Origin of the sequence: Mediterranea sp. An20 (genome assembly GCF_002160055.1) — a bacterium.
In the GTDB taxonomy this organism is placed as follows: domain Bacteria; phylum Bacteroidota; class Bacteroidia; order Bacteroidales; family Bacteroidaceae; genus Bacteroides; species Bacteroides avicola.
Genome location: NZ_NFJV01000002.1, coordinates 1 through 115,343, shown reverse-complemented (window position 1 = coordinate 115,343; position 115,343 = coordinate 1). Strand labels below are relative to the sequence as shown.

The 115,343-nt window shown below is 52.2% G+C and carries 95 protein-coding genes and 2 pseudogenes (1 of these 97 running past the window's edge); 62 read left to right on the top strand and 35 right to left on the bottom strand.

What is annotated here, in order from left to right; all coding sequences use genetic code 11:
* The 5 genes from B5F34_RS01870 to B5F34_RS01850 form a co-directional block, all read left to right on the top strand.
* Nucleotides 1–1,818 carry the 3' portion of a TonB-dependent receptor gene (locus tag B5F34_RS01870; RefSeq protein ID WP_087334477.1) on the top strand. 1,353 nt of this gene lie to the left of the window's left edge, so only the last 1,818 of its 3,171 coding nucleotides appear in the window; the start codon falls outside the window, past its left edge; its stop codon occupies nt 1,816–1,818.
* A gap of 14 nt (nt 1,819–1,832) precedes the next feature.
* A complete protein-coding gene (locus tag B5F34_RS01865; RefSeq protein WP_087334474.1) occupies nt 1,833–3,614 on the top strand; it encodes a RagB/SusD family nutrient uptake outer membrane protein in 1,782 nt (593 codons plus the stop codon).
* A gap of 401 nt (nt 3,615–4,015) precedes the next feature.
* Nucleotides 4,016–4,225, top strand: a complete 210-nt coding sequence (locus tag B5F34_RS01860) for a YtxH domain-containing protein (RefSeq protein WP_087334472.1) — start codon at nt 4,016–4,018, stop codon at nt 4,223–4,225.
* A 35-nt stretch (nt 4,226–4,260) separates the two neighbouring features.
* Complete coding sequence (locus tag B5F34_RS01855; protein ID WP_087334470.1) at nt 4,261–4,644, top strand: phage holin family protein; 384 nt, start codon at nt 4,261–4,263, stop codon at nt 4,642–4,644.
* A complete protein-coding gene (locus B5F34_RS01850) occupies nt 4,641–4,934 on the top strand; it encodes a hypothetical protein (protein ID WP_239448750.1) in 294 nt (97 codons plus the stop codon). The genes B5F34_RS01855 and B5F34_RS01850 overlap by 4 nt, the downstream gene beginning before the upstream one ends.
* 135 nt (nt 4,935–5,069) lie before the next feature.
* On the opposite strand, the gene B5F34_RS01845 is transcribed toward B5F34_RS01850, so the two are convergent.
* A complete protein-coding gene (locus B5F34_RS01845) occupies nt 5,070–6,041 on the bottom strand; it encodes a type I phosphomannose isomerase catalytic subunit (protein ID WP_087334468.1) in 972 nt (323 codons plus the stop codon).
* 240 nt (nt 6,042–6,281) lie between these two features.
* Between B5F34_RS01845 and B5F34_RS01840 the strand changes: the two genes are divergently transcribed.
* The 3 genes from B5F34_RS01840 (at nt 6,282) to galK (ending at nt 9,977) form a co-directional block, all read left to right on the top strand.
* A complete protein-coding gene (locus B5F34_RS01840) occupies nt 6,282–7,379 on the top strand; it encodes an aldose epimerase family protein (protein ID WP_087334466.1) in 1,098 nt (365 codons plus the stop codon).
* Nucleotides 7,380–7,418: 39 nt separating this feature from the next.
* The gene (locus B5F34_RS01835) at nt 7,419–8,714 is read left to right on the top strand and encodes an MFS transporter (RefSeq protein ID WP_087334464.1); all 1,296 of its coding nucleotides are present in this window, start codon (nt 7,419–7,421) and stop codon (nt 8,712–8,714) included.
* Nucleotides 8,715–8,822: 108 nt separating this feature from the next.
* A complete protein-coding gene (gene galK / locus B5F34_RS01830; protein ID WP_087334462.1) occupies nt 8,823–9,977 on the top strand; it encodes a galactokinase in 1,155 nt (384 codons plus the stop codon).
* A gap of 707 nt (nt 9,978–10,684) precedes the next feature.
* On the opposite strand, the gene B5F34_RS01820 is transcribed toward galK, so the two are convergent.
* The 3 genes from B5F34_RS01820 to B5F34_RS01810 all read right to left on the bottom strand — a co-directional run bounded on the left by B5F34_RS01820 (nt 10,685) and on the right by B5F34_RS01810 (nt 11,892).
* Nucleotides 10,685–11,242 carry an outer membrane beta-barrel protein gene (locus B5F34_RS01820; RefSeq protein ID WP_087334458.1) on the bottom strand — a complete coding sequence of 186 codons (558 nt, stop codon included), beginning with the start codon at nt 11,240–11,242 and terminating at the stop codon, nt 10,685–10,687.
* A gap of 108 nt (nt 11,243–11,350) precedes the next feature.
* On the bottom strand, nt 11,351–11,584 hold the full coding sequence (locus tag B5F34_RS01815) for a hypothetical protein (protein WP_087334456.1): 234 nt from the start codon (nt 11,582–11,584) through the stop codon (nt 11,351–11,353).
* Nucleotides 11,578–11,892 carry a hypothetical protein gene (locus B5F34_RS01810; protein ID WP_087334454.1) on the bottom strand — a complete coding sequence of 105 codons (315 nt, stop codon included), beginning with the start codon at nt 11,890–11,892 and terminating at the stop codon, nt 11,578–11,580. Before B5F34_RS01810 ends, B5F34_RS01815 begins: the two co-directional genes overlap by 7 nt.
* Nucleotides 11,893–11,967: 75 nt before the next feature.
* On the opposite strand from B5F34_RS01810, the gene B5F34_RS17250 reads away from it, so the two are divergent.
* Nucleotides 11,968–12,465, top strand: a complete 498-nt coding sequence (locus tag B5F34_RS17250; RefSeq protein ID WP_140392931.1) for a hypothetical protein — start codon at nt 11,968–11,970, stop codon at nt 12,463–12,465.
* A gap of 549 nt (nt 12,466–13,014) precedes the next feature.
* Here B5F34_RS17250 and B5F34_RS01800 read toward each other — a convergent pair.
* The 5 genes from B5F34_RS01800 to B5F34_RS01780 all read right to left on the bottom strand — a co-directional run bounded on the left by B5F34_RS01800 (nt 13,015) and on the right by B5F34_RS01780 (nt 21,355).
* Entirely contained in the window at nt 13,015–14,895 is a 1,881-nt protein-coding gene (locus B5F34_RS01800) for a right-handed parallel beta-helix repeat-containing protein (RefSeq protein WP_087334450.1), read from the bottom strand.
* A 44-nt stretch (nt 14,896–14,939) separates the two neighbouring features.
* Entirely contained in the window at nt 14,940–17,219 is a 2,280-nt protein-coding gene (locus tag B5F34_RS01795; protein ID WP_087334448.1) for a hypothetical protein, read from the bottom strand.
* Between the two features lie 15 nt (nt 17,220–17,234).
* A complete protein-coding gene (locus tag B5F34_RS01790; RefSeq protein ID WP_087334446.1) occupies nt 17,235–18,746 on the bottom strand; it encodes an NAD(P)H-hydrate dehydratase in 1,512 nt (503 codons plus the stop codon).
* 163 nt (nt 18,747–18,909) lie between these two features.
* A complete protein-coding gene (locus tag B5F34_RS01785) occupies nt 18,910–19,926 on the bottom strand; it encodes an endonuclease/exonuclease/phosphatase family protein (RefSeq protein ID WP_239448757.1) in 1,017 nt (338 codons plus the stop codon).
* A gap of 64 nt (nt 19,927–19,990) precedes the next feature.
* Nucleotides 19,991–21,355, bottom strand: coding sequence for a DUF5723 family protein (locus tag B5F34_RS01780; protein ID WP_087334442.1), 1,365 nt, complete (start codon nt 21,353–21,355; stop codon nt 19,991–19,993).
* A gap of 547 nt (nt 21,356–21,902) precedes the next feature.
* On the opposite strand from B5F34_RS01780, the gene hpt reads away from it, so the two are divergent.
* The 15 genes and pseudogenes from hpt to B5F34_RS01705 all read left to right on the top strand — a co-directional run bounded on the left by hpt (nt 21,903) and on the right by B5F34_RS01705 (nt 35,004).
* On the top strand, nt 21,903–22,442 hold the full coding sequence (hpt, locus tag B5F34_RS01770) for a hypoxanthine phosphoribosyltransferase (protein WP_087334438.1): 540 nt from the start codon (nt 21,903–21,905) through the stop codon (nt 22,440–22,442).
* A gap of 112 nt (nt 22,443–22,554) precedes the next feature.
* Nucleotides 22,555–23,127, top strand: coding sequence for an adenylate kinase (locus B5F34_RS01765; protein WP_087334435.1), 573 nt, complete (start codon nt 22,555–22,557; stop codon nt 23,125–23,127).
* Nucleotides 23,128–23,231: 104 nt separating this feature from the next.
* Nucleotides 23,232–24,401 (top strand): AAA family ATPase, encoded by a 1,170-nt coding sequence (locus B5F34_RS01760; RefSeq protein WP_087334433.1) that lies wholly within the window; start codon nt 23,232–23,234, stop codon nt 24,399–24,401.
* 24 nt (nt 24,402–24,425) lie between these two features.
* Nucleotides 24,426–25,622 carry a GTPase ObgE gene (gene obgE / locus B5F34_RS01755; RefSeq protein WP_087334431.1) on the top strand — a complete coding sequence of 399 codons (1,197 nt, stop codon included), beginning with the start codon at nt 24,426–24,428 and terminating at the stop codon, nt 25,620–25,622.
* Between the two features lie 2 nt (nt 25,623–25,624).
* Nucleotides 25,625–26,053, top strand: a pseudogene (locus tag B5F34_RS17805) (GNAT family N-acetyltransferase); the annotation flags it as partial.
* A gap of 54 nt (nt 26,054–26,107) precedes the next feature.
* Nucleotides 26,108–26,920 (top strand): peptidoglycan editing factor PgeF, encoded by an 813-nt coding sequence (gene pgeF / locus B5F34_RS17505; protein ID WP_162609274.1) that lies wholly within the window; start codon nt 26,108–26,110, stop codon nt 26,918–26,920.
* A 19-nt stretch (nt 26,921–26,939) separates the two neighbouring features.
* Nucleotides 26,940–27,608, top strand: coding sequence for a phenylalanine--tRNA ligase beta subunit-related protein (locus B5F34_RS01745; protein WP_087334676.1), 669 nt, complete (start codon nt 26,940–26,942; stop codon nt 27,606–27,608).
* Nucleotides 27,609–27,687: 79 nt separating this feature from the next.
* Complete coding sequence (locus B5F34_RS01740; RefSeq protein WP_087334428.1) at nt 27,688–28,695, top strand: PhoH family protein; 1,008 nt, start codon at nt 27,688–27,690, stop codon at nt 28,693–28,695.
* Nucleotides 28,679–29,623, top strand: a complete 945-nt coding sequence (locus B5F34_RS01735; protein WP_087334426.1) for a phosphoribosylaminoimidazolesuccinocarboxamide synthase — start codon at nt 28,679–28,681, stop codon at nt 29,621–29,623. The genes B5F34_RS01740 and B5F34_RS01735 overlap by 17 nt, the downstream gene beginning before the upstream one ends.
* A gap of 199 nt (nt 29,624–29,822) precedes the next feature.
* Nucleotides 29,823–30,560: a bifunctional demethylmenaquinone methyltransferase/2-methoxy-6-polyprenyl-1,4-benzoquinol methylase UbiE gene (gene ubiE, locus B5F34_RS01730; protein WP_087334424.1), complete on the top strand. Its 738-nt coding sequence runs from the start codon at nt 29,823–29,825 to the stop codon at nt 30,558–30,560.
* A 25-nt stretch (nt 30,561–30,585) separates the two neighbouring features.
* Entirely contained in the window at nt 30,586–31,620 is a 1,035-nt protein-coding gene (locus tag B5F34_RS17800; RefSeq protein WP_239448749.1) for a hypothetical protein, read from the top strand.
* Between the two features lie 51 nt (nt 31,621–31,671).
* Nucleotides 31,672–32,418, top strand: a complete 747-nt coding sequence (locus B5F34_RS01720) for a shikimate dehydrogenase (RefSeq protein WP_087334422.1) — start codon at nt 31,672–31,674, stop codon at nt 32,416–32,418.
* Nucleotides 32,419–32,432: 14 nt separating this feature from the next.
* Nucleotides 32,433–33,401, top strand: coding sequence for an alpha/beta hydrolase (locus tag B5F34_RS01715; RefSeq protein ID WP_087334420.1), 969 nt, complete (start codon nt 32,433–32,435; stop codon nt 33,399–33,401).
* A gap of 49 nt (nt 33,402–33,450) precedes the next feature.
* Nucleotides 33,451–34,356, top strand: coding sequence for a TPM domain-containing protein (locus B5F34_RS01710; RefSeq protein ID WP_087334418.1), 906 nt, complete (start codon nt 33,451–33,453; stop codon nt 34,354–34,356).
* Between the two features lie 63 nt (nt 34,357–34,419).
* On the top strand, nt 34,420–35,004 hold the full coding sequence (locus tag B5F34_RS01705; RefSeq protein ID WP_087334416.1) for a LemA family protein: 585 nt from the start codon (nt 34,420–34,422) through the stop codon (nt 35,002–35,004).
* A gap of 180 nt (nt 35,005–35,184) precedes the next feature.
* Here B5F34_RS01705 and B5F34_RS01700 read toward each other — a convergent pair whose 3' ends face one another.
* A complete protein-coding gene (locus tag B5F34_RS01700) occupies nt 35,185–35,814 on the bottom strand; it encodes a flavodoxin family protein (RefSeq protein WP_087334414.1) in 630 nt (209 codons plus the stop codon).
* 51 nt (nt 35,815–35,865) lie between these two features.
* On the bottom strand, nt 35,866–36,963 hold the full coding sequence (locus tag B5F34_RS01695; protein WP_140392930.1) for a hypothetical protein: 1,098 nt from the start codon (nt 36,961–36,963) through the stop codon (nt 35,866–35,868).
* Nucleotides 36,964–37,310: 347 nt separating this feature from the next.
* Here B5F34_RS01695 and B5F34_RS01690 point away from each other — a divergent pair, with 347 nt between their 5' ends.
* The 10 genes from B5F34_RS01690 to B5F34_RS01645 all read left to right on the top strand — a co-directional run bounded on the left by B5F34_RS01690 (nt 37,311) and on the right by B5F34_RS01645 (nt 47,398).
* The gene (locus tag B5F34_RS01690) at nt 37,311–37,814 is read left to right on the top strand and encodes an HU family DNA-binding protein (RefSeq protein ID WP_239448747.1); all 504 of its coding nucleotides are present in this window, start codon (nt 37,311–37,313) and stop codon (nt 37,812–37,814) included.
* A 4-nt stretch (nt 37,815–37,818) separates the two neighbouring features.
* Nucleotides 37,819–38,499, top strand: a complete 681-nt coding sequence (locus B5F34_RS01685; RefSeq protein WP_087334407.1) for a CPBP family glutamic-type intramembrane protease — start codon at nt 37,819–37,821, stop codon at nt 38,497–38,499.
* An 83-nt stretch (nt 38,500–38,582) separates the two neighbouring features.
* Nucleotides 38,583–39,752: an AIR synthase-related protein gene (locus tag B5F34_RS01680; RefSeq protein WP_087334405.1), complete on the top strand. Its 1,170-nt coding sequence runs from the start codon at nt 38,583–38,585 to the stop codon at nt 39,750–39,752.
* 25 nt (nt 39,753–39,777) lie between these two features.
* Nucleotides 39,778–40,017, top strand: a complete 240-nt coding sequence (locus B5F34_RS01675; protein WP_087334403.1) for a hypothetical protein — start codon at nt 39,778–39,780, stop codon at nt 40,015–40,017.
* On the top strand, nt 40,014–40,229 hold the full coding sequence (locus tag B5F34_RS01670; RefSeq protein WP_087334401.1) for a hypothetical protein: 216 nt from the start codon (nt 40,014–40,016) through the stop codon (nt 40,227–40,229). The genes B5F34_RS01675 and B5F34_RS01670 overlap by 4 nt, the downstream gene beginning before the upstream one ends.
* Nucleotides 40,230–40,271: 42 nt before the next feature.
* Complete coding sequence (prfA, locus tag B5F34_RS01665) at nt 40,272–41,384, top strand: peptide chain release factor 1 (RefSeq protein WP_087334399.1); 1,113 nt, start codon at nt 40,272–40,274, stop codon at nt 41,382–41,384.
* A 21-nt stretch (nt 41,385–41,405) separates the two neighbouring features.
* Nucleotides 41,406–43,088, top strand: coding sequence for a DUF4153 domain-containing protein (locus tag B5F34_RS01660; protein ID WP_087334397.1), 1,683 nt, complete (start codon nt 41,406–41,408; stop codon nt 43,086–43,088).
* 41 nt (nt 43,089–43,129) lie between these two features.
* Nucleotides 43,130–43,954: an orotidine-5'-phosphate decarboxylase gene (gene pyrF / locus B5F34_RS01655; protein WP_087334395.1), complete on the top strand. Its 825-nt coding sequence runs from the start codon at nt 43,130–43,132 to the stop codon at nt 43,952–43,954.
* Between the two features lie 265 nt (nt 43,955–44,219).
* Entirely contained in the window at nt 44,220–46,409 is a 2,190-nt protein-coding gene (locus tag B5F34_RS01650) for a glutamine synthetase III (protein ID WP_087334393.1), read from the top strand.
* A 287-nt stretch (nt 46,410–46,696) separates the two neighbouring features.
* Nucleotides 46,697–47,398 (top strand): Crp/Fnr family transcriptional regulator, encoded by a 702-nt coding sequence (locus B5F34_RS01645; RefSeq protein WP_087334391.1) that lies wholly within the window; start codon nt 46,697–46,699, stop codon nt 47,396–47,398.
* 167 nt (nt 47,399–47,565) lie between these two features.
* Here B5F34_RS01645 and B5F34_RS01640 read toward each other — a convergent pair whose 3' ends face one another.
* The 4 genes from B5F34_RS01640 to B5F34_RS01625 all read right to left on the bottom strand — a co-directional run bounded on the left by B5F34_RS01640 (nt 47,566) and on the right by B5F34_RS01625 (nt 55,310).
* Nucleotides 47,566–50,901, bottom strand: a complete 3,336-nt coding sequence (locus B5F34_RS01640; RefSeq protein ID WP_087334389.1) for a glycoside hydrolase family 2 TIM barrel-domain containing protein — start codon at nt 50,899–50,901, stop codon at nt 47,566–47,568.
* Nucleotides 50,902–51,143: 242 nt separating this feature from the next.
* Nucleotides 51,144–52,085 carry a thioredoxin-disulfide reductase gene (gene trxB / locus B5F34_RS01635; protein ID WP_087334387.1) on the bottom strand — a complete coding sequence of 314 codons (942 nt, stop codon included), beginning with the start codon at nt 52,083–52,085 and terminating at the stop codon, nt 51,144–51,146.
* Nucleotides 52,086–52,164: 79 nt separating this feature from the next.
* A complete protein-coding gene (locus B5F34_RS01630; RefSeq protein WP_239448745.1) occupies nt 52,165–52,797 on the bottom strand; it encodes a LolA-like putative outer membrane lipoprotein chaperone in 633 nt (210 codons plus the stop codon).
* A gap of 11 nt (nt 52,798–52,808) precedes the next feature.
* A complete protein-coding gene (locus tag B5F34_RS01625) occupies nt 52,809–55,310 on the bottom strand; it encodes a DNA translocase FtsK (protein WP_087334672.1) in 2,502 nt (833 codons plus the stop codon).
* A 615-nt stretch (nt 55,311–55,925) separates the two neighbouring features.
* Between B5F34_RS01625 and lysS the strand changes: the two genes are divergently transcribed.
* The 9 genes from lysS to B5F34_RS01580 all read left to right on the top strand — a co-directional run bounded on the left by lysS (nt 55,926) and on the right by B5F34_RS01580 (nt 68,322).
* Nucleotides 55,926–57,656 (top strand): lysine--tRNA ligase, encoded by a 1,731-nt coding sequence (gene lysS / locus B5F34_RS01620; RefSeq protein ID WP_087334670.1) that lies wholly within the window; start codon nt 55,926–55,928, stop codon nt 57,654–57,656.
* Nucleotides 57,653–58,648 carry an NAD(P)H-dependent glycerol-3-phosphate dehydrogenase gene (locus tag B5F34_RS01615; RefSeq protein WP_087334384.1) on the top strand — a complete coding sequence of 332 codons (996 nt, stop codon included), beginning with the start codon at nt 57,653–57,655 and terminating at the stop codon, nt 58,646–58,648. The genes lysS and B5F34_RS01615 overlap by 4 nt, the downstream gene beginning before the upstream one ends.
* A 152-nt stretch (nt 58,649–58,800) precedes the next feature.
* Nucleotides 58,801–60,138, top strand: a complete 1,338-nt coding sequence (locus B5F34_RS01610) for a glucose-6-phosphate isomerase (RefSeq protein WP_087334382.1) — start codon at nt 58,801–58,803, stop codon at nt 60,136–60,138.
* Between the two features lie 92 nt (nt 60,139–60,230).
* Nucleotides 60,231–61,352: a 6-bladed beta-propeller gene (locus tag B5F34_RS01605; protein WP_087334380.1), complete on the top strand. Its 1,122-nt coding sequence runs from the start codon at nt 60,231–60,233 to the stop codon at nt 61,350–61,352.
* A 345-nt stretch (nt 61,353–61,697) separates the two neighbouring features.
* Complete coding sequence (locus B5F34_RS01600) at nt 61,698–62,438, top strand: HAD-IA family hydrolase (RefSeq protein ID WP_087334378.1); 741 nt, start codon at nt 61,698–61,700, stop codon at nt 62,436–62,438.
* A gap of 117 nt (nt 62,439–62,555) precedes the next feature.
* Nucleotides 62,556–63,971: an MATE family efflux transporter gene (locus B5F34_RS01595; RefSeq protein ID WP_087334377.1), complete on the top strand. Its 1,416-nt coding sequence runs from the start codon at nt 62,556–62,558 to the stop codon at nt 63,969–63,971.
* A gap of 22 nt (nt 63,972–63,993) precedes the next feature.
* Nucleotides 63,994–65,154: a MalY/PatB family protein gene (locus B5F34_RS01590; protein WP_087334376.1), complete on the top strand. Its 1,161-nt coding sequence runs from the start codon at nt 63,994–63,996 to the stop codon at nt 65,152–65,154.
* 90 nt (nt 65,155–65,244) lie between these two features.
* Entirely contained in the window at nt 65,245–67,725 is a 2,481-nt protein-coding gene (locus B5F34_RS01585; protein WP_087334374.1) for a right-handed parallel beta-helix repeat-containing protein, read from the top strand.
* 156 nt (nt 67,726–67,881) lie between these two features.
* Nucleotides 67,882–68,322, top strand: a complete 441-nt coding sequence (locus tag B5F34_RS01580) for a PepSY-like domain-containing protein (protein ID WP_087334372.1) — start codon at nt 67,882–67,884, stop codon at nt 68,320–68,322.
* A gap of 409 nt (nt 68,323–68,731) precedes the next feature.
* On the opposite strand, the gene B5F34_RS01575 is transcribed toward B5F34_RS01580, so the two are convergent.
* The 4 genes from B5F34_RS01575 to B5F34_RS01560 all read right to left on the bottom strand — a co-directional run bounded on the left by B5F34_RS01575 (nt 68,732) and on the right by B5F34_RS01560 (nt 74,795).
* A complete protein-coding gene (locus B5F34_RS01575) occupies nt 68,732–69,007 on the bottom strand; it encodes a putative quinol monooxygenase (RefSeq protein ID WP_087334370.1) in 276 nt (91 codons plus the stop codon).
* A gap of 84 nt (nt 69,008–69,091) precedes the next feature.
* A complete protein-coding gene (locus tag B5F34_RS01570) occupies nt 69,092–70,948 on the bottom strand; it encodes a hypothetical protein (RefSeq protein ID WP_140392929.1) in 1,857 nt (618 codons plus the stop codon).
* 2 nt (nt 70,949–70,950) lie between these two features.
* Complete coding sequence (locus B5F34_RS01565) at nt 70,951–73,737, bottom strand: DEAD/DEAH box helicase (RefSeq protein ID WP_087334366.1); 2,787 nt, start codon at nt 73,735–73,737, stop codon at nt 70,951–70,953.
* A gap of 59 nt (nt 73,738–73,796) precedes the next feature.
* Complete coding sequence (locus B5F34_RS01560; protein WP_087334365.1) at nt 73,797–74,795, bottom strand: N-acetylmuramoyl-L-alanine amidase; 999 nt, start codon at nt 74,793–74,795, stop codon at nt 73,797–73,799.
* Nucleotides 74,796–74,991: 196 nt separating this feature from the next.
* Here B5F34_RS01560 and B5F34_RS01555 point away from each other — a divergent pair, with 196 nt between their 5' ends.
* The 5 genes from B5F34_RS01555 to B5F34_RS17680 all read left to right on the top strand — a co-directional run bounded on the left by B5F34_RS01555 (nt 74,992) and on the right by B5F34_RS17680 (nt 79,818).
* Nucleotides 74,992–76,272: an O-acetylhomoserine aminocarboxypropyltransferase/cysteine synthase family protein gene (locus B5F34_RS01555; protein WP_087334363.1), complete on the top strand. Its 1,281-nt coding sequence runs from the start codon at nt 74,992–74,994 to the stop codon at nt 76,270–76,272.
* 334 nt (nt 76,273–76,606) lie between these two features.
* The gene (locus B5F34_RS17500) at nt 76,607–76,894 is read left to right on the top strand and encodes a hypothetical protein (protein ID WP_162609269.1); all 288 of its coding nucleotides are present in this window, start codon (nt 76,607–76,609) and stop codon (nt 76,892–76,894) included.
* Nucleotides 76,882–77,202 (top strand): type II toxin-antitoxin system RelE/ParE family toxin, encoded by a 321-nt coding sequence (locus B5F34_RS17495; protein WP_162609268.1) that lies wholly within the window; start codon nt 76,882–76,884, stop codon nt 77,200–77,202. The genes B5F34_RS17500 and B5F34_RS17495 overlap by 13 nt, the downstream gene beginning before the upstream one ends.
* A gap of 157 nt (nt 77,203–77,359) precedes the next feature.
* A complete protein-coding gene (locus B5F34_RS01545; RefSeq protein WP_087334359.1) occupies nt 77,360–79,645 on the top strand; it encodes an NADP-dependent malic enzyme in 2,286 nt (761 codons plus the stop codon).
* A complete protein-coding gene (locus tag B5F34_RS17680) occupies nt 79,642–79,818 on the top strand; it encodes a hypothetical protein (RefSeq protein ID WP_087334357.1) in 177 nt (58 codons plus the stop codon). The genes B5F34_RS01545 and B5F34_RS17680 overlap by 4 nt, the downstream gene beginning before the upstream one ends.
* 266 nt (nt 79,819–80,084) lie before the next feature.
* Here the strand turns inward: B5F34_RS17680 and B5F34_RS01535 are convergent, their stop codons facing one another.
* The 5 genes from B5F34_RS01535 to B5F34_RS01515 all read right to left on the bottom strand — a co-directional run bounded on the left by B5F34_RS01535 (nt 80,085) and on the right by B5F34_RS01515 (nt 86,397).
* Nucleotides 80,085–81,152: an OmpA family protein gene (locus B5F34_RS01535; RefSeq protein ID WP_087334355.1), complete on the bottom strand. Its 1,068-nt coding sequence runs from the start codon at nt 81,150–81,152 to the stop codon at nt 80,085–80,087.
* Between the two features lie 14 nt (nt 81,153–81,166).
* Nucleotides 81,167–81,745, bottom strand: coding sequence for a DUF4369 domain-containing protein (locus tag B5F34_RS01530; protein ID WP_087334353.1), 579 nt, complete (start codon nt 81,743–81,745; stop codon nt 81,167–81,169).
* A 124-nt stretch (nt 81,746–81,869) separates the two neighbouring features.
* Complete coding sequence (locus tag B5F34_RS01525) at nt 81,870–82,835, bottom strand: BT1926 family outer membrane beta-barrel protein (protein ID WP_087334352.1); 966 nt, start codon at nt 82,833–82,835, stop codon at nt 81,870–81,872.
* A 27-nt stretch (nt 82,836–82,862) separates the two neighbouring features.
* Nucleotides 82,863–85,829 carry a hypothetical protein gene (locus tag B5F34_RS01520; protein ID WP_140392928.1) on the bottom strand — a complete coding sequence of 989 codons (2,967 nt, stop codon included), beginning with the start codon at nt 85,827–85,829 and terminating at the stop codon, nt 82,863–82,865.
* Between the two features lie 91 nt (nt 85,830–85,920).
* Entirely contained in the window at nt 85,921–86,397 is a 477-nt protein-coding gene (locus tag B5F34_RS01515) for an AraC family transcriptional regulator (protein WP_087334348.1), read from the bottom strand.
* A 585-nt stretch (nt 86,398–86,982) separates the two neighbouring features.
* Between B5F34_RS01515 and B5F34_RS01510 the strand changes: the two genes are divergently transcribed.
* The 5 genes from B5F34_RS01510 to B5F34_RS01490 all read left to right on the top strand — a co-directional run bounded on the left by B5F34_RS01510 (nt 86,983) and on the right by B5F34_RS01490 (nt 93,275).
* The gene (locus tag B5F34_RS01510; protein WP_087334346.1) at nt 86,983–89,625 is read left to right on the top strand and encodes a calcium-translocating P-type ATPase, PMCA-type; all 2,643 of its coding nucleotides are present in this window, start codon (nt 86,983–86,985) and stop codon (nt 89,623–89,625) included.
* A 211-nt stretch (nt 89,626–89,836) separates the two neighbouring features.
* On the top strand, nt 89,837–90,454 hold the full coding sequence (locus tag B5F34_RS01505; RefSeq protein ID WP_087334344.1) for an HAD family phosphatase: 618 nt from the start codon (nt 89,837–89,839) through the stop codon (nt 90,452–90,454).
* The gene (gene ribF / locus B5F34_RS01500) at nt 90,426–91,355 is read left to right on the top strand and encodes a riboflavin biosynthesis protein RibF (protein ID WP_087334342.1); all 930 of its coding nucleotides are present in this window, start codon (nt 90,426–90,428) and stop codon (nt 91,353–91,355) included. Before B5F34_RS01505 ends, ribF begins: the two co-directional genes overlap by 29 nt.
* An 80-nt stretch (nt 91,356–91,435) precedes the next feature.
* Entirely contained in the window at nt 91,436–92,317 is an 882-nt protein-coding gene (locus tag B5F34_RS01495) for an Rpn family recombination-promoting nuclease/putative transposase (protein ID WP_087334668.1), read from the top strand.
* 16 nt (nt 92,318–92,333) lie between these two features.
* Entirely contained in the window at nt 92,334–93,275 is a 942-nt protein-coding gene (locus B5F34_RS01490; RefSeq protein WP_087334340.1) for a helix-hairpin-helix domain-containing protein, read from the top strand.
* Here B5F34_RS01490 and B5F34_RS01485 read toward each other — a convergent pair.
* Genes B5F34_RS01485 through B5F34_RS01470 form a run of 4 tightly spaced genes read right to left on the bottom strand, consistent with a single transcriptional unit; the run spans nt 93,249 to nt 98,078 of the window.
* Nucleotides 93,249–93,935, bottom strand: a complete 687-nt coding sequence (locus B5F34_RS01485) for an ABC transporter ATP-binding protein (RefSeq protein ID WP_087334338.1) — start codon at nt 93,933–93,935, stop codon at nt 93,249–93,251. The genes B5F34_RS01490 and B5F34_RS01485 overlap by 27 nt on opposite strands.
* A 33-nt stretch (nt 93,936–93,968) precedes the next feature.
* Complete coding sequence (locus tag B5F34_RS01480; RefSeq protein WP_087334336.1) at nt 93,969–95,210, bottom strand: DUF4934 domain-containing protein; 1,242 nt, start codon at nt 95,208–95,210, stop codon at nt 93,969–93,971.
* A gap of 22 nt (nt 95,211–95,232) precedes the next feature.
* Nucleotides 95,233–95,949: a tRNA threonylcarbamoyladenosine dehydratase gene (locus tag B5F34_RS01475; protein WP_204245565.1), complete on the bottom strand. Its 717-nt coding sequence runs from the start codon at nt 95,947–95,949 to the stop codon at nt 95,233–95,235.
* The gene (locus B5F34_RS01470) at nt 95,946–98,078 is read right to left on the bottom strand and encodes a cation:proton antiporter (RefSeq protein ID WP_087334332.1); all 2,133 of its coding nucleotides are present in this window, start codon (nt 98,076–98,078) and stop codon (nt 95,946–95,948) included. The genes B5F34_RS01475 and B5F34_RS01470 overlap by 4 nt, the downstream gene beginning before the upstream one ends.
* Before the next feature lie 154 nt (nt 98,079–98,232).
* Here B5F34_RS01470 and B5F34_RS01465 point away from each other — a divergent pair, with 154 nt between their 5' ends.
* Nucleotides 98,233–99,240 (top strand): aspartate-semialdehyde dehydrogenase, encoded by a 1,008-nt coding sequence (locus B5F34_RS01465; protein ID WP_087334330.1) that lies wholly within the window; start codon nt 98,233–98,235, stop codon nt 99,238–99,240.
* Nucleotides 99,241–99,390: 150 nt separating this feature from the next.
* Here the strand turns inward: B5F34_RS01465 and B5F34_RS01460 are convergent, their stop codons facing one another.
* The 7 genes from B5F34_RS01460 to B5F34_RS01430 all read right to left on the bottom strand — a co-directional run bounded on the left by B5F34_RS01460 (nt 99,391) and on the right by B5F34_RS01430 (nt 107,816).
* A complete protein-coding gene (locus B5F34_RS01460; RefSeq protein ID WP_087334328.1) occupies nt 99,391–102,093 on the bottom strand; it encodes a hypothetical protein in 2,703 nt (900 codons plus the stop codon).
* 25 nt (nt 102,094–102,118) lie between these two features.
* Entirely contained in the window at nt 102,119–102,985 is an 867-nt protein-coding gene (locus B5F34_RS01455) for a GLPGLI family protein (RefSeq protein ID WP_087334326.1), read from the bottom strand.
* 216 nt (nt 102,986–103,201) lie between these two features.
* Nucleotides 103,202–104,050, bottom strand: coding sequence for a GLPGLI family protein (locus tag B5F34_RS01450; protein WP_162609267.1), 849 nt, complete (start codon nt 104,048–104,050; stop codon nt 103,202–103,204).
* Between the two features lie 152 nt (nt 104,051–104,202).
* Nucleotides 104,203–105,132, bottom strand: a complete 930-nt coding sequence (locus tag B5F34_RS01445; RefSeq protein WP_162609266.1) for a GLPGLI family protein — start codon at nt 105,130–105,132, stop codon at nt 104,203–104,205.
* Between the two features lie 25 nt (nt 105,133–105,157).
* Entirely contained in the window at nt 105,158–106,015 is an 858-nt protein-coding gene (locus B5F34_RS01440; protein ID WP_087334320.1) for a GLPGLI family protein, read from the bottom strand.
* 41 nt (nt 106,016–106,056) lie between these two features.
* Nucleotides 106,057–106,914 carry a GLPGLI family protein gene (locus B5F34_RS01435; protein ID WP_087334318.1) on the bottom strand — a complete coding sequence of 286 codons (858 nt, stop codon included), beginning with the start codon at nt 106,912–106,914 and terminating at the stop codon, nt 106,057–106,059.
* Nucleotides 106,915–106,955: 41 nt separating this feature from the next.
* Nucleotides 106,956–107,816: a GLPGLI family protein gene (locus B5F34_RS01430; protein ID WP_087334316.1), complete on the bottom strand. Its 861-nt coding sequence runs from the start codon at nt 107,814–107,816 to the stop codon at nt 106,956–106,958.
* 1,811 nt (nt 107,817–109,627) lie between these two features.
* Between B5F34_RS01430 and B5F34_RS01425 the strand changes: the two genes are divergently transcribed.
* From B5F34_RS01425 to B5F34_RS01385, 8 genes and pseudogenes are all read left to right on the top strand, one after another.
* Nucleotides 109,628–111,373, top strand: coding sequence for a tetratricopeptide repeat protein (locus B5F34_RS01425; RefSeq protein WP_087334314.1), 1,746 nt, complete (start codon nt 109,628–109,630; stop codon nt 111,371–111,373).
* Nucleotides 111,374–111,567: 194 nt separating this feature from the next.
* Nucleotides 111,568–111,714: pseudogene (locus tag B5F34_RS01420) on the top strand (aldo/keto reductase); the annotation flags it as partial.
* 329 nt (nt 111,715–112,043) lie between these two features.
* Nucleotides 112,044–112,880, top strand: coding sequence for a type II CAAX endopeptidase family protein (locus tag B5F34_RS01410; RefSeq protein ID WP_087334308.1), 837 nt, complete (start codon nt 112,044–112,046; stop codon nt 112,878–112,880).
* On the top strand, nt 112,877–113,575 hold the full coding sequence (locus tag B5F34_RS01405) for a DUF2975 domain-containing protein (protein WP_087334306.1): 699 nt from the start codon (nt 112,877–112,879) through the stop codon (nt 113,573–113,575). Before B5F34_RS01410 ends, B5F34_RS01405 begins: the two co-directional genes overlap by 4 nt.
* Before the next feature lie 17 nt (nt 113,576–113,592).
* Nucleotides 113,593–114,228: a DUF2975 domain-containing protein gene (locus tag B5F34_RS01400; RefSeq protein WP_087334304.1), complete on the top strand. Its 636-nt coding sequence runs from the start codon at nt 113,593–113,595 to the stop codon at nt 114,226–114,228.
* A gap of 64 nt (nt 114,229–114,292) precedes the next feature.
* Nucleotides 114,293–114,757 (top strand): hypothetical protein, encoded by a 465-nt coding sequence (locus tag B5F34_RS01395; protein ID WP_087334302.1) that lies wholly within the window; start codon nt 114,293–114,295, stop codon nt 114,755–114,757.
* 13 nt (nt 114,758–114,770) lie between these two features.
* Complete coding sequence (locus B5F34_RS01390) at nt 114,771–115,046, top strand: hypothetical protein (protein WP_087334300.1); 276 nt, start codon at nt 114,771–114,773, stop codon at nt 115,044–115,046.
* Nucleotides 115,047–115,049: 3 nt separating this feature from the next.
* Nucleotides 115,050–115,265, top strand: a complete 216-nt coding sequence (locus B5F34_RS01385) for a helix-turn-helix transcriptional regulator (protein WP_087334299.1) — start codon at nt 115,050–115,052, stop codon at nt 115,263–115,265.
* Nucleotides 115,266–115,343: the final 78 nt, after the last annotated feature.

The window sequence follows — 115,343 nt, the reverse complement described above, 5'->3', positions numbered from 1 at the left end:
AAGGAGCAGGGAGCCAATATCCAAACTCAATTCAGCACACGGGTAGACATTATTAAAGATGTATTCTTTGTGCAGGGCAACTTCTCTTACCGCACCCGCAAGAACCGCGACCGCTGGCACTACCTGACCGTACCTTATTATGATGGTCCGGAATTAGAACCCTTGTATTACAACGAAACGACCAGTGCAGCCAATGCAATGTCCGACCAGAAAAATGTAACATTCGATATTTACGGAACTTTCACCAAGACATTCAATGACAAACACTACATCAATGCCATGGTAGGTTTCAACCAGGAAGAATACCGTTATGAATACAACAGTTTAAGCCGCAGTGAGTTGATTAGCCCCTCACTGCCTTCCGTAGCCCTTGGAACAGGCGATATGAACGTAGGTGAAAGCATCTCCACACTGGCTTTGCGAAGTGGTTATGCCCGTTTCAACTACATCTACGACGACAAATACCTCTTCGAATTCAACGGTCGTTATGACGGTTCTTCCCGTTTCCCGAAAGAAGACCGTTTCGTGTTCAGCCCCTCCGGCTCTATCGCATGGGTAATGTCCAAAGAAAAGTTCTTCGAACCGCTGCTTCCGGTGGTCAGCTTCCTGAAACTCCGTTATTCATACGGTATGCTGGGCAACCAGGACGTATCTTCTTACTACCCTTATCTGGCCACCATGGGTTCCGGAAAATTAGGGTATCTCATTGATGGAAAACAACCCGTTTATGTCAGCGCACCGGGCCTTGTTTCGGCCTCACTGACTTGGGAGAAAGTATCTACCTCCAACATCGGTATCGACGTCAACTTCCTGGATAACCGACTGACGGCAACGGGCGATTTCTACGTACGCCGCACCAAAGACATGATTACCAGCGGACAACCTCTCCCCAACGTGTTGGGTACCAGTGTTCCGAGCGAAAATGCAGCCGACCTGAAAACCCGTGGTTGGGAAGTAACGCTGACATGGAAAGACCAGAAACAAGTAGCCGGTAAACCATTCAACTACTCGGTCAGCTTCAACCTGGCAGACAGCCGCGCCTTCATCACCAAGTTTTATAACCCGAACGGAATGTTGAGCAGCTACTATGAAGGTTATGAAATCGGCCAGATGTGGGGATTCCATACACTGGGCTTCTTTACTTCACAGGAAGACATTGACAGCCATGCCGACCAGACCAACGTAGCCTCTTATTTATCGACCCGTCCTCTTGCACCGGGTGACCTGAAATTTGCAGACCTGAATAATGATGGAAAGATTACGAGTGGCAACAATTCATTGGACGATCCCGGCGACCGTACCATCATCGGTAACTCCAGCAAGCGTTACACATTCGGTTTGAATGCAAGCGCTGACTGGAATGGCTTCGACCTGAGCGTGTTCTTCCAGGGTGTAGGTAAACGCGATTATTATCCCGGTGGCAGCGACCTGTACTTCTGGGGTATTTATTCGCAGCCTTGGACCAACATTACCTACGGTAACTACTACGACCACTGGACGGAAGAAAACCCCAACGGATACTTCCCCCGCATGAAAGCATACGTAGCCGAAGGTGGAGCAGAAGCAGCGTTGACACAGACCAAATATATGCAGAACGCGGCTTATATCCGCCTGAAGAACCTGACATTCGGATATACATTGCCCGCGCAGTGGACAAACAAGCTGAACATCAGCCGCCTGCGTATTTTCTTCTCTGGCGACAACCTGTTCTATGTCTCCGGACTTTACAAACACTACAACATAGACCCGGAAGGATTGGGCGGACAGATGTACCCGCTGCAGCGTTCGTATTCCTTTGGTCTTAATGTAACATTCTAAAAACAACTATCGCGATGAAAACAAATCATACATTCAGCAGACTGGCATTGGTATTAGGTGTCACCGGAGCACTGGCCGGCTGTAACGACTCGTTCATGGACAGATATCCGGAAACGTCACTCACCGAAGAAACTTTCTTCAAAACGGTGTCTGACTTAGAGACTTATACAAACAACATGTACGGCTACCTGGGCGGTTCGTATTGGGATCCTGCCACAGATAACAGCCTATTTGTCAACACAAGCTCCACTTTTGACTTACTTGGTGGAACCGTCAATACGGAGACTGTAGGCACATGGAGTTGGGGAGACATCAGAAATGTCAACTATATGTTGGCACGCACCGGTAATGTGACCGGCGATCAAGCAGACATCAACCATTACATCGGACTGGCACGCATGTATCGCGCCAAGCTGTATTACGACAAAGTGTGGGCTTATTCGGATGTGCCCTGGTACGACCATGACTTGCAAACCGACGACACGGAAGAATTATACAAGACACAGGATCCACGTTCCGTAGTGGTAGACAACATCATGGCCGACCTGGACTTTGCCATTGCCAACATGAAAGAAGGCACCAGCAAAACCAAAGTGAACCGTGACGTAGCCCTGGCCCTCCAGGCACGCATCGCACTCTATGAGGGTACGTGGCGCAAATACCACGATGAACTGGGACTGACAGACGGCGACCGTTTCCTGAACATCGCCGTACAGGCTTGCGAGCAACTGATGGACGGCTCCTACTCTCTGTCGACCGAATCGTTCAACGGATTAGGCGCCTATGAGTCTCTGTTCTGCAATACCGATTTGACGGATAATCCGGAAATGATCTTAGTGACTGACTATGACAAGGCCTTAGGCATTTTCCACAATTCCCAACAGATAACTGCATACCTGGGATTGTCCCGCGATCTGATGGAAGACTATCTGGTGATAGAAGACGGGAAAACCAAACGCTTCCAGGACGTCGAAGGCTATGCCACCAAGACCTACTCGGAAATCTTTGAGAACCGCGACCCGCGCATGAGGCAAACCTTCATGTGGCCCGGATACCAGCGGGCAAATGCCACTTCACCCTGGATTCCTTCACTCAACGCAGGAGGTTATATACCTATCAAGTTCGACCCGCGGTCGGCTGACCAAATCACATGGAATGGAAGTTATTTTGACCTTCCGGTGTTCCGCTACGGCGAAATCCTGCTGATTTACGCAGAAGCCAAGGCTGAATTGGGCACCCTGTCTCAGGATGACTTAGACAAGAGCATCAACCTGCTCCGCGACCGTGCGGGCATGCCGCATGCTTCATTAAGCGACTGGCTGACCAACATCGACCCGGTACAGGCCGAACGCTATCCCAACGTTGTTTCCGCACAAACGGGAGCTGTATTGGAAGTACGCCGTGAACGCCGTATCGAACTGGCCAATGAAGGTTTCCGCTACGACGACCTGATGAGATGGAAACGTGGCACACTGCTCAACGCTGCACCCGAAGGAATGTACTTCCCCGGACCTGGCAAATATGACCTGACCGGCGACGGGAAAAATGATATTGCCATTGTGATGACTGAGGCAGAATCAGAAGAACGCCGGGATGAATTCAGCAGTGAAGGACTGACCGTATACACGATGGAAGGCAACAACATTGAAATGAGCGAAGGCGATCATGGATATATACGCCTGGTTTCGCAAGTAGACGCATTCGATTTTGTAGAGCCTGCATATTACTATACCCCGATTGATACGGAAGACATTAGACTCAATGAGAATCTGAAACAGAATCCATTCTGGGAATAACAGTCAAGCAGCCGCCGACCATCCAAGCCTTCGGCTGCAATGAATCAGCGCGGATAACGCGTCTCCCACAGATTGCTTTTTCGTGGGAGCGCGGAATCCGCGTTTTTTTTTGCCCTCTTACAGGCTATATAGACGACATCCGCTCCCAAGCCCTCAGAAGTCCGTTTCGAAGCCCGCAGGAGTCCGCTTCCAAGCCCTTGAGAGGAACCCCGGCAAAATTACCCCTTCCAAGGGCACAAAGATGCCGGACACACAAAGGAAAGCCGATTCACAGCCTATCCCCCCAGGGGAAGCAAATGAGACAGCCCTCTGAAAAAAAACAGAAAAAAAACCGGGACAAGACATACACCTTAAAAAGAAAATGCTTATATTTGTGCTATGAACTTTAAAATAGTAGTATTATGAAAGGTTTAAATGTATTAGCAGCTTTCTTGGGCGGTGCCGCAGTAGGTGCAGCTCTGGGTATTTTATTTGCTCCCGAAAAGGGTGAGGACACGCGCAGCAAAATTGCAGAAGCATTGCGCAAAAGAGGCATCCGTCTGAACCGCAACGAAATGGACGACCTGGTAGACGAAATCGCCTCTGAAATCAAAGGTGAAGGTGCCGAATAAGGTACCGGATAGCGGAATTAAAAGACAGAGCCATCATGTTTGCAACCGACAAAAGCATAGACAGCCTCCGGCAGTTATTCGCGGAATTCAAGAAATACCTGAATCTGCAGAAAGAATATACAAGACTGGAAGTAACGGAAAAGCTTTCCGTACTGCTTTCTATGCTGATTGTAATCCTGTTGGTTGTCATCCTGGGCATGATGGCTCTGTTTTATTTATCATTCACCATGGCCTGCGTACTGGCTCCCGCCGTAGGAGGAATAACCGTCAGCTTCAGCCTGCTGGCCGTCTTCTATGCCTTACTGGCCATTCTGCTCGTCTCTTTCCGCAAACGGCTCATTATTGACCCCATGGTGAAATTTATTGCAGGCCTGTTTATGAAAACGCCCGAAAAGAACAATCCTCCTACACAGCCATGACAAGCAATCGGAATTCTGCCCCCAACATGCCGCCGGCTCTGCCTGCCACACTGGAAGAACTGATGCAGCAAAAGGCCGCTCTCCTGCAGGAGATTCAGGCACAAAAAGTCGTATTGGCCCGTATCAGCCAGGAACTGGTAGCACCGTTGACACCCGCCGCAGAAAAAGGGAACAGCCTTCTCCGCGCTTTCAACCGAGGAATGGCCGTATTCGATGGGGTTATGTTGGGACTGAAGGTAATGCGGAAATTCAGGAACATCTTTGGCAGAAAAAGAAGATACAGGTACTGATTCCTCCCCCCCTGCCATACGCGGAAAGCGGTAAGCACAGAACAGTCTTGCCGCCGATTGATGCAGGAAATTGTCACAAGGACGGTAAAGCTATCTGTTGCGACAACTCACCGCCCTTGTTCATAAGCTGTTTTCTCAGACATAAGTCTCAAGCAACTTCACTGCCTTGTCGGGCACGATGGTAACCTCTTGCGTAGAAGCCGGCAGCAACACCGTTTCGCCAGCCTGCAAGGTAATCTCATTTTTCTCGTTGTCAACAAGACGGCAAGCCCCTTCCACACAAATGAGAATGACGAAAGAATCGAGCTCTGAATAATCGCAAGTGATTTCTTCGGTCATATCATAAACGGAAGTAGTGAAATACGGGCAAGCCACCACCTCTACCGGCTCATTCTTTACCCGCTCGTATTCCGTGCGGAAATCATCCTGCACATCGGCAAAATTGATGGCATCCACAGCCTGTACAGTATGCAGTTCCCGCGTTTTTCCGTTCTTATCCTTGCGGTTGTAATCAAAAATACGGTAAGTAATGTCCGAGGTCTGTTGTATCTCGGCGACGAAAGCTCCTGCCCCTATGCCATGCACACGGCCGGCCGGCACATAAAACACATCGCCGGGCTGGATATTGCAAGTCTGCAACACTTCAGCAAAGGTCCCGTCGTGCACCCGTTCCTTATATTCTTTAGGTGTGATTTCCTTCGCAAAGCCCGAAATCAGTTTCGCACCTTTGTCGGCTGCAATCACATACCACATTTCATTCTTGCCGAAACTGTTGTGGCGTTTACTTGCCAAGGTATCGTCGGGATGCACCTGTATGGACAAGTCCAACCTGGCATCGATAAACTTAATCAACAAGGGGAATTTGGTGCCGAAGCGGGCATAATTACTCTCACCCACCAGTTCTTCCTTATATTTCCGCACCATGTCGGGCAAGGTCAACCCTTTGTCCGGCCCATTGGCCACTACGGATTCGCTTCCGTCTACGGCAGAAACTTCCCAACTCTCTCCCACATTCGGAAGAGTGTCATTCAAATGCTTGAATGGAATAATCTTGTCGCCTCCCCAAAGCGTCTGCTTAAGGATAGGCTCAAACTTTAAAGGATACATGTGTTGTTTTAAATAAAATCTTTAATGATGTGATTTACATTGATTACGACGGCAAACATACGAAAAAATAAGTAGTATTTCAAAATAAAGGCAAAGAAAAGAATAAACGGGACATACAAATTCCTGTTTTGCCAAACGCTAAACTTTCCTAAAATGCCGAACACATTTCCCGGCAATTCCTTGGGAGAACGAAAGAAATTCTTTTTATTTGCAAGAAATTTAATTTAAACATACCATGATATGACTGACACTGTATCAAAAAACAACAATTTATCAGGGCTGAAAAGAGAAAATTTCTGCAAAGAAATAAACGGAAAGCAAACTGATCTGTTCATTCTGAGGAATGCACAAGGAATGGAAGTGGCGGTTACGAACTATGGCTGCGCCATCCTCTCCATAATGGTACCCGACAAGTCGGGATACTTGGGCAATGTCATCCTGGGGCATGACAGCATCGACCATGTCATTAATAGTCCGGAGCCGTTCCTGAGCACGACCATAGGCCGATACGGCAACCGTATAGCCAAAGGCAAGTTCACCTTGTATGGCGAAGAACATCAGCTGGCTGTCAACAACGGTCCCAATTCCCTGCACGGCGGACCGACAGGATTCCACAGCCGGGTATGGGACGCCGTACAGCCTACACCGACCACCGTCATTTTCAACTACACCTCAGAAGACGGGGAGGAAGGTTTTCCCGGCACACTGAAAGTGGAAATGACATATCGGCTGGAAGACGAGATTAACGCACTGGCCATCGAATACAGGGCCACTACAGATAAGGCGACCATCGTCAACCTCACCAACCACGGGTTCTTCAACCTGGCGGGCATCGCCAATCCTACTCCCGATGTGCTGGACAATATCGTTACCATCCATGCAGACTTCTACGTACCTATTGACGAAGTGTCCATTCCTACGGGTGAGATACTGAAAGTAGAAGGTACCCCCATGGACTTCCGCACTCCCCACGCCATCGGAGAAAGAATCAACGAACCGTTTGAACAACTGAAAAACGGGGCAGGTTACGACCATTGCTATGTGCTGAACAAGACAGAACGCGGGTCGCTGGACTTGGCAGCCACCTGCTATTGCCCATCCAGCGGACGGACCATGGAGGTTTACACCACAGAAGCAGGCGTGCAACTTTATACAGGCAACTGGCTGAACGGATTTACCGGCAGCCACGGTGCCACTTTCCCCGCACGAAGCGCCGTATGCTTCGAGGCACAGTGCTTCCCCGACACGCCCAACAAAGCGCATTTCCCATCGGCCGTATTGCTGCCGGGCGATGAATACCAACAAATCACTGTTTACAAGTTCGGCATTAAAGAATAGGAATCAATCAATAATCCAAAAACAATATCTAAAATCATTATGAGTAACCAAACAAAACAGTGGGGTGCCATTATTATGATGATCGCCCTGTTCGCCATGATTGCCTTTGTAACCAACTTGTGTTCGCCAATGGCAATCATAGTAAAGAATCAGTTCGGCGCATCCAACGTGCTGGCACAAATCGGCAACTATGGCAACTTCATCGCCTATCTGGTGATGGGTATTCCATCGGGCATGCTGATCAAGAAATACGGCTACAAGAAGACGGCTTTGCTGGCTTTGATTGTGGGCATCGTAGGCGTTATTACGCAATGGATGAGCGGCTGGGACAGCATTCAGAGTTTCGGCGTTTACCTGATAGGTGCCTTCATTTCCGGTTTCTGCATGTGTATGCTGAACACAGTGGTCAACCCCATGCTGAACCTGCTGGGTGGCGGCGGCAACAAGGGTAACCAGCTTATCCAGGTTGGCGGTGTATTCAATTCGGCAGCTGCTGTGGCTGTGTACATCATCATGGGTGCCCTGATCGGCGATGCCGCCAAGGCTAAAATCTCCGACGCCACTCCCGCCCTGTTCATCGCATTGGGCGTATTCATCGTCGCTTTCGTAGTATTGCTCTTCACCAAAGTCCAGGAGCCCCAACAGCATGTTGAGCAGAAGAAGAAGAAAGACAAATACAGCGCCTTCTCGTTCCGCCACTTCAAACTCGGTATCTTGGGTATCTTCCTGTACATGGGTATTGAGGTAGGCGTGCCGACTTACATTCTCCAATACCTGTCTTCTTCGCCCGAAGCCGCCACGCCCGGTCTGGGTATGGATGCCGGCATTGTAGGACTTATCGTGGCTGTGTATTGGCTGATGATGCTGGTTGGACGTTTCATCGGCAGCGCCATTGGCAGCAAGGTATCCAGCCGTGCCATGATTACGGCGGCCTCCACACTAAGCATCCTGCTGGTGTTGTTCGGCATGTTCGCACCGGTTGACGTCAAGGTGAACGTACCGGGCATTGACTGGGCCAACGTAAGCGTGATTTGGGCCGAAATTCCCGTAGGCATCTTCGCCTTCATTCTGGTAGGTCTCTGCACCTCCGTGATGTGGGGCGGTATCTTCAACATGGCTACCGAAGGACTTGGCAAGTACACGGCCATTGCTTCGGGTGCCTTTATGACAATGGTATTCGGTTGTGCCGTGCTGGTAGCCATCCAGGCTTATGTGGCCGACCTGACCGGTTCGTTCCTTACCAGCTATGTAGTCGTATTGTTCTGCGCCGCATACCTGCTGTATTATGCTCTCATCGGCAGCAAGAACGTGAACAAGGATATTCCTGTTGATTAAAACGACGAATGATTGGACCTCCTGCCGATGGCAGAGGTCCGGTCATTCATTAAAGCCCTACAATTAAATTCGAACAGTTACTTATTATTCATTAAATACATAAACGTCATGGATATAGAACATGTAAGAAGTCGTTTTGTCAAGCACTTTGACGGAACAACGGGAGCCATATATGCAGCTCCGGGACGCATCAACCTCATTGGTGAGCATACTGATTACAACGGCGGTTTTGTTTTTCCCGGCGCCATCGATAAAGGTATGATTGCCGAAATCAAGCCGAACGGCACAGACAAGGTAAAAGCTTACTCCATCGACCTGAAGGACTATGTAGAATTCGGCCTGAACGAAGAAGACGCACCTCGTGCCAGCTGGGCCAGATACATCTTCGGCGTATGCCGGGAAATGATTAAGCGGGGCGTTGACGTGAAGGGATTCAACACGGCCTTCTCGGGTGATGTTCCTCTGGGTGCAGGCATGTCGTCGTCGGCAGCATTGGAGAGCACGTATGCATACGCCCTGAATGACTTGTTTGGCGACAACAAGATAGACAAGTTCGAACTGGCCAAGGTGGGTCAGGCTACCGAGCATAATTATTGCGGCGTAAACTGCGGCATCATGGACCAGTTTGCTTCCGTATTCGGCAAGAAAGACAACCTGATTCGTTTGGACTGCCGTTCGTTGGAATATCAATATTACCACTTCGAACCGAAGGGATACCGCTTGGTTCTGGTTGACTCGGTAGTGAAGCACGAACTGGCTTCGTCGGCCTACAACAAGCGTCGCCAAAGCTGCGAAACGGCAGTAGCGGCTATCCAAAAGAGACACCCGCATGTAGAATTCCTGCGCGACTGCTCTATGGAAATGTTGCAGGAAGTACAGGCTGAAATCAGCGAAGAAGACTACAAGCGTGCCGAATACGTCATCGAAGAAATCCAACGCGTATTGGATGTGTGCGATGCATTGGAAAAAGATGACTATGAAACCGTAGGCCAGAAGATGTATGAAACACACTATGGCATGAGCAAGCTGTATGAAGTAAGCTGCGAAGAACTCGACTTCCTGAACGACCTGGCATTCGACTGCGGCGTTACAGGTTCGCGTGTCATGGGCGGTGGATTTGGCGGCTGCACCATCAACTTAGTAAAAGAAGAGCTCTACAGCACCTTCATAGAGAAAGCCAAGGAAGAATTCAAAAAGAAATTCAACAGAAGTCCGAAAATCTACGATGTTGTCATCAGTGACGGTGCACGCAGATTAGAATAAAAGGACCTTATTTCTGTCGCAATTAAGTAGGAAGAAAACTGTTTCGTTTTCTTCCTACTTTTGTTTTTACCTCCTCTCACACCCGGGAAAACCAGTGCCTCTATGAAACACAGAGGCACGGAGACACAGAGTTTTTGTCCATAGCTCACAGAGTTAATTCCCCTTCTCTCGTATGAGGGTGTATCAAGATAGATATTACTTACCATTCTGTCACCCCGAGTTTGGTCGAGGGGTCTCACTATGCGTAATGTGGGATGTTTCGACTTCGCTCCGCTCCGCTCAACATGACAGACTATACCTTAATGAAATAGTCAAAAGAGGTTTTGGGCGAAGCTAATGATAGTGATTTTGAATTTTGACACACCCTCGGACTCTGTGCCTCCCGTCATTTTTACCGACAGACAGTTACAGAACTTTGTGTCTCCGTGTCTCTGTGTTTGATATAAACTAATTCTGGTTGATTTCTTATTCCGATAAACCTTCACTTTAGCGACGTAAACCTTCACTTTAGCGGCGTAAACCTTCATTTTAGCAACGTAACTCTTCACTTTAGAGTTGCCATGATAATGCCCTCACGCTTTCACCGACATAAAAAGCGGTGTGAATCAGCCGATTGTTGTGAAAGATACATCCTTCACACGGCTTTCACACCGCTTTCATGTGGTTTCCTTGTGGTTTCCTAATTTAGGCTGGTTTCCTTGTGCCCATCAGAAAATATATTGCACACCTATCTGCAACCTGCTGAGATTGGCATCCAAGATAAAACTGTGGTCGCCCCAACAAGCTTTCTGATGTACGCGAACAGAATGACTGAAACCGACATAAAGATAACGCAACAATAGATTGAAATGATTGCTTAAGGTATAAGAAGCACCGAATGAAAAGCCGGCTTCCAAATCTGTTCCGTCATCATTTCCACCATCCAGCCCTTCTTCTGCCACACCCAAGGTGAAAGCCCCTTCGACGAAAGTCTTGAAACGGTTTTTCTGCCAAAAGTTATATTGTGCATATATGCCGCCTGTATGGTACTGCAAATCATTGTTGATTTCTCCGATATATTTGATACCGGCAGACCACCGGTCATTGAATTGATAGCCCAAACGAGGAGACAAGATGGTGTAAACCCCATCATCGTCATGATAATATGTATGGGCATGTCCAATGTTCAGTTCTACAAACATCCCCTTGCCGTCGTCAGCTTGTGCCCGGCTAACCAAAGGCATACAAAATAGCCATGCAGCTATCAGAAAAAACTTTTTTTTCATAAATCAATTATTTATAGGGTAAATATGTATGATAACTTCTCTTCCACGGTTACAATTAGCAGCGTGCCCCTTCATTTGGGGCCGCCAAAACACGCAGCTTCCATCCCATCAGAAAATATATTGCACACCAATCTGCAATCTGCTGATATTGGCATCCAAGATGAACTTGTGGTCGCCCCAGCAAGCATTTCCATGCGCACGAAGTGATTCACTATAGCCTATATGCAAATAACGGAGCATCAAATTCAAATGGTGGCTCAAGCTATATGAGATACCCAAAGAAATACCAGCTTCCACCTCACAGTCATCATACTCTCCTCCATAAGGACTGTCTGTCAGCATTCCAAAGGTAACTCCACCTTCTGCAAAAGCCCTCCAACGGTGATTCTGCCAGAAACAGAATTGAGCATATCCCCCAACGTGTGATATTGCAGATAGTTGTCAGTCTCTCCAATATATTTCACCCCGGCCGCCCACCGATCGTTAAATTGATAGCCAATGCGGGGTGACAATAACATATAGCTGTCATCATGATAGTCCGTATGGGCATATCCGATGTTCATTTCCATAAAGAAGCCTTTGTCCTTCGCCTGCGCATGGCAGACAAACGGAAGACAAACAAATGCAAGAATAAAAAGAAAAATCCTCATATAAACATCATTTTACTGGGTAAATACTTATAAAATCAATTCTCTTATGAGCATAATTCTTATTGCCACCATTAGATGAACAAGAAAACATCAACGGGAACAGCAGGAAAAAACAACCTACCTTTTCCCCAACTTGAAAAATTCTGTTACTCTTCATTGTTGAATGCTTTAAGGTTAAGAATTTGTCTATATCGCTTCAAAATTAGTCATTATTTTCTATTGCCCGTGTATCAAAAGTGTATTATTTCGTGGACTACATGCATTTTTTATGCATTATATTACAATTCTATTTCAAATCGGGCTATCGTCAGCCAACCTGAGCAACACCTCTTTCAAAGAAGTCTGGCCGGACGTGCACTTCAGTTTCTTCTCCAAGATATTTTTCCGGGTAACATAAAAATAGTTCCTTTGCCTGTCAAACAAATAGACCAGATGCGAAACCGGGATTCCGACCAGCACCAAACAACACAAACGGATCTCCCGAGGAGAAACAGCCGGGAGAGACTTGCCGCAATGTGCCGGGTTCCTGCCCCCGGCACACGCGGACAGCAGCAGTCCCATGATGAACCATAATATATGATTCATACGTGTATATCCAACCCGTTGGCGAAATTCATGCAGGAAGTATGGAACTTCTCCCATAAGCTTATTACAAATTTATTCGGGGACAAAATTAGCACTTCAAAAAACTCCGCCCAATGTATAATATCAGCAAAAAGATGTACAATATCTCTTTTGCACCCTTTCTGTAACATTGGGTAGCGATGTGCGACTGAAACCGGAGCTTTTTGAAACAGCCCGATGCAAGAAGAAGAGATGAATGGCAAGCCACAGATGGCACGAATTGGAGGGACTCCACAGGCTTTCTTCTTATACTTGTGAAGCAGATACCTTAAGGCTTAGAAGCAGGCTTCCAAGCCACAAGACATCTGCCTTCAAAGTATAAGAGAAGAACCGGTGAAGTGTTGTTCAACCCACACACCATCCACAGACTGTGTTGTGAAAGATACGTGAAAGCATCTGCCTTCACCACATTTTGTTCATTCACTGCACATTATGCCACCGTGAAGGCGTGAAGGGAGTTGGGGCTAAAAACAAGAAAAAACATACACTATTCGCAGTTTACCATACCCGGATGCGATTGCCATGCGGAAGGGTTTCTACGGGACCGACCGTCGGTGCCTGCCCGGAACGTGTCTTACCCCAATAATCCTTGTCCAAGACGAAAGGCGTCCCGTCCGGATGCTCAAACGGATAGCCCGAAAGTTTCGCCACGCCCAACCGACGGGCATCTACCGGCTTACCCTTGAAGGCCGCCAGTTCCGCACAGTCGATGTCCGAAATCAGATAAACACCGTCCGGCGTCTCCTCGATGCGAAGGTTCGGGTCTTCGGTCTCCATGACCCATCCCTGCTCCTTGCCGCTCATCGGTTTGGCACTGCCCAAGAAGAGATTGTCTGCCGCGACGACAGGCCACTGGGAGGCATCGAACGCAGACAGCCCGTACTTCTTCTTCGCGTCATCCCCTCCGACGAAGAGATTGTTATAGAAACGGTGGTCGCCCTCCGTGATGGTACGGAAGCCTTTCACCTCCGTCGAGTGGTTCAAGTGATAAGGCGTATAGCGTGGGTCGTCATAGCGCACCACGTCGCCCGCGAAGAGATTGTGAAGATAAGCGCCTCCGTCCGTGTTTTCCTGAATGGAACATGCGGAGAGTGCGATGTTGTTGTCAACGACATAAGGTCCGTGGTCGACCTCGAAGAAGAGATCCGGCGCCAGGTTGTCATACAGCAAATTGGAGGAGACACGCGCCCCCTGCGCCATCCAGTCGAGCCAGATGCCGTAGTTCGCAGAGCGGTGGATGCGGTTGTGGTGAATATAGGTATCAATCGCGCCATGCAGTTTGATACCCGCCATCTCTGCGCCGCCAAACTGCTGTTTCGCCAGTATGTTGTAGATATGATTCCCGTAAATCTCACTGAACGCCGCGCCCATACTGCCACAGATACCGGTCTGTTCACAGTCGGAAATGACGTTGTTGCGCACGATGTGCGAGCCTACCTGCTCCTTGCTCCAGCCCCTCCGCAGGACGTTGAATATCACTTCGATGTAATGAAGCGTACCGTCCAACCGCTTGTCGTTGCACTCAAGGTTGTGACCGCTGCTGCGTTCCTTCCCCAGCGTGATGCCATTGCAGCGGGAGTTCTTGATGACATTGTTCTCAATAATCCACCCCTTACACCAGTGGGTCGCCACCATGCCTACCTGTTCTGCCGTCGGTGCAGCCCAGCGCGTGGCGGCCTGGCTGATGTGGAATCCGCGCAGGGTGATGTAGTCCAATCCCTGCCGGGTCGGATAGAAACAAGTGGGACGGACGGAAATCTCGACCGTCTCGCGGTTGGGATCTGCCGTGCCGAAGTTTGCATAAAGGATGGTCTGCTCGGCTTCTACTACGGCGTACCAGACGCAGGTCGTCCCTTCCGGGTCGCGCAAGCTGCGGATGGTATCGGGTGTGAAAACCTTCTCCAGCGAGGTAGTCTCGTATAAGGAGACATCGTTCAGGTAGATGTCGCCGGTGTGGTAGGTGTGTTCCGACCAAAGCCAGTCGCCATACAGTTTTTCGTTAAAGGGGTTATAGGCACCGAAGAGGGTGTTGGGGACAACCGCTTTCCATACTCCTTTCCCCTTCTTTTCCCGCTTCCAGCTCGTTACCAACTCCGAGCCTTTCAGTTCTGCCTTTTCCCCCTCTGCCACACGGTAGAGGATGCGCTTGTCGGGGCTTTCTCCCCCGTTCAGCGGATTGACCCACTCGCGATAGACACCGTTGTGCACCGTCACTGTGTCGCCCGGCAATGCCACTTGGGCGGCATAGTTAATCGTCCGGAAAGGCGATGCCTGCGTGCCCTCTCCCGCGTCACTGCCGGAGGGAGAAACATGATACTCTCTGGCAGACAAACAGCTTACCAATAATAAGCCGGCTGCCAATAAAATGTCTTTTTTCATAAGAAATGCAAGAGTAAGCGATTGATTACTTATTGATGCTTGTTTTATTGATTCCGCCCGTTCGGTCCAGGAACTAAATCATACGCCTCTTGTTTCTGCCCGTTCTCCATCCGGAAGAGTGTCCATCCGGCTTTGTCGGGTTTCTCTTCCAAACGCCAGCTCAAAGCAGGGTCTTGGAGCAATTTCCGGATATGCGTCGGGAAAGCATCTGCCCGCCGTGCCTCTTCCCATGTCCGGATGACATGGAAGATAGCATATTTCTGCGGACAACTTTCCACGTCTTTCTGCCCGATACGCAGGCTGTAGGTAGCCCCATAGCCAACTGCCGTCGCCTCGATATGTTCATATTGCTCGACGGTCGAGGTGGCAGTAATCGGGAAGTTTCCGCCAAACGACGAAGGGAAGAAGTTGGCAAAGGTCACATCACGCAGGTCTTTCCCTTGACTGGTCGTGCTGCCCCAAAGGCGTTTGTCGGCATCATACATGTTCAGCCCACCGCCCACGTTCCAGATGCTCTGATAGTGCCAGGAGCCTTCCGACAGGGTGGCACCGGTAAAACGAATATCCGGCAGTCCGTATTCCTTCGCTTTCTCAAACATGACCCGAAAGAAACGCTTCACCGAATAGCTGCCGAATCCGCTGTGGAACAAGAACTCCTGCCCGTCTAAGTCGAAATAACCGACACCGCTGTTCTTGCATATATCCGCATAGTGGCGGGCTATTTCGTCCTGCAACTCCAGGTTGGGCACCAGCCCCTGATAGCCCCAGCCGACGGTCACCTGCGGCTTATCGACATTCGCTCCCTTCTGATGGGCTGTCGGTACAGTGTTCCAATAACCGCGCGTCACGTTCAGCAGGTGGTAAGGCGCCGTATCCGACACACCGAGATAGTGAATCAGTTCCTTCCCGATCTTCACCATGTTCAACTCCGGGCAGTGTCCTTCCCAACAAGCAATCTCATTCAGGTAAGTCGGGTCGTCAATGTAAATCAATGTATCTGTCGCCGAAAGGTCGGCAGCCAAGTGACGCCGATGCTGGATGCAGACGCTATCCGACGGCACAGGACTACAGTCTAACGTACCCGGCGCCATTGAGTTCGTAATCGTGGTGCGTCCGAAAATCAGCCCCTCTTTCGCCAGATAGTCGGCAAACTCCCGATGTGACAGGTCTCCGCCCGTCATGTGGAACGGCCTCCGCACATGCTCCCCCTTTCCATCGATAAAGCCACCGTTGCTCCGGTCCGGGTGCAAGAAGGGTTGATCATAGGCGGAAATCACCTTCAACCCCATCTGCTTGGTATACGACGCCACGCTGTCGTACACCCCTCCATAGGTCAGCACGTCAGGCATGAACGCCGTGGGGTCTTTCACCCATTTCCCGTTGAAGGTCGTATAAGGCAGCCCTTCCTCCAAGACAACCGTCTGAATGACATCCATCAGTGCGATGCTATCCGGACTCCCCCAAAGGGCGATGGACGAACCGATGTAATCCACGCCCGGCACATCCTGACGCATCAGGTGGTTCGGTTCGTTATTCTGCAAAATAGGAACACCTTCGGGTGAATAAATCAAATCCCCTTTCCGGCGGTCGCGTGAGTGATAATGAATATAGATACGTCCGTTCTCGTCTACGTTGGCTGCTCCACCGTACAGCATCCGGTAGTAAGGCTCCTTCCGGTTGTAGAAAGCCACGTCGCTGATGCCGTCGCCGCCCATCGTAAATTGCTGCCCCTCATGCAGGGTAACGGGCAAGGGATGGTTCACCGGGTCCGGCGAGTGGGCGATATATCCCCCAAAGCCTGTCTCCGACGTGAAGCGCGATTCCCCGCCGATTGTATTGTCATCCAGCGCCAAAACGCCGATGGCATAATTCACGGCTGCCGTCGTGTCGCGTGCCACGCCGATGATGTCGCCCAACAGATTGTTGATGTTCGTATAATAGTTGCCCCATTGGATGCCGCTGATGCCCTCGCGGTTGTCCAACGCCTCCAGCGTCAGTTTAAAATACTTATCCTTTTCTTCCAGCCGCACGGTGGCAATCGAGCCATTGGCATACTCCAAACGATACTTCCCGTTGGCATAACGGGCCTTCTGCGGATAGTAATACCGCTTCAGCCTACCGTCGTACAGTGCCAACAGGGGCGATGGACGGTCGGCCGGGCTGAAGTTGCGACTTTCGCGCATGGTGTTCCACATCCCGACAATATATCCCTTAGCGTCAATATCCAAGCCGAAATAATCGGTTCGGAATCGCTGCATCTCTTGCGAACCGCAACTGCACAACAGACAGGCGGCAGCTGCATACATGGCGAGTTTTTTTTTCATTTCTCCCCTGATTCGTCATTCCTGCATCTTCATCCATGCCTGCGGCAAAGCCTCTACAATGTCTCCCGCAGTCAGGCTGATTACTCCACGTTCTTTAGCGGCCATATCACCAGCCAGACCATGCACAAAAACACCCAGTTGGGCGGCTGTTCCCGGTGCATATCCTTGTGCCAGCAAAGCCAGTAATACCCCGGTCAAGACATCACCGCTGCCCCCTGTAGCCATGCCCGGATTGCCCGTCGGGTTGAACCGGCACTTCTTGTCGGGCGAAATGACAGCCGTATAAGCACCTTTCAATACGATGTACACCTCGGCATTGCAGGCTAACTCACGGGCACGCTCCAGTCGTTCAAAAGAATTACGGCACTTTCCTACCAGGCGTTCCAGTTCTACGGGATGCGGGGTCAATATACTGCCCTTAGGCAGACGCGAGAGAAGACTGCGGTTGTCCCCCAAGATGTTCAGGGCGTCGGCATCAAACACCATAGGCGTATCGCTGGTCTCAATCTGCTCTATCAGCGCAGACACCGTCTCCGGTGAGCAGCCCAGTCCCGGGCCGACGGCGACAGCCTGGAAATCGTCCGTATCGACCGGCGAGGCAAAACAAGTGTCGCTCAAATCAAGGTCGGTCATAGCCTCCGGGACAGCCGTCTGCACAATGCCGTTGTTGCAGAAAGGCACATGTACCGTCAGCAATCCTACTCCTGAGCGCAAGCAGGCTTTAGCGGCCAATATCGAGGCCCCCGCCATGCCCTGAGAGCCTGCAATGAGCAAGGCACGGCCAAAATTGCCCTTATGGGCGAACTTTCCGCGGGGCTTTATCTGCTCCACCAGTTCGAGAGGTTCTGTCAGAGTGTAGTCAGTCGGCAGCTTCTCCATTCCCTCTTCGCTGAGGCCAATATCCAGCAGCCGCCATTCGCCCACATAGACTTCATTTTCAGGGAAGAAGAAAGACAGCTTGGGCAGTTGCAGGCTCAGTGTAAGGTCGGCACGCACAATGCACGCCGCCACATTGAAAGAGTTATCCTCCCCCATCAGCCCCGAAGGAATATCAATAGACACCACCCGGGCCGGCGAGGCATTGATAAACTTTACCACTGCGGCAAACCCTCCCGACAAAGACTTGTTAAGCCCGCTGCCGAAAAGGCCGTCGATGATGACATCATCTGCCGTCAGCTTGGGGAAGACAAACTGAGTGGTGACTTCGTGGAAATTGACATCGGGCAGGGCAGCCAACCGTTCCATATTAAGGGCACAGTCGGGCGAAAGATTGTCTTTGGTGTTAAACAGAAACGTCTCTACCCTGTATCCCTTCTCCTGCAACAGACGGGCCACAGCCAAGGCATCGCCCCCGTTGTTGCCAGGACCGGCAAAGACCGTGAAGGCAGTTTCCGTACTCCACCGCCCGGCAATGGCCCTCACTATGGCCCGGGCAGCGCGCTCCATCAGGTCGATGGAAGCAACAGGTTCATTTTCTATCGTATAGGCATCAAGTTGTTTGATGTCGCTGGTGGGAAAAATCTTCATAAGACATTATTTTGTAAAGTGAAGGCAAAAGTACAAATTTATACTTGATGCAGCAAGCATTCATTGAATATCTACCCACAACACAAAAACACAGAGCCACCGCAAAGCGTCATCACGTCCAGACGCCGCTTCCGGTTGCCCTGTGTTTCGTATCAGGTCCTGCTCAACGCCAGCTGAAAGTCACCAGCAGCCCTTTATGGTCTGTGGGCCACACGCCTTCCGGCAACAGGAAAGGGTCCTGTGTCTGCTCCTCTATCCGCTGACTTTTGCAGATACTGCCACGCGGACCGAAGATGACGGCTTCTTTCAGTTCTATGTCGGGATGAGGATAATAGAAGACATAATCGATGCGGTCGCGCTCGTCGGACTTGGGAGTCCAGGTCAGCTTACTGACCGGTATAGCCGGATTATCGGCAGGGAATGTAAAACCGGGATGTGTCAGCACGTTGGGATAAAGCTCGCGGTAGGTATCCACAAAGCCGGCATTGTCCAGCATAAGAGGTACGGTCCAGGGAATAATCAGGCCATTGTGGTCATACAGGTCTTTTGTTTCGCGAATCCAGTCCAGGTGCGACGGTTCGTTGAAGTCACCGCCCAGGATGACGATGTTTCCTTCAGCCACATCCTTGCGCGCCTCCTCCAGGAAACAGCGGATGGCGTCATCGCGCAGCGAAGCATCGTTCACCTTCAGCACTTCGAGTACCGTCTGCGGGATGGGAATCTCCTCCCAGGTAGAGCCGTCGTAGCCACGCACATTATAATAAGCATCGTTCAGATAATCCAGATGTGCCGTATAGACAGCCATTTTGCGCCCGTTGACGGAAGTCTCCATTTTGTAGATGCTCCCGTGGTCGTCCTTCAGGGGGAACACCGTCAGCGAGTCGGTTATGGGATAACGACTCAACAAACCCGAATCATCACTGAAGAAAGAATAATACGTCTCGCCACGCTCGGCCAACGACCGTACCATGCGGTCGCAGAAACGCGTGTTGTGGTAATTGCGCACTTCGCTGAACGTCACAAAATCCGGTTTCAGCCGGACAATCTCATCGACAATGGCATCGTAGCCGTCGGGCACCACAGTGCCCTCCTGCCAGATGTTCCATTGGAGCACCGTAAAACTGTCCTGCTCTTTCTGTCCGACCTCCCCGTTTTCTGCAAAGGCCGGAACGCCCGCCATCATCAGCAGGCCGCAAAATAAAGAATATAGTTTCATGCCATGAAAATATAAAGGATATACTAAGTTACAGCTGTGCCTGCTCACGGCTCTTGCCGATGGCAAAAGACAAGCCGATAAAGGCATTCACACTCCGCGAGTTCTTACCCAGATACATGTAGTCCGTACCCAGCATCACAGGACCCAACTTGATGCCCAGACCGAACGACTTACCCGCACTCTGCAACATGGAGTAGCTGAGCGACAGGTTCAACAGGCTCCAAGGCCGATAGGTTCCAATCACGGTCAGTTCGCTCAAGGTGTTCAGCTGTCCCCAACGCGTCGTAGAAAGGATACCGGCAGACAGTTTATTGTTGAAGAAAGTGTATTCAGCCCCCAACACCAGCGTAGTGGGAAGCGTCGTAGTGCGTGCCTTCTTCTCAGAGTTCTCCTCCAAGCCTATCAAATCGAGGTCGATGACATCCCCGCCAGACACGCGGTCGTAGAAATCCTGGATATTGCCATCGGCCACGGAGTAAGCCTCGTGTGTATGGCCTTCGGCTACCAGCGAAGAGCCTTTGGACCACTTGATGAATCCCAAATCCAGCACAGCAGCCGACACAGTCAGGTTATCCAACAGGCGATAAGTGGCTCCCAAATCGATGCCGACACCATAACCTCCAATACCAAAGTTATTATATTCCACTTCATCCACATATCCATCGGAATTGGTCAGCAGGTCCAGTCCCTTCATATTGGCTTCGGCATAAGCATCCACATTCAGTTCGGCAGAACCGCTACCGGCATACAGATTCTCGGTATTGATGCGCACATTATCAATATGCATATCCAAATTACCGGCACCCAGCAGGAAGTTGAACTTACCGCCTACGGTCAAACGGTCGCCAATGGCACGCGCATAGCCCACGCCCACTTCCGCATAAGCATTCAGTGCCAAAGCCTGCCCGTTGAAACCGAAGCTCCGGTTATCCCATTCATTATCATTCTCCGGCATGTCGCGCAGGAAATCGAAAAGCCCTTTCGGGAAACGGCCTTCGACATCGGTGCGTACTCCAACGTTGAACGACCAGAATCCTTTTCCTTTATAGAAACCGAAGGAGACGAGGTCGGTGGCGACAGAGACCGAAGCTTTGTTCATGCCCTTCAGCTTGTCGTTGAATGCTGAGCTGCTCCAGAAATCATCTCCGGCATCAAACATATCAATGACGTCTTGCGTGCCCAGCGAATTGGTGTAGGCAGACACATTAAGCATACCCAAGGCCGGCACATCGACATAACCCCGGGATGGCAACCAAGCCGGATTAAGCTGCAAACGACTGCTTCCGTCCATAAAATAAGATGAACGCAGGAACTGGGCATGAGCGGACAAAGAGACCGCCAACAAAATAAATGCACAAAGCAAATGTTTCCCACAAAAATGCATTTTTCTCATAATTATCATACTTGTTTAAAAAAAATAGTCTATGGCTTTCTCACAGACTGACTCATTTTCCATCTATCAATCAGGCGTGAAAGCTGCACGGACTGCGGGTGAAACACAATACACAACACGCAACCGGTAACGCCTTATGCTCGCTTAGAGATTGCAAATTTATATATTCTTCTGAAAAAGACCAACACAAACGAAATTATTGACACAAACCTTCAGCCAACATGCGCCCTATGGAGCGATGTAACTTTTCATGCACAACACAAATATGCCGTACACAGGCGACTTCTCTGCCAACCTCTTCGAAGGAAACAGCCAAGCGATAAGCAGCCTACTTCCAGGCGATAAGCAACAAGCTCGTTATATATATGGAGCAACACGCTGATTATCAACCAGACATTTTTCCGAGGCCAACACCAAAGGAACGAAAGTTCAGACAACCGATTGTGCCGATTATCCGCTCAAAAAGCAGGAAAAGAAGAAATGGCAGCAAAGAATGGCAGGAAAAACGGAAGAAATTGCTTACTTTTGCACAAAAATCCATCGACTAATGAGCGTTATACAGATAAAAGACAAGAAATTTGCAGTTTCCATACCCGAAGAAACCATCCTGAAAGAAGTGAGCCGCGTAGCCGCGGAAATCAACCGCGACCTGGCAGGCAAGAATCCACTGTTTCTCAGCGTGCTGAACGGCTCGTTCATGTTCACAGCCGACCTGATGAAACGTATCAACATCCCCTGCGAAATATCTTTCGTCAAACTGGCATCCTACCAGGGGATCGCCTCAACGGGCAAGGTGAAGGAAGTCATCGGCATCACCGAAGACCTGACGGACCGCACCATCGTCATCGTAGAAGATATTGTGGACACGGGCTTGACGATGCAACGCCTCCTCGAAACATTGGGCACGCGACGTCCAAAGGAAATCCACATCGCTACCCTGCTACTCAAACCGGAAAAGCTGAAGGTGGACCTCGACATCGAATACGTGGCCATGCAGATTCCCAACGACTTCATCGTGGGCTATGGACTGGACTACGACGGGCTGGGACGAAACTACAAAGACATTTATACAGTGGTTAATGATTAATGGTTAATGGTGAATGGGCTGCGCGTGGAACATCCTTGCTATTAACCATTAACCATTTACCATTTACCATTAACCACTAACCACTAACCATTAACCACTAACCATTAATAAAATGCTAAACATCGTAATTTTCGGCGCTCCCGGCTCAGGCAAGGGAACGCAAAGTGAGAGAATCGTAGCCAAGTATGGAATCAACCATATCTCCACCGGAGACGTGCTGCGTGCCGAAATCAAAGCCGGTACCGAACTGGGCAAAACTGCCAAAGGATACATCGACCAGGGACAACTGCTGCCGGACAACCTCATCGTAGACATTCTGGCTTCTACGCTGGATGGGCTGAAAGATTCGAAGGGCGTCATCTTCGACGGATTCCCCCGCACCATCGCACAGGCAGAGGCGCTGAAGAAGATGCTGGCCGAGCGGGGTCAGGAAGTAAGCATCATGCTGGACCTCGAAGTGCCCGAAGACGAGCTGATGAACCGCCTCATCCTGCGCGGACAACAGAGCGGACGCGCCGACGACAACGAAGAGACTATCCGCAAGCGCCTCACCGTCTACCACAGCCAGACGGCTCCCCTCATCGACTGGTACAAGCAGGAGGGCAAGTATTGCCACATCAACGGACTGGGCGAACTGGAACGCATCACGGAAGACATCTGTGCGGCGATTGATAAGGTGAAGTAATCTCATTCTCCCGCATATTTGCACTATAAAAAGTGCAATTTCCCCATAAAAGTGCACTGAATTCAGTGCACTTTTCGTATCTTTGCCCCGAAAAAGGAGAAGAAATGGAGAAATTACAAGCCTACTTTGATGCTTTGTTGAGGGATACACCCACTGAACACCACCGTTATATGTTCAACCGCATAGACTGGGAGAACCGTCTGGTGGGGCTGGTAGGACCGCGCGGCGTGGGAAAAACCACGCTGATGCTGCAACATGCCAAGGAACGGCTGGAGCGCAACACGACGCTCTTTGTCAACGCCGACGACCTCTATTTCTCTACCCGACACTTGGTGGACCTGGCCGATGACTTTGTCAAACGGGGAGGACGTCACCTCATCATTGACGAGATACATAAGTACCAGGATTGGGCACGCGAACTGAAACTGATATACGACTATCATGCAGGATTGCGCGTTATCTTCACCGGATCGTCCATCCTGGACATTCACAAAGGAGCAGCCGACCTGAGCCGCCGCGCCTTACTCTACCACATGCAGGGGCTTTCTTTCCGCGAATACATGCAGATGTTCCACGGCATCCGGTTGCCTGTGCTGACTTTAGATGACATCCTGCACCACCGTCTGGAACTGCCGCGCGACTTCCATCCCTATGCTTACTTCCCGGACTATCTGAAGCAAGGCTATTATCCGTTCTCACAGGAACGGCAATTCGACATCCGCCTCCAACAGGTAGTGACCAAAACCCTGGAAACAGACATCCCCCAATACGCAGAGATGAGTGTCGCCACCAGCCGCAAACTGAAACGCCTGCTTACCGTTATCGCCCAGAGCGTGCCCTTCAAACCCAACATGAGCCATATCGCTACTACGATAGGCATCAGCCGGAACAGCCTGGCCGATTATTTCCTCTATCTGGAAGAGGCCGGTCTCATCGCCCAGCTGCGCGACGACACCGGCGGCATCCGGGGATTGGGCAAGGTGGACAAGGTTTATCTGGATAATCCCAATCTCGTGTATGCTTTGGCACAACAGACTGCTGATACCGGCAATCTGCGCGAAACATTCTTTTTCAACCAGACCCGTGTCAACCACGATACTATCACCTCTTCCGTTTCCGACTTCCGGATTGATGACTCTACGTTCGAAGTCGGAGGACGAAACAAAAAGCAAAAGCAACTGCAAGGCATTGAACAGGGATATGTGGTGAAAGACAACATCGAAAGCGGTTATATGAATGTCATTCCTTTATGGCAGTTCGGACTGAATTATTAACTACAATTATATAATTAGGAAATTATGCCAGAATCAAACTTCGTAGACTACGTGAAGATATACTGCCGCTCGGGCAAGGGCGGACGGGGTTCCACACACATGCACCGAGCCAAGTACATGCCCAAGGGTGGACCCGACGGAGGCGACGGCGGACGCGGCGGCAACATCATCCTGCGCGGCAACCGCAACTACTGGACGCTGCTGCACCTGAAGTATCAGCGCCACGTGCTCGCCGGACACGGCGAAAGCGGCTCGAAGAACCGCAGCTTCGGCAAGGACGGCGAGGACAAGGTGATAGAAGTACCCTGCGGCACCGTGGCCTACAACGCCGAAACGGGCGAATACTTGTGCGATGTCACCGAGCACGGGCAGGAGGTCATCCTGCTGAAAGGTGGACGCGGTGGACTGGGCAACTGGCACTTCCGCACCGCCACGCGACAGGCACCGCGCTTTGCCCAGCCGGGTGAGCCGATGCAGGAGATGACCATTATCCTGGAACTGAAACTGCTGGCCGACGTGGGCCTGGTGGGCTTCCCCAACGCGGGCAAATCAACCCTGCTTTCTACCGTATCGGCCGCCAAACCGAAGATTGCCAACTATCCCTTCACCACACTGGAGCCCAACCTGGGCATCGTGTCCTACCGCGAAGGCAAGTCGTTTGTCATGGCAGACATCCCCGGCATCATCGAGGGGGCCAGCCAGGGCAAAGGACTGGGACTGCGCTTCCTGCGCCACATCGAGCGCAACTCACTGTTGCTCTTCATGGTGCCTGCCGATGCGGACGACATCGCCAAGGAATACGACATCCTGCTGAATGAACTGAAGACATTTAATCCCGAGATGCTGGACAAGCAGCGTGTGCTGGCCGTCACCAAGTGCGACATGCTGGACCAGGAACTGATGGACGAAATAGAACCGACACTGCCCGCCGGCATCCCGCACGTGTTCATCTCCTCCGTCAGCGGGCTGGGCATCGACGTGCTGAAGGACATCCTCTGGACTGAACTGAACAAAGAGAGCAACCGCCTGGAAGGACACATCGAGAGCATCGCACATCGTCCCAAGGACATGAGCCACCTGGCCGAAGAACTGCGCGAGGAAGGTGCCGATGAAGACCTTAGCGTGGAATACGTGGACGAGGACGACATCGAAGACCTGGAAGACTTCGAATACGAAGAGGACTGGGACGAGGAAGAGGAAAACGACAAGGAACAGCAGTGACCATGAAAGTTATCCTGGAAACCCGCCGACTCCTGCTCCGCGAACTGAGGCAGGAAGACTTCGACGATGCTTGCCTGCTGCTGCAAGACCCGGAGGTAATGTATGCCTACGAAGGTCCTTTCAGCCGGGAGGAAGTGCAAGCATGGCTGGACAAACAACTGCGCCGCTACCGGGAAGACGGGTTCGGTCTTTGGGCACTGGTGGAGAAAAGCAGCGGCACCCTCATCGGGCAATGCGGCCTTACGCTCCAGGACTACAAGGGCAGGCGGGTTCCCGAGATAGGATACCTGCTGCGCCGGGCCTACTGGCACCAGGGATTTGCCATCGAAGCCGCCCGTGCTTGCAGGGAGTATGCGTTTCAGGCACTTGGTTTCCGGGAGGTCTATTCTATCATACGCGACACCAACTTCCCCTCGCAACAAGTGGCCCTGCGCAACGGCATGGACCTGGTGGACCGGATGGTGAAGCACTATAAGGGAATAGACATGCCGCATCTGGTGTTCAAAGTCGGAAAAGATGCCTGTCTGCAGCACCACTTCCTTCAATATCCCGAAATCTGCGCCTTCAGCACCACGCGCCGTGGCGGTGTCAGCACCGGAACTTATGCCTCGCTGAACTGTACACCCTACACGGGTGATGCCCCCCAGTGCGTCAGCCGCAACCAGGAGATACTGCTTGCAGCCCTGCCCCAACACCCGCGAGCACTCGTCATTCCCTGGCAGACGCACAGCACGCGAATATTGCCCATAGACGATGCTTTCCTCTCTGCGAACGAGGAACAACGCCACGCCTTGTTGCAAGGCATTGATGCCTTGGTTACCGACCGCCCCGGCATCTGCCTCTGCATCTCTACCGCAGATTGCATACCTATTCTATTATATGACAAGAAGCACCAAGCCATCGCTGCCGTCCATGCCGGTTGGCGGGGCACGGTGAATTTCATCGTCGGCCACGCGCTGGAACAGATGCGCACCTTTTACGGCACGGACGGGGCAGATGTTTCGGCCTTTATCGGACCGGGCATCTCACTCCGGGCCTTCGAGGTAGGCGACGAAGTGTACGAGGCTTTCTGCCAGGCCGACTTCCCGATGGAACGCATCGCCCGCCGCGAAAGCAAATGGCACATCGACCTGCCTGAAGCCAACCGCCTGCAACTGCTGGACTTCGGCGTACCGTCTTCTGCCATCGAGACCTCCGGCATCTGCACCTATACGCAATATGACGATTTTTTCTCGGCGCGACGGCTGGGTGTAAAGTCTGGACGGATGCTGACGGGAATCATGCTAAATTACAGTTAACTCATTTATGTCCATACTTATGTTTCACCTCACCCTCTCACCCGAACTCAAGTCGTACTGCCCCGAATACCGCGGTGCAGCTGTCCTGGCAAACGTCACCAACACACCTTATTCCGAAGGACTTTGGCAGGAGATAGACTCTTTCACCCAAACCTTGCGCGCCTCGGAGACAGCCGACAGTATCAAGCAGCAACCTGCCATTGCTGCCACACGCGAAGCCTACCGCCGATTGGGCAAAGACCCCAGCCGCTATCGCCCCTCGGCCGAGGCCCTGCGCCGCCGACTGCTACGCGGACTGGAACTGTACAGAATTGATACACTGGTAGATCTGATAAACCTCGTCTCGCTGCGGACAGGCTACAGCATAGGCGGATTCGATGCGGACAAGATTCAAGGCGCAGACCTCTGCTTGGGAGTAGGACAGCCCAATGAGCCGTTTGAAGGCATCGGACGGGGCATGCTCAACATCGAAGGACTGCCTGTGTTCCGCGACGCTGCAGGAGGCATCGGCACACCCACCAGCGACAACGAGCGTACCAAAATGGGGTTAAGCACCCGACGCATACTGGCCATCATCAACGGATATGACGGAAACGGACAGCGGTTGCACGAAGCCGCCAGCATGACACAGGAGCTGCTGGAAAGATATGCAGAGGCAAACGGAGGGGAGATCGTATTCTTCGAATAAGAAAAAAACGATACGTCTGCACAAAGTATGCAAACCTTTCACTACCTTTGCGGAAAATAGAAGAAGTAAAAAACCGCGAATGATAGAAAAACTGATTGTACTCGAAGATATAGACCCCGTCCTCTTTTACGGCGTGAACAACGCCAACATGCAGCTCATCAAGGCACTTTACCCCAAACTGCGCATCGTGGCGCGGGGCAATGTCATCAAGGTGCTGGGCGATGAAGAAGAGATGTGCGCCTTCGAAGAGAGCATCATCAAACTGGAAAAATATTGCGCTGAATACAACCAACTGAAAGAAGAAGTCATCATTGACATCATCAAGGGAAACGCCCCGCAGGCTGAGAAAAGCGGCAATGTCATCGTGTTCAGTGTCACCGGGAAGCCCATTATTCCCCGCAGCGACAACCAACAGAAACTGGTGGAGGCATTTCGCGAGCACGACATGGTGTTTGCCATCGGACCGGCCGGCTCTGGCAAGACGTACACTGCCATCGCTTTAGCCGTACGGGCACTGAAAAACAAGGAGATTAAGAAGATTATCCTGAGCCGCCCCGCCGTAGAGGCAGGCGAGAAGCTGGGCTTCCTGCCGGGTGACATGAAGGAAAAGATTGACCCCTACCTGCAACCCCTCTACGATGCCTTGCAGGACATGATACCTGCCGCGAAGTTGCAGGAATACATGGACCAGAACGTCATTCAGATAGCTCCGCTGGCCTTCATGCGCGGACGGACGCTGAACGATGCGGTGGTCATCCTGGACGAAGCCCAGAACACGACCTCTGCCCAAATCAAAATGTTCCTCACCCGCATGGGCATGAACACAAAGATGATTGTCACGGGCGACATGACGCAGATTGACCTGCCCTCATCGCAGGTGTCGGGACTGGTACAGGCGCTCCGTATTCTGAAAGGAGTCAAAGGCATTGCCTTCATCGAGCTGAACCACAAGGACATCGTGCGACATAAATTAGTCACCCGCATCGTCGAAGCCTACGACAAGTACGAGAAGGAGCAGAAGGCAGAACGGGAGCGCAAGAAAGAAGAAACCATAGCTAAAACAACAAGATATGAAAGCATTAACTAAAACAGACTACAACTTTCCCGGTCAGCAAGGTGTGTACCACGGGAAAGTGCGCGACGTGTACAACATCAACGGTGAGAAACTTGTCATGGTGGCTACAGACCGAATCTCGGCCTTCGACGTCATCCTTCCGAAAGGCATCCCTTACAAGGGACAGATCTTGAACCAGATTGCTGCAAAGTTCCTCGACGCGACAACAGACATCTGCCCCAACTGGAAACTCTCCACACCCGATCCGATGGTAACAGTCGGCGTATTCTGCGAGGGATTCCCCCTGGAGATGATTGTACGCGGCTACCTCTGCGGCTCGGCATGGCGTGCCTATAAGAGCGGCGTGCGTGAAATCTGCGGCGTGCGTCTGCCGGAGGGTATGAAAGAAAACCAGAAATTCCCGGTGCCCATCATCACTCCGACAACGAAAGCCGAAATTGGCGAACATGATGCCGACATTTCCAAAGAAGAAATCCTGAAGCGCGGTCTTTGCACGCCCGAAGAATATGCCATCCTCGAAGACTATACCCTGCGCCTCTTCGAACGCGGCACGAAGATTGCCGCCGAACGGGGACTCATCCTGGTGGATACGAAGTATGAGTTCGGCAAGCACGGCGGACAAATCTACCTGATGGACGAGATACACACGCCCGACTCCAGCCGCTACTTCTACAGCGAGGGTTACGAAGAACGTTTCGCCGCAGGTGAACCGCAACGCCAGCTCAGCAAGGAATTCGTACGCGAATGGCTGATGGACAACGGATTCCAAGGCAAGGAGGGACAGCAGGTGCCTGAGATGACAGACGACATCGTCCGCGGCATCAGCGACCGCTACGTGGAACTGTACGAGCACATCACGGGCGAGAAGTTCGTACCGCAAGATACGGAAGACATCGCTACACGCATCGAACGGAATGTAACGAATTATCTCAACGCGTAACATCCAGCCGGCAAGCCCCGGCACCCCTCCCAGGAGTATCTGTGAGGCCGATTCCGGGGCTTCCGACATCAAAGCCCGTTTCATTCTACACCAAAGCCACTCTGATGCTACGTCAAAGCTGGTTTCACCCTACATCAAAGCCGTTAAGATGACACTTCATCCAGACGGCATCCCGTTTGTAAACAAAAACAAATAAGATATGGACTATCCTCAAGAGAAAGTCAAGCCCTACGGACAAGAGGGGCGAAAGGCGGAGCAAGTGGAACGCATGTTCGACCACATCGCCCCCGCCTACGACCGTCTGAATCACCTCATGTCATTAGGCATCGACCGCTTGTGGCGGCGCCGTGCCATCCGCTGGCTGCGTCCCTTCCGCCCCGCCCTGGTGCTGGACGTGGCTACAGGCACGGGTGACTTTGCCATACAGGCCTGCCGAATGCTGCCCTCCGCTTCGCTTACGGGCGTCGACCTGTCCGAAGGCATGATGCAGGTGGGGCGCCGGAAGGTGGAGCAGGCGGGGCTGGCCGCCCGTATCGACTTCCAACGGGAGGACTGTGAGGCGCTGACCTTTGCCGACGCCTCGTTCGATGCCGTCACCGTGGCCTTCGGCATCCGCAACTTCGAACATCTGGACCGCGGACTCCGGGAGATGTGCCGTGTACTCCGTCCGGGTGGCCACTTGGTCATCTTGGAGCTTTCTACCCCCACCCGTTTCCCCATGAAGCAGTTGTTTGCCCTCTATTCCAAAGCGGCCATGCCCTTGATGGGGCGCACCATCTCGCACGACGACAGCGCCTACACCTACCTGCCGGAGAGCATCCGCGCCTTCCCGCAGGGCGAAGTGATGCAGGAAAGCATCCGCCTTGCCGGCTTCTCGCAAGTCTGCTTCCGTCGGCTGACGTTCGGCCTCTGTACGCTGTATATGGCAACGAAATGAATATTTACCCTTAATACCAGATTTCATGAAAACGAATGCTTTATTTTCATTGTGCATAGGCATCATCCTGTGTCAAGCCTTCTTCCTAACTTCGTGCAGCGAGAGCAATGGGGGAAACGACGACATCATCTGGGATTTCGCCCCCATCAACTTCATCATCGCCGTGCAGGACGCCGAAGGCAACGACCTTCTCAACCCGCTGACCGAGGGGCACATTCTGGAGCAAGACATCAAAGCTATCTATCAAGGGAAAGAGTATAAACTGAACGAACAGGTAGCCCAAACGAGAGATTACTTAGCCATCTTACGCGGTTTGCAGGCTTTTATGACAGAGGACGGACGCTACATGCTTTTCTTCGGCGAACTGGACGGAACCGACACATACGACAACGAAACCCTCACACTGGACTGGGGCGACGGCACCACCGATGTCATCACCTTCTCCAGCCGCCTGACGTGGAATTCACCGGAAGACCCGGAGTTCAACCGCCATTTTTACCTGAACGGAGTGGAGCAGGAGTCTTCCACATTCCTTCTGACTAAAGAGCCCGGCACTTCCCCGGCCTGGAGCCGCAGTTCGTGGAGCATCGTTGATGCTGATTTCTATATCGATGCCGAAGACAAGACCGATATACACGCCGACCTGCAAACTGCTCCTTACCAAATCGGATGCAGCCTTCAGCTTGACAACCCATCGTCCATCTTTTCCGAAGGTGATAAAGGCGTATTAAGATGGTTAGATTCTGATAACCAGTCGATAATAGGAAGAGCATTGACCATAAAGCGCATAGTCAACTTTGCAGAGTTCACCCAAGACATCACAGACAAATATCAGTCCTACCCGCCCGATGCTCAAATTGAATTCTATATGGCATGGGAAATCGAACTGGGCAAAGACGTGCGGAGGAGCTATGACGTGTTTGCCGTCCACTCCCCCACGGACGGCTATACGCTTTGGATATACGAAGACCTGACAAAAACATATCAGGCCCAATATCCCGACCTACAGATAGAGAAAGTGATACGGACATTGGTCGGCAAAATGACTATTGAAGAATGACAGTTCAATAAACAACGATTACAGAAACAACCCATATATTTATCTTTCATCATGGACAAATACGGTTTAATCGGCTATCCGCTGAAACATTCGTTCTCCATTACTTACTTCAACGAGAAGTTCCAGTCGGAAAACATTGACGCAGAGTATGTCAACTTCGAAATCCCCAGCATTGAGGACTTTCCCGAGGTAGTGGACGAGAACCTCAACCTATGCGGATTGAACGTTACCATCCCCTACAAAGAACAAGTCATCCCCTACCTGGACGAACTCGACCCGGACACGGCCAAGATAGGCGCCGTGAACGTCATCAAAATCATCCGCCAAGGCAAAGCCAAGGTGAAACTCGTGGGCTACAACTCGGACATCATCGGCTTCACGCAGTCCATCGAACCCCTGCTGCAAGACCATCATAAGAAGGCATTGCTGCTGGGCACGGGTGGTGCCTCGAAAGCCGTCTACCACGGTCTGGCAAACCTGGGTATAAAGAGCACCTATGTTTCGCGCAACAAACGCGACAAGGAAACCATCACCTACCAGGACCTGACACCTGAAGTAATGGCCGAGCACACCGTTATCGTCAACTGCACACCCGTGGGCATGTATCCCAAAGTTGACTTCTGCCCGGACATCCCCTACGACCTGCTGACGCCCCAGCACCTGCTCTACGACCTGCTGTACAATCCCGACGAAACCCTCTTCATGAAGAAGGGCCGCGCCCAGGGCGCCACCGTGAAGAACGGACTGGAGATGTTGCTGCTGCAGGCGTTTGCTGCTTGGGAGATTTGGCACCGCTGACACAGAGAACAGGTATGAAGCACAAAAAACTCTTCATCGGCATCCTCACCGGGGTGCTGATACTCATTGTCGTGCTGTTTGCCGCAGGCTACTTCATGGTTGACTACGCCCTGAAGCCCGGCGAACTGACCACCCGCAGCCGTAACATCAACGGTTCGTGGGAGCAGATGCGTCACGACTATCCCGAACTCGGCCCGTGGCTGGACAGCCTGCGCACGGTTGATGCCCTGAAAGAAACCTATATAGAAAATGAACGGGGCGAACGCCTCCATGCCTTCTACGTTCCTGCCGCACGTCCCACGCGGCGCACCGCCCTCATCATCCACGGTTATACCGACAATGCCATCCGCATGATGCCCATCGGCTACTTGTACAGCCGCCAGCTGGGCTACAACATCCTGTTGCCCGACCTCCACGCCCACGGTCTGAGCGAGGGAGATGCCGTCCAGATGGGATGGCTCGACCGGCTGGACATACAACGATGGGCCAATGAGGCGCGTCAACTCTTTGGCGACAGCATACGAACTGTGGTGCACGGCATCTCGATGGGTGCAGCCACTACAATGATGTTCAGCGGAGAGGTGAAGCAGATGAACGTCCAGCCCCCCAAATGCTTCGTGGAAGACTGCGGCTATACCTCCGTATGGGATGAGTTTGCAGGAGAACTGAAGAACCGGTTTGGCCTGCCCGCCTTCCCTTTGCTCGACATCGCCTCCCTGTTCTGCCAATGGCGATACGGTTGGAATTTCCGTGAGGCATCTGCCTTGGAACAGGTCAGGCAATGCACCCTGCCCATGCTCTTCATCCACGGCGATGCCGACACCTTTGTACCCACATGGATGGTACACCCGCTCTACGAGGCCAAGCCTGGACCGAAAGAGCTGTGGCTGGTGCCCGGAGCCGAACACGCCGTGTCTTATAAGGAGAATAAAGAGGAATATACGCGGCGGGTAAAGAATTTTGTGGACAAATATATCCGATAACTCCCGCAAAAGCCGTATCTTAGCCGCCGAAACATCAAGAAGAGACTGCATGAAACGAATCATTCCCCTTCTCATCCTGTGGCTGTGCCTGCCTTTCTGCGTGCGGGCACAGCAAACCATCTATACACCCGACAACCTGCCCAAGGTGCATATCCAGAACAAATACCGCTATCTGTGCGACCCCGCGGGCATCATCAGCCCCGCCGCCACGGACAGCATCGACCGCATGCTTTACCGCCTGGAACAGCAGACGGGCATCGAAACCGTGGTGGCCGTGGTGCCCAGCATCGGCGAGGCCACGTGCTTCGACTTCTGCCACGAACTGCTCAATTCGTGGGGCGTAGGCAAGAAGGGGAAGGACAACGGGCTGGTCGTCCTGCTCGTCACTGACCAGCGTTGCATTCAGTTCTACACGGGCTACGGTCTGGAAGGCGTGCTGCCCGACGCCATCTGCAAGCGCATCCAGACGCAAGATATGATTCCTTATCTGAAAGACGAACGCTGGAGCGAAGGCATGGTAGCGGGTATCCGCGCTACCTGTGCCCGTCTGGACGGTTCGATGGAGAACGACGGCAATACATCCGAAGATGGAGACCTGGGAACTGCCGTTGCCATCATCTTTGCCTTCATCCTCTTCGCCATAGCCATCAGCATTGCAGTTGCCCAACGCAAGACCCGTTGCCCCCATTGCAAGAAGCATACCCTGCAACGTGCGAGCAGCCAGGTGGTCTCCTTCCACAACGGTGTGAAGACGGAAGACGTCACCTACATCTGCCGCAACTGCGGCCATGTGGTCAAACGCCGCGAGCGCCACGGACAAGACAATAACCGCGGGCGAGGCGGAGGCTGGGGAGGTCCGGTCATCTTCGGTGGCGGATTCGGAGGTGGCGGCGGATTCGGAGGCAGCTTCGGTGGAGGAAGCGGCGGCGGAGGAGGAGCAGGCTCCAGGTTCTAAATGAAGAATTAAGAATGAAGAATATACGAATCCATTAATTACAATCAAAAGAAGAAGCGAAGTATGAAGAAGACAACTACCCTTATCATTATCGCAGTCGTTGCCGTACTGGCCATCTGGGCCGTAACGGGTTACAACGGACTGGTGTCGATGGACGAGAAAGTAAGCAACCAGTGGGCCAACGTGGAGACACAGTACCAGCGTCGCGCCGACCTCATCCCCAACCTGGTGAACACCGTCAAGGGCTATGCCGCCCACGAACAGGAGACACTGGAAGGAGTCATCGAAGCACGCAGCAAGGCCACGCAAATCAAAGTAGACCCCGCCGACCTGACGCCCGAGAAGCTGGCCGAATACCAAGCCGCACAAGGACAACTGGCCTCGGCTCTGGGCAAACTGCTGGCCATCACCGAGAACTATCCCGACCTAAAGGCCAATCAGAACTTCCTGGAACTGCAAGCCCAACTGGAAGGCACGGAGAACCGCATCAACGTGGCACGCAAGAACTTCAACGACACGGCACGCGAGTTCAATACCGCCATCCGCCGCTTCCCCAAGAACATCCTGGCCGGACTGTTCGGCTTCGAAAAGCGTGCCTATTTCGAGGCTCAGGCCGGAGCGGAGACGGCACCGACGGTGGAGTTCTGAGAACTGCCGACTGGATATTCCGACAAATAGCTGTATCTTTGCACCATGCGTCTCCAAGACAAGAAAGGGAGGCGGCAAGCAAAACATCTTTAGGACTCATTTCATTTCGAAAAAAGAACCGGAAGCACCCCCGATATACACGAGGCTTCCGGTTCTTTTTTTATGATGCGACAGGTGCCGTCAGCGGATAAAGTTCGTGCGCAACGGCTCCTCCGCCCCGCGGGGAAAGTCGATGCCCGCCTGCCGTCCCGCCTCGATGCAGCGCAGGAGCCACGCCATGTTGCGTCCCAGCGTGCGCATGGTCTGCAGGCCTTCGAGGTCTTGGCGTACCTCGTCGGGCGTATTGCCGTGCACCATGTTCCAGTATTGCGAGGAAACTACAGGCATGGAACTGATGGTGAAGTATTTGTTCAGCTGGTCGAAGGTAGCCGTAGCACCTCCGCGCCGACAGCTGGCAATGGCCGCAGCAGGCTTCCCGGTGAACACGCCCCGGCGGTTGCCCGCATAGAAGGCACGGTCCATGAACGAAGTGATGGCGCCGCTGGCCGAAGCGAAGTGCACGGGCGAACCGAACACGAATCCGTCCGCTTCCGCCGCCTTGTCCAGAAACTCATTCACCACATCATCGCGGAAACAGGCTTTCTTCTCCGCACAACTGCCGCAACCGATACATCCGGCCACGGGCTTCACACCCAACCACACGATTTCCGTCTCCACGCCCGCCGCTTGCAGGGTGGCGGCCACTTCCGAGAGGGCCGTATAGGTGCAGCCCTCCTTGTGAGGGCCGCCGTTCAAAAGCAATACTTTCATACTAAATCTGTCACAAATTGGTTTTCACTCCGCAAAGATACGGAATCCAGTTCAGATATCCCGTGCCTCGTCCGAGGAATGAACAATGACCCAATCCGACTTGGTGGTATCATACACCCCTTCAAAGAAACTGTAATTCGTCAGTTCGATGAAACGCTTCATGTCGGCCAATTGCTCGTCCGTCATGGAATGAGTGGCTTTCGCTAGCTCATAAGCCATCCATCCCAAGCTAGTAAAGCTGTATGGATTGAGCGACAACGCCAGCCGCCCGTCTCCGTCAAACCCATAACTGGCAGAGAAGTAGTTACCCGCCGCAAACGCGGGAGCATAAGTCAAGGCGGATACATCCCCCACGAATGCCTCATAGATGCGCTCCTCAGCACTGTGCGCAGGATTTCCGTCGGTGTCCGGGCCGCCTAGATGGAACATGAGGAGTTGGTCCATGTCCACGCGAGGCCAAAACTTGCTGGCACTGAGCAGACGGTAATCCGCCTCGCCCGTCGGCTTTATCAGCCATTCATAAGTATAATCGTTGTGGAAGACGAACTTCATCTCGTCGTAGGCCTCGCCCAGCCGCTCGCCCATCTGTTGCAGCATGGTTTGTACAAAGTCGTAATCGTCGCCGCGTGAAGGCGCCTGCTTCAACTCCAGACAATCCGACCCGAAACGGAAGATATACTCGCGGTCGCTCAGTTCGGGTATGGCCAACTCCGAAACCACCGACAGATTCAAATAGTCGGTCGCCTCCTCATACTGCCCTTGCACCCGGACGTAGTTACCCGCCTCGGTCGCCTCGCCTTCGAACGTCACCGTCCCCACGCCCTGCACGGGATCCAGTATTAGGCGGGGCAGATACACGCCTATGGGGTAATCCTTTTCAAAATCATTCCAACCCATCATCATGACCATCTCCATTTTCGTCCCATCCTCCGACCAGGGACGGAAGGCAACCCGCATGTAGGGTTCCTCCCCGTTGTAGAGTACACTCAAATCGGGCGTGCTTTTGTTGTTGCCAAACTCGTGTTCGGTCATCAAGGACCAGTCAGTCGGCGGAGATGCCGGCTCATCGTTCTCACAGCCCGCCAGCCAAGTCATGGCAGACAGACAAAGAAGGCCGTACAAGGCACCTCGGATTGCATTGTGTTTCATAAGGCTATTTATTTAAGATTCCACAAAAATAGGAGCTTGTTTCCAAATAAACAAATTTTCCACCTACCGGGTAGCAGAAAAACTTTTCAATGAGGATGCAGTATTTAACGCCCGCACGCCCTTCCCGCTACCAAGAGCCTGTCTTTATCCTGCCAAGACAGCCTCTTGGCAGCGGGAAGGCATTTTATAGAAGCCTTATTAATAATATATAAAAGCCTTATATAACATACATATAAGCCTTTTATAACTGATATAAAAGCCTTATATTTGTGTTATGAAAGGCTTATATATATCATCAAGCAAGCGGCAAGAGAGGCTCTTGGCAGGACAAAGGCAGGCCCTTGGCAGTGCAAGAGAGATCCGCAGGCCGCAGCAAGGGAAGTTATAAACTTAAAAACGAGACAGTTATGTTTTTCAAGAAAGGCAAACAGAAGATTGGGGGAATCGTCAAATGGTTTCCGCGCGAAGTGGTGTTCAGCCGCCACCCCGCCACCATCAAAGACCTGGCGGAGGAGATTGCCCACATGAGCACCGCCTCGCCGGGCGATGTCTACCTGGTGCTGGCCTGCCTGCCGCGGGTGATGGCCCAGTTCATGAGCGAAAGCCGCCCGGTGCACATCGAGGGCCTCGGCTCGTTCTACTTCAAGCTCTCCTGCGCCGGCCGCGGGGTGGACTCGCCGGAGGAGGTGGACCGCAAGCAGATAAAGTCCATCCGCGTCCAGTTCCTGCCCGAACGCCAAGGCAAAGGGAAGTTCATGCGCCGACCGATGACGGAGGGCGTCAGCCTCATTTCCTGGGAGGGCGAAGTGGACGACGGGAAAGCCGCAGAGACCACTCTCTTAGACGAATAGTGCTATGGTAAGTAGTGATGTTAAAGATGGCGAGGTGAACAAAGGCTTTCTTGCTTTCCTGCTTCACCCCCGTGAGGACATGCCGCTTGATAATCGTCCCTTATCATTGTTTCGCACTTGTTGTTGGTATTTCGGGCTAAATATTCTTATGGTTGTCGGAATGGCCATTTTAGTGACATTAGATCTTTCGCCCGATACAGGGTCGGACAGTACTAAAGATGCTCCTCTTTGGAAAGTAATGCTTATCCTGCCCTTAGTGGAGGAAATCGTATTCCGTCTTCCTCTGCGGCGCAAGCGGTGGATATGGACGGTTTGGGCAGGAATCACGGCCTTCATGATTACAACTTTAGCATCCGGTTTGAAGATTTATGATATGGAGAGCTTGGTATGGAGATTACCCGTAGCTATGGTGGTTGCAGGATGGATGGGATGGCTTGGCTGGAAATGGATGAAAAAGATTCCATTCGGGTGGTTATTCTATGGATTTGCTTTGATGTTCGGCCTTCTTCATTTGAGTAACTTTGTATGGGGCGATGCGATCACAACGGGTACCTTTGCTTTTCTCATACTTTATTCGGCAGACAAGATCACATCGGGATTGGTGCTGGGCTATGCCCGTATCAGGCATGGTTTCTGGATGTGCGTATTGTTACATGTATTGAATAACTTGCCGTTTGTGGTATAAATACGTACTTGGCGATAGGCTGCTATGAGAATATTCGTTATCTTTGCACAAACAATCAAGAAGTAAAATATTTCATATCAGTTATGAGCAACCAGAGATACATGATGCGCGGCGTGAGCGCATCGAAAGAAGACGTTCACAACGCCATCAAGAACATCGACAAGGGTATCTTCCCGCGGGCTTTCTGCAAGATTATCCCCGACATCCTGGGCGGCGACCCGGAGTATTGCAACATCATGCACGCCGACGGCGCGGGCACCAAGTCCTCGCTGGCCTACCTCTATTGGAAGGAAACGGGCGACCTCAGCGTGTGGAAGGGCATCGCGCAAGACGCGCTGATTATGAACATCGACGACCTGCTGTGCGTGGGTGCGGTGGACAACATCCTGGTGTCCAGCACTATCGGGCGCAACAAGCTGCTGGTGCCGGGCGAAGTCATATCGGCCATCATCAACGGCACGGACGAGTTGCTGGCCGAACTGCGTGAGATGGGCGTGGGCGTCTATGCCACGGGCGGCGAAACGGCCGATATGGGCGACCTGGTGCGCACCATCATCGTAGACTCCACCGTGACCTGCCGCATGAAGCGCAGCGATGTCATCGACAATGCCAACATCCGTCCGGGCGACGTTATCGTGGGCCTCGCCAGCTACGGACAGGCTACTTACGAGAAGGAATACAACGGCGGCATGGGCAGCAACGGACTCACCTCCGCCCGCCACGACGTCTTTGCCAAATACCTGGCCGAGAAATATCCGGAAAGCTACGACCACGCCGTGCCCCAGGAACTGGTATACAGCGGCGCACTCCGCCTGACCGATGCCGTAGAGGGCAGCCCGCTGGATGCCGGCAAGCTCGTCCTCTCGCCCACCCGCACATACGCTCCGGTGGTGAAACGGTTGCTCGACGCCCTTCGCCCGGAGATTCACGGCATGGTGCACTGCTCGGGCGGCGCGCAGACCAAGGTGCTGCACTTCGTGGGCGACAACTGCCGCGTCATCAAGGACAACCTCTTCCCCGTACCCCCGCTGTTCCGCACCATCAAGGAGCAGAGCGGCACGGAGTGGGACGAGATGTACAAGGTGTTCAACATGGGACATCGCCTGGAAGTCTACCTCTCGCCGGAGCACGCCGAGGAGGTTATCGCCATCTCCAAGTCGTTCAATATCGACGCACAAGTCATCGGCCGCATCGAGGAAGGCGAACGGCGGGAGTTGATTATCCGGAGTGAATTCGGGGAGTTCAGGTATTAACCATCAATCTATAAAACAATAAGCAATGGAAACACCCGGAAAGAACCGCATCTTGTACATCGCAGGAGCGGTATTTTTCGCCGCCCTTTTTGTAGCAGACGGCATTGACATGGCCCTGCAATGGGACAGCTACACGATACCGAAGGTTATCCACACCTCCATCCACATGCTGGTTTGGATTCTGATGACCTGGTATTGCGCAAACGAGTTCAAAGTCCGACAGCGCAGGAACAGAGAACGGCATTATAAAACAACAGCAGGATGAAGAAAAGCAAGAAACGTAAATACTGGATAGCCGCCATCGTCTGGTTGGCGACCATGATACTGGCCAACAGCATCAACGAGTACTTCCACGCCAGCCCGCTGATACGCGGCATCACCGTGGGCTTCTGGGTCGTGGCGGCCTATATTCTGTTCAAAGACCTGATGCACCCGCAGATAGGGCGGCGAAAGAAGGATGAGGAGGACGAGGAATGAATATTGAATATCTTACCGACATAAGAACATCATAGAAGAATTATGAGCGAAACCAACACCCTATTAGAAAAACTCGACACCCTCGTAGCCCGCTTCGAGGAAGTATCGACGCTGATTACCGACCCGGCCGTCATCGCCGACCAAAAGCGCTACGTCAAGCTGACCAAAGAATACAAGGAACTGGGCGACCTGATGAAGGCCCGCAAGGAATACGTCCAGGTGCTCGGCGGCATCGACGAGGCGAAAGACATCATCGCCAACGAGACCGACCCGGAGATGCGCGACATGGCCCGCGAGGAGTTGGATCGCTGCGAGGCACGCCGCCCGCAACTGGAGGAGGAAATCAAGCTGCTCCTCATCCCCGCCGACCCGCAGGACAGCCGCAACGCTATCCTCGAAATCCGCGGAGGCACGGGTGGAGACGAGGCGGCACTCTTTGCCGGCGACCTCTTCCGCATGTACTCCAAATATTGCGAGCGCAAGGGCTGGCGGCTGGAGGTGTCCAGTGCCAACGAAGGCGCGGCGGGCGGATTCAAGGAAATCATCTGCTCGGTGACGGGCGAGGGTGTGTATGGCACGCTGAAGTACGAGAGTGGCGTGCACCGCGTGCAGCGTGTCCCGGCTACGGAGACACAGGGCCGGGTACATACATCTGCCGCATCCGTGGCTGTACTGCCCGAAGCCGAACCGTTCGATGTGGAAATCAACGAGGGCGAAATCAAGTGGGACACCTTCCGCAGCGGCGGCGCAGGCGGACAGAACGTGAACAAAGTGGAGAGCGGCGTACGCTTACGCTATAACTGGAAGAACCCCAACACGGGCGTGGTGGAGGAAATCCTCATCGAATGTACCGAAACGCGCGACCAACCCAAGAACAAGGAACGTGCCCTGAGCCGCCTGCGCACCTTCATCTACGACAAGGAGCACCAGAAGTACATCGACGACATCGCCTCGAAGCGCAAGACAATGGTCAGCACCGGCGACCGCTCGGCCAAGATTCGCACCTACAACTATCCGCAGGGGCGCATCACCGACCACCGCATCAACTACACCATCTACAACCTGGCCGCCTTCATGGACGGTGACATCCAGGACTGCATCGACCACCTCATCGTGGCTGAGAACGCGGAGCGGCTGAAGGAGAGCGAACTGTAACCCATGAATTCCTCACCCGTCATGAACTCCCTGAATCATCTCTTCCGCACCTTGGGGCAAGCCTTCCGCCGCTGCGCGACACGCTTCCCCGTCACTACGGTCTTTGCCTTTGCCCTGACCGCCTTTCTCTGCTACCTGACGGCTACTGAAGCCACCCAGGCTTCCGGCAAGCTGCTGATGACCCTGGGATATTATTTCTCTACAGGCACCCTGCTCTCGCTTAGCTTGCATCTGTGGGGAGAGGAGGTAAAGCGAATACGCCTCAGGCAGGGCGTACACCTCACGGCGCAATTGCTCTTAGCAGCCGATGCCCTCTTCCTCTACGCCCAAAGCATGGAGCCACGGCTGGTAGAAATCGGCATCGCCCACGGCGCAGCCATACTGGCCATCGGCTTGTCTGTATTCTTTCTGCCTTTCTTTCGCGAAAAAGATGACATTCCAGCGTGGAACTTTGCGCAAGTGACCTTGGGCACACTGGCATTGGTGGTCATCGTAGGAGCAGTAACGAGCGGAGGGCTGAGCCTGCTTACCCTCTCGCTGCACCGGCTTTTCGGGGTAGAAGTGAGCTATAAGTGCTACCTCTACATACTTATCACCTGTAGTTTGTTACTGCCCTTGCTGATGTTTCTCGGTCTCCTGCCGGAAGGCGAACGCAAGCACGACCGGCAGCCACAACCCACCGCCTTTCTGCAAGGTACCATCCGCTACCTCTTCTTGCCGCTTGCCGCACTCTACCTGCTGGTGCTCTACATCTATGCAGCCACCATCCTTGCACGGTGGGAACTGCCCGACGGGTGGGTGTCGTGGCTCGTAGTGGCTCTCATGGCTGGTATCATTGCCATCGAACTGGGGCTTTACCCTTCGCGTATCAAAGAAGGAAAGCTGACCGACGAACGTATCGCCCGCCTGCTTCCGCTGCTGGCACTGCCGCTGCTGGTGCTGATGACCGTAGGCATCGGACGCCGCTTCCTGGATTATGGCATCACCATCAACCGCCTCTACCTGGCCACGCTCAATGCCTGGTTCTACTTCGTATGTATCGGTCTCATCGCGGGACGGGCTAAGCGGCTGAGCTGGATACCCGTCTCTTTCTCCCTCGTCTTCCTCGTGACATCGGTATTGCCTGTGAACTATGCAGGTATCACGCGCAACATATTGCACGACCAAGTGAAAGATGCTTTGACACAAAGCAACAGGAGCCTGCAACTGCCCCTCACGGAAGAGACATACGAAACATGGATTAAATCGCTCCCCCAAAACGAAGGCCAACAGATTAACAGCAAACTGAGTTACCTGAGCAGTTGGTTCGGAAAGGAGAGCATCAAAGACCTGGTGAAGGATGACATCGCTTTCTACCGCATCGCCCAAGAAGAAGACACTCCCGGCACCGAATCTGTCAGCTTCAGACAGACAGACGGGACAACGCATGCCGTACCACGCGGCTACCGGCAAATGACTTTCGTCAAACAGCACTCTACCCTGACGCTTGCCCCCATATTGCCTATCGCACTGGATGCAGGCACCGATACCCTTTGCCTCCCGCTCGACTCCTTGCAGCACTGGCAAGACACCCAACTGCCGGTAGCACTTCCGACAACTGACGGAAACACGTTTGTGACCACCTACCTCCAACTTTTCATCGACAAGGACCAAGGAGAAGTGGGAACCGAAATAGAAGGATACCTCTTTCACAATAACCCATAGAACAACAAACAATTTACAACAACCAAATACCCAAGAAGATTATGAACAAGCAACAACTCATCGACAACATCCACCGTAAGCAGTCATTCCTCTGCGTCGGCCTGGACACGGACATCAAGAAAATTCCCGATCATCTGCTGGACGAGCCCGACCCCGTCTTCGCCTTCAACCGCGCCATCATCGATGCCACCGCCGACCTCTGCGTGGCTTACAAACCCAACCTGGCTTTCTACGAATGCCTGGGTATGAAAGGATGGCAGGCACTGGAGAAGACCGTGAACTACATCCGCCAGCAATACCCCGACCAGTTCATCATCGCCGATGCCAAGCGGGGCGATATAGGCAATACGTCGCAGATGTACGCCCGCTCATTCTTTGAAGACCTGAAGGTGGACGCGGTCACCGTGGCACCTTATATGGGCGAAGATAGCGTGACACCCTTCCTGACGTATGAAGACACGTGGGTCATCCTGCTGGCGCTGACCAGCAACAAAGGCTCGCACGACTTCCAGCTGACGGAAGACAAAGAGGGCGAACGCCTCTTCGAGAAAGTGCTGCGCAAAAGCCAGGAGTGGGCAGGCGACGACCGCATGATGTACGTCGTAGGTGCCACACAGGGACGCATGTTCGAAGACATCCGCAAGGTAGCTCCCCATCATTTTCTCCTCGTGCCCGGCGTAGGTGCACAAGGCGGCTCGCTGGAGGAAGTCTGCAAGTATGGAATGACAAAAGACTGCGGCCTTCTTGTCAACTCCAGCCGCGGCATCATCTATGCCAGCCGCGAACACGACTTTGCCGATGCTGCACGCCTCGCCGCACGCACAGTGCAGCAACAGATGGCAGAACAACTAAAAAGACCATTCTGAGCCTTGACGCCACTGCCAAACATCTTATTGCCTGCCCCGGTCATGCCACGTCTCTCCGTGCCATGACGGCACAGGCGTTGGCCGAGAGCAAGGCAAGCCAACCAGCAGTACGAAAGTAGAGGAATGTCATTCTTCATGAACATCGCCCAATAGGGTACACAGAGCAAAAAGCGCATTTTATCCAAGAATACCCCCTCTTCTTAGGGGGTATTTCACAAAAAAGCAATAACTTTGCGCCCGAAAACCAACAAAAACAAGACCCATTATGTCTAAAATGCGTTTTTTTGCTCTACAAGAACTTGCCAACCGCAAGCCTCTTGAAGTAACTCCTCCCTCCGACCGACTGTCCGATTACTATGGCAGTCATGTCTTCGACCACAAGAAGATGCAAGAGTATCTGCCCAAAGAAGCCTACAAGGCTGTGACCGATGCCATCGACAAAGGCACCCCCATCAGCCGAGAGGTGGCCGACCTCATTGCCAACGGTATGAAAAGCTGGGCCAAATCGCTCGGCGTCACCCACTACACGCACTGGTTCCAGCCGCTGACCGATGGAACAGCCGAAAAACACGACGGCTTCATCGAGTTCGGCGAAGACGGCGATGTCATCGAACGCTTCTCCGGCAAACTGCTCATACAGCAGGAGCCAGATGCATCCAGCTTCCCCAACGGAGGCATCCGTAACACCTTCGAAGCACGTGGCTACACAGCCTGGGATGTTTCTTCACCCGCCTTTGTTGTAGACGACACATTGTGTATCCCCACCATTTTCATCTCCTATACAGGCGAAGCACTGGACTACAAGACTCCGTTGCTCAAGGCACTGGCCGCTGTAGACCGGGCTGCCACTGATGTCTGCCAACTGTTCGACAAGAACGTGACGCGCGTCTTCGCCAACTTGGGATGGGAGCAGGAATACTTCCTGGTAGACCTGGCACTCTACAACGCCCGCCCCGACCTCTGCCTGACCGGACGCACCCTGATGGGACACTCCTCTGCCAAAGACCAGCAGCTGGAAGACCACTACTTCGGGTCCATCCCCCCGCGTGTCACAGCCTTCATGAAAGAACTGGAGATTGAATGCCACAAGCTGGGAATCCCCGTCAAGACACGCCACAACGAAGTAGCTCCCAACCAGTTCGAACTGGCTCCCATCTTCGAGAACGCTAACCTGGCCAACGACCACAACCAACTGGTGATGGACTTGATGAAACGCATCGCCCGCAAACATAACTTCGTCGTATTGCTGCACGAGAAACCCTACCAGGGCGTGAACGGAAGCGGCAAACACAACAACTGGTCGCTCTGCACCGATACGGGCGTCAACCTCTTCGGACCAGGCAAGAACCCCAAGGGCAACATGCTCTTCCTCACCTTCCTGGTCAATGTGCTGATGATGGTCTATAAGAACCAGGACCTGCTCCGCGCCTCCATCATGAGTGCCGGCAACAGCCATCGCCTGGGCGCCAACGAAGCACCTCCCGCCATTCTGTCCATCTTCCTGGGCAAGCAGCTTTCGAACATACTCGATGAAATCACCCGGCAAGTGAGCGACACGAAGATGACTGCCGAAGAGAAAACGACTCTGAAGCTGGGTATCGGACGCATACCCGAAATCCTGCTGGACACTACCGACCGCAACCGCACCTCGCCTTTCGCCTTCACCGGCAACCGTTTTGAATTCCGCGCTGCCGGCTCGTCATCCAACTGTGCTGCCGCCATGATTGCTATCAATGCTGCCATGGCCAACCAGCTCAACGAATTCAAAGCTTCGGTAGACCAGCTCATGGAAAGCGGCGTAGGCAAAGACGAAGCCATCTTCCGCGTGCTGAAAGAAACCATCATTGCCTCCGAACCCATCCGCTTTGAAGGAGACGGTTACTCCAAACAATGGGAAGAAGAAGCCGCACGCCGCGGACTGACCAACATCCGTCACGTGCCGGAAGCGCTGATGCACTTCGCAGACAACCAGTCGAAAGCCGTGCTCATCGGTGAACACATATTCAACGAAACCGAGCTGAACAGCCGCCTGGAAGTGGAATTGGAAAAGTTCACCATGAAGGTGCAGATAGAAAGCCGCGTGCTGGGCGACCTCGCCATCAACCACATCGTGCCCACCGCTGTCATCTACCAAAACCGGCTGATTGAGAATCTGCGCGGTATGCGCGAAATATTCAGTGCCGAAGAGTACGATGTGCTAAGTGCCGACCGCAAGGAACTCATCCGCGAAATCTCACACCGCGTCACAGCCATCAAGAAACTGGTGCACGACATGATCGAAGCGCGCAAAGTGGCCAACCACCTGCCTCACTACAAAGAACGCGCCTTTGCTTACGAAGAAACCGTGCGACCCTTCCTCGACAGCATCCGCGACCACATCGACCACCTGGAGATGGAGATTGACGACGAAATCTGGCCTTTGCCCAAATACAGAGAACTGCTGTTTACGAAGTAATGACACACAGCCCTCACAGAGACACGGAACATCTTTCGATTCCGTGTCTCTGCCTGAAAACAACCCGCCCCCTCTTTGCCAATCCCGACCGCAACCGACAGAAAACCGGACATATACAAGAACGAAAATTCTTATATATAAGAAGCAGACTTCCTAAACCTTGGAAGCAAACTTCACATATATAGGAAGCATACGACCTATTTTTTCGTAATCTTTCTGTCACCTATTTGCAAAATCTCATTATTTCTTATTACTTTTGTGCTGTATAACACAGTTGTGTAGCATTTATGGCAAAGACAAACCTATCTGACATAGACGTCCCGGCACTGATAGCCGATATGTGGAACCTGTTAAACGAAGAACAGCGCACGTTCCTGGCCGAACATTTCACTCTTCAGTGCTACAAGAAAAACGAGGTCATCCACTGCGAGGATGAGACTCCCACCCACCTGATGTGCCTGCTCAGCGGCAAGGTAAAAATCTACAAAGACGGCGTGGGCGGACGCAGCCAAATCATCCGCATGATAAAACCCGTGGGATACTTCGGCTATGCAGCCTGCTTTGCCGGCAAAGACTACGTGACGGCCGCCGCCGCATTCGAGCCATCCATTATCTGCCTCATCCCCATGAGTGTCATCCAGAGCCTGATTGTGCAGAACCACGACTTGGCCACGTTCTTCATTCACCAGCTTTCGTACGATCTCACGGTGGCCGACGAACGCACCGTCAACCTGACGCAAAAGCACATCCGCGGGCGACTGGCCGAATCGCTGCTCTTCCTCAAGGAAAGCTACGGGCTGGAAGAAGACGGTTCGACGCTTAGCATCTATCTCTCGCGCGAAGACCTGGCCAACCTTTCCAACATGACCACCTCCAACGCCATCCGCACCCTCTCGCAGTTTGCTACCGAAAAGCTCATCGCCATCGACGGGCGCAAAATTAAAATCATCGAAGAAGAGAAACTGAAAAAGATAAGCAAGATAGGATAAGAACCTACTTGTTGCCTGCGGTAAGGAAACCCTCTGCCAAAGAGGCCGGTTTATCCGCGGCACAGAAAAAGCCCACAGACTTACGCAGTACTGATATTACCGCCTGAGCCTGTGGGCTGAATGATTGTTATGCCGCGCTATCTGCCGCGCGGCACACCCATGAGAGTTTATTCAGGAATGAGCGTGAAGCCCCAGCGATACTCCCGGTTGGCAGGCAGGTTGTATCCCGGTTCAGGACGAGCACCCCAGCTGTTGTAACCAGCCACACCCTCCTGCATCATGTCCACACATACCTCCACGAAGTTGCGGGGCGAGATGTCATTCATGTGCGTCATGCGGCGCAAGACATCCTTAGCCTTGGTCACATCATGGTTGGCCACCTCTTCGGGAGTGAAGTTAGTCCACTGATAGTCCTTGTCCTTAGCCTCTTCAGAGTCGAAATCCTCCACCGAGTTGCGCAAGGCGTTGAAGCCCACCAGGCTGTCAGCGCGAACAGTCAGTCCGCGTCCTCCTTTTTGTTCAAGCGTCACCCAACGTGTGTCGGTGTGGTGGCCATTCTCCTGCGGGCGGGAATAAGCGAAGTAAAGGTCTTCGGCCGTCGAACGGTACACATCCACCAGTGTGCCGGCATTGCGGTCCACATAGTTCTCCTCAGGACCCCGCCCAAAGTAAGTTACACGGTTCATCTGGGCAGGCAGACGGAAGCGTACGCCGATGCGCGGCACTACCAGCTTGCTTGCTGCCTGGCGGGCTGCATCGTTACCCGGTGTGAAGGTGGCCATGCGCGTAGCCTCGGACACCTCAGTCTTGGCCGGATCCATGTCCGTAGAGGTGAACACAGCATTCACCTTGACAACACCGGAAGGATGGACACGGTAGGTCATGCGATACAGATTGCCGGCCTTCAGCAGATAATCGGCCTTTATCACAGCGTCTTTACCGTCCATGGCGATGGATGCGTTGACCACGTTAAAGTCCTTGCTGGACTGTTTCCATACCTGTTCGCGCTTCGGGGCACCGTTTCCATAGTCATTGTCCGTGGGACCACGCCAGAAGTTGGGCTGCAGACCGAATCCGTCCTGGAAGTATTCTTTACCCTTGACACGATAAGAAGTCACGACACCTGTTTTTTTATTGAACACGAACTGCACCCGTGACGAAGAGGCAGTCAACTCATCGCCTTCGGTCTGCACGGACAAGGCACTGCCATTGGTGGCAATTGACACGGGCAGCGGCTCGATAGGCAGGCGGAACTGTTCGTGGGCAATCTCATAGCCAGCGGGCACACAGGGTTCAGGCTGAACGGTAGTCAGGCGGAAGTTAACGAAGTATTCGGTACCAGCTTTCGGCTTTAACCCGTCGACGGGCACGATGAATTCCTTGCTACCTTGGGGGGCAATGTCAAGCGACTCTTTGCCGCTGCGCACGATGCGTCCGTTGGCCTTCACCTCGTAGGTCAGCATATACTTATTCAGGTTTGTAAAATAGAAACGGTTTTTCACCAGGAACTTTCCGGCAGCCAGGTCGACCGGTTCCACACCCATGTTCTGGTAAGCATATTTCACCTCAGCCATAGCGGGATGCGGGGTGCGGTCGGCGCTGACAACACCGTCGCACACAAAGTTACCGTCGCTCGGAGCATTCACACCAAAGTCGCCACCATAGGCAAAATAATGACGCCCATTCTCGTCCACTGCATCAATGCCGTGTTCCACCCATTCCCAGATGAAGCCTCCCTGCAAGTTGGGATACTTGTTGATGGCCTTCCACTGATCCCACAGGTTTCCGTTGGAGTTGCCCATGGCATGCGTATATTCCGAAGGCACAACCGGACGGTCACTGCCGCCCTTACCGATAGCTTCCAACCACTCAGCGCCGGGGTATTGGGGCACGTACATATCGCTGTTCCATTCCCACTGGGCACGCTCGTAATTGACAGGACGGTCCATCCAGCCTTTATCGGCCTGCTTCAGCCAAAGGTAGGTCTGGTAGAAGTTATAACCGTTACCGGCCTCGTTGCCCAACGACCAGATGATGACGCATGTACGGTTCTTGTTGCGCTCGAACATATTGATGGTGCGGTACATGTGGGGCTTCAACCACTCGGGGTTATTACCCAATGAGCCACCCTTGCGCAAGTCATAATACATGCCGTGGCTCTCGATATTAGCCTCGTCGTAAACATACAAACCGTACTCATCGCACAACTCGTAAAAACGGCGGCTCTGCGGATAGTGAGACAAACGGACGGCATTGATGTTGTGCCGCTTCATCAGCGTAAAGTCCTTACGCATGATTTCCTCGGTCACATAATGCCCTGTGGCAGGATTGTGCTCGTGGATGTTCGTGCCTTTCAGTTTGATGGGTTGCCCGTTGACAAACATCAGCACGTAGGGCTTTCCATTGGCAGCCACCTGTTCCACAGGCTTGATTTCAATACGACGGAACCCGACATTATAAGGAATGATTTCCGTCACCTGTCCATCCTCCTTCAAAGTCATCAGCAATTTGTAAAGGTTGGGAGCTTCAGACGACCATGTCTGCACGTTGTCCACCTGCTTGTCGAAACGCACCTTGAGGTTCCCTCCGCTCGGCACGCTGACAGACTTCTCGTCTGAAACCACCACGTTACCCTGCTTGTCAAGAATTTCGTAGCCGAAAGTCAAATTGGCAACTGCAGACTTATGGTTGCGCAAATCTGCTTCCAAGGCAAAGATGCCGTTACGGTAAGTGTCATCCAACGTTGATTTGAGGTGGAAATCACGCACGGCGACCTTGGGCTGTGTATGAAGGTAAACATCGCGTTCGATGCCGCTCATGCGCCACATATCCTGACATTCCAAATAAGAACCTGTGCTCCAACGGAATATTTTCAGTGTCAGCACATTCTTGCCGGCTTTCACGTAAGGATTAATCAGGAATTCGGCAGGGTTCTTGGAGTCTTCGTTGTAGCCCACCTCCTTACCATTGATGTAAACATACACACCAGACTTGGCACCGGCAATGTTCAGATAGATGTCACGTTCGAGCCATTCGGCAGGAATATCCATATCGCGGCGGTAAACTCCCACCGGATTAGCCTCAGGCAATGTCGGCGGCTGAGGGTTGCGCGGCTTAAACTCATAACCGTGGTTGGTGTAGATGGCTGTGCCAAAACCCTGCACTTCCCAGTTGCCCGGCACTTTGATGTCATGCCATGAAGAGACATCTACCGACGGGTCTGTAATGTTATCGGGCAGTTGTTTGTAACTGTCCACGAAATAGAACTTCCACGTGCCGTTCAGCGAATGATAGTTAGGACTTTCCTCATAGCTGCTGTTCAAAGCAGTGGTACGGTCACCGAAAGTCATGAAGTCGGTACGCGGTTCTTCCCGATTGACGGACACCGTCTGAATGTCTTGCCAATACGGTTTCTTGTCTCCGGTAACGGAAGCAAGCGCAGGGCTTACTATCCCGGCCAAACAAGCGGCAAGCAGAACTTGCCTTAGCTTTCTGTTGTTCATAAAGCAGTTTTGTTTTTAAAGTTAAAGTGTATTTGTTTAATAAAAAATGGATGTCGGTTTTAATTCAGCAAGTATCAAGAATCACTCTATATCAAACGCAGCGTCACGAAAGCCTATACAAGCGGGAAATTCACAGAACACTTGCCCATCACCCGTACAGCAAAGCCTTCTTTCTGTGACTCCGTGTTTCTGAGTATAACACTAATTCTCCACAATCGCTAATTATCAGGTAATTTCAAAGTTCAACTGTTCAACAAGAGATAGCGTTCTGCCTCAATGGCAGCCATGCAGCCCGAAGCCGCAGCCGTAATAGCCTGACGATAGTGAGGGTCGGCCACATCACCGGCAGCAAAGACTCCCGGTACTCTGGTGCGCGGTGTGCCCGGCTCGGTCAGCAGATAGCCTACCTCATCCGTATCCAGCCAGGGCTTAAAGATGTCTGAGTTCGGTTTGTGACCAATGGCCAGGAAGAATCCGTCAATAGGCAGGTCATAGCGTTGCTCGTCTGCTTCTCCTTTGCGCTTCACCAGATGCACTCCCTCCACACCATTTTCACCGTAAAGTCCTACGGCATTATGTTCAAACAGGACTTCTATCTTGGGATTGTTGAACACACGCTGCTGCATTACTTTCGATGCGCGCAGGAAAGGTTTGCGTACAATCATATAAACTTTGGAAGCAAGACCGGAAAGATAGGATGCTTCCTCACAGGCAGTATCGCCTCCACCTACAACGGCCACCACTTTCTTGCGGTAAAAGAAACCGTCGCATGTGGCACAAGCACTGACGCCCATACCGGCATATTTCTTCTCATCATCCAGACCCAGGTATTTGGCTGTGGCACCTGTTGCGATGATAACGGCAAGGGCCTCGATGATTTTCCCGTCATCTATGGTTATCTTATAGGGCGACGTACTCAAATCGGCAGCCGTTGCCACCCCATAGCGGATGTCGGCACCGAAACGTTCTGCCTGCTTGCGCAAATCTTCCATCAGTTCGGGACCGCCGATACCAGCGGGATAACCGGGAAAGTTCTCTACATCGGTAGTTGTAGTCAGTTGCCCGCCGGGCTGAAGACCGGCATAAAGCACGGGCGAGAGATTGGCACGTCCGGCATAAATGGCGGCTGTATAACCGGCAGGGCCGGAACCGATAATCAGGCATTTTACTTGTTCTGTTTCCATTGCATATTTTCCTTTAAGTTAATAACTCTATCTGCACCGGTTTACGACTCCGGCATGTTGACTTACCGTACTGCGGCCCTCACCGCAAGTCTATGATTTCAGCCGTCGGATAAGCCTTACGGTCGAATGTAAAAAAGCTGTCCGGCCACGAGCGTCCCGTATGATAATCGTAGACGTTTATGACCGTGGCTTCTGTGTTCCCCGCCAACGTCAGACTGACACGCACAGGACGCATACTATCTTTATCTATGCTTATCACCAGCCGCTCTATCTGAGCTTCGGGCGAAGTGGCGACCATCTCTATTTCATAAACTCCGGCATCGGCATTCCGGTTTTGCTTCAGAAGAAAACCTTGGTCATAGAGCGACAGCCAGGCGTAAGGATTAATGCCCTGCAACTCTTCGGGTGTTGGCTCAACAATGTTCACCTCGTCGGACGAAGACAAATAAGTCCACTGAGTACGACCGTCGAACCACGTGGTCATTCCTTCCGTCCGAAGCACAAACTTCTCGCCTTTCAGGCTGATGGTACCCTCCGAATAACCCTCAGGCGAACGGACATGAAACGAAGCCTGTATGCCACCAGCCCGGCAGAAAGCATCGGCCGTACGGTCCAAGACCTCACGCGCCCCACTTTCTCCACTCTGAGCAGAAACAGCACCCGCAACAGCCATCAGGACCACACTTAGTATATATGTATAAAGCCTCATCATACCTTTCTGCTTCAGAAGTTTTTCAGATGTTCTTCCAGCATCACGATGTCCGAGAAATAGACTTCGCGTGGCTTGCTACCCTGTGCCGGTCCCACGATGTTGGCTTTTTCCAACTGGTCCATGATACGGCCGGCGCGGTTATAGCCGATAGAAAACTTGCGCTGTATGAGCGAAGTAGACCCCTGCTGGCTGGAGACAATCAGTCGGGCCGCATCCTTAAACAACGGATCCAGTCGGTCCATGTCGACATCATCCAGACCGCCACCTCCGTTTTCGTCTTCCACTTCGGGCAGGAAGAAGGCAGTGGGATAGCCCTGCTGGCGGGCGATATACTCCGTGATATTAGCCACCTCGGGCGTATCAATAAAGGCACACTGCACACGCACGGGGTCGGCCCCTTGCAAGAAGAGCATATCACCCCTGCCAATGAGTTGGTTGGCACCCGGTCGGTCGAGGATGGTACGTGAGTCGACCATAGACGACACCCGGAAAGCAATGCGTGCCGGGAAGTTTGCCTTGATGGTACCCGTAATGATGTTCGTCGTAGGACGTTGCGTAGCGATAATCATGTGAATACCCACGGCGCGAGCCAACTGGGCAATGCGGGCAATGGGCAGTTCCACGTCCTTGCCTGCCGTCATAATAAGGTCGCCGAACTCGTCGATAACCACTACGATATAAGGCATATACTTATGCCCCTTCTCCGGATTGAGCCGACGGTTAATAAACTTCTCGTTATACTCTTTGATATTGCGCACATGGGCCAACTTCAACAGGTCGTAGCGCGTATCCATCTCCACGCAAATGGAGTTGAGGGTCTGCACCACCTTGGTAACATCGGTAATGATGGGCTCTGCCTCGGTGGGCAACTTGGCCAGGAAGTGGTGTTCGATGACGGAATAAATGCTGAACTCCACCTTCTTGGGGTCTACCAACACGAACTTCAGTTCGGCCGGATGCTTCTTATACAGCAAAGAAGTAATAATGGCGTTCAGGCCGACGGACTTACCCTGTCCCGTAGCACCCGCCACAAGGATGTGAGGCATCTTGGCCAAATCTACCATGAAGACTTCATTGGTAATGGTTTTACCCAGAGCGATAGGGAGTTCGTAAGTGGACTCCTGGAATTTCTTGCTTCCGATAATGCTTTGTCCGGACACGATGCGCGGTTTCTTATTGGGCACCTCAATGCCAATGGTTCCCTTGCCAGGAATAGGCGCGATGATACGGATGCCCAGAGCGGCAAGGCTCAGGGCGATGTCGTTTTCCAGTCCCTTGATACGCGAGATGCGCACGCCCCGTTCCAGGGTGATTTCATAAAGCGTCACCGTAGGGCCTACAGTAGCCTTGATACTGTTTATCTCGATGCCGAAGCTACGCAACGTATTCACAATCTCGTCTTTATTGGCATTCTGCTCGTCCATGTTCACCACCGGCTCAGAGTCGTCGAAATGCTTCAGCAAGTCGAGCGTAGGGAAATGGTAATTCTCCAAGTCGAGACGGGGATTGTAGGGTTCTTGCAAATCGGAGGCATATTCGTCTTCTCTCGCTTCTACATCAAACGCCGGAGCAGAAGGGGCCGTGGCCGGGGCATGTGTCAGCGTTGCTTCTTCTTCCGGTTTAGGCACTTCAATATCCATCGCCACATCGTCCCCTTTGGCAAGCGAAGCAGATGACGGGACCGGATTGCCTACCTCCAGAGAGATTTCCGTTGCAGCCGTCCCTTCGGCCTTTCCATCGGCAGCAGGTTCTTCTCCTTCCACCGCCACCGGCTCATCGGTCGTTCCGTCTTTTTTCTCACGTTTCTTATCCTTCTTGACTCCCCAAGAGGTGCTGAACTCCTCCGGCACTTCGCCCATGACAGGCACCGGATTCTCCTTCCGTTTCCAACCTCTGGGCGAGCAAAGTCCGCGCAGCCAACTGATAGCCCGGCTACTGAAGTAGGCAGCTATGCAAACTGCGGTAAGCAGCAGAATCATCCACACGCCCACGTCGCCCACTTGCGAAGAAAGCCAATTGCCCACGTTATAACCGTGCAGGCCACCCAGATAGATAAACGAATCCTGATACAAATGGCGGAAGGCAAACCCGAAGAATACCGAGAACCACACCAGCAGCACCGTGCAGCCCACGAACCAGCGCCACAGGCGCACGGGACGGACCTTCATCAGCTTCAGCCCCGCCACCACGAGGAAGACGACAATGAAAACGGCAGCCACACCAAAGCAGCCGTTGATGAGATAGCTCGCCAATTGCGCGCCCCGCGAACCGGCATAGTTTCTCACGCCGTTGTGCACCGAGGCGAGCTCCTCGGCTGTAGCATTGTCTATGATGCTCTGGTCGGCTGCTCCCGTGAAGAAAAATGACGTGAAAGCCAGCAGCAGATAGCCGGAAAAGAGAATAAGCATCAACCCGACGATAAAGCGGGCTGTCTCGTTGCGATATATCGCCGCCAGCTTGCCGAAGAATGAAAGCCGCGGCGTTTTGTCTTGGTTTGTATCTTTCTTGTTCATTGAATCATCTGAATTGATAAAGACGGATGCAAAAATAAGAATAATCTGCCAAGTGACAAAATGTATTTTAGATGCTCGGAGAATCGTTTTTCCGGCACGTTCCCGCCAACCGATGGAAAAGCGGGGAAATACACCATCTACATTGCTGATAAACAACAAAATAACAAGGCATCCGATTACTGTTTATCCCCATATACTTGCCCCCACATAACTTACGGAAGGAGGAAAGGCAAATTTCCGGTTGGACAGAGGCAGAGACGCTTCCCTTTACAAGCCTGCACCAACCAACTTAGCCACATCTTCCACCCGCTTGGCGCTAACGGACATCCACCTGATTGACAAGAGGTTGCGCGCCACACCTTAGAACGTCGGTGCTTATACCTCACAAGCACAGTCCTTATACCTCGGAAATTTGCTTCCTATAGCCTACAAGGCGGCAGACAAAGCGCACCGGCTTTAGCGGCAGGACCGGACAGGGTTCGCGCCACGGCAGACTCAACCATCCCCCCGCAAAAAAGGCTTTGGCTCCTCTGCTACAAATCAGCAAAAAACTCGCGGAAATAAAAAAAGTTTCGTACTTTTGTAGCCAAATTGATGAATTATTGCGAAATGAATCTGAACGTATTAGAACTGAGCGAACAAGAAATCATCCGGCGCAACAGCCTGAATGAACTGCGGGCCATGGGCATTGAACCTTATCCCGCCGCAGAGTATGTAACCAATGCTTTCTCGAACGGCATCAAATCGGAATTTAAAGACGATGCCGAACCGCGCGAGGTGTCCATTGCGGGACGCATCATGAGCCGGCGCGTCATGGGGAAAGCCTCGTTCATCGAATTACAAGACTCGAAAGGACGCATCCAGGTGTATATCACCCGCGATGACATCTGCCCCGACGAAAACAAAGATATGTACAATGTTGTCTTCAAACGTCTGCTCGACCTGGGCGACTTTGTAGGCATCGAGGGCTTCGTGTTCCGCACGCAGACGGGCGAAATCAGCGTGCACGCCAAGAAGCTCACCGTACTTGCCAAGAGCCTGCGCCCGCTGCCCATCGTGAAGTACAAGGACGGAGTGGCCTACGACTCGTTTGAAGACCCCGAACTGCGCTACCGCCAACGCTACGTAGACCTCATCGTGAACGATGGCGTCAAGGATACTTTCCTGAAGCGTGCCAAAATCATCAGCACCATGCGTGCCGTACTCGACGAGGCAGGCTACACCGAGGTAGAAACGCCTATCCTGCAGTCTATCCCCGGCGGTGCCAGTGCACGGCCTTTCATCACTCACCACAACTCGCTGGACATCGACCTCTACCTGCGCATTGCCACCGAGCTTTACCTGAAGCGGCTTATCGTGGGAGGCTTTGAGGGTGTCTACGAGATTGGCAAGAACTTCCGCAACGAGGGCATGGACAAAAACCACAACCCGGAGTTCACCTGCATGGAGCTGTACGTACAGTACAAAGACTACAACTGGATGATGGGCTTCACCGAAAAACTGCTGGAACGCATCTGCACCGCCGTAAACGGTTGCCCGGAAACGGTTATCGACGGCAAGACCATCAGCTTCAGGGCTCCTTTCCGCCGTCTGCCCATCTTGGAGGCCATCAAGGAGAAGACAGGCTACGACCTGGAAGGAAAAACCGAAGACGAAATCCGGGCCATCTGCAAGGAACTGAACATGGAGATTGATGACACCATGGGCAAAGGCAAGCTAATCGACGAAATATTCGGCGAGTTCTGCGAAGGCACCTTCATACAGCCTACTTTCATTACCGACTATCCCGTGGAAATGTCGCCCCTCACCAAAATGCACCGCAGCAAACCCGGTCTGACCGAACGCTTCGAGCTGATGGTGAACGGCAAGGAACTGGCCAACGCCTACAGCGAACTGAACGACCCGCTGGACCAGGAGGAACGTTTCAAGGAGCAACTCCGGCTGAGCGAAAAGGGAGACGACGAGGCCATGTTCATCGACCAGGACTTCCTCAAAGCTCTGCAATACGGCATGCCGCCCACATCGGGCATCGGCATCGGTATCGACCGACTCACCATGCTGATGACGGGCAAGCCTTTCATCCAGGAAGTTCTCTTCTTCCCGCAAATGCGCCCGGAGAAGGTAACGCCCAAAGACGCGCCCGCCAAGTACACCGAACTGGGAATCCCCGCCGACTGGGTGCCCGTCATCCAGAAAGCCGGATACAACCTGGTGAGCGACATGAAGGATGTCAACCCGCAGAAACTCCACATGGACATTTGCGGCCTCAATAAGAAATACAAGCTGGAACTGACCAATCCGACCGTAGCCGACGTGCAGGCCTGGATTGAAAAGATAGAAAAATGAAACTGCCGGGAAAGATAGCCGTCATGGGTGGAGGAAGCTGGGCCACAGCCATCGCCAAAATAGCCCTCACTAAGGCCGAGACGATTGACTGGTATATGCGGCGCGACGACCGCATTGCCGACTTCAAACGTCTGGGCCATAACCCCGCCTATCTGACGAGCGTCAAGTTCGACCTGAAACGAATCAACTTCAGCTCTAACATCAACGACATCGTGAAAGATGCAGATACGCTGATATTCGTCACGCCTTCGCCTTATCTCAAGTCGCATCTGAAGAAGCTGAAGACCAAGATAAAAGACAAGTTTATCATCACGGCTATCAAAGGCATCGTGCCGGACGATAACCTGATTGTATCCGAATATTTCACGAAAGAATATAACGTGCCGCCAGAAAACATCGCTGTCATAGCAGGGCCTTGCCACGCGGAAGAGGTAGCATTGGAGCGTCTGTCTTATCTCACCATCGCCTGCCCGGACACCGCCAAGGCACAAATTGTGGCCGAACGCTTCGCCAGCTCGTACATCAAGACCTCGGTAAGCAATGATGTGGCAGGCATAGAATACGGTTCGGTACTGAAAAATGTCTATGCCATTGCTGCTGGCATCTGCAACGGACTGAAGTATGGAGATAACTTTCAGGCCGTGCTCATGTCGAATGCCGTGCAGGAAATGAGCCGATTCCTGACCACCATCCACCCGCTCGACCGTAATGTCTACGACTCGGCCTACCTGGGCGACCTGTTGGTGACGGGCTACTCCAACTTCAGTCGCAACCGCGCTTTCGGTACCATGATAGGAAAAGGCTATTCTGTGAAGAGCGCACAGATTGAAATGGAAATGATTGCAGAAGGTTATTACGGAACTAAATGCATCAAAGAAATAAACAGGCACTACCACGTGAACATGCCGATACTTGATGCTGTCTACAACATCCTCTACGAACGCATTGCGCCCACCATAGAGATTAAGTTGCTGACAGATTCATTCCGGTGAAATGTTCTTTCTTCCGGGTATTCTCACCGAAGGGGAAGGAACTATGGGATGATGGAAAGAAAGAGGAATATATAATAAGGTATAACCAAGCGGTCTCCGACTTTTCCCCGCACGGGAAGAAGGAAAGAGGTCTCTTTAAAAACATCAGAACTATGATTACTTTAAACGTTGAGAAAACCTTTGGATTCATCTCCAAGGAAAATGTGAATGCGTATGAAAAGAAAGTGCAAGAAGCACAAGAAATGCTGGAAAACGGCACCGGCGAAGGCAACGACTTCCTGGGCTGGCTCCATCTCCCCTCTTCCATCACGCAGGAACACCTGAATGACCTGAAAGCCACGGCACAAGTGCTGCGCGAGAACTGCGACGTGGTAGTCGTGGCAGGTATCGGCGGAAGCTACCTGGGGGCCCGCGCTGTCATCGAAGCGTTGTCCAACAGCTTTGCCTGGTTGCAGGAAAAGAAGGACAGCCCCGTCATCCTCTACGCCGGACACAACATCGGTGAAGACTACCTGTATGAATTGACCGAATATCTGAAAGGAAAGAAATTCGGTGTCATCAATATTTCCAAGTCGGGCACAACTACAGAAACGGCTTTGGCATTCCGCCTGTTGCGCAAACAATGCGAAGACCAGCGCGGTAAGGAAATGGCTCAAAAGGTAATCGTTGCCATCACCGATGCCAAGAAGGGGGCTGCCCGTCTGACTGCCGACAAAGAAGGTTATAAGTCGTTCATCATCCCCGACAACGTGGGCGGACGTTTCTCGGTGCTGACTCCCGTAGGTCTGCTGCCTATCGCCGTAGCCGGATATGATATTGAGAAGCTGGTGGCAGGTGCCGTAGCCATGGAGAAAGCTTGTGGCAAGGACGTTCCCTTTGCTGAAAACCCCGCTGCTCTCTATGCGGCCACACGCAACGAACTCTACAAGAACGGCAAAAAGATTGAAATCCTCGTCAACTTCAACCCGAAACTGCACTACGTCAACGAATGGTGGAAACAGCTCTACGGTGAGTCGGAAGGTAAAGACAACAAGGGTATCTTCCCCGCAGCCGTCGACTTCTCTACCGACCTGCACTCTATGGGACAGTGGATTCAGGAAGGCGAACGCACCATCTTCGAGACGGTCATCTCGGTGGAACACGCCAACCACAACCTGCTTGTGCCCTCCGACGAGGAGAATCTGGACGGCCTGAACTACCTCGCTGGCAAGCGCGTGGACGAAGTGAACAAGATGGCTGAGCTTGGTACCCAACTGGCCCACGTGGACGGTGGCGTGCCCAACCTGCGCCTCACCATCCCTGCCCTCAACGAGGAAAGCATCGGCGGTCTGCTTTACTTCTTCGAGAAGGCTTGCGGCATCAGCGGCTACATCCTGGGTGTGAATCCCTTCAACCAGCCGGGCGTGGAAGCCTACAAGAAGAACATGTTCGCTCTGCTGAACAAGCCGGGCTATGAAGAGGCCTCGAAAGCTATCCAAGCAAGACTCTAAGAAACAATTCTTACGCTTTACAACAATCAAGGCATCAGGACGGATGGAATATCTGCCCTGATGCTTCTTTACTCTCCTTAAAAACATACCGTATGCACAAAATATTTTTCTCCCTGCTTCTTCTTGCATGGCTGCTAATGGCGTGTAGCGGGAAAAAGAATGCGCCAACCAACCCGGAGGCAGCCTCCACCCCGTCCGACACTACTGCCCTTGCCCAAACGGTTGCAGATTCTCCTGCTCCTCTGCCTCCGCTGGAGACCGGCGAATTTACTTTGGACGATGAAAAGGTGTTCGGAAAAGACATTGAACTGACGGGCACGAACATCGTGGAGCCGGATACCTTCATCTTCAAGCCCACCGGACCACGCATGGTACTGAACGACAATCTGTTGATACTAAGCAGCTGGAATGCCCCGTTCTATGTATTCACCCAGCCCGGGTTCAAATATGTGAAGACCATCGGACGAATGGGCAACGGACCGGACGAATTTAACTCTCCGGTAGTCTTCCCTTCGGATGACCCGCAGTATGTATGTTACCTGACCGACCAATACCTCGGCAAAGTCTACGGCGTGGATAAGGACTTGAACATGCACTTCTTGAAACGGCTGTTCGACGACGGCGGCGTATCTACCTATCTGGACAGGGAAACCACCTGCCCCTCAGGTCGGGACACTGTGACCTATCAGTTGAAAAGCACGCTCTACCGCGCCTCTTTGTCCGACTCCACACCGGGCCACAAGATACATAGCTTGCAGATGAAAAGTTTGGGCAACATGCCTTTCATCGGAGCACTGGGTACCAACGCCGAACGCAACCGCATGGTCTTTGCCTACAAATACGCCAAGATAGTCAAATTCATGGACCTGGAAGCCCGGCAGGTGCGCATCCTCAACTTCCAGAAGTCGGGGTTCGACGAAGGCACGATGCACAAAGTGGACGGACTGGATGCCAACATGACCCATTACATGCAGGTGTTGCCTACCCGCGACTATGTGTTCCTGACCTACTCCGGACAGGTGCCCTACGATGTAGGCAAGGATAAGAAATACTTCATGTGGGTGGAGCAATACGACTGGAACGGGAATCCTATACGCCGCTTCAAAATAAAAGACTTCAGCATCAACGCCATCGTATCGCGCGACGCCTCGCGCCTGATACTGACGGCTTATTACTACGACGACCCGTTCGTTGTGTATGATTTGCCGGAATAACAGTTGCTCAGGCAGGACCCGGTATCCGGAATGCAACGGATTACCCGCTTTGTCGGTCCATTTACCCTCGTTTACAGCCACGGCAATTCTGAAAGCCGAAGCAGGCGGTCTCTTGCGTTATATCTAAGCAGGAAATTGCCTATATATAAGAAGCCGGGAGCAAAGGGCTCCGAAGCACGCTTCTTATACGGATGAAGCAAAGAGGGAAAAACACAAAAGCAGCCCCCAAGGCGAACTGCCTATGCCACAAGAGCGAATCTGCCCTTATCGGAAACGGACACTTCGGCAAGAAGGGGTCCGTTTCGCATTTTTTTCATAATTTTGCGCCCAAAACGATACGAGTTTATGTATAAAGAAGCTATCAACCGTTACCTCATCCGTTCCGGTCACCAGTGCATCCGCCTCAAGGCCGTCCTCTTCGACATGGATGGTATACTGTTCGACTCCATGCCTTATCATGCCGATGCCTGGGCGCAAGTGATGAAACGACACGGCCTGGACTTAACCCGCGAAGAAGCCTTCCTGCACGAAGGACGCACGGGCAAGGCCACCGTCAACCTGGTATACCAGCGACAATACGGCAAAGACGCCCCCGAGGAATTGATTCAGGAGATTTACAGGGAGAAGTGTGACGTATTCAACCGCTACCCCGAGCCCAGCGCCATGCCCGGAGCCGGAGAATTGCTGGACAAGGTGAAAGCCGCCGGACTTATCCCCGTATTGGTGACCGGCTCGGGCCAGCACACGCTGCTCGACCGCCTCGACCGCCAATATCCCGGCATCTTCGCACCCGGACATACGGTGACTGCATTCGACGTGAAACACGGCAAACCCGACCCTGAACCCTACCTGATGGGCTTGCAGAAGGCAGGCGTCCGCGCCAATGAAGCTTTCGTAGTGGAAAACGCACCCATCGGCGTACAGGCCGGACACGCGGCAGGTATCTTCACCATAGCTGCCAACACGGGTCCGCTGGACGGACAAACGCTGCTCAACGCCGGAGCCGACCTGCTGTTCCCGTCCATGCAGGCTTTATGCGACGCGTGGGAGGATATTGTGCGGGAAACAGATACCGCCGGGGTTTAGTGAAGCGGACCAGGGAGTTGCAGGGTACCGATAATCTGTCCTTCCCGTCAGACTTCCTCACCTTCTGTAATTCGGGTATTTGATGTACCATAGAAAAGGCATACCTTTGCACTCATTATGGGAAAAGGAAAAGAAAACAGACTTCTCTTGCTCATCCGCAACGGCCAGCAGATGACGCTGCGCCAACAGATGTGGCTCACCGTGCAACTCAGTATACCGAGCATCGTGGCACAGGTGTCTGCCATCGCCATGCAATACATCGACGCAGCCATGGTAGGCCGCCTTGGTGCAGACGCAGCTGCCAGCATCGGGTTGGTCAGCACCACCACGTGGCTGTTCTGGGGCATGTGCTCGGCGGCGGCCACCGGTTTCTCGGTGCAGGTGGCCCACCACGTAGGTGGCGGACGGTTGGCCGAAGCACGCTCGGTGCTGCGCCAGGCGCTCGTAGCCGTCGTCCTGTTCAGTTCCCTGCTGGCCCTGGCAGGAGCCGCCATCAGCGGGAGCCTGCCCGTCTGGTTAGGGGGCACGGAAGAAATCAACTCCCACTCGTCTGCCTATTTCCTGATATTCGCCCTCTCCCTTCCCCTGCTCCAACTCAACTTCCTGGCAGGCAGCATGCTCCGCTGTAGCGGCAACATGAAGGTGCCAGGGCTGCTCAACGTGCTGATGTGTCTGCTGGATGTCATATTCAACTTCTTCCTTATCTTTCCTACACGCCAGATGGAGATTTTGGGTTTCCCGTTGCAGATGCCCGGCGCAGGATTGGGCGTCACCGGCGCTGCACTGGGAACCGCTGCTGCCGAAGCCGTGGTAGCTGCCCTGATGCTGTGGTACCTCGTCACCCGCTCTACCGACCTGAAACTGACTGGCGAACGGGGCAGCTTCCGTCCCACGTGGGACATTGCCCGCAAGGCCCTGCACATCAGTCTGCCTATGGGCGTGGAACACATCGTCATCTGCGGCGCACAAATCATGACCACCGTCATTGTGGCACCGCTGGGAGTATTTGCCATCGCTGCCAACTCATTCGGCATCACTGCCGAGAGCCTGTGTTACATGCCCGGCTATGGCATTGCCGATGCCGCCACCACCCTGGTAGGCCAAAGCCTCGGTGCCGGGCGCAAAGACCTGACACGCCGTTTTGCACGCATCACCGTGGGCATGGGCATGGCTGTGATGGGCGTGATGGGCGTCATACTCTACGTGGGGGCACCGCTCATCATGGGCAGCATGACACCCGATGCCGAGGTGCAGCGCTTAGGAGTGGAGGCCTTGCGCATCGAAGCCTTTGCCGAGCCGATGTTCGCCGCCGCCATCGTGGCCTACGGCGTGTTTGTGGGCGCAGGTAACACATTGGTGCCTTGTCTGATGAACTTCTTCAGCATCTGGGCTGTACGACTGACGCTGGCTGCCGCCCTGGCTCCTTCGATGGGACTGAACGGCGTATGGCTGGCTATGTGCATCGAGCTTTGCTTCCGCGGCCTCATCTTCCTGTTAAGATTAGAGAAAGGGAACTGGATGAAAATAAAATAATTAACCATTAACTACTACAAGAATGTATAACTTCGATGAACTTATCACACGGCGGGGCACGAACTCCCTCAAGTGGGATTCGGCCGGACATGCCGATGTGCTGCCAATGTGGGTGGCCGACATGGACTTCCGCACCGCACCTGTCCTTATCGAAGCCCTGCGCCGACGGGTGGAGCACGGCATCTTTGGCTACACACAGGTGCCACCGACATATTACGAAGCCGTAGCCGCCTGGTTTGCCCGCCGACACGGATGGAACCTACAGCCGGAATGGATAATGTACACCTCTGGCGTAGTGCCTGCCCTCTCGGCCATCATCAAAGCTCTGACTGTGCCGGGTGACAAGGTCATAGCCCAGACACCGGTCTACAACTGCTTCTTTTCCTCCATCCGCAACAACGGATGCGAACTGCTGGCCAATCCGCTGCGACGCGAGAACGACACATATCGCATGGACTTCGACGACCTGGAGCGCAAAGCTGCCGACCCGCGTGCCAAACTGCTCCTGCTTTGCAACCCGCACAACCCTGCCGGACGTGTCTGGACACGCGAGGAACTGACACGCCTGAACGACATCTGCCTGCGTCACGGAGTAAGAGTGGTAGCCGACGAGATACACTGCGAACTGGTCTTCTCCGGCCATACCTATACGCCCTTTGCCTCTGTGTCCACCGAATGCCTGAACAACTCCATCACCTGCGTATCGCCCAGCAAGGCTTTCAACATCGCAGGTCTGCAGATAGCCAGCATCATCTCATCCGATGCCGACATCCGCGCACGCATCGAACGGGCCATCAATATCAACGAGGTGTGCGATGTCAATCCCTTCGGTGTCATCGCGACCGAGGCTGCTTATTCCGCTGAAGGCGAAGAATGGCTGCTCCAACTAATCGCCTACCTGGAGGAAAACGACCGTGCCTTCCACGCCTTCTGTGCCGAACACCTGCCCCAATTCCCCCTCACCCGACTGGAAGGGACCTACCTGGAGTGGATGGACTGCACAGCCCTGCACCTGTCTTCGGAAAAGATGGAACACGTTCTCCTGGAGAAAGCACAACTCTGGCTCAATGCCGGTACCATGTATGGCTCCGAAGGCGAAGGTTACATGCGATGGAACATTGCCTGCCCGCGCAGCCGGATGCTGGAAGGACTGGAGCGGTTTGCGGAGTTCTTGCAGAAATAGAACAACAAAGTCGGATAGGCACAGCACAAGGATTCTCTCTGTGCCTTCCCGACTGACCTTCTTCTTATCAATCACTTAACCTGAATACACATGCGAAAACAAACAGAACAGCACTGCCAAGTCAACCGGACCCAAAGAATAGCCGCTGCCTGCATAGGACTATTGGCATTTATCAGCGGGACTTGGGCACAAACCATCTATGTATCCCTGCAAGGAAAAGACCAGTGGCCGGGCACTCAGGAACAACCCGTAGCCACCCTCAAGAAAGCGCAGGAACTCGCCCGTACTTACCGTCCCGATACGAACGTAGAAGTCATTATCGGTGACGGCACCTATTACCTGCCGGAAACCTTCTGCTTTACAGCACAAGACAGCAAGACATATCCTGCCACGGTAACCTACCGCGCCCAACATCCCGGTAAAGCAATCCTCAGCGGCGGGCTGAAACTGAGCCTGTCATGGCGCCAACGCGGCAAAGGCATTTGGGCAGCCACATTGCCGGACACTTTTGAGATAGACCAACTTTACATCAATGGACAAAGGCAACGTATGGCACGCTTCCCCAACGCAGCACTGGGAGAAGGAAAGAATGTGTTCGACACCTGGACGTTAGAACACAATGCCGTATATGATGCCGCCCAAGCCCCTTTAACCCCGCAGCGGATAACCCGCTGGAAGCATCCGGAAGGAGGCATTGTACATGCCATGCACACCGCTCTCTGGGGCGATATGCACTGGCTCATCACAGGAAAAGCCGGTAAAAACTCTCTGCTGTTGGAAGGAGGTTGGCAAAACAACCGCCCCTCACCCATGCATCCGGTATATCGCATGGTAGAGAATATCCAAGAAGAACTGGACGCACCCGGAGAATGGTTCTACAACCCGGAAGAAAAAGAACTATGCTTCATACCCGGACCGGGAACTGACATGAAAGCAGCCACCACGGAAATAGTCAGACTCAAACATCTGATAGAATTCAACGGCACGCAAGAGGCACCGGTAACGGGTGTCAACCTGGACGGACTGGTGTTCAGGCACAGCAGCCGTACTTTCATGGAAAACAAGGAACCGCTGTTACGCTCGGATTGGACCGTTTACCGCGGAGGAGCTATCGTCTACAACGGAGCAGAAGACTGCCAGGTGACCCGTTGTGAGTTCGACCAGGTAGGCGGCAATACCATTTTCATCAACAACTACAACCGTCGAATCACCATCCGGGAGTGCTACATTCATGACAGTGGTGCCAACGGCATCGCTTTCGTAGGAGACCCGCAGATGGTACGAAGCCCTCTGTTCCGCTACGGGAACCAAGACTATGCCCACATGGACACACTGCCCGGCCCCAAAGGACAGAATTACCCCATGGAATGCCTCGTAGAAGACTGCCTGATTACCCGAACAGGACGGGATGAGAAACAGACCGCTCCCATACAAATCTCTATGTCGAAAAGAATAACCGTCCGCCATTGCTCTATCTACGATGTGCCGCGTGCAGGCATCAACATCAGCGAAGGTACTTTCGGAGGACACCTTATTGAATATTGCGACATCTTCAACACGGTGCTTGAAACCGGAGACCACGGTAGCTTCAACTCCTGGGGAAGAGACCGCTACTGGACACCGGACGTGCGTACCTTTGCCCGATTGGTGGACCGGAATCCGGAAATGACGTGGTGGGATATGACCGAACCCAACATCATCCGACACAACCGCTGGCGCTGCGACCACGGTTGGGATATTGATTTGGATGACGGCTCCAGCCACTACCGAATCTACAACAACCTGCTCCTGAACGGTGGACTGAAAATGCGCGAAGGCTATGACCGCATCGTAACCAACAACATTATTGTGAACAATAGCCTGCACCCGCATGTCTGGCCGCATGACAACGGCGACGTATTCATGCACAACATCGTCTTTACAGCCTATCAGCCTGCCGCCATGCAAAGCGACCTAAAGGCCAACGACAAGTGGGGCAAAGAATTAGACCGCAACTTCTTTGTAGGTGGAAAGCAGGACATGGAGCAGTTTCATGCAAACGGAGCAGACCCGCATTCGCGTTACGGCGACCCTCTTTTCCTAAATACTGCCCAAGGAGACTATCGGGTCAGCCAGGATTCACCAGCCAAGGCTATCGGGTTTCAGAATTTCTCCATGAATGAGTTCGGCGTACGCAGTGCCTGGCTCAAGCAGATGGCCCGGAAACCTATCTTGCCGATACCACGCATAAAGCAGACCACCCCGGACACCGCTCCGCAAAAATGGATGGGAGCTACCATCACCGAAGTCAAAGGCTATGGCTTGTCGGCTTTTGGCGTGGGGTTTGACCAAGCAGGAATCGCTTTCGGCGAAATGGAGGAAGAATCAACTGCCGCTTCTTCGGGACTGAAAAGCGGAGACCTGTTGCAAAGCATCAACGGAGTACGCATCACAGGATTTGCCGACCTGCACAAGTATCTGAAGCAATCTGCCGGACAGCAACAGGAGATGAAACTGACAGTTATCCGCGAACAGAAGGAGAAGGTCATCCGCATACCGGCCCATAAACCGGTTGAAAAGGAGGCTGAATAAAAAACGGATGCCTGCCCCCAAGAGCACACATCGGCAATAAGAAAAAAAAATCGGGAAATAATTGAATCTTCCAGTTTCTTTCCAAATTCGCCCTCTACCTTTGCAGTACGAAAAGGAAACAACGATTCAATTATTCACTTTTAAAACCCAAGCATTATGAAGAAATTAGTTTTAGCAGTAGTAGCGATGTTTGCAATGAGTACAATGGTTATGGCAGACAATGACAAACCCGTTCAGGTAAACCAGCTCCCCGCCAAGGCACAGACGTTCCTCAACACCTACTTCAAAGACGTCAAGGTGGCACTGGCAACGCAGGACACGGAACTGTTCAGCAAGAGCTACGACGTGGTGTTCAACACGGGCGATAAGGTAGAGTTCGACAAGTCGGGCGAATGGACAGAAGTGCGCTGCCGCCAGACCGGAGTACCCGCAGCAATTGTCCCCGCACAGATTGCCGAATACGTGAAGACCACTTATCCCGATGCACAAATTCTGCAAATCGAGCGCGACGACCGCGGGGGATATGAAATCAAGCTGTCCAACCGTTGGGAAATCACCTTCAACAAGCAGATGCAGGTGATTGACATTGACGACTAAGAGAGATTTGCTCTAAGCTGAGAGACTGTATCAGGACTTTCTGGTACAGTCTCTCTTTTTATCTTCCTACTACCTTCGTAGAATGAAGCCTCACTATTTATAGTGGCTCGTGATTACGAATAAGGCTTATTAGTATGACGAAAAAGCCTTTTTAATACGACCAAAAAGCCTTTTTAATACGACGAATAAGGCTTTTTCGTCCTATAAATACTCTATAAAGAGAGGGTCGCGACTATATCTTATCACCTCAGATGTACTACCAAAGCTGTGTCGCTCCGCAAAGTGAAACTGCACTTCTCGAACGGGGAAAGAATAAAGAAGACGATGGCCGCAGGCACGGTCACCGTCTTCCACGAAGCGATATAGGCGGGATAAGACGCCCGCCATATATTTTTCAACCAGCCGGTCATCAGAACTCGAACTGTTCCAGCTTCATTTCGCCCAGGCTCTCGATGCGGGGCACGAGGGTCGTGAAATGGGCAGACTTCTGGTGTGCGTCGAGCGAGGGCTGGTCGGCCCACGTTTCGCAAATCATCAGCACGTCGGGGCGCGTGGCACTCTCGAACACATCGTAGGCTATGCAGCCCTTGTCACTCAACGAAGCAGCGACCAGTTCTTTGGCAGCTTGCAGGGCAGCGGCACGATTCTCGGCAGCCACCCGGATGAAAACATTCAGTCTAAGCATGGTTATAAAAGTTTTATATGAATATATTTATTAAAAAGAGCAGGGCATTTACCCTGGTTAGCTGTCTGCAAAAGTAGCAAATCTTCATGAGAAAAGATACCCGTACTCTTTCAATCTTTTCTTGACGGCATCCAGCATCTGGGCTTCAACCAGCCACAGATAGTCTTCGGCCCGAAGAGAATACTGGCGGATGAAGGGGTCGATGGAGACAATGCGCTGCAAATCTTTGTCGTCAGGCGATATGCGGTAGATGACGTATTCTTTGCCCACCGCCTTCTTGATAGCCTGACTGTGTTGCAGCATCTGCTTGAAAAACTCCTCCCATCCGGCAGAAGCCTCCGGACAGATGTATTGTTTGAACAAGGCTATTCTGTCTTCTACGTCCTTATGCTTCCGGCATTTCGCCAAAAACGCTTCGGGAGTCACCCGATAGCGATTCCCGCTTAAAGGAATGGACATCTCGGCCAGCAAAGGCTGATAGGGGTTGGGAGTGACCAAAGAACGCACAATCAGATGCTGCTCGTCCAGCTCAAACAGAGGGCCTTGCTCCTGACTGACCACAGAAGGTATGTAAGTCTGTACCTGCCCCCAGACAAATGCCCCCAGACTGGTCAGGCGGATATAAGCCAGCGAACTGGTGTAGGACACATCATCGGTTGCTACATCCGTATAGGCCACTTCGATAAAGCCGAATGCTGCCATGGCATAGAGCAATCCGTTGATAAAAGGCAGACTCACCTCGCGGTAGAGGTTGTTCAGGTAAACTCCGTGATTCAGCTTGCTGTTGAACACCTCCATCTTGTCGAATATGTTGGAAGAGAACAAGGGCATATAGCGGGGATCTGTCTGCAACAGCCTGAAGTGGATGCCTTCAACCGCTATCCACTGATGCTGCGGCAGGCAACCCATCAGATTCCACAAAGAAAGTGCCACTTGAGTGCCATACGAGTCGAGCAACCCATTCTTACGCAAACCGCTCAGATGGGGCAACATGACCGGAAGAAGCATGGTAGGATAATGCAAGGCATTGAGAAAGATATTCTTCAACTGCTCCTCCGGCCGCTTGACAGAGACGAGTAGCTGTCTGCCTAACGCATACAGGTTTGCCAGGAGCGAACAGCGGAACAAAGCCAACTCCTTAACCACCGCATCGGGGAAAAACTCGTTCACTGACAATAACTGCGATAACTTGCGCAAAACCGACTGGGTAAACTTATTGTTGGAGAAAGCCAGTTGTTTGGCATCATAAAGCCTGTTCAAGACCGACAAGACAACCAATATATCGGGCTCTCCGCTGAAAGTATGCCAAGAAGATTCTGCCGGCAGCTCCTCCCGGTAATGTTTCTCCAAGCTGCAGGCTTCGGGAAAGAATACGGGCAACAAAGCAGCATACAGCCTGCTGTCTAAGCTGAAAAACAATTCCTTATCCCAGAGGCGGCGTTTCTCCTTGCTGCCGATGGCTCTACCTTGCGCGGTGCTAAACCAGACAAGCTTGTCCGATACACCCTTGCCTCCATAGTAAAAATAAGACTCTGAATAATCTGGAGCCCAGCGTTCTCCAGTTATTTGGAAAATATCGTCGGAACTCAGATAATATTGACTCAAGGCGGCTTCCCACACTTTCCGCTCCTGTTCGGACAAGCTGTTTATATAATACAGGAAATTACGGATGTCTGCCAGCATGAAGCACAGGAAATCCAGTATCTCACTTTTTTTAATATTAGCCTGCTTGGACAAATACGAAACGACTTTCTCCGGCACAATCCGGTTGCCCCGGTTATCGATGGCAGTCACCCGCTTCCCGCGCATTAACCTGCGAAACGTGGCAGCCAAATCCTCCAGACTCTCTTTATTTAATAGACAGAGCCTTTGATACCAACCGGCAGAAACTGTCTTGTCCGGTTCATACAACTCCACAGCCTGTTCTATCATCCTATCCATACTTAACCTAATATGTAATTAATATCTTCCTCCGTCAATTGCTTCGACATGGCCGAATCATTTCCTATCAAATCGTTGAACAGAGCCGATTTCTGCTGCTGCAACTGCAATATCTTTTCCTCTATCGTGCCTTTGGTGATGAGCGAATAGCTCAATACCTTGGCGGTTTGCCCGTAGCGGTGCAGGCGGTTGATGGCCTGCTCCTCGGCGGCTTTATTCCACCACGGTTCGAAAATGAAGACAGTATCGGCAGCAGTCAGGTTCAGCCCCACTCCTCCCGTTTTCAGGGTCATAAGCAGCACCATGCACTGGGGGTCGTTTTGAAAACGCTCCACTACACTACGGCGGTCATGTGTGGAGCCTGTCATACAGGCAAAGTCGATGCCTTCTTTCTCCAGACGCTCCCCTGCCAGTTCCAAACCGGCAATGAAGTTGAAGAAGATGACCACCTTATGCCGGTTGGTCACCGCCTCGCAAACAGTTTCCAGCAACAGATTCAGCTTGGGCGAAGCGACTCTGTCGTCTGTCAGACTTTCGGGAACGGAAGCGATACGCCGCAATTCGCTCAAAGCCTGAAACATGATGAATTGCGACTTCTGTATGCCTTCGGATGCGATGCAATCTTGCACCTGCCGATAATAATGCCTGCGGCGTTGTTCGTACAAATCGGCTTGCTCCTTTTCCATCTCCACGAAGAGAGTCTGCTCCGTGCGGTCCGGCAGTTCTTTCAGTACATCCCGCTTCAGCCTGCGCAACAGAAAAGGGAAGATCTTCCGCCGCAAGCTTTCCTGCGCTTCCTTATCGTTTTCCCGCTGAATGGGATAGGTGTATCGCTCGTTGAAGTCGCCCAGTGTGCCGAACATAGCCGGATTGAGGAAATGAAACAATGAATACAATTCCGTCAGATTGTTCTCCACCGGAGTTCCGCTCAACGCCAGCCGATGGCGTGCTTTGAGCAAGAGCACAGCCTGGGTGGTTTGCGCGTTTATGGTCTTGATATTTTGACTCTCATCCAGAATGACGTAGTAGAACTGCTCCCGACAGAAGGCTTCGGCGTCGTTGCGCACCATGGCGTAGGTGGTGAGAATAATCTGGTGCGTCAGAGCTTCTTTCAGATTACGTGTCTGGCCATAGTAAATATAGACAGAAAGTGCCGGAGCAAATTTGCCAAGCTCATCCTGCCAGTTGAAGAGCAAGCTTCGGGGCATGACTACCAGACTGGGCATTTTCTCTTTCGGATAAAGCAGAGCCAGCACGGCAATGGTCTGCAACGTCTTTCCCAATCCCATATCATCGGCCAAGCAACCTCCTAAGTTATTGTCGTGCAAATATTTTATCCACTTCACGCCTTCAAGCTGATAAGGCCGCAAAACAGCTTTCAAGAAAGAGGGCAGGCGGAGTTTCTGTTTCTCCAACTGGTTAAATCCTTCATACACCTTACGATGATGCTTGAACACTTCGCCAGTCAGCCGGCTGTCCAGCAGGTCTTCTATCTCCGGGAGGTCAAAGAAAGATACCTTTACTTCCTTGCCGCTCTTTTTCAACTTGAACAGGCGCTCCAGCTTACGCATATATCCCTCATCCATCAGAGCATGGGTTCCGTCAGACAGCAGGATGTAACGTTGCTTCCGATATTGAGCCAGGAAATGCTGCAAGCTGAAATGCTCTTCTCCCACCTCCACATCGGCATCCCCTTCCAGAAAATCAATGCCCGACGAAAGCTGCAAATTCAAGCGGGGGCGCACCAACTGGAGATTGTATTTGCGGAGTTTGTCTGTGCCTATCAGCTGATAATCCTTCAGCAACGAGAGCAATCCCTGATGCAGGAAGCGGGCAGCTGTATCGCCGGGGATGATAAAGAGATTGTTGTCTTGATACACCTCTTTCTGCGCCTGACGACCGGAAGCACTCTGGAGTATCTGCTTCCTGACCTGAGCAACCGAATCCTCCAACGAAGCATGCTGCAGGGGGCGCACAAGAATCTTCCGGTTCAGCGCGCGGATAGCCACGCGAGTCAAGCCAAACTCGTTAGTCAAATCAACGGGCAGGCCAGGAACCGATTCTATCACTTTCAGAAAAAGAGCATTGTCATCGTCTACTTTCTCAATCAGGATAGTGGGGGTAGCGCGGATGGTTTCTTCATTGTCGTACACGACTTCAAAATCATCGGACACCGGCTGCACATTCTCAATGAACGAGCAGAAAATGGACAAGAAACTCTCCAACAGGTTTTCCTGGAAAGGCTCGACAAAGAATGGAAGCTGCGTGTAGTTATCGCCTATGGGAGACAAAGGATAAAGCGTATTACCCGACAACAGGAAGCTGTCGGACAACAAGCGGAAGTCTTCGCTAAAGCTCCCGTCGTCTAAATGCACCTGCAAGGAAGATTTTACGGAACCGTCCTGCCGACAGAGAACAAGCTGCAGGGAAGCTACGCTTTCACTCACCCGGATGGGAGTCATATCTTCGCCTACGATGTGCTGGCACAAAGCGAGCAGATACAACAGATAAGGGTGGCTTCTCAAACTGATTCCTCCGTTGCCCTTTCCCCACGAGAACTGATATACCTGCTCCTGTCGCACGTTGTCCAGACTCCGCAGCAATTGAGCCTGATGCCCCGTATAATACCGGTAATCGGGATAAATTTCGCTGCCTTTGGCATCGACCGTACTCAAATAGGTATCATCTTCTACGACAGTCAACTTAAAATAAATATCCTTTTCCACACTACCTTCCGTGCGAAAAGAGGAGACTGGTTTGATTTTCAACTTGGAAAGGAAGTTATCCATAAAATCTGCATATTTAACACCACAATGTAATTCAACAGACGAAACAGCATTCCCGTTCGTCAGTTTCCATAATCTTTTACCAACCCCTCCATCAGCCAGTTGGCAAGCGCCTGGCGATTGTCAGCTATGACAAACCGCCGCTGGTCGAAGGAATTTTGTATGTTGCCCAGTTCCACGAAAAGCGCCACGGGAGTAGAATGATTCAACACATAGAGATTGCGCGCGCTGACCGAGCCTTCGAATCCGCGTCCGGGCTGATGCCGGTGGTATTTCTGCTCGAAGACGTCGCGCACGTTGCGCGCCAGGCGCCGCCCGTATTTGCTTCCGTCGGCATGGTAAAAGAATACGTCCACCTGCGCGCGCTTTCCCCGGCTGTCGACGTGCAGGAAGATGGAGCGGCAATATTTGTATTTCTTGCGGTCGCCGGCATAAAGCGCATTAATCTTGTCGCAGCGCTGCTGGAGGCGCGCCACCTGCCCCAGCGGAATGGGGTCGCCCATACACGTCTCGCGCTTGGAGTTGTTCAGATAGCGGTCGTTGCGGATGCCGTCTTTCTTATCCTGGATGATGATGCGCACCTCGGCGCCCTCAGCCATGAGATTACGCGCCAGACGCAGGGCCACGTCGTAGGCATACTCATCTTCGTGCAGTTCGTGGCGCCCCACACGGCCGATAGCTCCCGGGTCGGGGCCTCCGTGTCCGCTCACCACATAGAAACAAGCTCCCGCCAAGCGGTTGCCCGTCACCTTCACCTCATCCAGCTTCTTGCCGAAGAGCGGCTCGTGCAAGGTACGGACTTTGCCAGGCTTCCCTTTGGAGGAGTTCGTGCCATGCTTGGGAGGAAGCACATAACTCACGCCATACAACAATTCTTTCTTGCCTTTGAGGCGCTTCCTGTTCAGTTCCAGAAACTCGCGGTAATAGGCTTGCCCCGAGCGGCTGTTACGCTCCAGGAAAGTGGAAATGCCCTCGCCGCGCCGAGGCTTGTCGGTGGCTTGCTGGGCAGACAGCAGAACTGGCAGCGCCGCAAGAAAGAGGAGGAGAAGAAGTCGGTTCATATCAATGTCTTTATAAGCACAAGTAACTGCTACAAGCGATGGTGTGGCTGCGCACCGGACACCCCCGCTTATAGCCCGCAACTGTAGCCCGTAACTAAAAATAAAAAGCTTTCCGCGGACAAAAGTACGTTATTTTCTGTATTTTTGCGCCCGACAAAGCGTTAATTGATAAGAAACTCATAAAAACGATAGCATTATGGCCAAACAATTCAAGCCCGAGACCCTCTGCGTGCAAGCAGGATGGGCTCCCAAGAAAGGAGAACCGCGCGTGCTCCCTATCTACCAAAGTACCACTTTCAAATACGACACCAGCGAACAGATGGCCAGACTCTTCGACTTAGAAGACAGCGGATATTTCTATACCCGCCTGCAAAACCCCACGAACGATGCCGTAGCTGCCAAGATTGCCGCCCTCGAAGGAGGCGTGGCTGCCATGCTCACCTCGAGCGGACAAGCTGCCAACTACTACGCTCTGTTCAACCTCTGCCAGGCAGGCGACCACTTCGTGTGCTCATCGGCTATCTACGGAGGCACGTTCAACCTCTTCGGAGTAACGATGAAGAAGATGGGCATCGACGTGACCTTCATCAACCCCGACGATTCGGAGGAGGAAATCGGCAAGGCGTTCCGCCCCAACACCAAAGCTCTGTTTGGAGAGAGCATTTCCAACCCCTCGCTCGAAGTGCTGGACATCGAAAAGTTCGCACGCATCGCCCATAGCCACGGCGTGCCCCTCATCGTAGACAATACCTTCCCCACACCCATCAACTGCCGCCCCTTCGAGTGGGGAGCCGACATCGTGGTGCACTCTACGACCAAATACATGGACGGACACGCCACCAGCGTGGGAGGAGCCATCGTAGACAGCGGCAACTTCGACTGGGAAGCGCACGCCGACAAATTCCCCGGCCTCTGCCAGCCGGATGAATCCTACCACGGACTGACCTACACGAAGGCATTCGGCAAGATGGCATATATCACCAAAGCCACCGCACAACTGATGCGCGACCTGGGCAGCATCCAAAGCCCCATGAACGCTTTCCTGCTCAATTTAGGATTGGAAACACTGCACCTGCGCATGCCACAACACTGCCGCAACGCACAGCGCGTGGCAGAATACCTGCAGAAGAACGACAAAGTGGCCTGGGTGAACTACTGCGGACTGCCCGGCAACAAATATTATGAACTGGCGCAGAAGTATATGCCAAACGGCTCGTGCGGCGTCGTCTCGTTTGGCCTCAAAGGAGGACGCGACGTGGCCATCCGCTTCATGGACCATCTGAAACTGGCTGCCATCGTCACCCACGTGGCCGATGCCCGCACCTGCGTGCTGCATCCGGCCAGCCACACCCACCGCCAGCTCACCGACGAGCAGCTCATCGAAGCAGGCGTGCGCCCCGACCTCATCCGATTCTCCGTGGGCATCGAAAATGCCGACGACATCATTGCCGACATCGAGCAGGCGCTGAACGCGTAAAACATCGCCCCGTCTGGAAAGAAACACAGCAATCCCTCGCAGAGGCATCATCTTTGCGAGGGATTTATTGTGAAGTGACTTAAACTTTCCAACTGCCATACGGTCTGATTGGTATTTGATTGGTAATCAGCATACTGGTTCTTATATACAACAGACTTGCTGCTTAGCGTCTGGAAGCGGGCTGCTTAGCACTTGGCTGTTTTCTGTAAAGAGCTTATCAGAAATGCCGTGCTTACCAACGGGGGCGCAAAAAAGTTCAAACGACCTCATTGTCTTTTTACGAGGAAATGATTAATTTTGCCCAGACTATATCCACCCCAAAAAGAAAAAAGACATGGAAACAATCACCTCATTAGACAGGAAACACCTGTGGCAACTGATACAAGCGCTGTCGCTGAACACCGACAACAAGATATGGCTCGCCCAAAAACTGATAAACGAAGCCAGAGTGGAGCAGGAAGAAGAACAGCAGCAAGTAGCCGAACCACCGTGCCAATATGGTATGGAAGAAAAACGGCAACGCCTATACGAAGCCGAAACACGAATCTTAGAAGAAGACCCCGGCATCGACCCGCAGGATATAGAAAAAGAACTCTTCAAAGAAATGCCATGGCTAAAATAAAATGGGATAAATTAGGGCGGCAAAGTCTGTTTGAAATCTTAAGATATGGAAGCCAAGTATGGGGGAAAAAAGCAGCCAGAAACTTAAGGTTGAAAATCAAAGATGCAGAAAGATTATTGTCTGCAAATCCCCTGATGGGGAAAAACGAACCCGAATTGCAAGGAAGCAAACTGCAATTCAGGAGCCTGGTCATACATGAACACTATAAACTCATTTACTATTATGCACCCGAAAAAGACCTTTTGCGAATTGTTGATATATGGGACACACGCATGAGCCCGGCAAACCTTGTAAAAAGAATGTCATAACCTCCCTCCCCATCTTTTAAAAAATCACAAATTCACCGCCCTTTGCTGACATCTTAATTTTTTTTCAGCCTTACGCCTTACATTTTCACAAGGATTATCACTAATTTTGCGGGCACGAAACGCAAAAGATTTCTATCTAATTCATTTATATACACGTATGGCAAAAATAACCAAAGAAGCCGCCTTGCTCTACCACTCGATGGGCAAGCCCGGAAAAATCGAAGTAGTACCTACCAAACCCTACAGCACACAAACCGACCTCTCGCTCGCCTACTCGCCCGGAGTGGCAGAGCCATGTCTGGAAATCGAAAAGAACCCCATCGACGCTTACAAATACACCGCCAAAGGGAATCTCGTAGCTGTCATCTCCAACGGCACCGCCGTCCTGGGACTGGGCGACATAGGAGCCCTTTCAGGAAAACCCGTGATGGAAGGCAAAGGACTGTTGTTCAAGATATACGCAGGCATCGACGTGTTCGACATCGAGGTGAACGAGAAAGACCCCGACAAGTTTGTCGAAGCCGTCAAAGCCATCGCACCCACCTTCGGAGGCATCAACCTGGAAGACATCAAAGCACCCGAGTGCTTCGAGATTGAACGCCGGCTGAAGGAAGAGCTGGACATCCCCGTCATGCACGACGACCAGCACGGCACCGCCATCATCTCCAGCGCCGGACTGCTCAACGCACTGGAAGTGGCAGGCAAGCGCATCGAAGACGTGAAAATCGTGGTAAACGGAGCCGGAGCATCCGCCGTATCCTGCACCAAGCTATACATCTCGCTGGGAGCCCGCCTGGAGAACATCGTCATGCTCGACAGCAAAGGCGTCATCCGCAAGGACCGCGAAGGATTGAACGAGCAGAAACGTTTCTTCGCCACCGACCGCGACATCCACACCCTGGCCGAAGCCATCGAGGGAGCCGACGTCTTCCTGGGCCTCTCCAAAGGCAATGTGCTGACGCAAGACATGGTGCGCTCGATGGCCCCGAACCCCATCGTCTTCGCACTGGCCAACCCCACGCCGGAAATATCCTACGAAGACGCCATGGCTGCGCGCCCCGACGTGCTGATGTCTACCGGACGCTCTGACTATCCCAACCAGATTAACAACGTCATCGGATTCCCATACATCTTCCGCGGAGCACTCGACACGCACGCCAAAGCCATCAACGAAGAAATGAAGATTGCCGCCGTGCGCGCCATCGCCGGACTCGCCAAGCAGCCCGTGCCCGACGTGGTGAACAACGCCTACCACGTCAACGACCTCACCTTCGGCCGCGACTACTTCATACCGAAACCCGTCGACCCGCGCCTCATCACCGAGGTGTCCAGCGCCGTGGCACGCGCCGCCATCGAGAGCGGAGTGGCACGCACCCCCATCACCGACTGGGATGCCTACAAGCAGCACCTGCTGGAACTGATGGGCTACGAAAGCCAGTTTACCGCCCAACTCTACGAACTGGCGCGACAGAACCCCCAGCGCGTGGTATTTGCCGAAGGCACGCACCCCAAAATGCTGAAAGCTGCCGTCGAAGCCAAGGCAGAAGGCATCTGCCACCCCATCCTGCTGGGCAACGACGAACTCATCGCCAAGATGGCCAAGAAGCTCAACCTCAGCCTCGAGGGCATCGAGGTGGTGAACCTGCGCCACCCCAACGAGCAGGAACGCCGCGAACGCTACGCCCGCATCCTCTCCGAGAAGCGCGCCCGCGAAGGTGCCACCTACGAGGAGGCCAACGACAAGATGTTCGAGCGCAACTACTTCGGCATGATGATGGTAGAGACGGGCGAGGCAGACGCTTTCATCACCGGCCTCTACACCAAGTATAGCAACACCATCAAGGTGGCCAAGGAGGTCATCGGCATACAGCCCGGCTACAGCACTTTCGCCACGATGCACATCCTCAACTCGAAGAAAGGCATCATGTTCCTGGCCGACACGCTCATCAACCGCCATCCCGACGCCGAAACGATGATTGACATCGCCAAGCTGACGGCCCACACCGTGCGTTTCTTCAACCAGACGCCGGTCATCGCCATGCTGAGCTACTCGAACTTCGGAGCCGACACCGTGGGAAGCCCCGTCAATGTGCACAAGGCGGTGGAATACATGCAGGCGAATTATCCCGACCTGGCCATCGACGGCGAAATGCAGGTGAACTTCGCGCTCAACCGCGAGCTGCGCGACCAGAAATATCCTTTCACGCGGCTCCTGGGCAAGGATGTGAACACGCTCATCTTCCCCACGCTTTCGTCGGCCAACGCCGGCTACCAGCTCCTGCAAGGCATGCACACCGACGGCGAGCTGATTGGCCCGATACAGATGGGATTGAACAAGCCCATCCACTTCACTGACTTCGAAAGCTCCGTGCGCGACATCGTCAACATCACGGCCGTGGCTGCCATCGACGCCATCGTGGCCAAGAAGAAGGCTGAGCAATGAGCCGGACACGACGCCGACTCTCGAAATCGCAATGCGTATGCATAGCGCTGCTGTGGGCGGCGCTGTGCTACGTAGTGCTGACCGGAGCCGAACGCATTGACGGACCGGTCATCTTGATGATGCTGCTCAGCGGCGCGCTGGTGTTCATCCCCATCGTGAAGGCGTTGAGATAATTGAAAATTGAGAATTGAGAATTAAATGATACTAAACACGGAGACACAGAGGCACAGAGTTTTTCCATCCCTTCGCATGCGGCGAAGCCACGAACTCTGTGCCTCTGTGTCTCTGTGTTTTCATCTATAATCACTACTTATCCCCCTTTACTTATTAAAAAAACACAAGGGGAGTATCACGGAAGTCGGTGAGGTATGAAAAAAGTCCTTCCTCCGGATACATCCCCCTGCTGGAGAGATTCTTAAGATAAAAACAAAAAGCGGACTTAGTCGGCAATCATGATAACCACGCGGTTCCAGTCGTTTTCGGCAAACGGTTGCTCATCACCCTCCATGCTCAACACGGACAGACGGCCCGACTCTATGCCATATTTGCTGACAAGGCAGTCGCGGACGGCTTCCGCACGCTGGCGGGCAAGACGGTGGTTTATCTCAGGAGTACCCGTTCCTGTGTCGGCATAACCCGTTATCGTAGCATTGGAAGCGGGATTTTCTTTCAGATAGTCGGCAATCGCCAGGATATTCATCTCCTGAGCGGGGGCAATCGTTGTCTTACCAATGCCGAAGGTCACATGGCTGCGGATGCCTTTCACCACCGTAGCGGGAGGACAGTCGGGCTCCACATAGACCGTATCCGTACGGGGAGCGGCCTGGGCTACGGCCTCCTTGCGCTGCTGGTTCACGATTTCATTCAGTTCGTCTTCGCTATAAAGCACTTCCGGATATTCTTCCGTCAGGCAGGTGACGCACCTGAAGCCCGTGCCGAACTTATAGGTCAAGCCAAGTGTCAAATCAAAGTAAGTGTCGATGCCATGGTCGTCGCGGCCGTTCCACCGGTCGGAAACACCGTTGGCAAGCAACTCGACATTAAAATCCAAAGCCTCGTTCAGACGGAGACTGCCCTGAAGGCCCAGTCGTCCCATGAAACTGCTGGCATGGCTGAACGAGCGGTTGAAACCGATACCGGCAAGGATGCTCACGTCAAACAGGCGCTCGTGATAACGCCGGATTAGCTGGCTCAGGTTCATCATGCCGTCTACCGTAGTAGAAAAGTAATTGAAGCTTGTAGCCTTGTCGCGCCAGCCGATTCCGGCACGGCCGCGCCAGCCGCCAAATGCCAGACGGGCACCCCACACCGGGCTGAAATACTTACCCACAGCCACAGTTGCTGCCGGGCTGAGCAGACGCCCGAAAGCTACGTCGCCCATGCTGTAAGAAAGGCCCATCTGGCCCTGAATGAACCAAGGATTTTCCTTGGGAGACTTCTCCTGCGCGCCAGCCAACAGGCTACTTCCGAGCAACACGGCGCAGGCAATGAATGACTTCATGTTCATGACTGTATTACATTTTATGGTTCTTGGTTCAGTTGGGATTCCACTGCTTCACGGTCGGAGGGAAGCAGGCGGGAGAAATATTCCCGGTAAATGTAGCTGCCCAATGCATTGTCACGGTTCAGCAGGATCTGCTCCCGGTAGAAGCCAGAAAAAGCATTCCGGATTTCATCCACCGTGATGTCTGTCTGTGCCATCACCCGGTCTTTGCAAGCCTGCATGCCGTCGAAGAAATGCTGCACCGCATCGTTCAGCGGCGTACCGGTGATGCGGATATATTCACCCAGAGCGATACGCACTTCACCGTTCTCCACCATCACGGGCATGTCCATCCGGTTCAAGGAGTCCTCACGGTCCACTAATTGCAACAGAAGCGCATAGGGCTGACTGACACTATCGGCCACGGCAAACTCAAACTTGCCATCGACGATGGTGAAACTGTCAATCGGGTGACGTCCGGTATCGCAGAGATAAGCCATGTCATATTCCGGAAGAGATATGTGACCTTTCAGGGTACATCCCCCGGAAGTGGCAGACGGGCCACAGGAGTAAAGGACCGCAACAGAGAAAAACAGAAAGAAGATTCGTTTCAACATTGTATGCAAAAAATAGTATTTAATAAAGGAAGGCGACCCGGCTAAACAGGTTAGCTGAATCGCCTTCAGACTTTCATTATCTGTCCAGATGCGCAGTAACGCATCTTCGTATGTCCATAACCGCTTAGAAACGGAAGCCGAGTTTCAGCATCGGAACATCAAAGAGCTTGATGTTGTGATGACCTACGCTGTACGTGTCAAAGCCCTGAGGGGCAATGCGAATCAAATCGTAGCGGTAGGCTACCGGCTGCATCTCGAAACCGAGGATCAGACCGGGCGTCAGGCTGTATTCGATACCGGCTACCAATGCGCCTTTGAGTGCAAACATCTGTCCGACTTTGCCGGCAGCAAGGTAAACCTGCTGTTCGATGAGGGTATCATCGTTGGTATCTTCGTTCACTTCACCGCCCGTATTCCCGGTGTTTTCACCCAGATCCGGGTCGTTGACGAACTTGCCCGTGTAGGGTTCCGTCGTTTCTATTCGGGCCATCTGGAAGCCAACCGTGGCTCCCACATAAGGATGGATGCGTGCGTTGCGCGTCTTAAAGTAACGGTCTGTACCGACGTTGACGTACCAGTGGTTCGTAGCCTGTGCGTTGATGTACTTCTGGGCCGGAATCACCATGTCTTCCACGTCCATATCGCCTTCTATGAAGTCCTTCTTCGGAGTGATGTTGATGTTGTAACCCAACGAGAAGTTGAGGTCCCAACAATCCGTGAAGAAGTACTTTGCCTGAAGGCCGATGATGTTGACCAGACTGTTATCATTGAACCCGCTGATGTTCAGGTAGTCGTTCAGATAGCCGGAGTTGGCACCATTGAAGGCATCGCCCGGACCATCTACCACGCCACCCGTTCCACCATTGGGAAGACCGATGGAGCCCCCGAAGTTGTTGTAGCGGGGTAGCAGGAAACTACCCAGGTTATCGTCGTAGAACGAATCACCGCCGCCCAACATCAACGAGATCTGCCATTGACCTTTCTGAGGGCCAAACACTACACCATCCTTCGACTTGCCGCCCTCAAGCTGTGCCCAAGCGGGCACAGCAAGAACGGCTGCCAATAAGATTGTGCAAAGTTTCTTAATCATTGTGTCAAGTTAATGTGATAACTCTAATTATTCTGCAGGTTGCTCACCAGAAGTAGTAGACATGATCTCCAATGCCTTAGCAAGATCTTCTTGAGCCTTATTATAAGCCTCCATAGCTGCATCATACTGAGCCTGAAGAATTTCAACTACCATTGTGTGATATGCAACGCCATCGAATGCACCGGCCTGAGCCTTCTGCAAAGCAACTTCTGCACTCTTCACGTTTTGTTCGGCAGTCGCAACTGCTTTCTGCTGTACAGCAACAGCTTCCTGCATCTTCACAGCAAATGTTTCAGGATCATAAGTAACATAACTACCGTTTTCATCTACTGCGCCAGCTTCTTGCAGATATGTGTCAACAAGATCGGTCAATTTCTCAGAAACGGACTCCTTACCTGCCAACTCTGCATTCAATTCTCCAATCTCAATATTCAGATCTATGAATTGAGCATCTGCCTCAGCCAAAGCTGCGCGTGCAGCATCGTCAGCTTTCTTGGCTTCATCAATAGCAGCTACTTCACTTGCAAATACTTTGTCGTACTGAGCAGCAAGGTCGGTCTTAATACCGGTGTAAGTAGTATTGAGTTCAGTTTGCAGAGCCTTCAGATCTTCATTAGCACTGATGGTAGCTTCCTGTTGAGCAACATAGTCAAGAGCATCCTGATATGCCTTAGCAGCACCACCCTGAGCCTTGTCAATATCAACCGGAGCATAACGATTATCTTCACCGAAAGCAGCCTGAGATACTGCATCAAGTGCAGTCTGATACAATGCCTCACTAAATGTTGTCTTAGTAGCAGTTGTCAACTCAGTCGGTGTGATATCAGAATTATTGATTACAATTTTGGCTGCAGTATGACCGATAACATTATCACCTGTTCCATCCGCATACCAATTAGCTTCATTAACCGTTGTTGGCTTACCATCCTTATCCAATGCGCTTACCAAGTAATCAATATTGAACACTTCATCATCAGTTACTTGAGCGAATGTTTTAGCCATGGCAATGTAAGCATCCATAGCCGGGTCTATCTTTCCGTAAGCTTCACCAACTTTGCCTGCTGCATCTCTCACAGCCTTCATCAAAGCTGCTCCCTCAGTAGTAGTATCAAAGGAATCTGCTGCATCTTTAGCATCATCCTCAATCTGCTTTTGCGTATCAGCCCAATCTAAAGCAGAAGTTTCCTGTGTAACATAAGCAGTAAGAACGCTTTGAACTTGAGCTTGAATTTCAGCAGCTGTTACCTCTGTGTTTCCAGATGTATATCCTGTACAATTCATAGCAATCAGATTGTTCAAATTAGCCTCCGTACGATTAGCGCTACTATATGTATTCCAACTAGCGACAACAGCACCTTCATCAAAGCCATCAATTGCAGTTATCTGAGAAATTGCAGTTCCTTGATACCCCAATGCTTCTGCCTTTATACTTATGACTTCAGCTTCATATAACTCATCATAAGCCTCATCGTAAGCAGCTTGTAAGCCCTCATTCCAATTTGTGATAGCTGTTTGCAAAGCAGAGTACGCAGTATTATATGCATCAGTTACTTTCTTGAAGTCTGTAATATCTACTTGATAATCTGTTTCATTAGCAATGATATTCTTAACTTCTTCCCAATCTGCATAAGCTTCGTCATATTTCTTCTTCGCAGCATCTGCAGCTTCCTGAGCCTGTTTCAAGATAGCTTCTGCCTGGGCAATGTCATTATCATCTACCCACACTACTGTCTTTAATATGTTCAAATAATTTTCATATTGACTCAAGATAGTTTGAGCATCAGCCGGAGTCTTTGACTTATCACCATTGTTGCCCCAAGAGAAGTTCTGGGCACCATTGATAGAAATCGCGCCTACAGGTATTTGATTAGCAACAGCATCAGACATAACCTGTGTTACTTCCATTGTAGACTTGTAAGCTGCAATGTTGAACGATTTCTTGTCAGTGGCAGCCTTAGCCAAAGCCTGATTCTTTTCCTGCAATACACCGGCAGTACCATTCTTAACCACTGTAGCTCCTGTAGCAGGCGTAATACCATCGGGTTCATAGTCTGAATATACACCATTTACAGCTTGATACAAAGCTAAGTATTCCGGAGTGGCTTTCTGACGCACCAATTCAGCTTCTTTCTCTTCTACTTCAGCTTTCAGTGTTGCAATTTCTTCTTGCAAAGCATCAATCTCAGCAGCCCAATCGGTACCTGCGATATCCTTATCAGCCAAAGCCTGCAAGTCTTCCAAAGCACTTTCAGCAGCCATCAGTAGAGCTTTCTTAACTTCAACATCAGCTTCCAAAGTCGGAATCCACAATGTGTTCGTGGTCTTGTTGCCATCTTTGTCTGTATCATAGCCTTCCAGCTTGTTCATTTGAGCATCATACAGTTTCTTCTTAGCATCACGCAGTTGTCCGGTCAGACCATAGTTACCATTGGACTGTTGTACTGCATCACCATATAAAGTTACATAAGCATCCGTAACCGCCTGTTGCAGTGCAGTCAGAGTAGCTTGGTCAAGATCGCTGATGCCGAGAGCCTTTGCTATTTCAATTTGCTTCAAAGCCATTTCATAAGCGAACTGAGCCTGAGCAGCAGAGGCTTGCAAATTTGCTTTTTCAGCCTCAAAAGCTAAAGCAGCTTCTTCTTTCTCGATTTCAATCCTTGCCAGAGTCTGATCCAATAAAGCCTGCAATTCTTGAAGTTCGAGCTCATTTTTTGCTTCCTGCATGTCATTTTCAATCTGCTGTTTTCTAGCCATTTCTTCTTGCAATGCAGCATTTGCACGTTCAGTTTCTGCTTTCGCAGCCTTCAAATCAGCCTCTGCTTGCACTAAAGCTACGCGAGCCTGTTCAACAGCAGCTTTTGCCTTCAGCAGTTCAGCCTTTGCGCCGCGCAATTGCTCAACGCCCCAAGGCTCGTCTGTGTCAACACATCCGGTGAAAACCGGTGCCGAGCCAAGCAACATGCCGGCTACGGCCAAATAAGTCCACTTTTTCATAAAAAAACGATGTTAGTGAATAAAGTTAGTTAATTAATTTAGTTAATATTAATTTATTCTCATCTCAATTCCCATTCTAACACCCCGTCCCTCAGTCGCATGTACCGTTAGCCCGCAGCGCTTGTGTACGTACCAACGAACGATAGTCGGTCGGAGTCATGTGTTGAAACTTCATGAAGGCAGCATAGAAAGTGCTCCGCGAAACGAAACCGCACTGCGAGGGTAACTCATCCATGTTGCAGTCCTCATCTTTCAGCAATGTCTTGGCATATTCTACACGGTACCGATTCAGCAACGTCTTCAGGTTGCACCCGAAAAAACGGTTGACTACTTTCGAGAGATAAGTTGTATTGGTGAAAAGCATCTGGCTGAGCTTAGCCAGGCTGATGGTCTTGTCCAGATACACCTTCCTGTTTTCAAGGACAAACAAGATGTTTTCGTGCAGCAGTTTCATCTTGGGAGTGGCAGATATTTTCTCCACCTCAAGCATTCCGTCAGCCTCCTTATCGAACGGCTGACTTTTTATCTCTCTATTTATAATAGGTACCATACCTATAGCCATTCTCATTGTTGTTATTCGTTTTTCAAATTGCACTACCTGAGCAGCGCAACCGGTATTAATTCAATCCCTGTTGTTCATCATTTGCACGGCAAATATAGAGAGTTATTTTATAAAGCTAATCTTTTTTAGGAGAAAAACTTTAATAAATGCAATATATTTTTAAGAAATCGGACTTTTTTTGCCTTTTGCGACACCAAAGTCCTTAAATAAGGGGTAAATAGGTACATTTAGAAAGTAAGCAAGTATTAAGAAAGAGACCGAACCCAATCTGAAGATGCCGGGGAAGAGCAACGTTCAGCCTGCTTGCGAATCTCGCTTATACCGCAGAAGCATACTGCCACCGTATAAGCAGCACGCTCCTTATATATACCGGAAACACACCTTATATATAAGTAAATGTGCAGAATTAAGTGATACCAAACACAGAGGCACGGAGTCACAGAGTTTTGTTTTCCCCTTCCGCATGAGGGTGTGTCAAAATAGATCCCGCCCCGGATTCGCCCCCTTGAAAAAAAAGCGTTAATCGCACCGAGCATCCCAAATTATTGTTGTACATTTGCGAACGAAACAAAAAGGATAGATTTCGACGCAATGAAAGAGAACTATTATCACGTCGGACTGACCGACGAAGAGGTACGGAAAAGCCGTGCCCAACATGGAGCCAACCTGCTGACTCCACCCAAACGACCTTCCGTATGGAAACTTTACCTGGAGAAATTCCAAGACCCCGTCATCCGCGTCCTGCTGGTGGCTGCCGTATTCTCGCTCATCATCTCCATCATCGAAAGCGAGTATGCCGAAACCATCGGAATATTCTTCGCCATCTTCCTCGCCACGGGCATAGGATTCTACTTTGAATACGACGCTAACAAGAAGTTCGACCTCCTCAACCAGGTGGGAGAAGAAACACCCGTCACCGTCATCCGAAACGGAAAAGTACACGAAATTCCACGAAAAGACGTGGTCGTGGGCGACATCGTCATACTGAACACCGGCGAGGAAGTGCCTGCCGACGGACAACTGGTGGAGGCCGTCTCGCTGCAAGTCAACGAGTCGAGCCTGACCGGAGAACTGATGGTGAACAAGACCACCAACGAAGCCGACTTCGACGACGAGGCCACCTACCCCTCCGACAGCGTGATGCGAGGAACCACCGTCACCGACGGACACGGCACCATGCAGGTGCAACGGGTGGGCGACGCCACCGAAATAGGAAAAGTGGCACGACAGGCCACCGAACAGAGCCAGGAACAGACGCCGCTCAACATACAGCTCACCAAACTCGCCAACCTCATAGGAAAGGCGGGATTCACCATCGCAGCCCTCACGTTCGTCATCTTCACCACGAAAGACCTCTACGCCTACCTGCAGGTGAACGAGGTAACCGGATGGCACCAGTGGCTGGACATCGCACGCATCGTATTGAAATACTTCATGATGGCAGTCACCCTCATCGTGGTGGCCGTGCCCGAAGGACTGCCGATGAGCGTCACACTGAGCCTCGCGCTGAACATGCGACGCATGCTGAAGACCAACAACCTCGTGCGCAAAATGCACGCCTGCGAGACGATGGGAGCCATCACCGTCATCTGTACCGACAAGACGGGCACCCTGACGCAGAACCTCATGCAGGTGTACGACGCCAAGCTGGACGAAAGCCAGCCCGAACTCATCGCCGAAGGAATCGCTGCCAACTCGACCGCCTTCCTCGAAGAAAAAACGCCCGGCGAGAAACCTACCGGAGTGGGAAACCCCACGGAAATAGCCCTGCTGCTGTGGCTCAACGCCAAAGGACAGGACTACATGAAGCTGCGTGAGGAAGCCAAGGTGGTGAACCAGCTGACTTTCTCCACCGAACGCAAGTATATGGCCACGCTGGTCGATTCGACCCTCCGCAAGAAACGCATCCTTTACATAAAAGGCGCTCCCGAAATCGTGATGGGTAAGTGTGGCAACCTCAGCAAGGAACAGATAGCACAATACAACGACCAACTGCTTGCCTACCAGAACAAAGCCATGCGCACGCTGGGACTGGCGTATAAGGAGATTCCTGCCGGCGCCGAAGAAGACTGTGCCGCGCTGGTGGCAGAAGGCGGGATGAACTTCATGGGCATTTTCGCCATCAGCGACCCCATCCGCCCCGACGTGCCCGAGGCTGTGAAGAAGTGCCAGTCGGCGGGCATCAGCGTGAAGATTGTAACGGGCGACACGCCGGGAACGGCCACGGAGATTGCCCGACAAATCGGCCTCTGGCAACCCGGCGACTCCGAACGCAACCGCATCACCGGCGTGGAATTTGCCGCGCTGAGCGACGAGGAGGCACTGGAACGCGTGATGGACTTGAAAGTAATGAGCCGCGCACGCCCCATGGACAAGCAACGGCTGGTGCAGCTGCTGCAGCAGAAAGGCGCCGTGGTGGCTGTGACGGGCGACGGCACCAACGATGCACCCGCGCTGAACCATGCACAGGTGGGGCTCTCGATGGGCACGGGTACGTCGGTGGCCAAGGAAGCCAGCGACATCACCCTGCTGGACGACTCGTTCCACAGCATTGCCACCGCCGTGATGTGGGGACGCTCGCTCTACAAGAACATACAGCGGTTCATCGTCTTCCAGCTTACCATCAACGTGGTGGCGCTGCTCAGCGTGCTGCTGGGGGCGTTCTTCGGCACCTCCCTGCCGCTCACCGTCACGCAGATGCTCTGGGTGAACCTCATCATGGATACGTTCGCGGCAATGGCATTGGCGTCTATCTCGCCCAGCATGGACGTGATGAACGAGAAACCGCGCAAGCGCACCGACTTCATCATCACACCGCCCATGCGCAACAACATCATCGGTGTCGGACTCGCGTTCCTGGCTATCCTCATGGGCCTGCTCGCTTACTTCAAGGGATTGCCCGACGGATTGCTGCCTGATGGCGAAATGAGCGTACACTACCTCACCGTATTCTTCACGGTATTCGTGATGCTGCAATTCTGGAACCTGTTCAATGCCAGCGTGTTCGGAACCAACCACTCCATCTTCAAGGATGCTTCCCATGCCTTGGGCATGCTGAGCGTGGCACTGATTATCCTCGTGGGGCAGTTCATTATCGTCACCTTCGGAGGGAAGGTGTTCCGCACCGAACCGCTCGACTGGCAGACGTGGCTGCAAATCATCGCCTGCACGTCGCTGGTGCTGTGGATAGGCGAAATCTACCGAGGAGTGAAACGCTTAATGAAAAATAAGTAAGTAAATGTGCAAAATTAAATGATACTGAACACAGAGGCACGGAGACACAGAGTTTTTGTTTTCTTGTCCATAGCTCACAGAGTTAATTTCCCTTCTCTCGTATGCGGCGAAGCCGCGGACTCTGTGCCCTCCCGTCATTTTTACCGACAGACAGTTACAGAACTTTGTGTCTCTGTGTTTGATATAAACTAATTCAGATTGATTACTTAAGATGCCGGATTCCCACATAAAGAACTTATTGATAGACTTCGGCGGCGTGTTGATTGACCTCGACCGCCGCCGCTGCATCGAGCAGTTCCGCCGGTTGGGCATGCCCGATGTGGAGAATATGTTGCACGATTGCCACCAGGAAGGCTTCTTCCAACTGCACGAGAAAGGGCTGATTGCCGACGAAGACTTCCGGGAGCGGATTCGCCGCGCCATCGGCAAACCCGTGAGCGACGAAGCCATCGACGCGGCGTGGAACAGTTTCCTCGACGGTATTCCTGCCTACAAGCTCGCTTTCCTGCTCGACTTGCGCAAGCGCTACAGGCTCTATCTGCTCAGCAACACCAATGCCATCCATTGGGAGTATGCCTGCACGCACGAGTTCAACAAGGAAGGACACCGCGTGGAGGATTATTTCGACCGCATTTTCCTGTCTTACCGCATGAAGATGATAAAGCCCGACGCCGGAATCTTCCAGGCTGTGCTGCAAGAGACAGGCATACTTCCCGCAGAAACCCTGTTTATCGACGATGCCGAAGCCAACTGCCGCACCGCACAGTCCTTGGGCATCCGCACTTATACGCCACAAGCTCATGAGGATTGGAGACATCTGTTCCAGTAATCCACCCAGTGTAGCTACCATCGGCTTCTTCGACGGGGTGCATAAGGGGCACCGCTTCCTTATCGGACAGGTCAGACGCGAGGCAGAGGCTCGCCAACTGGCTTCGGCCGTCATCACGTTCCCGGTCCACCCGCGCAAGGTGCTGCAAAGCGCGTACCGCCCCTGCCTGCTCACGACTCCACAGGAAAAAATGGCATTACTGGAACAGACGGGAGTGGAACAGTGTATTCTGCTGGATTTTACCCCCTATCTGGCATCACTCACTGCCCGCGAGTTCATGGAAGTGCTGAAGAACCGTTACAACATCCGCGCCTTGGTCATCGGCTACGACCACCGCTTCGGACACAACCGGAGCGAAGGCTTTGACGACTATGTGCGCTACGGACAGACCTTGGGCATGGAGATATGCCCGGCTGAAGCCTTCCGACTGCCCGCTCCCCGAGAAGAAGTGCCCGTCAGTTCCTCGCTGATACGTCGCCTGCTGCTCGACGGAGAAGTGGCTCAAGCAAACGAATGCTTAGGCTATCCGTATTTCATCAACGGCACCGTAGTCTGCGGCAGGCAGATAGGACACAAACTGGGTTATCCCACAGCCAATCTCCTGCCCGACCATCCCGACAAACTGGTTCCTGCCGACGGAGTGTATGCAGTGCGGGTGGAAACACACGGACAGCATAAAGCAGGCATGTTGAACATCGGAAAACGGCCGACGCTGGACAACGGAAACGACCGCAGCATCGAAGTGCACATCTTCGACTTCAACCAAGACATTTACCACCAGCCCCTGCGCCTGTCGTTTGTGCAACGCATCCGCGGAGAGCGCCGCTTTTCCTCTCTGGACGAACTGACCAGACAGTTGCAGCAAGATGCCGCAGATATACGGGCGCTGCTAAAGGCATGACCGGAAACCACCGTAAAACCTTTCATATATCAAAGGTTTTACGTATATTTGCCTACAACATATTTTTAAACGATATTGCTATGGGAAGCGAAGGACTGCAAGAACGTTACATCAATCCATACACCGACTTCGGATTCAAAAAACTATTCGGCACAGAGCTGAACAAGGAGCTGCTTATCAGCTTTCTCAATGCATTGCTGCCCGAACAATCCGACATACAGGATGTCACCTACCTGAACACCGAACAGCTGGGAACACGCGAAATAGACAGGCGCGCCGTGTTCGACGTCTATTGCGAGAATACGCGGGGAGAGAAATTCCTCGTAGAAATGCAACGAGGCGAGCAACAATTCTTCAAGGACCGCAGTCTGTACTACACGACCTTCCCCATACGCGAGCAGGCTATCCGGGGAAAAGACTGGAGCTATGAACTGAAAGCTGTCTACACCATCGGCATCCTGAACTTTACGTTCGATGATGCAGACGACTCCTACTACCACCACAAGGTCAAGTTAGTGGATATGGGCACACAGAAGGTGTTCTACGACAAGCTGACGCTCATTTACCTGGAGATGCCCAAGTTCAACAAAAGCGAACAGGAATTGGAAACCATGTTCGACAAATGGATGTTTGTGCTTCGCAACTTGAGTTCTCTGATGAGCCGGCCGGTCGCCTTGCAGGAGCGCGTTTTTACACGACTGTTCGAAGCTGCGGAGATAGGACGCTTCTCACGAAAAGAACTGATTGCCTACGAAGACAGCCTGAAAGTCTACCGCGACTGGTACAGCACGCTACAAACCGCTCTGCTGAAAGGTGAGAAACAAGGACGGGAACAAGGACTGCAGGAAGGACGCAAAGAAATGCAAAAAGCAATTGCCCGACAGATGAAAGCAGACGGTCTCTCTCTTGAAACCATAGCCAACTACACCCAGCTGTCGGTAGAAGAAATCAAGACCCTCTGAACAACCGGTCCACTCCATGAAAAACATTTTCCGGGATTTTCTCTATTTCTCACGCCAAGAAAGACGCGGCGTTCTGTTGCTATGCCTGCTCATCCTACTCGCTATGGGCGGGAAAACCATCTACCTGCATGATCATCCAAAGTCCAAACACATGACCGGTGAAGACACGATACAGCAGACAGCCCGACAACAGACCTACAAAGTATTCAAAGACTCTTTGCTCCCCCAAAGAAAACATCGGGAACAGCCAGACTTTAGCCAACAGCAGCCAGCCTTGCCACTGCTTACCCCCTTTCCTTTCGACCCCAACACGGCAGACAGCACCCTTCTCTGTCGGTTGGGCCTACCCAATTGGATGGCACGCAACATCGTTCGCTATCGGGAGAAAGGCGGCAAATTTAGAAGGCCGGAAGATTTCCAGAAGATATATGGCTTGACGGAAGAGCAATTCAACACCCTCCTTCCTTATATCCGCATAGTTCCCGGCAAAGAAGAAAAGGCACCCATGCCACAGCTTCTGGTAAGACAAGAAACTGACAGCATCGAGCGTCCGTTCAAATACCCGGCTGGCACCGTCATCGAACTGAATAGAGCCGACACGACTGAACTGAAGAAGATTCCCGGCATAGGCAGCGGCATCGCCCGTCTCATCGCCGGCTACCGGCACCAACTGGGCGGCTTCTACTGCATTGAGCAATTACAGGAAATCAACTTGGACTGCGAGCAACTGCGCTCCTGGTTCCGGATAGACACCGCAGCCATCCAACGCCTCAACCTGAACAAAGCCGGCATTGAGCGGCTGCGCAACCATCCCTACCTTGACTTCTACCAAGCCAGGGCCATCGTGGAATGGCGCAAGAAAAACGGGAAACTGCACAGCTTGAAGCCATTCCGGCTATACGAGGAATTCACGGAAGAAGACTTTCAGAAGTTAGCTCCTTACGTCTGTTTCGAATAGCGGCTTTTCCTCCACGATTAGCCCGTCTACCAGATGAATGGTGCGGTCTGTCAGCCCCGCCAGCTTTTCATCGTGCGTCACAATGACAAAGGTCTGTCCCAACTTGTCACGCAAGTCGAAGAAAAGGCGGTGCAATTCCTCCTTGTTGTGCATGTCCAAGCTACCCGAAGGCTCATCTGCCAGCACCACAGACGGACGATTGATCAGGGCACGGGCCACAGCCACCCGCTGTTTTTCGCCGCCGGACAGTTCATTGGGCTTGTGCGCAGCCCGCTCGTCCAAGTTCATCAGTGAAAGCATGGACCGGGCCATTTTCCGTGCCTCCTGCTGCGTCTGCCCTGCAATAAGAGCAGGAATCATCACATTCTCCAGCGCTGTGAACTCCGGCAACAGCTGGTGAAACTGAAACACAAAGCCGATGTGCCGGTTGCGGAAAGCCGCCAATTCCCGTTCCTGCATCTGCTGCACCGATGTGCCGTCAATGACAACCGTCCCGGTATCCGGGCGGTCCAATGTGCCCATAATCTGCAGCAGGGTGGTCTTGCCCGCTCCGCTGGGTCCTACGATGCTTACCACTTCTCCCTGACGGACATCCAGGCTGATGCCGCGCAGCACCCGGAGGGTGTCGAAACTTTTGGTTATATCCTGCAATTGAATCATACGTCCCTTTTTTTAAAAGAAGCCAACGCCAGCTCACTCACTTTTATACCGCACGAAGACAACTACCGGATTGTCTTCCTCTTTCACCTGCGCCAACACAGCCAGTGCCGGGTTGTCCCGCGCTTCAGGATGTTCGTCCAGCCATTCCACCACCTTATAAGCCTCGATGAGAGATACCTGAACGCCTTGGGGGAAGAACCACGGCACCGGCATGAATCCGGTCAGGTCGTCTTTATAGCCATCTTGGGATGCGGGCGACAGGCGTGTGTGGCCGGTCCGGCGGTCATAGATGCCTTCATACAGTTGTCTCGCGCCATACGTGTCAAGCTCGCAAGAGAAACAAATCTTTCCGGGCGTGACAGCTATGCGTTTGGTCACCAGTCTGTCCGAATAACCGGACTCAACGGTGCGCCCCTTCACGGCAGGGAACTGATATTTACCGGTGTGCAAGGCTACCAAGGGCCGCAGGCTGTTTCCGGACAAGGCATACAACGTGTCCGAGAAAGCCGGATGGAAAGTGACCTGCCCATCCTGCACGCCCATCTTGTCCGCTTCCCATACCCAGAAGCTCTTGTCGGCATATTTCAAGTAGAGCCGTCCCATAGATTCATCTTGAATATCAATGGAAACCAAATCTTTCCCAGCCACCGGAGGCTCCGCCCAGGGGAAAATGACACTGTCCACAGCCTGTCCCCGGGTGTTGAAGAGGAACAGTTTGTTTTCACCCTCAAAGAGAGGGATGTGGAAGGGATAGCATACCAACAACGAATCTGCCGACACCAGACTGCAATTTGACAACTCTATGCCGGACAAGGTCAGCTTCCCTTGGTAATGACCTTCGACATCAAACTTCTGCAAGGAATTGGGATAACGAGTGAAGTACAGCCATCCGCTACGCTCATCATATTCCGGCATATTGCCCGAATGACCTTCCGGGTCCTCGCCCACATGGCCGATGGAGTTGAGGAAACGTCCGGTCTGTCCGTCGAAGACCAGACAGTCGTTGCCCGAATTGGCACGTACCACCACACGGCCTCTTATCAAGCGGACAGAAGGGTCTTCGCCCACCAGGCAGGCATCCGTAGTCTCCAACGGCAGATACCACACACTGTCCGCTACGTCAGACAGAGTTAATTCTGCCTGCAGATTATCCATGGCGCTTTCCACGTCTATCACTGTCAGACCGTCCACGCTTTCTCCCGCCCCGGTGCTGCCGACGCATCCCGCCATCAGACAAAGGAGAGCGGTTCCTGTCAATTTTGTTATCGCATTCATCGTCGAATATAAGTTAATGAGTTTATAAGCGTCTGATCACATACTCTGCCAGGTAGCACCCGAAGACGGCGGGCATATAACTCACCGTGCCACAGGTAGACTTCTTGTTCCGTTCGTCGTCCGTCAGCATCACCGCCTTGGGGTCGGCTTGTTCGGTACTGAACACCACGGGCACTTTGTGTCGGATACCCATCTTCTGCAACCTCTTGCGCACCGCCTTGCTCAGTCCGCAATGATACGTATCCCAAATATCGGCAAAGCGAATCTGCGTAATGTCGCTCTTGGCCCCCGCCCCCATGCTGCACACAATCTTCAGACGCCGGCGCAACGCCTCGGCAATCAGGTGGCATTTGGGAGCCAGCGTGTCTATGGCATCCACCACAAAGTCATAAGCCTCTTCATCCAGCAGCCCCGGGATAGCCTCATCCTTCAGGAACACGGGCCATACCCTCAGCTGCACCTCCGGATTAATGTCGCGGAAACGGGCAGCCAGCACTTCGGCTTTGGTCTGTCCCAACGTAGAATGCAAGGCGGGGAGCTGTCGGTTGATGTTGGTAGGCTGCACCGTATCGGCATCTACCAGCGTAAATCGCCCCACCCCCGCACGGCACAGCATCTCGGCGGCGTAGGCCCCCACGCCTCCCAGTCCCACGACCAAGACATGCGCCCGTCGCAGGCGCTCCACCTTTTCATCGCCCAGCAAGAGGCGCGTGCGTTGTTGCCAGTCTTCTTCCATCATTCGTCTTTTTTAAACCATTTATAAAACCACCGTCCCACCTTCTCGTAGTGCTGGCTTTCGTTGTTGCCCTGCGGATTGGCAAAGGAGATGGCCTCCTGCGGCTCGCCTATCTGGTCAGGATAGAGCACAACGAGGCTGTTGTTGTTGAAATACTTGCCCAACTGTCCGGGCAGTTTCTCGAAAGCACTGTCATAAGAGATAGAGCCGCGCCGGGCACTGATGACCACCAGCAGATGGTCGTAGTTCACCTGTCCCGTCAGCAGCAGCAAATCGTCCCAATTGTCCAGCCGCGAAAATTCCGTCATCGTCCCGCTGTGTTTCTTCCGCACCAATGCCTGCAGCAGGCAAGACGTCTGTTCGTTGGCAAAGAAATGCACGCGGCAGTTCAGCGTAGCGCCCATGCGGCAGAAGTGCTCCACCCATTTCTGGAAGCCCGCCTCATATTCCGCCTTGGGCGGCACTGCTATGATGATGCGCCGCAAGGTATTGAGGGGCATGAGAAAACGTGCCACCATCACTTCGCGGTGCAGTCCTTTCAGCAGGCTCTCGGTGAGCTTGCCGAAATACGAGTCCATGAGATTGACCTTATAGTGCAGGCCGATAACGACGTCCGTCACGTCGTATTCGCGGGCAGTATGGATAATTCCCGCTGCGATGTTCAGGTCGTAGCGACTGATGCACTGCAGCTGTATGCCTGCCGATGCCGTGATTTTGCCCGCCCGTTCCAAGTAGCGTTTCCCCTGCTGCTCCAGGCGGTCGGACTCCGTGTGGTCATTGATGACATTCAGCGCCAGCAGGTTGTCTTTCTGCTTCGGGTCGCGTATCAGGAGCGAAAGGCTCATCAGGTAATCGATGGTAGCCGGGTTGGCCACAGGAATCAGAATCTTTTCCGGTTCGCGTGAGCGGTCTTCCTCCGGATGAGCCTCCCCCATGGCAATCTTGCGTGCAGCCCGCTCGGTGATGAACGAACTGACCACGCACGTCACCAGGATGAGCAGCACCGTGCCGTTCAGCACATCTTCGTTGAGCAGGCGTTCGCCGTTGGGCTGTATCAGGTTATAGCCCACCAGCACCGCCGCCAGCGTGGCAGCAGCCTGCGCGTTGCTCAGCCCGAACATCAGTTCGCGCTCCAGCACCGACATGTGGTAGATCTTCTGCGTCAGCCACGAGGCTATCCACTTGCCGACCAGCGCCACCACAATCATCACCCCTGCCACCTTCAGCGCATCGCCGCCGCCCAGGATGACGTGAATGTCGATGAGCATACCCACCCCAATCAGGAAGTAAGGAATGAACAGCGCGTTGCCCACAAACTCCAGATGGCTCATCAGCGGCGAGACGTGCGGTATCAGCCGGTTCAGCACCAGCCCCACCAAGAAGGCGCCCAGAATGCCCTCCATGCCGATAAACTCCATCAGACCTGCTCCCAGGAACACCATGGCAAGCACGAAGATGAACTGCATCACGTTGTCGTCGTACCGCCGGAAGAACCACCGCCCGATGCGGGGGAACAGCCACATGATAAGGCCGCCCAGCACCACGACTTTCGCCACCAGCCATACCCAGAACCAGCCGCCCGCCTCGCCCTTGAACAGGCCACTGATGACCGCCAGCACCAGCAGCGTCAGCGTGTCTGTCACCGCCGTCCCGCCCACGGCAATGCTCACACTGCGGTGGCACGAAATGCCGTAGCGGATGACAATGGGATAGGCCACCAGCGTGTGCGAGGCATACATACTGGCCAGGAGCACCGACGTCAGCAGGCTGTATTCCAGCAGGAACATATTGGTCACCAGACCGATGCTGATGGGGATGATAAAAGCCAGCAATCCCAGCATCACCGCCTTGCCCCGGTTCTTCTTGAAGTCGGACATATTCATCTCCAGGCCAGCCAGGAACATGATGTAATACACGCCCACCTTGCCGAACAGCTCGAAGCTGCTGTCGCGCGCCAGGATGTTGAAGCCATGCTCGCCCACCACCAGTCCGGCCAGAATCATGCCGATGATGTGCGGGATGCGCAGCTTGTTCAGCAGGATGGGCGCAAACAGGATGATGAGCAATACCAGGAGAAATATCCAGGTAGGGTCGGTAATGGGCAGCTGCAAACTGAAGTGAAACAGGTCCATGGGCAAGAGGTTTTAGGATTTCGTTGTGCAAAATAACGAAAAACTTTTCATTTAGGAAGCCGTCATAGCGCATTTTGTTGTAAATTTGCGCCCGAAAATGACAAAGACATACATTTGTACAAGTATTATCTAACCTCAAAAAGCAAAAAGTAAAATGAAAGTAGCGATTGTGGGAGCAAGCGGAGCCGTGGGACAAGAGTTCCTGCGTGTGCTCGATGAAAGAAATTTTCCGATAGACGAACTGCTGTTGTTCGGTTCCAAACGCAGCGCGGGAACCAAGTACACCTTCCGTGGCAAAGAAATCGAAGTGAAACTCCTGCAACACAACGACGACTTCAAGGGCGTGAACATCGCCTTCACCTCGGCCGGCGCAGGCACCTCCAAAGAGTTTGCCGAAACCATCACCAAGCATGGCGCCGTCATGATTGACAACTCCAGCGCCTTCCGCATGGATGCCGATGTGCCCTTGGTAGTGCCCGAAGTAAACGCCGCCGATGCCAAAGACCGGCCGCGCGGCATCATTGCCAACCCCAACTGCACCACCATCCAGATGGTAGTGGCCCTGAAAGCCATCGAACAGCTGAGCCATATCAAGACCGTACACGTGTCGACCTACCAGGCTGCCAGCGGCGCCGGTGCGGCTGCCATGCAGGAACTCTACGAGCAATACCGCCAGGTGCTGGTCGGAGAGCCCGTCACCGTAGAGAAATTCCCCTACCAGCTGGCATTCAACCTCATTCCGCAAATCGACGTATTTACGGACAACGGCTATACGAAGGAAGAGATGAAGATGTATAACGAAACGCGCAAAATCATGCACAGCGACGTCCGCGTCAGTGCCACTTGCGTGCGTGTGCCGGCCTTGCGCTCCCACTCCGAAAGCATCTGGGTGGAGACCGAACGGCCCATCTCTGTGGAAGAGGCCCGCGAAGCCTTTGCACAAGGCGAAGGTCTGGTGCTGATGGACAACCCCGCCGAAAAGGAATATCCCATGCCTCTCTTCCTGGCAGGCAAAGATCCCGTCTACGTGGGACGCATCCGCAAGGACCTGGCCAACGACCACGGACTGACGTTCTGGATTGTGGGCGACCAAATCAAGAAGGGTGCCGCGCTCAACGCCGTGCAGATTGCCGAATACCTGGTAAAGGAGAAAGACGTCTGAACCCAAAGACAAGGCTCCCGGCGCTTGCCGGGAAAGTGATTTTTCATACGATATGACCCGTCTGCTTCCAGACGCTTAGGAGCCTGCCTCCAAGCGCCTGGAAGTTTGGTTTTAAGCCCTCGGAAGTCAGGCTCTCCGGGGGCTTCTCTTTTACTTGAAGTTATACCTGATTTTCACCAAGGCACTGACCGGGCGCAGGTCGCAGCTGTAACGGTACATGTCCGCCCCGCTGTAGAAGACCCGCATGTATTGCTTCTGGTTGAACAGGTTGTTTGCCTCCAGTTCCACATCCACAAAGCGGTTACGCCACACCACCTTGAAGTCGCCGAACACCATGTGGCGGGTAGAGGCGAGGTTGGTGTATTGGTGTTCCACTCCCATGTCCAGGGTCAGCGACTTGGTGGGAAAGAACTTGAGGTGCATTTCCTGGACGACCGATTTCACCGCCGAAAAGCTGCTGTTGTCTGTGGCTGTATGGCTTTGCGACCACTGCCAGTCGCAGGAATAATCCAGGCTCATCCAACGGGCCGGAACCAGGTTGGCCTTGAAGCCCAATATCACGTTGTCCGACAGGAAATCCACCACCTCGCCTTGAATCAGTCCCTGACTGTTGCTGTGCGCATACCAGCCTTTCAGTTGGAGAGTAGAGTTCCAGAAGTCCAGTCCTTTGCTGAGACTGAAACGGGCGGTGTACGAATCCAACGTCGTAGGTTGCCTCAAAATCTGCCTGATACGCAGGATGCCGTCATAATCGAAACCATACAGCAGGTTCCGCCAGCCGTGCATGTATTCGCCGGACACGCTTCCGAACAGCGCCGAGAAGGCATCATTGTACGAGATGCTGCCGCCGGCCCTTGCCTCGCGGGTTTCCGGCAAGTCGTCTACGGAGTTCCGCAGCAGGTTGCGATACCCTTCCATGACATAGCCGCGATAGGTCGAATAGAGGTCGCCAAAATCATAAGTATACCTTCCGTACAGTTTAAAGTCCCAGTTGCCAAGGGTGTAGTACATCGACATCGAGGGGGAAACCAGGGGCTTGTTATAGGTCTTTTTGTCCGCAGCCAACCGGTCGTCCACACACAACCGCTGGTAGGACACAGGCAGGGACAGTTCTATGCGGAAATCTCCGCTTTTGTAGGAATAAAACTGGTTGAGTCCTCCCTGCCAGGTGTTATACCACAAGTCGTTCCGCCAGATTGGGTCGGCAAAGTAAGCATCGCCTCCCGGTTCGCGGCTGCCCAGTTCGGTATCCATATTCTGCAGGCTTCCGCTGCCGTACAGCAGGTAGTACATCGAGAACTTGCCCGCCTTCAACCCCCAGCTAAGGCCCAGATTGAAAGCCAGGTGCCGCAGGGTGAAGTCCTGCTCCAACGAGTTGACCGGCAGGTCGTCCCAATAGTCCACAGGCGCGATGCTCAAGGTATGGGGCACCTCACTATAACCGATTCCGGCATTCAGCGTGTAGGTGTTTGCACCTACCGCACGTGTCAGGTTCAGGCGGTCGCTCAACGATAGCGACGGCCGTTCCAACCGCTGGTTGACGGTGCGGTTGCCGGCATTCACATTGCTCACTACGGTGCCGGTTCCCTCATCTTCGTTCCAGTTGGCACGGACGGCAAGTTTGTTGTTCAGGTATTTCTGGTCGTTGTTTATCATCATGTTCGAAGCGACCTCCAGATTATGGATATGATTCGTCGACCGCAGGTTCTCGTCCACCACAATCCGGTCTCCTCCCGGCAGGTATTGCTCTGTCAGCGAACGTCCTTCCCGGTCGATGCGGTCATTATAATACATCACTCCCGTCGACCATTCCCCTCCGTTCTTCAGTTTGAGCAGATGGTTGGTCGACACGGCATGCGAATGATTCTGGAAATAGCGCTTGGTCGACACTTCCGGCGCCGAAGGAGTCTGCACACGCAAGAGGGTATTGGAAGCCGTCATCTGGCCACTCCCATACTTCGAACGGAATTCCTGCTGCACGTCATCGCCCGTATTGTTGCCTTTATACACCGTCATCGTCTGGTATTTCTTGCCAAACATCATGCCCACCAGTTCGGCTGTCCACAACGCCGGCTGGTAGCCGGCACCCGCCAGGGCAGAAGCCGTAAACACGCCTTTGGCATCGTCCTGCAACTTCAGATTGATGGATACCGCATCCGTAAACACTTTGTCCTTCAGCACCTTCACCGGCTGGTGGTTCTTCAGCACCTGCACCACGCTCACTGCCTTGTTCGGAAGATTCTGCGTGGCAAGCCCATACCGTCCCTGGAGCAGGTCCATGCCTTCGACGTAGAAATGCGAAATGGCCTTGCCGTTGTAGGAGATGCCTCCGTTTTCGTCCACCTCTATGCCGGGCATCTTCTTCAGCACATCGCCAATCACGCGGTCGCTCTGGTCGGCAAACGAGCTGACCAGGTAGTTCAGCGTGTCGTTGTCCTGCCTGATTTTCTGCGCTTTCACACTCACGGTTTTCAACAAGATACTCTTCTCCTCCAGGACAAAGTCCAGCCGTTGCGACACATTGCGCACCACCCGCTCGTTCTTCCCCACCTGCAGGCCGGACACCACAATCACCACGCTGTCTTCGGCACCTGCATACTGCAGGCGGTAATTGCCGGCCCCGTCCGTAGACGTAAAAGCCTTCACCAGGGCACTGCCCGGCAGACGCAGGCTGACATTGACCGCAAACGGGTGTCCCGCCTCATCTGTCACCCGTCCGGTAAACAGGCTTTGGGCACGGATTCCCACTGCCCCCACAAGCAGGCATAGCCCCACGACGGCCGCTTTCCAGCCGCTGCACAGCCCTGTGCCTGCCTGTTTTTTCTCACGATACGAAATAAGATTCTGTTTCATAAATCAAAGTTTTAATCTCACGTTATCATTCCAGTTCCAGCGGCTCGTAGGGGGTAAACTTGGATACCGGCTTTCCGGTTTTTATATCCACAGCCTTTGTCATTTTGAAATAATCCTCGTTAATGCCCTTTTGCAGTTTTAACACCTTCTCCCGACTTCGGGCCTTGAACCGGCTATAGTCCCATTTCACCAGGGGGAAAGCCCCCTGTTCCAACCCGATGCATTCAAAGGTGTACAACTCATCCCTATCGTATGCTTTCAATATCAGCCCGGGCAAATCGCCCAATTTCCAAGGTCCATCAGCCACCGGTACATCGGCAGAAAACCAGGCAACCCATTGGCGGCCCCTATAAGAACAAACCGCTTTCTGGCACAAATGCCCACAAACCGTCAACGTGTCAGCCCTTATCGTCCACTCTTGCAAAGGGTAAGATTCCTCGTACCGGCAATTGTATTGCTCCAAAGCATGAGGCATCGCGGCATACACTTTCAGCCGGTTACCGGATTTGAATATCACGGAAAACTGATACTCACTCCACCGGTCCGGGAATCTGCCACCTTCTCCAAACCATTGCGGACTGCTTCCTGCATAGGGATGCGATTTGCCCCATTCTACAGACAACGAATCGGCTGTAGCCCAAAATGCGCTATAATACTTTGACTGCTTCCTGCCAACTTCCAAACACTGCAAATCAATATAAGTATCATAATCATTCAGGTCTTCTGCATTGAAAGCATAATACACCCGCAAATACGCTGTATCTATCGTCACCTGCTTTTCACAAGCCCCCCGCAAGCGGGGAGCTAAAGCATATCCTTGTTTGGGTTGGGCAACCAAATAATAAGAGCCTCCCCAAAGGAAGAACAAAAACAGTAAACTACTTATTTTCATCTTTTCTAATCTTCAACAAAACGATATGAACCACAGGTTTGTCGGAAGAGGGTGTGCCGAAATTCAAGCTCACCATCATTAGCTTCCTCAAAACCTCTTTTGACTATTTCATTCTCATTAAAGTATAGTCTGTCACCCCGCTTGGTCGAGGGGTCTCACTATGCGTCATGTGAGGTAAGATAGGGTTTCATAAACCAAAGTTTTAATCTCACGTTATCATTCCAATTCCAGCGGCTCGTAAGGGGTAAAGCGGGACTTGGGCTTATTGGTGTAATAATCATACAACTTAGCTACTACAAAATAATTCTCATTGATTTTTCGTTGCAACTTTAAAACCTTCTGCTTATTCATCGGCTTATACTCCTTGTAATCATCGTATTTCTTGATGGGGAATTTCCCCTTTTCTATCTGTACGCATTCAAAAATGTACAAGCGGTCTGTATCGTACACTTTCAGTATTAAGCCCGGCAAACCGCCAAATGTCCAAGGACCTTCCGGAATGGAAATATCCGGAGCAAACCAAGCCTCAAACGACCGGCCCCGAAACGAACAGGTAGCTTTTTGACACACATATCCACCTATTTCCAGCGTATCTGCATGGAGTTGCCACTGCTGCCGGGGGATTCTCTCCACATAAAAACAGTTATGACGCTTAAGATACATCGGCATACGGGCATAAACGGTCAACATATCCCCGGTCTTGAATAGCTCCGAATATTGGTATTCCGTCCAATAATCAGCATTCTTACCTGATTCTCCAAGCCATAGAGGAACGCTGTCCGCATGGGGATGTTCTTTAAGCCAGACAGAGACCAAAGAATCCGCCTCATTCAGGAATTTGCTATAATATTTGGATACCGAATCGCCGATTTGCAAATACTGCCAATCAACGTAAGTACTGGGATTGTCCAGGTCATCAGCATTCAGGGCATAACTGACACGAAGGTATGCCGTATCAACCATCATGACACGATTTACTGCCTCCCGCAAGTCAGGAGCCATCACAAAACGTGATTTAGGCTGTCCTATCAAATCCATTGACGACAGAAACATTAAAACAATCATTGCAACAATCTTCCTCATCATTTAAGCAAAGCTATGTAAGTGTAAGTAAATGCATGAATACAAAAACACAGAGACACAAAGTGCATAACTTTCCGTCAGGAAAATAGACAGGAGAGACACGGAGTCCGCAGCTTCCTTTTAATCTCACGTTATCATTCCAATTCCAGCGGCTCGTAGGGTTTGAACATACGCAACGGCTTTCCGGTTGCATCATCAATGACACCACCAAAAAACGAGAAATAATCTTCGTTGATTTTCCGTTGCATTTTCAGCAGTTCTTTCCTTTTTACGGGCTTGTACTTACTGTAGTCCAGCTTCTTGATAGGAAAGTTGCCGCGTTCTATCCCGACGCACTCAAAGACGTATAGCCTGTCCTTATCGTAAACTTTCAATATCAGTCCCGGCAAACCGCCAAACGTCCAGGGACCTTCGCGGACCGGAATCTGCGGGGCAAACCAGGCTTCGAAATCGCGTCCGCGAAACGAACAGACCGCTTTCTGGCACAGATAGCCGCAAATGGTCAGGGTGTCGGACTGCAATTGCCACGATTGTTGCGGATAAGGCTCCGTGTGCCAACAGTCATACCGTTCCAGCATAAACGGCATGCGGCTGTACATGGTCTGTTCTCCGCCGCTTCTGAAAATCTCGGTGTACTGATATTCCGACCACCACTCGCTTTTTCCTTTTTCCCCCGTCCAGCGTGGAGGGCCGTCCACGTTCGGGTGTTCCCTCACCCAATATACCGAAAGCGAATCGGAAGCAGCCAGAAGCGCACTGTAATATTTGGAGGTCTGCCGGCCTACTTCCAGATATTGCAGGTCCACATAGGTGGAAATATCAAGAAGGTTGTCTGCATTGAGCGCATAGCTGACCCGCAGGTCGGCATGGTCTATCACGGCATACTTCGCATGAATGCGTGCTGTGGGTTGCGTCACTATATTATTCTTAGGCTGGGCAGACAATGCACAAGCATACAGCAGACAAAAGATTCCTAAAATGTATTTCATGAGGACATCAAACACCAGCCGAGGCAGATTGGCCAAGTTATGCTTGATATGCTCTGAGGTAAGATAGGGTTTCATAAATCTAAGTTTTAATTTCACGTTATTATTCCAGTTCCAGCGGATCGTAGGGAGTAAAATGCGATAATCGCTTCCCGGTCTTAGCATCAACGACAGGTGCCACTTGCAAATAATCCTCATTGATTTTCCGCTGCAGTTTCAGAATCCAAGCTCGCTTCCTTTGCTTGTACGAGCTATAATCCAGTTTCTTTATGGGGAAAGCCCCCTTCGCTATGGAAATGCACTCAAAGGTGTACAACTTTTCCGCATCATATACTTTGAGGATTAATCCAGGCAATCCTCCAAATGTCCAAGGTCCCTGTGAGACGGGGATTTCAGGCGCAAACCAAGCTACGAAATCCCGTCCGCGGAAGGAACAAGTCGCATTCTGACACAAATAGCCGCAAATGGTAAGCGTATCTTCCCCGATTTCCCAATGAGGCAAAGGGTAAGGCTCCGAATACCAACTATCATAGCGTTTCAATGAACCGGGCATCCGGACATATACCGTTTGTTCGCCTCCCTGCCTGAATATCTCCGAATATTGATATTCTGACCAAGTTGTTTTTTTCCCCATTTCTCCTAAAAAGAATGGTACACCATGTGGGATTTGCGGCTGTTTCATCCATTCGGTGCAAAGAGAATCGTTATTTACAACGAATGCGCTGTAATACTTAGAAAGATGCTCTCCGATTTCCAGAAATTGTAAATCTATATACGTACTTAAGTCTGTTAAATCCTCTGCATTCAATGCATAACCTATACGCAGATAGGCTGTGTCCAACACCTCAAATTTGTCTGCATCCAAACGGGGATCAGGTGGAAAGATCAGTGCCTGTTTGGATTGTGCCATGGTTGCGGTAGCAAACAACACTGAAAATAATGTCATTAAGATATAAGCCATAGTATTTCTTTTTTAGATAGTTAGAGTTATATTATGCTCGATTATTCCAGTTCCAGCGGCTTGTAAGGAGTGAAGCGTGATCTTAGTTTTCCTGTTTTTAAATCACGAATTTGTGCCACCTGATAATAATTCTCATTGATTTTCCGCTGCAATTCCAGAATCCGAGTACGGTTTTCTTGTCTGTACGAACTATAATCCAGCTTTTTGATGGGGAAAGCCCCCTGTGCAATGGAAACGCATTCAAAGGTGTACAACTTTTCCGCATCATATACTTTGAGAATTAATCCCGGCAATCCTCCAAACGTCCAAGGTCCCTGCGCCACGGGAATCTCCGGTGCGAACCAGGCTGTGAAATCCCGTCCGCGGAAAGAGCAGGTTGCATTTTGGCACAAATAGCCGCAAACAGTGAGCGTATCATTCCCGATTTCCCAACGGGGCAAAGGATAAGGCTCCGCGTACCAACTATCAAAACGCTTCAAATAGCCGGGCATCCGGGCATATACGGTCTGCCTTCCCCCGTGTCTGAAAATCTCCGAGCTTTGATACTCCGACCAATAAAGCTTTTTCCCCATTTCTCCCATTACACTTGGCCTGCTTTGGGCCTGTGGGTGCTGTTTCAGCCATTCGGTACAAAGAGAATCACAGTTACTGATGAATGCACTGTAATATTTAGAAAACCGTTCCCCGATTTCCAGATATTGCAAATCTATATAAGTGCTCAAATCCGCTAAATCGTCTGCATTCAATGCATAGCTTACACGTAAATAGGCCGTATCCAACACCTCAAATTTGTCTGCATCCAAGCGGGGATCAGGCAGATAAATCTTTGTCTGTTTGGGCTGTGCCACGGTCGAGGTAGCAAACAGCACTGAAAATAATGTCATTAAGATATAAGCCATAGTATTTCTTTTTTAGATAGTTAGAGTTATATTATGCCCGACTATTCCAGTTCCAGCGGCTCGTAGGGCGTATAAAAAGAAAGCGGTTTACCCTGATCATCTACAACTCCCGTCAAACGGAAGAAATCTTCGTTGATTCTACGCTGCAACTTCAACAGGCGGCTTCTGTCCATTTGCTTGTAACCGCTGTAGTCATACTTTTTAATAGAGAATTTACCCTGTTCGATATTGACGCACTCAAACCTGTACAGACCATCCACATCATATAGTTTCAGAATCAACCCGGGCAGACCGCCGAACTTCCAGGGCCCCTGGCTGACAGGAATATCCGGAGCAAACCAGGCTTCAAAATTACGCCCGCGAAAATGACAGACCGCTTTCTGACACTTATATCCACACACGGTCAGCGTATCATTCTGTATGCTCCACTGCTGTAGCGGGTAAGGTTCTTTGTGCCAACAATCATAACGTTGCAAGGGATGCGGCATACGGGAGTAAACCGTTATTTCATCACCTTCTTTGAATATTTCCGTATATTGGTATTCCGACCACCAATCATACCGCTTGCCACCTTCACCAAGCCAAAGCGGAACTCCCGGAGAATTAGGATGTTCTTTCCTCCACACATGAATAAGGGAATCGCTGGCGCTCAATAAGGCACTATAGTATTTGGATACGCCCTCACCTACCAGTAAATATTGCAAATCGATGTATGTACCCATATCCGACAAATCATCGGCGTTTAATGCATAACTGACGCGTAAGTTCGCTTCACCTGCCAGCACTGCTTTATCACAATCCATGGAGCGAATCGGAGGTACTATTACTCTTGCCGCCTTGGGCTGTGCTTGTAACTGACAACATCCGAACCAGATAATAAAAAAGAATAGACTCTGTTTCATGTTTATATGGTATTTGAATTTTGCTCCAAAAATAGGAAGCCGCTTTTAGCTTTCCTAATAAACAGAAGAAAAAGGACTACGCAAAGTTGTACGCACCTCCACGGAATTGTACGCAGTTTTGTACGCAAAAACCGGCATAAGTCTCTCACAATAAGCCGACAAAGCATGGAGACAAATAATCAATCAGATTTAGTTTATATCAAACACAGAGGCACAAAGTTCTGTAACAATCTATCAGGAAATGGACAGGAGAGACACGGAGTCTGTGGCTTCGTCCGGCAACCTCAAAGAGGTTGAACGATGCTTAACCGCGGGTGGCTCCCCGAAAGGGGAACACCTGCGGATCTGTCCTCGCTCTCCCACATCGACCTCGAAGGGGTCGAACCACACATGTCCGGCCACATCCTTCTGACAGACTTATTCCCGATTCATCCATTTATATAGCCTGTTCGCTATCTACAGTTGCTCAGGCTTGTTCGTAAGAATGGAATGGAAACGGATGAACGGTGCTTTTTGGGCAGAATAAGCGTGGTTCGACCCCTTCGGGGTCGATGTGAGAGAACGAGGATGAGATAATCCGCAGGTGTTCCCCTTTCGGGGAGCCACCCGCGGTTAAGCATCGTTCAACCTCTTTGAGGTTGCCGGGTGTGCGAGGCTGGAAAGAGTCAAACGTGCCAGGTTCAACCTCTTCAAGGATGTCAGTGCATGCAGGGCAGACAATGTGGAAATACACAATTCTAACCCGCGTAAAGCATAAGCAAAATGCCTCGTATGCTTTGGCCCTCATCCCGCACAGCTAAAATGCCATTTTAGACTGCTAAACCTGCATTTTAGACTGCTAAACCTTCATGTTAGAACAGCCATAATGAATCTGTGCCGAATTCCGGCATGCTTCCCCAAGGGCAGTGCCTGCCTTCACCTCACAAGAAAAGAATCTTCCAAATTGCCTTCACGCTTTCACCGCCTGCCGACTTTTTGTGAATCAGCCGGTTATGGTGAAAGATACATCTTTCACACACCGTTCATTGTGCGCGCGATTCATCGCGTCTCTGCAAGGGGATACGCACCGTGCTTCCCTGCGCTACGAACGCTGCTTTCAATATATAAGGAGAAAATCAGTAAAAGCAGAACCGGCCCGTGCATCTGTGGCGGCAAACCGGGTTCGTGAAAGATGCGTGAAGGATGCATCTTTCACAACATTTCCCTTATCTACAGCGTCTTACACTGCCGTGAATGTGTGAAGGCGGTTTGAAGCAGAACATGTATCAGTAGCCTGACAGTCACCGTTTCTGTGCGAAAGCATTTATATTTTCACTTATAAAAAATGACAGGTTTCAAATTATCAATGTACTGTATATCAAAAGTATATTGTGAAAGATGCTCCAAAATCATTTATATTTTCATTTATATTTCGCCCGAATCCGGACTATAAGTAACCAATCAGAATTAGTTTATATCAAACACAGAGATACAAAGTTCTGTAACTGTCTGTCGGAAAAAGGACGGGAGGGCACAGAGTCCGCAGCTTCGTCGGCAACCTCAAAGAGGTTGAACGATGCTTAACCGCCGGTGGCTCCCCGAAGGGGAACACCTGCGGATTATCTCATCCTCCTCCCTTCCATCGACCTCGAAAGGGGCGAACCACGCTTAGTCGGGGGGGGGGTGACAGACTATACCTTAATGAAAATGAAATAGTCAAAAGAGGTTTTGAGCGAAGCTAATGATAGGGAATATCTATCTTGACACACCTCTTAACTTTTTTTAGCTGGGATAAATCATAAGCCTTCACGCACGTTGTCTATATTTGTAATATGAAATTCACCTTGTATCTATTCATAGCATGGAGCCTGTTAACCTGGAGTGCCTGTTCGCACGACCGTTATCCTTCGGTCTTACAGGTAGCAGACAGCTTGACAGCGGCATACCCGGACAGTGCCTTAGCCTTGCTGGAGGCATGGCGTCCGCTGATGAAGCAGGAATCGGAACAGGTACAGATGTATTACAACCTGCTGTGCATCAAAGCCCGCGACAAGGCATATATCACCCACACATCGGACAGCCTCATGCTGGCTGTGCTGCATTATTACGAAAGCCGTAATGACCGGCACCATCTGCCGGAAGCCTATTATTATGCCGGACGAGTGATGAGCGACCTGGGCGACACACCGCAGGCATTGGACTATTTTACCCAATCTCTCGATGCGATGCCTGAAGAAGCGATAGACCTGCGCAGCCGGGTGACCGCACAGATGGGGTCGCTGTTCACCTATCAAGGTTTATACCAGGAAGCTTTGGAAATGCACCAAAAGAGTCTGCAATGCTCGGAAATGCTGAAAGACACTGTGGGAATGATATACAGCCTGCGGGATGTAGCACTCGCATATCGGTGTCTGGAACAAAACGACAGTGTGCTTCCTTATTATAAGAAAGCCTATACATGGAGTGTCATGACGCACGAACAGGAATTGGCCAAACTGATGAAAATCCAGATGGCCAGTTTTTATCAGGACAAGGTGATGTATGATTCGGCCCGTGTCTATTTGCCCCGGGATTTCGACGACTTGTCCGGAGCAAACAAACAGGCGGCGTACATAATTGCCGGTTATCATTATTTCAAGACAGGCCAAGACTCCGCCGTATATTACTTTAGCAAATTATTGGAATGGGGAGACGTATATGCCAAGAATCTGGCCTGCCGGTACCTGCTACAACTGGCTGTACGGGAAAAAAATATAAAACAAACCGAAAGCTTACTGAATGCCTATCTCATGTATTCGGATTCCCTCCTGCTACGAACGCAGACTGAGGCGATTTCCCAAAAGTATTCTTTATACAATTATCAGTTGCGCGAACGGGAGAACGCACGCCTGCTGAAAGCTTACAACGCCCAGACCAAGAACTTACTATATCTATCTATTTGTCTGGCAGGCGGGCTGCTTGCCTTCATCGCTTACCGGCAATATCAATGGAAAAGCCGGGAAATACTGGAAATGCGCTTGGAGAAACTGAAGTTATTGAAAAAGAAAACGGAAGACGACAACCTGCAAAACAAAAAGGAAATGAACAGACGCCTGCAGGATTTGAGAACAGCCCTGCAGGAAGAGCAACAAAAAGGAGTGAAACGGGAAGAAGAGTTCCACACGGTGCAAGAGCAGCTTGCCAACGCGCAACAGCAGATGGAAACAAGCCGCATGCTTAAAGAAGAAAAACGGGAAGGCATACAAAGCACGCCGATTGTCAAAATGCTGACCAAAAAAGCTGCTTCACACAGAGGGGTGACCCATATCTCACAGCAGGAATGGAAAGAACTGGAAAAGGCATTCAGAGAAATAGATGCTGAGTTCCTTTCCAAATTAGGCCAATTGAGCTATAACTTTAAACCGACAGAGTGGAAAGTCTGCCTACTGCTGAAGGCGGGATTTACCCCGACTCAAATCGGGACACTGACAGGAAATCCTATCCAGACCATCAGTTCCATGCGGGCCAGAATGGCAGAACGCATGTTGAGCGGCTGTCACTCCGCCAAAGACTGGGACGAGTTTATCTGCTCATTGTAAGCGGTCCGTTGACGGGAATCGTGCCCCCAGGCTGTCCGAAAACCTATCAGCTGCTATCATGCTGTCATGGCGAGCGAAGTCGAGCCATCTCACTAAATCTACAGGAACGTGTCTTGAGATCCCTCGACTGCGGGATGACAGAATGATAGTGTCGGAAGAGTTCTCGGACAATCTCCCCCAATGCCGGGAAGGGAAACCATTCGTTGGGAAGTTTGCGCCAGGCGAATCATTGCATCGGCTGCGCACAATGTAACCCGCATTGCCCGCAAGGCATAGATATTCCGAGGGAGATGCAACGGATTGATGCCTTTGTGGAACGGCTGAAACAGAACCGCCGCTAATCTACCTGCTTGCCCCGTGCCGGCTGTGTATCTACAGAAAGCACGGGGCTTTTTTCCGTTCTTATCGTCTTTTTATCGTTTTTCGATAAATATTTTCTGTTTTTCTTGATAATCTCAAGAAAAGCTCCTTTCTTTGCATATCGAAAAACGATAAAGATTTACCGTGTAAAGCATAAAAGAGTAAAATATAAAAGGTCAGGTTATGAAAAAAGCATTGATGAGCATCACGTTGTTAGTGTTAGGACTGTCGGTGGTAGCAAGCCTCTTAATCGGATGGGCGGTGCCGGCATGAACAGTATGTAGTATGTATAATGAATAAGGTTAATCGTATGAAAAAGACTGCCGAGCTATTCTTCGTTTTTATCCTGCTGCAAATCCTGGGCGGTGCCGCTTCCGTGCCGCTGGTGCTGATGTGGCAGTTTGTCACTACGGGCACCGTGGATGCCGATGCAGCCACGGCCTCGACCTTGGTGCCGAGTTCGTTGCTCACCCTGTTCTTTACCGTATGGTACCTGTGGAAGAAAGGCTACCTGGAGAACGACGGGCAGGTTTACTCGCCCGTTTCTGCCGGCTACCTGGGCTGGACGGTGCTGGCAGGCGTGTCGGCCATCGCGCTGATGGACGGGCTGATGTCGTTGCTGGACTTCCTGCCGGACTGGCTGGAGAATACCTTCCAGCAGTTACAGGGCAACTGGGGCGGCATAGTCTACATCGCCGTGCTGGGGCCGGTGCTGGAGGAACTGATGTTTCGGGGTGCCATCACACGCGAACTGCTGAACAGGTTCCGCCCCACGACGGCCATCCTCATCTCCGGCCTGCTGTTTGGCCTCATCCACTTCAACCCGGCTCAGTCGGTGGCCGGTCTGCTGATGGGCATATTGCTGGCATGGCTGTACTACCGCACCCGCAGCGTGGTGCCGGGCATCGTGGTGCATGTGCTCAACAATTCACTCTCCGTATGGTTCACACTGAACTGGCCGGACGTGGACCACTTCGCCGAACTGACAGGACAGCCTGCCTACACCGCGCTGCTGGCGGGTGCCGCCGTGCTTCTGGTGTTGGCACTGTGGCAGCTGACACGCCACCCGAGGATAGCGGACTACCGGGAGACAGTCTCCCTCCGCCAGACAGAAACAGATAACCCCCACAACGGACTACCATCATGAAACGACGACTGAACATATTCTGCGCCATCGTGCTGCTGGTGCTGGGCTGGTCGGTGATAGAGACCGGCTATTACATGGCTATAGGTGCCCGCATGGGCATACAGGCCGGATGGGACTATGCCAAAGCCGAAGCAGAAGGCAGCACCGCAAGCCAGACGGAAATGAAAGAACTGGAAAGGCTGAAACACCTCACCTACATATCTACCCTGCCCGGTCTCCTGCAAGGGAAAAGCGACCGGCTGATGCAGGATTCCGTATTCAACACCCGCACACGCCGCTACGTGCCTGCCGCCTACTCCAGCCTGCTGGTCAGCGTAGAGACGCGGCACGACACGGCCTCATCCATCGCATCGGCAGTGTCGGGACTGCTGGCATTCGTGGCCACGGTGTGGGCATTAGTGCTGTTCATCCGGCTGATAGTGAGCATCAACAAGTCTGATATTTTCAGCTGGCGCAACGTGCGGCGTCTCCGCCGGTTGGGCATATTGCTGCTGGCAACCTTCGGGTGCGCCCTGCTGCAGGAGTGGATAAAGCTGCAGGCTGTACGCCAGGTGCTGGAGATTCCCGGCTACGAACTGACCCTGAGCGACGCCGTAAGGGGCAGCACGCTGCTGCTGGGACTGTGTGCCCTCATCGTAGGCGAAGTGTTTGCCATCGGACTGAAGATGAAGGAAGAACAAGAACTGACAATATAACGAAAGGGAAGAAAAACATGAAGAAACTGGCATCACTCTACATCCTTTGGGGCATCATCCTCTGCCTGCACATGTGCTTCATCTTCCGCGACGGTACGCACATGGTGGAATATACACGGCAATGTATCGCCCCGTCCGACGTACAGGAATTCTCCGTGCCGCTGGTCACCAAACCCGATGTTTACGAACCGGACACACTGACCAATATCCGCACGGGCGAAGTCCTCGAAGTGGCCTACGGACAAGCCGTAAAACATTTCTGGCACACCGACTCGTTCCACTCCCTGCCTTGGGGGATGCGCCTGGCCGGAGCAGTCTGCGGCATGGCCAGCCTGCTGCTCATCTTGTGCCCCTACGGGTGGAGCTATACGCTTTTTAAGAACATCGAAGCAGGCAATTTCTTCACGGCAGACAACGAACGGCTGTTGCGGCGATTCGGTTACTGCCAACTGGCAGGCGTGGCTTTATTGGCAGTGTTCCACCTCATCGACTTCCTGGGCCTGCGGATGCAACTGGACTTCGAACACTACCATGTAGGCTTCGAGTGGTTCTCACTATTGGCATACGCCATTCCACCCGCCTGCTTCCTGTTTGCCGCCGAGGCCTTCCGTATCGGCAACAAGCTACAGAGGGACACCGAAGGCCTGGTATGAGCAAAGCACTTTGTCATATAGACACCTGCATAAAAATTGAACAAAGGGAAAAAAGACATAAACAATGAAACAACTGAAACGAATCTACCAATACCTGCAACAACGCTACGGTGAAATGTGGTCACTGACCATCGTCTGTTTCACCATTGTAGTGATAGGCATACCCAACATCATGGATTTGACGGAAAACCTCCGGTCGGCAGAAGGAGACAAGTACCTGACATGGATATACATCTGCAACTTGCTCTGCCTGACCATCATCAGCGTGCAACTCCTGCGGCTGGATTGTCGGCAACTGTTGAGTAGGAGGACTGCCAATATACTGGATACCAGCGGCTACCTGATTCTGCTGCTGATGATACTTCGCCACCGGCTGGAGAAACACGTCATCGGCCTAAATCTGGACGGCAACGACCTTTTCCAGCAAGACACGGCGTACATCTACCTGCTGGGCTTTCTCCTGATATTCATCAGCCGGTTAGTGCTACGCGCCGTGAAGATTAAAGAAGAACAAGACTTAACCATCTAACAAAGCAAGAAGTATGAAACCGAATACAAAGAAGAAACTGAAAGCGTGGCTTTGCCTGTTGGGCACCATGTTCCTGACGCTGATGGTGTCGGAAATCATCTTCATGCTGGCCATCTGGTATCCCTTCCTGAAGCACGGAGGCGGACTGAAAGGCATCGGCGTAGTCTTATTGATGGGATGTCTATACGGTAGCATGTACCTTTGGAACAGAACCGTCAAACGCCGCACCCGCTGGCTGGACATTATAGACGGCAAACTGCCTGAAGCAGAGAAAGGAGGGACGGAATAACCCATGCCTATCATCGTAAACCTGGACGTTATGATGGCCCGCCGCAAAATGACACTGAGCGAGCTGGCAGAGAAAGTGGACATCACTCCCGCCAACCTGTCTATCCTCAAGACGGGCAAGGCCAAGGCCATACGCTTCTCTACGCTGGAAGCCATCTGCAAGGTGCTGGAGTGCCAGCCGGGGGACTTGCTGGAAAAGGTCGTTGCCGTCCAGATTTAGGCCGATGACGTGTTTCTCCAGCCGGTGGCGAAGTATCATCAGCAGCAGAATCAGGTAGCCGCTGGTATCCAGTATATT

Coding starts and splice junctions, on each gene's coding strand:
- B5F34_RS01735 (WP_087334426.1), top strand. CDS start 28,679: ATGAAAGCATTAACTAAAACAGACTACAACTTTCCCGGTCAGCAAGGT.
- B5F34_RS01740 (WP_087334428.1), top strand. CDS start 27,688: ATGATAGAAAAACTGATTGTACTCGAAGATATAGACCCCGTCCTCTTT.
- B5F34_RS01800 (WP_087334450.1), bottom strand. CDS start 14,895: ATGAAAAAAGACATTTTATTGGCAGCCGGCTTATTATTGGTAAGCTGT.
- B5F34_RS01485 (WP_087334338.1), bottom strand. CDS start 93,935: ATGATTCAATTGCAGGATATAACCAAAAGTTTCGACACCCTCCGGGTG.
- B5F34_RS01580 (WP_087334372.1), top strand. CDS start 67,882: ATGAAGAAATTAGTTTTAGCAGTAGTAGCGATGTTTGCAATGAGTACA.
- B5F34_RS01385 (WP_087334299.1), top strand. CDS start 115,050: ATGCCTATCATCGTAAACCTGGACGTTATGATGGCCCGCCGCAAAATG.
- B5F34_RS01610 (WP_087334382.1), top strand. CDS start 58,801: ATGATTACTTTAAACGTTGAGAAAACCTTTGGATTCATCTCCAAGGAA.
- B5F34_RS17495 (WP_162609268.1), top strand. CDS start 76,882: ATGGCTAAAATAAAATGGGATAAATTAGGGCGGCAAAGTCTGTTTGAA.
- B5F34_RS01565 (WP_087334366.1), bottom strand. CDS start 73,737: ATGGATAACTTCCTTTCCAAGTTGAAAATCAAACCAGTCTCCTCTTTT.
- B5F34_RS01615 (WP_087334384.1), top strand. CDS start 57,653: ATGAAACTGCCGGGAAAGATAGCCGTCATGGGTGGAGGAAGCTGGGCC.
- B5F34_RS01575 (WP_087334370.1), bottom strand. CDS start 69,007: ATGCTTAGACTGAATGTTTTCATCCGGGTGGCTGCCGAGAATCGTGCC.
- B5F34_RS01490 (WP_087334340.1), top strand. CDS start 92,334: ATGAAAAACATTTTCCGGGATTTTCTCTATTTCTCACGCCAAGAAAGA.
- B5F34_RS01675 (WP_087334403.1), top strand. CDS start 39,778: ATGGAAACACCCGGAAAGAACCGCATCTTGTACATCGCAGGAGCGGTA.
- B5F34_RS01820 (WP_087334458.1), bottom strand. CDS start 11,242: ATGAAAAAAAAGTTTTTTCTGATAGCTGCATGGCTATTTTGTATGCCT.
- B5F34_RS01840 (WP_087334466.1), top strand. CDS start 6,282: ATGACTGACACTGTATCAAAAAACAACAATTTATCAGGGCTGAAAAGA.
- B5F34_RS01625 (WP_087334672.1), bottom strand. CDS start 55,310: ATGAACAAGAAAGATACAAACCAAGACAAAACGCCGCGGCTTTCATTC.
- B5F34_RS01585 (WP_087334374.1), top strand. CDS start 65,245: ATGCGAAAACAAACAGAACAGCACTGCCAAGTCAACCGGACCCAAAGA.
- B5F34_RS01700 (WP_087334414.1), bottom strand. CDS start 35,814: ATGAAAGTATTGCTTTTGAACGGCGGCCCTCACAAGGAGGGCTGCACC.
- B5F34_RS01790 (WP_087334446.1), bottom strand. CDS start 18,746: ATGAAGATTTTTCCCACCAGCGACATCAAACAACTTGATGCCTATACG.
- B5F34_RS01410 (WP_087334308.1), top strand. CDS start 112,044: ATGAAAAAGACTGCCGAGCTATTCTTCGTTTTTATCCTGCTGCAAATC.
- B5F34_RS01685 (WP_087334407.1), top strand. CDS start 37,819: ATGGTAAGTAGTGATGTTAAAGATGGCGAGGTGAACAAAGGCTTTCTT.
- B5F34_RS01405 (WP_087334306.1), top strand. CDS start 112,877: ATGAAACGACGACTGAACATATTCTGCGCCATCGTGCTGCTGGTGCTG.
- B5F34_RS01745 (WP_087334676.1), top strand. CDS start 26,940: ATGTTTCACCTCACCCTCTCACCCGAACTCAAGTCGTACTGCCCCGAA.
- B5F34_RS01645 (WP_087334391.1), top strand. CDS start 46,697: ATGGCAAAGACAAACCTATCTGACATAGACGTCCCGGCACTGATAGCC.
- B5F34_RS01680 (WP_087334405.1), top strand. CDS start 38,583: ATGAGCAACCAGAGATACATGATGCGCGGCGTGAGCGCATCGAAAGAA.
- B5F34_RS01530 (WP_087334353.1), bottom strand. CDS start 81,745: ATGTTGAAACGAATCTTCTTTCTGTTTTTCTCTGTTGCGGTCCTTTAC.
- B5F34_RS01660 (WP_087334397.1), top strand. CDS start 41,406: ATGAACTCCCTGAATCATCTCTTCCGCACCTTGGGGCAAGCCTTCCGC.
- B5F34_RS01495 (WP_087334668.1), top strand. CDS start 91,436: ATGGGAAGCGAAGGACTGCAAGAACGTTACATCAATCCATACACCGAC.
- pgeF (WP_162609274.1), top strand. CDS start 26,108: ATGCCGCATCTGGTGTTCAAAGTCGGAAAAGATGCCTGTCTGCAGCAC.
- B5F34_RS01785 (WP_239448757.1), bottom strand. CDS start 19,926: ATGGCGGGCGTTCCGGCCTTTGCAGAAAACGGGGAGGTCGGACAGAAA.
- B5F34_RS01400 (WP_087334304.1), top strand. CDS start 113,593: ATGAAGAAACTGGCATCACTCTACATCCTTTGGGGCATCATCCTCTGC.
- B5F34_RS01810 (WP_087334454.1), bottom strand. CDS start 11,892: ATGAGGATTTTTCTTTTTATTCTTGCATTTGTTTGTCTTCCGTTTGTC.
- B5F34_RS01715 (WP_087334420.1), top strand. CDS start 32,433: ATGAAGCACAAAAAACTCTTCATCGGCATCCTCACCGGGGTGCTGATA.
- B5F34_RS01650 (WP_087334393.1), top strand. CDS start 44,220: ATGTCTAAAATGCGTTTTTTTGCTCTACAAGAACTTGCCAACCGCAAG.
- B5F34_RS01855 (WP_087334470.1), top strand. CDS start 4,261: ATGTTTGCAACCGACAAAAGCATAGACAGCCTCCGGCAGTTATTCGCG.
- obgE (WP_087334431.1), top strand. CDS start 24,426: ATGCCAGAATCAAACTTCGTAGACTACGTGAAGATATACTGCCGCTCG.
- B5F34_RS01505 (WP_087334344.1), top strand. CDS start 89,837: ATGCCGGATTCCCACATAAAGAACTTATTGATAGACTTCGGCGGCGTG.
- B5F34_RS01460 (WP_087334328.1), bottom strand. CDS start 102,093: ATGAAACAGAATCTTATTTCGTATCGTGAGAAAAAACAGGCAGGCACA.
- B5F34_RS01440 (WP_087334320.1), bottom strand. CDS start 106,015: ATGGCTTATATCTTAATGACATTATTTTCAGTGTTGTTTGCTACCGCA.
- B5F34_RS01815 (WP_087334456.1), bottom strand. CDS start 11,584: ATGCTGACAGACAGTCCTTATGGAGGAGAGTATGATGACTGTGAGGTG.
- B5F34_RS01600 (WP_087334378.1), top strand. CDS start 61,698: ATGTATAAAGAAGCTATCAACCGTTACCTCATCCGTTCCGGTCACCAG.
- B5F34_RS01435 (WP_087334318.1), bottom strand. CDS start 106,914: ATGGCTTATATCTTAATGACATTATTTTCAGTGCTGTTTGCTACCTCG.
- B5F34_RS01765 (WP_087334435.1), top strand. CDS start 22,555: ATGCTAAACATCGTAATTTTCGGCGCTCCCGGCTCAGGCAAGGGAACG.
- B5F34_RS01520 (WP_140392928.1), bottom strand. CDS start 85,829: ATGAAAAAGTGGACTTATTTGGCCGTAGCCGGCATGTTGCTTGGCTCG.
- B5F34_RS17680 (WP_087334357.1), top strand. CDS start 79,642: ATGAGCCGGACACGACGCCGACTCTCGAAATCGCAATGCGTATGCATA.
- B5F34_RS01390 (WP_087334300.1), top strand. CDS start 114,771: ATGAAACCGAATACAAAGAAGAAACTGAAAGCGTGGCTTTGCCTGTTG.
- B5F34_RS01510 (WP_087334346.1), top strand. CDS start 86,983: ATGAAAGAGAACTATTATCACGTCGGACTGACCGACGAAGAGGTACGG.
- hpt (WP_087334438.1), top strand. CDS start 21,903: ATGAGCGTTATACAGATAAAAGACAAGAAATTTGCAGTTTCCATACCC.
- B5F34_RS01590 (WP_087334376.1), top strand. CDS start 63,994: ATGTATAACTTCGATGAACTTATCACACGGCGGGGCACGAACTCCCTC.
- B5F34_RS01455 (WP_087334326.1), bottom strand. CDS start 102,985: ATGAAAATAAGTAGTTTACTGTTTTTGTTCTTCCTTTGGGGAGGCTCT.
- ribF (WP_087334342.1), top strand. CDS start 90,426: ATGAGGATTGGAGACATCTGTTCCAGTAATCCACCCAGTGTAGCTACC.
- B5F34_RS01865 (WP_087334474.1), top strand. CDS start 1,833: ATGAAAACAAATCATACATTCAGCAGACTGGCATTGGTATTAGGTGTC.
- prfA (WP_087334399.1), top strand. CDS start 40,272: ATGAGCGAAACCAACACCCTATTAGAAAAACTCGACACCCTCGTAGCC.
- B5F34_RS01640 (WP_087334389.1), bottom strand. CDS start 50,901: ATGAACAACAGAAAGCTAAGGCAAGTTCTGCTTGCCGCTTGTTTGGCC.
- B5F34_RS01710 (WP_087334418.1), top strand. CDS start 33,451: ATGAAACGAATCATTCCCCTTCTCATCCTGTGGCTGTGCCTGCCTTTC.
- galK (WP_087334462.1), top strand. CDS start 8,823: ATGGATATAGAACATGTAAGAAGTCGTTTTGTCAAGCACTTTGACGGA.
- B5F34_RS01560 (WP_087334365.1), bottom strand. CDS start 74,795: ATGAACCGACTTCTTCTCCTCCTCTTTCTTGCGGCGCTGCCAGTTCTG.
- B5F34_RS01720 (WP_087334422.1), top strand. CDS start 31,672: ATGGACAAATACGGTTTAATCGGCTATCCGCTGAAACATTCGTTCTCC.
- B5F34_RS01470 (WP_087334332.1), bottom strand. CDS start 98,078: ATGGACCTGTTTCACTTCAGTTTGCAGCTGCCCATTACCGACCCTACC.
- B5F34_RS01525 (WP_087334352.1), bottom strand. CDS start 82,835: ATGATTAAGAAACTTTGCACAATCTTATTGGCAGCCGTTCTTGCTGTG.
- B5F34_RS01445 (WP_162609266.1), bottom strand. CDS start 105,132: ATGAAACCCTATCTTACCTCAGAGCATATCAAGCATAACTTGGCCAAT.
- B5F34_RS01475 (WP_204245565.1), bottom strand. CDS start 95,949: ATGATGGAAGAAGACTGGCAACAACGCACGCGCCTCTTGCTGGGCGAT.
- B5F34_RS17500 (WP_162609269.1), top strand. CDS start 76,607: ATGGAAACAATCACCTCATTAGACAGGAAACACCTGTGGCAACTGATA.
- B5F34_RS01555 (WP_087334363.1), top strand. CDS start 74,992: ATGGCCAAACAATTCAAGCCCGAGACCCTCTGCGTGCAAGCAGGATGG.
- B5F34_RS01835 (WP_087334464.1), top strand. CDS start 7,419: ATGAGTAACCAAACAAAACAGTGGGGTGCCATTATTATGATGATCGCC.
- B5F34_RS01850 (WP_239448750.1), top strand. CDS start 4,641: ATGACAAGCAATCGGAATTCTGCCCCCAACATGCCGCCGGCTCTGCCT.
- B5F34_RS01545 (WP_087334359.1), top strand. CDS start 77,360: ATGGCAAAAATAACCAAAGAAGCCGCCTTGCTCTACCACTCGATGGGC.
- B5F34_RS01695 (WP_140392930.1), bottom strand. CDS start 36,963: ATGAAACACAATGCAATCCGAGGTGCCTTGTACGGCCTTCTTTGTCTG.
- B5F34_RS01465 (WP_087334330.1), top strand. CDS start 98,233: ATGAAAGTAGCGATTGTGGGAGCAAGCGGAGCCGTGGGACAAGAGTTC.
- B5F34_RS01605 (WP_087334380.1), top strand. CDS start 60,231: ATGCACAAAATATTTTTCTCCCTGCTTCTTCTTGCATGGCTGCTAATG.
- B5F34_RS01480 (WP_087334336.1), bottom strand. CDS start 95,210: ATGAATGCGATAACAAAATTGACAGGAACCGCTCTCCTTTGTCTGATG.
- B5F34_RS01705 (WP_087334416.1), top strand. CDS start 34,420: ATGAAGAAGACAACTACCCTTATCATTATCGCAGTCGTTGCCGTACTG.
- B5F34_RS01780 (WP_087334442.1), bottom strand. CDS start 21,355: ATGAGAAAAATGCATTTTTGTGGGAAACATTTGCTTTGTGCATTTATT.
- B5F34_RS01670 (WP_087334401.1), top strand. CDS start 40,014: ATGAAGAAAAGCAAGAAACGTAAATACTGGATAGCCGCCATCGTCTGG.
- B5F34_RS01450 (WP_162609267.1), bottom strand. CDS start 104,050: ATGATTGTTTTAATGTTTCTGTCGTCAATGGATTTGATAGGACAGCCT.
- trxB (WP_087334387.1), bottom strand. CDS start 52,085: ATGGAAACAGAACAAGTAAAATGCCTGATTATCGGTTCCGGCCCTGCC.
- B5F34_RS01595 (WP_087334377.1), top strand. CDS start 62,556: ATGGGAAAAGGAAAAGAAAACAGACTTCTCTTGCTCATCCGCAACGGC.
- pyrF (WP_087334395.1), top strand. CDS start 43,130: ATGAACAAGCAACAACTCATCGACAACATCCACCGTAAGCAGTCATTC.
- B5F34_RS17250 (WP_140392931.1), top strand. CDS start 11,968: ATGAACAAGAAAACATCAACGGGAACAGCAGGAAAAAACAACCTACCT.
- B5F34_RS01515 (WP_087334348.1), bottom strand. CDS start 86,397: ATGAGAATGGCTATAGGTATGGTACCTATTATAAATAGAGAGATAAAA.
- B5F34_RS01535 (WP_087334355.1), bottom strand. CDS start 81,152: ATGAACATGAAGTCATTCATTGCCTGCGCCGTGTTGCTCGGAAGTAGC.
- B5F34_RS01430 (WP_087334316.1), bottom strand. CDS start 107,816: ATGAAACAGAGTCTATTCTTTTTTATTATCTGGTTCGGATGTTGTCAG.
- B5F34_RS01860 (WP_087334472.1), top strand. CDS start 4,016: ATGAAAGGTTTAAATGTATTAGCAGCTTTCTTGGGCGGTGCCGCAGTA.
- B5F34_RS01845 (WP_087334468.1), bottom strand. CDS start 6,041: ATGTATCCTTTAAAGTTTGAGCCTATCCTTAAGCAGACGCTTTGGGGA.
- B5F34_RS01795 (WP_087334448.1), bottom strand. CDS start 17,219: ATGAAAAAAAAACTCGCCATGTATGCAGCTGCCGCCTGTCTGTTGTGC.
- B5F34_RS01760 (WP_087334433.1), top strand. CDS start 23,232: ATGGAGAAATTACAAGCCTACTTTGATGCTTTGTTGAGGGATACACCC.
- B5F34_RS01570 (WP_140392929.1), bottom strand. CDS start 70,948: ATGGATAGGATGATAGAACAGGCTGTGGAGTTGTATGAACCGGACAAG.
- B5F34_RS01630 (WP_239448745.1), bottom strand. CDS start 52,797: ATGATGAGGCTTTATACATATATACTAAGTGTGGTCCTGATGGCTGTT.
- B5F34_RS01425 (WP_087334314.1), top strand. CDS start 109,628: ATGAAATTCACCTTGTATCTATTCATAGCATGGAGCCTGTTAACCTGG.
- B5F34_RS17800 (WP_239448749.1), top strand. CDS start 30,586: ATGAAAACGAATGCTTTATTTTCATTGTGCATAGGCATCATCCTGTGT.
- ubiE (WP_087334424.1), top strand. CDS start 29,823: ATGGACTATCCTCAAGAGAAAGTCAAGCCCTACGGACAAGAGGGGCGA.
- B5F34_RS01395 (WP_087334302.1), top strand. CDS start 114,293: ATGAAACAACTGAAACGAATCTACCAATACCTGCAACAACGCTACGGT.